General features: G+C 55.9%; 94 protein-coding genes, 1 pseudogene and 1 riboswitch (1 of these 96 only partly in view). Of the genes and pseudogenes, 39 read left to right on the top strand and 56 right to left on the bottom strand.

The genetic code is table 11. The features are described 5' to 3' along the window. Positions 1–615 carry the 3' portion of a DUF2950 domain-containing protein gene (locus tag HMPREF3143_RS09900; protein WP_039024349.1) on the top strand. Its footprint begins 177 nt before the window's first position, so the window shows 615 of its 792 coding nt (coding positions 178–792); its start codon lies beyond the left edge, outside the window; the stop codon is at positions 613–615. A 53-nt stretch (positions 616–668) separates the two neighbouring features. Here HMPREF3143_RS09900 and lpdA read toward each other — a convergent pair whose 3' ends face one another. The 4 genes from lpdA to pdhR all read right to left on the bottom strand — a co-directional run bounded on the left by lpdA (position 669) and on the right by pdhR (position 7,730). Further along, complete coding sequence (lpdA, locus tag HMPREF3143_RS09895) at positions 669–2,093, bottom strand: dihydrolipoyl dehydrogenase (RefSeq protein ID WP_003856313.1); 1,425 nt, start codon at positions 2,091–2,093, stop codon at positions 669–671. Positions 2,094–2,268: 175 nt separating this feature from the next. After that, on the bottom strand, positions 2,269–4,164 hold the full coding sequence (aceF, locus tag HMPREF3143_RS09890; RefSeq protein WP_023326706.1) for a pyruvate dehydrogenase complex dihydrolipoyllysine-residue acetyltransferase: 1,896 nt from the start codon (positions 4,162–4,164) through the stop codon (positions 2,269–2,271). Positions 4,165–4,178: 14 nt separating this feature from the next. Continuing rightward, a complete protein-coding gene (gene aceE / locus HMPREF3143_RS09885; protein WP_008501959.1) occupies positions 4,179–6,842 on the bottom strand; it encodes a pyruvate dehydrogenase (acetyl-transferring), homodimeric type in 2,664 nt (887 codons plus the stop codon). Between the two features lie 123 nt (positions 6,843–6,965). Then, complete coding sequence (gene pdhR, locus HMPREF3143_RS09880; protein WP_008501960.1) at positions 6,966–7,730, bottom strand: pyruvate dehydrogenase complex transcriptional repressor PdhR; 765 nt, start codon at positions 7,728–7,730, stop codon at positions 6,966–6,968. Positions 7,731–7,993: 263 nt separating this feature from the next. On the opposite strand from pdhR, the gene HMPREF3143_RS09875 reads away from it, so the two are divergent. The 4 genes from HMPREF3143_RS09875 to HMPREF3143_RS09860 all read left to right on the top strand — a co-directional run bounded on the left by HMPREF3143_RS09875 (position 7,994) and on the right by HMPREF3143_RS09860 (position 12,161). Next, on the top strand, positions 7,994–8,221 hold the full coding sequence (locus tag HMPREF3143_RS09875) for a hypothetical protein (RefSeq protein WP_023293274.1): 228 nt from the start codon (positions 7,994–7,996) through the stop codon (positions 8,219–8,221). A gap of 46 nt (positions 8,222–8,267) precedes the next feature. Then, positions 8,268–9,638, top strand: coding sequence for an aromatic amino acid transporter AroP (gene aroP / locus HMPREF3143_RS09870; protein WP_008501961.1), 1,371 nt, complete (start codon positions 8,268–8,270; stop codon positions 9,636–9,638). Between the two features lie 164 nt (positions 9,639–9,802). Next, entirely contained in the window at positions 9,803–11,200 is a 1,398-nt protein-coding gene (locus HMPREF3143_RS09865) for a glycoside-pentoside-hexuronide (GPH):cation symporter (protein WP_070532939.1), read from the top strand. Between the two features lie 10 nt (positions 11,201–11,210). Then, on the top strand, positions 11,211–12,161 hold the full coding sequence (locus HMPREF3143_RS09860; protein ID WP_070532936.1) for a glycoside hydrolase family 43 protein: 951 nt from the start codon (positions 11,211–11,213) through the stop codon (positions 12,159–12,161). 18 nt (positions 12,162–12,179) lie between these two features. Here the strand turns inward: HMPREF3143_RS09860 and ampE are convergent, their stop codons facing one another. Together ampE and ampD are read right to left on the bottom strand one after the other, a co-directional pair. Next, positions 12,180–13,034, bottom strand: a complete 855-nt coding sequence (gene ampE, locus HMPREF3143_RS09855) for a beta-lactamase regulator AmpE (RefSeq protein WP_070532933.1) — start codon at positions 13,032–13,034, stop codon at positions 12,180–12,182. A gap of 9 nt (positions 13,035–13,043) precedes the next feature. Next, positions 13,044–13,595, bottom strand: coding sequence for a 1,6-anhydro-N-acetylmuramyl-L-alanine amidase AmpD (gene ampD / locus HMPREF3143_RS09850; protein ID WP_021240513.1), 552 nt, complete (start codon positions 13,593–13,595; stop codon positions 13,044–13,046). An 87-nt stretch (positions 13,596–13,682) separates the two neighbouring features. Between ampD and nadC the strand changes: the two genes are divergently transcribed. The 4 genes from nadC to hofC all read left to right on the top strand — a co-directional run bounded on the left by nadC (position 13,683) and on the right by hofC (position 17,755). After that, positions 13,683–14,576: a carboxylating nicotinate-nucleotide diphosphorylase gene (gene nadC, locus HMPREF3143_RS09845; protein ID WP_070532930.1), complete on the top strand. Its 894-nt coding sequence runs from the start codon at positions 13,683–13,685 to the stop codon at positions 14,574–14,576. 174 nt (positions 14,577–14,750) lie between these two features. After that, positions 14,751–15,188 (top strand): prepilin peptidase-dependent pilin, encoded by a 438-nt coding sequence (ppdD, locus tag HMPREF3143_RS09840; protein ID WP_008501967.1) that lies wholly within the window; start codon positions 14,751–14,753, stop codon positions 15,186–15,188. Between the two features lie 10 nt (positions 15,189–15,198). Next, positions 15,199–16,581 carry a type II secretion system protein GspE gene (gspE, locus tag HMPREF3143_RS09835; RefSeq protein WP_070532921.1) on the top strand — a complete coding sequence of 461 codons (1,383 nt, stop codon included), beginning with the start codon at positions 15,199–15,201 and terminating at the stop codon, positions 16,579–16,581. Then, positions 16,571–17,755, top strand: a complete 1,185-nt coding sequence (gene hofC, locus HMPREF3143_RS09830; RefSeq protein ID WP_070532918.1) for a protein transport protein HofC — start codon at positions 16,571–16,573, stop codon at positions 17,753–17,755. Before gspE ends, hofC begins: the two co-directional genes overlap by 11 nt. A 41-nt stretch (positions 17,756–17,796) precedes the next feature. Here hofC and HMPREF3143_RS09825 read toward each other — a convergent pair whose 3' ends face one another. After that, complete coding sequence (locus tag HMPREF3143_RS09825; protein ID WP_023293282.1) at positions 17,797–18,840, bottom strand: GMP reductase; 1,044 nt, start codon at positions 18,838–18,840, stop codon at positions 17,797–17,799. Between the two features lie 228 nt (positions 18,841–19,068). On the opposite strand from HMPREF3143_RS09825, the gene coaE reads away from it, so the two are divergent. From coaE to yacG, 3 genes are read left to right on the top strand one after another with little or no spacing between them, the layout of a single operon-like run. After that, positions 19,069–19,689, top strand: a complete 621-nt coding sequence (coaE, locus tag HMPREF3143_RS09820; RefSeq protein ID WP_008501971.1) for a dephospho-CoA kinase — start codon at positions 19,069–19,071, stop codon at positions 19,687–19,689. Next, positions 19,689–20,432 carry a cell division protein ZapD gene (gene zapD, locus HMPREF3143_RS09815; RefSeq protein ID WP_008501972.1) on the top strand — a complete coding sequence of 248 codons (744 nt, stop codon included), beginning with the start codon at positions 19,689–19,691 and terminating at the stop codon, positions 20,430–20,432. Before coaE ends, zapD begins: the two co-directional genes overlap by 1 nt. A 9-nt stretch (positions 20,433–20,441) precedes the next feature. Continuing rightward, positions 20,442–20,636: a DNA gyrase inhibitor YacG gene (gene yacG, locus HMPREF3143_RS09810; RefSeq protein WP_023615920.1), complete on the top strand. Its 195-nt coding sequence runs from the start codon at positions 20,442–20,444 to the stop codon at positions 20,634–20,636. Positions 20,637–20,661: 25 nt separating this feature from the next. On the opposite strand, the gene mutT is transcribed toward yacG, so the two are convergent. The 23 genes from mutT to leuO form a co-directional block, all read right to left on the bottom strand. Continuing rightward, complete coding sequence (gene mutT / locus HMPREF3143_RS09805; RefSeq protein WP_070532915.1) at positions 20,662–21,063, bottom strand: 8-oxo-dGTP diphosphatase MutT; 402 nt, start codon at positions 21,061–21,063, stop codon at positions 20,662–20,664. A gap of 57 nt (positions 21,064–21,120) precedes the next feature. Continuing rightward, a complete protein-coding gene (gene secA, locus HMPREF3143_RS09800; protein ID WP_021240521.1) occupies positions 21,121–23,826 on the bottom strand; it encodes a preprotein translocase subunit SecA in 2,706 nt (901 codons plus the stop codon). A gap of 58 nt (positions 23,827–23,884) precedes the next feature. Beyond that, positions 23,885–24,388, bottom strand: coding sequence for a secA translation cis-regulator SecM (gene secM / locus HMPREF3143_RS09795; protein WP_072205873.1), 504 nt, complete (start codon positions 24,386–24,388; stop codon positions 23,885–23,887). A 278-nt stretch (positions 24,389–24,666) separates the two neighbouring features. Beyond that, complete coding sequence (gene lpxC / locus HMPREF3143_RS09790) at positions 24,667–25,584, bottom strand: UDP-3-O-acyl-N-acetylglucosamine deacetylase (protein WP_008501977.1); 918 nt, start codon at positions 25,582–25,584, stop codon at positions 24,667–24,669. 101 nt (positions 25,585–25,685) lie between these two features. Next, entirely contained in the window at positions 25,686–26,837 is a 1,152-nt protein-coding gene (gene ftsZ, locus HMPREF3143_RS09785) for a cell division protein FtsZ (RefSeq protein ID WP_070532912.1), read from the bottom strand. A gap of 63 nt (positions 26,838–26,900) precedes the next feature. Continuing rightward, entirely contained in the window at positions 26,901–28,157 is a 1,257-nt protein-coding gene (ftsA, locus tag HMPREF3143_RS09780; protein WP_006173845.1) for a cell division protein FtsA, read from the bottom strand. Beyond that, positions 28,154–28,996: a cell division protein FtsQ gene (gene ftsQ / locus HMPREF3143_RS09775; protein ID WP_008501979.1), complete on the bottom strand. Its 843-nt coding sequence runs from the start codon at positions 28,994–28,996 to the stop codon at positions 28,154–28,156. The genes ftsA and ftsQ overlap by 4 nt, the downstream gene beginning before the upstream one ends. Position 28,997: 1 nt before the next feature. Beyond that, positions 28,998–29,918 (bottom strand): D-alanine--D-alanine ligase, encoded by a 921-nt coding sequence (locus HMPREF3143_RS09770; protein ID WP_070532909.1) that lies wholly within the window; start codon positions 29,916–29,918, stop codon positions 28,998–29,000. After that, positions 29,911–31,386: a UDP-N-acetylmuramate--L-alanine ligase gene (gene murC, locus HMPREF3143_RS09765; protein WP_070532906.1), complete on the bottom strand. Its 1,476-nt coding sequence runs from the start codon at positions 31,384–31,386 to the stop codon at positions 29,911–29,913. The genes HMPREF3143_RS09770 and murC overlap by 8 nt, the downstream gene beginning before the upstream one ends. Positions 31,387–31,442: 56 nt before the next feature. Further along, the gene (murG, locus tag HMPREF3143_RS09760) at positions 31,443–32,507 is read right to left on the bottom strand and encodes an undecaprenyldiphospho-muramoylpentapeptide beta-N-acetylglucosaminyltransferase (protein WP_021240525.1); all 1,065 of its coding nucleotides are present in this window, start codon (positions 32,505–32,507) and stop codon (positions 31,443–31,445) included. After that, entirely contained in the window at positions 32,504–33,748 is a 1,245-nt protein-coding gene (gene ftsW / locus HMPREF3143_RS09755; protein ID WP_008501983.1) for a cell division protein FtsW, read from the bottom strand. Before ftsW ends, murG begins: the two co-directional genes overlap by 4 nt. Next, entirely contained in the window at positions 33,748–35,064 is a 1,317-nt protein-coding gene (gene murD, locus HMPREF3143_RS09750) for a UDP-N-acetylmuramoyl-L-alanine--D-glutamate ligase (RefSeq protein WP_045406424.1), read from the bottom strand. The genes ftsW and murD overlap by 1 nt, the downstream gene beginning before the upstream one ends. Before the next feature lie 2 nt (positions 35,065–35,066). Continuing rightward, complete coding sequence (gene mraY / locus HMPREF3143_RS09745; protein WP_008501985.1) at positions 35,067–36,149, bottom strand: phospho-N-acetylmuramoyl-pentapeptide-transferase; 1,083 nt, start codon at positions 36,147–36,149, stop codon at positions 35,067–35,069. Beyond that, complete coding sequence (murF, locus tag HMPREF3143_RS09740) at positions 36,143–37,501, bottom strand: UDP-N-acetylmuramoyl-tripeptide--D-alanyl-D-alanine ligase (RefSeq protein WP_070532903.1); 1,359 nt, start codon at positions 37,499–37,501, stop codon at positions 36,143–36,145. The genes mraY and murF overlap by 7 nt, the downstream gene beginning before the upstream one ends. Then, entirely contained in the window at positions 37,498–38,985 is a 1,488-nt protein-coding gene (gene murE / locus HMPREF3143_RS09735; RefSeq protein ID WP_023326692.1) for a UDP-N-acetylmuramoyl-L-alanyl-D-glutamate--2,6-diaminopimelate ligase, read from the bottom strand. Before murE ends, murF begins: the two co-directional genes overlap by 4 nt. Next, a complete protein-coding gene (locus tag HMPREF3143_RS09730) occupies positions 38,972–40,738 on the bottom strand; it encodes a peptidoglycan glycosyltransferase FtsI (protein ID WP_070532900.1) in 1,767 nt (588 codons plus the stop codon). Before HMPREF3143_RS09730 ends, murE begins: the two co-directional genes overlap by 14 nt. Positions 40,739–40,753: 15 nt before the next feature. After that, the gene (gene ftsL, locus HMPREF3143_RS09725; protein WP_008501989.1) at positions 40,754–41,119 is read right to left on the bottom strand and encodes a cell division protein FtsL; all 366 of its coding nucleotides are present in this window, start codon (positions 41,117–41,119) and stop codon (positions 40,754–40,756) included. After that, on the bottom strand, positions 41,116–42,057 hold the full coding sequence (gene rsmH / locus HMPREF3143_RS09720) for a 16S rRNA (cytosine(1402)-N(4))-methyltransferase RsmH (RefSeq protein ID WP_021240527.1): 942 nt from the start codon (positions 42,055–42,057) through the stop codon (positions 41,116–41,118). Before rsmH ends, ftsL begins: the two co-directional genes overlap by 4 nt. Positions 42,058–42,059: 2 nt before the next feature. Next, positions 42,060–42,518, bottom strand: a complete 459-nt coding sequence (gene mraZ, locus HMPREF3143_RS09715; protein WP_070532897.1) for a division/cell wall cluster transcriptional repressor MraZ — start codon at positions 42,516–42,518, stop codon at positions 42,060–42,062. A 600-nt stretch (positions 42,519–43,118) separates the two neighbouring features. Beyond that, positions 43,119–44,126, bottom strand: coding sequence for a catabolite repressor/activator (gene cra / locus HMPREF3143_RS09710; protein WP_008501993.1), 1,008 nt, complete (start codon positions 44,124–44,126; stop codon positions 43,119–43,121). Between the two features lie 179 nt (positions 44,127–44,305). Then, positions 44,306–44,797: an acetolactate synthase small subunit gene (gene ilvN, locus HMPREF3143_RS09705; RefSeq protein WP_008501994.1), complete on the bottom strand. Its 492-nt coding sequence runs from the start codon at positions 44,795–44,797 to the stop codon at positions 44,306–44,308. Between the two features lies 1 nt (position 44,798). After that, a complete protein-coding gene (ilvI, locus tag HMPREF3143_RS09700; RefSeq protein WP_008501995.1) occupies positions 44,799–46,523 on the bottom strand; it encodes an acetolactate synthase 3 large subunit in 1,725 nt (574 codons plus the stop codon). 380 nt (positions 46,524–46,903) lie between these two features. After that, positions 46,904–47,848 (bottom strand): transcriptional regulator LeuO, encoded by a 945-nt coding sequence (gene leuO / locus HMPREF3143_RS09695; protein ID WP_025912169.1) that lies wholly within the window; start codon positions 47,846–47,848, stop codon positions 46,904–46,906. 606 nt (positions 47,849–48,454) lie between these two features. On the opposite strand from leuO, the gene leuL reads away from it, so the two are divergent. The 5 genes from leuL to leuD all read left to right on the top strand — a co-directional run bounded on the left by leuL (position 48,455) and on the right by leuD (position 53,314). After that, the gene (gene leuL, locus HMPREF3143_RS26460) at positions 48,455–48,541 is read left to right on the top strand and encodes a leu operon leader peptide (protein WP_071530973.1); all 87 of its coding nucleotides are present in this window, start codon (positions 48,455–48,457) and stop codon (positions 48,539–48,541) included. Positions 48,542–48,632: 91 nt separating this feature from the next. Next, positions 48,633–50,204 (top strand): 2-isopropylmalate synthase, encoded by a 1,572-nt coding sequence (gene leuA, locus HMPREF3143_RS09690; RefSeq protein WP_070532894.1) that lies wholly within the window; start codon positions 48,633–48,635, stop codon positions 50,202–50,204. After that, entirely contained in the window at positions 50,204–51,295 is a 1,092-nt protein-coding gene (leuB, locus tag HMPREF3143_RS09685; protein WP_070532891.1) for a 3-isopropylmalate dehydrogenase, read from the top strand. Before leuA ends, leuB begins: the two co-directional genes overlap by 1 nt. Positions 51,296–51,297: 2 nt before the next feature. Beyond that, positions 51,298–52,698, top strand: a complete 1,401-nt coding sequence (leuC, locus tag HMPREF3143_RS09680; protein WP_008501999.1) for a 3-isopropylmalate dehydratase large subunit — start codon at positions 51,298–51,300, stop codon at positions 52,696–52,698. A gap of 10 nt (positions 52,699–52,708) precedes the next feature. Continuing rightward, positions 52,709–53,314 carry a 3-isopropylmalate dehydratase small subunit gene (leuD, locus tag HMPREF3143_RS09675; protein WP_021240533.1) on the top strand — a complete coding sequence of 202 codons (606 nt, stop codon included), beginning with the start codon at positions 52,709–52,711 and terminating at the stop codon, positions 53,312–53,314. A 58-nt stretch (positions 53,315–53,372) separates the two neighbouring features. On the opposite strand, the gene HMPREF3143_RS09670 is transcribed toward leuD, so the two are convergent. Continuing rightward, positions 53,373–54,551 (bottom strand): sugar efflux transporter, encoded by a 1,179-nt coding sequence (locus tag HMPREF3143_RS09670; RefSeq protein WP_058654214.1) that lies wholly within the window; start codon positions 54,549–54,551, stop codon positions 53,373–53,375. Between the two features lie 120 nt (positions 54,552–54,671). Beyond that, positions 54,672–54,824 carry a glucose uptake inhibitor SgrT gene (sgrT, locus tag HMPREF3143_RS09665; RefSeq protein ID WP_008502002.1) on the bottom strand — a complete coding sequence of 51 codons (153 nt, stop codon included), beginning with the start codon at positions 54,822–54,824 and terminating at the stop codon, positions 54,672–54,674. An 88-nt stretch (positions 54,825–54,912) separates the two neighbouring features. On the opposite strand from sgrT, the gene sgrR reads away from it, so the two are divergent. The 4 genes from sgrR to thiQ all read left to right on the top strand — a co-directional run bounded on the left by sgrR (position 54,913) and on the right by thiQ (position 59,988). Next, positions 54,913–56,568, top strand: coding sequence for an HTH-type transcriptional regulator SgrR (gene sgrR / locus HMPREF3143_RS09660; RefSeq protein ID WP_008502003.1), 1,656 nt, complete (start codon positions 54,913–54,915; stop codon positions 56,566–56,568). A 36-nt stretch (positions 56,569–56,604) separates the two neighbouring features. After that, positions 56,605–56,705, top strand: a riboswitch (TPP riboswitch). Between the two features lie 31 nt (positions 56,706–56,736). After that, positions 56,737–57,720, top strand: coding sequence for a thiamine ABC transporter substrate binding subunit (gene thiB, locus HMPREF3143_RS09655; protein ID WP_070532888.1), 984 nt, complete (start codon positions 56,737–56,739; stop codon positions 57,718–57,720). Beyond that, complete coding sequence (gene thiP, locus HMPREF3143_RS09650; protein ID WP_070532885.1) at positions 57,696–59,306, top strand: thiamine/thiamine pyrophosphate ABC transporter permease ThiP; 1,611 nt, start codon at positions 57,696–57,698, stop codon at positions 59,304–59,306. The genes thiB and thiP overlap by 25 nt, the downstream gene beginning before the upstream one ends. Beyond that, positions 59,290–59,988: a thiamine ABC transporter ATP-binding protein ThiQ gene (gene thiQ / locus HMPREF3143_RS09645; protein ID WP_025912163.1), complete on the top strand. Its 699-nt coding sequence runs from the start codon at positions 59,290–59,292 to the stop codon at positions 59,986–59,988. The genes thiP and thiQ overlap by 17 nt, the downstream gene beginning before the upstream one ends. 28 nt (positions 59,989–60,016) lie before the next feature. On the opposite strand, the gene HMPREF3143_RS09640 is transcribed toward thiQ, so the two are convergent. Together HMPREF3143_RS09640 and araC are read right to left on the bottom strand one after the other, a co-directional pair. After that, entirely contained in the window at positions 60,017–60,784 is a 768-nt protein-coding gene (locus tag HMPREF3143_RS09640; protein ID WP_008502007.1) for a DedA family protein, read from the bottom strand. A gap of 128 nt (positions 60,785–60,912) precedes the next feature. After that, positions 60,913–61,758 carry an arabinose operon transcriptional regulator AraC gene (araC, locus tag HMPREF3143_RS09635; RefSeq protein ID WP_008502008.1) on the bottom strand — a complete coding sequence of 282 codons (846 nt, stop codon included), beginning with the start codon at positions 61,756–61,758 and terminating at the stop codon, positions 60,913–60,915. 337 nt (positions 61,759–62,095) lie between these two features. Here araC and araB point away from each other — a divergent pair, with 337 nt between their 5' ends. The 7 genes from araB (at position 62,096) to HMPREF3143_RS09595 (ending at position 76,062) form a co-directional block, all read left to right on the top strand. After that, entirely contained in the window at positions 62,096–63,805 is a 1,710-nt protein-coding gene (gene araB / locus HMPREF3143_RS09630; RefSeq protein ID WP_070532882.1) for a ribulokinase, read from the top strand. A gap of 10 nt (positions 63,806–63,815) precedes the next feature. After that, positions 63,816–65,318, top strand: coding sequence for an L-arabinose isomerase (araA, locus tag HMPREF3143_RS09625; RefSeq protein ID WP_021240541.1), 1,503 nt, complete (start codon positions 63,816–63,818; stop codon positions 65,316–65,318). Between the two features lie 88 nt (positions 65,319–65,406). Continuing rightward, entirely contained in the window at positions 65,407–66,102 is a 696-nt protein-coding gene (gene araD, locus HMPREF3143_RS09620) for an L-ribulose-5-phosphate 4-epimerase (protein WP_070532879.1), read from the top strand. 74 nt (positions 66,103–66,176) lie between these two features. Next, entirely contained in the window at positions 66,177–68,534 is a 2,358-nt protein-coding gene (gene polB, locus HMPREF3143_RS09615; protein ID WP_045406411.1) for a DNA polymerase II, read from the top strand. Positions 68,535–68,662: 128 nt separating this feature from the next. After that, on the top strand, positions 68,663–71,569 hold the full coding sequence (rapA, locus tag HMPREF3143_RS09610; RefSeq protein ID WP_070532876.1) for an RNA polymerase-associated protein RapA: 2,907 nt from the start codon (positions 68,663–68,665) through the stop codon (positions 71,567–71,569). A 12-nt stretch (positions 71,570–71,581) separates the two neighbouring features. Beyond that, a complete protein-coding gene (gene rluA, locus HMPREF3143_RS09605) occupies positions 71,582–72,241 on the top strand; it encodes a bifunctional tRNA pseudouridine(32) synthase/23S rRNA pseudouridine(746) synthase RluA (RefSeq protein ID WP_008502014.1) in 660 nt (219 codons plus the stop codon). Positions 72,242–72,549: 308 nt separating this feature from the next. Beyond that, positions 72,550–76,062 (top strand): autotransporter outer membrane beta-barrel domain-containing protein, encoded by a 3,513-nt coding sequence (locus HMPREF3143_RS09595; RefSeq protein WP_084832165.1) that lies wholly within the window; start codon positions 72,550–72,552, stop codon positions 76,060–76,062. Between the two features lie 60 nt (positions 76,063–76,122). Here HMPREF3143_RS09595 and djlA read toward each other — a convergent pair whose 3' ends face one another. Next, on the bottom strand, positions 76,123–76,938 hold the full coding sequence (gene djlA, locus HMPREF3143_RS09590; RefSeq protein ID WP_008502016.1) for a co-chaperone DjlA: 816 nt from the start codon (positions 76,936–76,938) through the stop codon (positions 76,123–76,125). Between the two features lie 239 nt (positions 76,939–77,177). Here djlA and lptD point away from each other — a divergent pair, with 239 nt between their 5' ends. The 6 genes from lptD to apaH are packed head-to-tail and all read left to right on the top strand — an operon-like array spanning position 77,178 to position 83,907. Next, complete coding sequence (gene lptD, locus HMPREF3143_RS09585; RefSeq protein WP_045353209.1) at positions 77,178–79,529, top strand: LPS assembly protein LptD; 2,352 nt, start codon at positions 77,178–77,180, stop codon at positions 79,527–79,529. A gap of 53 nt (positions 79,530–79,582) precedes the next feature. Continuing rightward, positions 79,583–80,869 carry a peptidylprolyl isomerase SurA gene (gene surA / locus HMPREF3143_RS09580; protein WP_008502018.1) on the top strand — a complete coding sequence of 429 codons (1,287 nt, stop codon included), beginning with the start codon at positions 79,583–79,585 and terminating at the stop codon, positions 80,867–80,869. Next, positions 80,869–81,855, top strand: coding sequence for a 4-hydroxythreonine-4-phosphate dehydrogenase PdxA (gene pdxA / locus HMPREF3143_RS09575; protein WP_070532872.1), 987 nt, complete (start codon positions 80,869–80,871; stop codon positions 81,853–81,855). The genes surA and pdxA overlap by 1 nt, the downstream gene beginning before the upstream one ends. Further along, positions 81,852–82,673 (top strand): 16S rRNA (adenine(1518)-N(6)/adenine(1519)-N(6))-dimethyltransferase RsmA, encoded by an 822-nt coding sequence (gene rsmA, locus HMPREF3143_RS09570; RefSeq protein WP_008502020.1) that lies wholly within the window; start codon positions 81,852–81,854, stop codon positions 82,671–82,673. The genes pdxA and rsmA overlap by 4 nt, the downstream gene beginning before the upstream one ends. Before the next feature lie 3 nt (positions 82,674–82,676). After that, positions 82,677–83,054 carry a Co2+/Mg2+ efflux protein ApaG gene (gene apaG, locus HMPREF3143_RS09565; RefSeq protein WP_065102031.1) on the top strand — a complete coding sequence of 126 codons (378 nt, stop codon included), beginning with the start codon at positions 82,677–82,679 and terminating at the stop codon, positions 83,052–83,054. Between the two features lie 4 nt (positions 83,055–83,058). Beyond that, complete coding sequence (gene apaH, locus HMPREF3143_RS09560; RefSeq protein WP_008502022.1) at positions 83,059–83,907, top strand: bis(5'-nucleosyl)-tetraphosphatase (symmetrical) ApaH; 849 nt, start codon at positions 83,059–83,061, stop codon at positions 83,905–83,907. Positions 83,908–83,948: 41 nt separating this feature from the next. Here the strand turns inward: apaH and folA are convergent, their stop codons facing one another. The 3 genes from folA to kefF form a co-directional block, all read right to left on the bottom strand. Further along, a complete protein-coding gene (gene folA / locus HMPREF3143_RS09555) occupies positions 83,949–84,428 on the bottom strand; it encodes a type 3 dihydrofolate reductase (protein WP_008502023.1) in 480 nt (159 codons plus the stop codon). Positions 84,429–84,542: 114 nt separating this feature from the next. Further along, positions 84,543–86,408 (bottom strand): glutathione-regulated potassium-efflux system protein KefC, encoded by a 1,866-nt coding sequence (gene kefC, locus HMPREF3143_RS09550; protein ID WP_023345417.1) that lies wholly within the window; start codon positions 86,406–86,408, stop codon positions 84,543–84,545. Beyond that, positions 86,401–86,931 (bottom strand): glutathione-regulated potassium-efflux system oxidoreductase KefF, encoded by a 531-nt coding sequence (gene kefF, locus HMPREF3143_RS09545; RefSeq protein WP_045353204.1) that lies wholly within the window; start codon positions 86,929–86,931, stop codon positions 86,401–86,403. The genes kefC and kefF overlap by 8 nt, the downstream gene beginning before the upstream one ends. 717 nt (positions 86,932–87,648) lie before the next feature. On the opposite strand from kefF, the gene HMPREF3143_RS09540 reads away from it, so the two are divergent. Further along, positions 87,649–90,156, top strand: a complete 2,508-nt coding sequence (locus HMPREF3143_RS09540) for an autotransporter family protein (RefSeq protein ID WP_070532868.1) — start codon at positions 87,649–87,651, stop codon at positions 90,154–90,156. Between the two features lie 48 nt (positions 90,157–90,204). Here the strand turns inward: HMPREF3143_RS09540 and HMPREF3143_RS09535 are convergent, their stop codons facing one another. From HMPREF3143_RS09535 to HMPREF3143_RS26260, 10 genes and pseudogenes are all read right to left on the bottom strand, one after another. Continuing rightward, positions 90,205–90,438: a YgdI/YgdR family lipoprotein gene (locus HMPREF3143_RS09535; RefSeq protein WP_021240552.1), complete on the bottom strand. Its 234-nt coding sequence runs from the start codon at positions 90,436–90,438 to the stop codon at positions 90,205–90,207. Between the two features lie 139 nt (positions 90,439–90,577). Beyond that, positions 90,578–93,802, bottom strand: coding sequence for a carbamoyl-phosphate synthase large subunit (carB, locus tag HMPREF3143_RS09530; protein ID WP_008502028.1), 3,225 nt, complete (start codon positions 93,800–93,802; stop codon positions 90,578–90,580). Between the two features lie 18 nt (positions 93,803–93,820). After that, complete coding sequence (gene carA, locus HMPREF3143_RS09525) at positions 93,821–94,969, bottom strand: glutamine-hydrolyzing carbamoyl-phosphate synthase small subunit (protein WP_070532865.1); 1,149 nt, start codon at positions 94,967–94,969, stop codon at positions 93,821–93,823. Positions 94,970–95,423: 454 nt separating this feature from the next. Next, the gene (dapB, locus tag HMPREF3143_RS09520; RefSeq protein ID WP_023293311.1) at positions 95,424–96,245 is read right to left on the bottom strand and encodes a 4-hydroxy-tetrahydrodipicolinate reductase; all 822 of its coding nucleotides are present in this window, start codon (positions 96,243–96,245) and stop codon (positions 95,424–95,426) included. Between the two features lie 205 nt (positions 96,246–96,450). Further along, on the bottom strand, positions 96,451–97,401 hold the full coding sequence (gene ispH / locus HMPREF3143_RS09515; protein ID WP_032654909.1) for a 4-hydroxy-3-methylbut-2-enyl diphosphate reductase: 951 nt from the start codon (positions 97,399–97,401) through the stop codon (positions 96,451–96,453). Position 97,402: 1 nt separating this feature from the next. After that, the gene (gene fkpB, locus HMPREF3143_RS09510; RefSeq protein ID WP_003856450.1) at positions 97,403–97,852 is read right to left on the bottom strand and encodes an FKBP-type peptidyl-prolyl cis-trans isomerase; all 450 of its coding nucleotides are present in this window, start codon (positions 97,850–97,852) and stop codon (positions 97,403–97,405) included. Positions 97,853–97,969: 117 nt separating this feature from the next. Continuing rightward, complete coding sequence (gene lspA, locus HMPREF3143_RS09505; protein ID WP_008502034.1) at positions 97,970–98,470, bottom strand: signal peptidase II; 501 nt, start codon at positions 98,468–98,470, stop codon at positions 97,970–97,972. Then, positions 98,470–101,286, bottom strand: a complete 2,817-nt coding sequence (gene ileS, locus HMPREF3143_RS09500; RefSeq protein ID WP_070532862.1) for an isoleucine--tRNA ligase — start codon at positions 101,284–101,286, stop codon at positions 98,470–98,472. The genes lspA and ileS overlap by 1 nt, the downstream gene beginning before the upstream one ends. Before the next feature lie 45 nt (positions 101,287–101,331). Beyond that, the gene (ribF, locus tag HMPREF3143_RS09495; RefSeq protein ID WP_021240557.1) at positions 101,332–102,258 is read right to left on the bottom strand and encodes a bifunctional riboflavin kinase/FAD synthetase; all 927 of its coding nucleotides are present in this window, start codon (positions 102,256–102,258) and stop codon (positions 101,332–101,334) included. A 7-nt stretch (positions 102,259–102,265) separates the two neighbouring features. Next, positions 102,266–102,472, bottom strand: a pseudogene (locus HMPREF3143_RS26260) (DUF2575 domain-containing protein); the annotation flags it as partial. A 115-nt stretch (positions 102,473–102,587) separates the two neighbouring features. Here HMPREF3143_RS26260 and rpsT point away from each other — a divergent pair. Beyond that, positions 102,588–102,851: a 30S ribosomal protein S20 gene (rpsT, locus tag HMPREF3143_RS09490; protein WP_008502037.1), complete on the top strand. Its 264-nt coding sequence runs from the start codon at positions 102,588–102,590 to the stop codon at positions 102,849–102,851. Positions 102,852–102,910: 59 nt separating this feature from the next. Here rpsT and nhaR read toward each other — a convergent pair whose 3' ends face one another. The 4 genes from nhaR to dnaK all read right to left on the bottom strand — a co-directional run bounded on the left by nhaR (position 102,911) and on the right by dnaK (position 108,364). Then, complete coding sequence (gene nhaR / locus HMPREF3143_RS09485; protein ID WP_070532858.1) at positions 102,911–103,810, bottom strand: transcriptional activator NhaR; 900 nt, start codon at positions 103,808–103,810, stop codon at positions 102,911–102,913. Between the two features lie 58 nt (positions 103,811–103,868). Next, positions 103,869–105,044 carry a Na+/H+ antiporter NhaA gene (gene nhaA, locus HMPREF3143_RS09480; protein ID WP_023326672.1) on the bottom strand — a complete coding sequence of 392 codons (1,176 nt, stop codon included), beginning with the start codon at positions 105,042–105,044 and terminating at the stop codon, positions 103,869–103,871. 173 nt (positions 105,045–105,217) lie between these two features. Then, on the bottom strand, positions 105,218–106,363 hold the full coding sequence (gene dnaJ / locus HMPREF3143_RS09475; protein WP_008502040.1) for a molecular chaperone DnaJ: 1,146 nt from the start codon (positions 106,361–106,363) through the stop codon (positions 105,218–105,220). Between the two features lie 87 nt (positions 106,364–106,450). After that, positions 106,451–108,364 carry a molecular chaperone DnaK gene (dnaK, locus tag HMPREF3143_RS09470; RefSeq protein ID WP_008502041.1) on the bottom strand — a complete coding sequence of 638 codons (1,914 nt, stop codon included), beginning with the start codon at positions 108,362–108,364 and terminating at the stop codon, positions 106,451–106,453. Between the two features lie 296 nt (positions 108,365–108,660). Between dnaK and satP the strand changes: the two genes are divergently transcribed. Further along, entirely contained in the window at positions 108,661–109,227 is a 567-nt protein-coding gene (satP, locus tag HMPREF3143_RS09460) for an acetate uptake transporter (protein ID WP_008502042.1), read from the top strand. Here satP and HMPREF3143_RS09455 read toward each other — a convergent pair. The 3 genes from HMPREF3143_RS09455 to tal all read right to left on the bottom strand — a co-directional run bounded on the left by HMPREF3143_RS09455 (position 109,204) and on the right by tal (position 112,300). Next, a complete protein-coding gene (locus HMPREF3143_RS09455) occupies positions 109,204–110,526 on the bottom strand; it encodes an MFS transporter (RefSeq protein WP_070532855.1) in 1,323 nt (440 codons plus the stop codon). The two genes, satP and HMPREF3143_RS09455, sit on opposite strands and share 24 nt — an antisense overlap. Positions 110,527–110,648: 122 nt before the next feature. Further along, entirely contained in the window at positions 110,649–111,236 is a 588-nt protein-coding gene (mog, locus tag HMPREF3143_RS09450) for a molybdopterin adenylyltransferase (protein WP_008502044.1), read from the bottom strand. Positions 111,237–111,346: 110 nt separating this feature from the next. Beyond that, on the bottom strand, positions 111,347–112,300 hold the full coding sequence (tal, locus tag HMPREF3143_RS09445) for a transaldolase (protein WP_070532852.1): 954 nt from the start codon (positions 112,298–112,300) through the stop codon (positions 111,347–111,349). 262 nt (positions 112,301–112,562) lie between these two features. Between tal and HMPREF3143_RS09440 the strand changes: the two genes are divergently transcribed. Both HMPREF3143_RS09440 and yaaA read left to right on the top strand, forming a co-directional pair. Further along, positions 112,563–113,993, top strand: a complete 1,431-nt coding sequence (locus HMPREF3143_RS09440; protein WP_070532849.1) for an alanine/glycine:cation symporter family protein — start codon at positions 112,563–112,565, stop codon at positions 113,991–113,993. A gap of 66 nt (positions 113,994–114,059) precedes the next feature. After that, positions 114,060–114,833 carry a peroxide stress protein YaaA gene (gene yaaA, locus HMPREF3143_RS09435; RefSeq protein ID WP_070532846.1) on the top strand — a complete coding sequence of 258 codons (774 nt, stop codon included), beginning with the start codon at positions 114,060–114,062 and terminating at the stop codon, positions 114,831–114,833. A 32-nt stretch (positions 114,834–114,865) separates the two neighbouring features. On the opposite strand, the gene HMPREF3143_RS09430 is transcribed toward yaaA, so the two are convergent. Continuing rightward, positions 114,866–115,147 (bottom strand): DUF2502 domain-containing protein, encoded by a 282-nt coding sequence (locus HMPREF3143_RS09430; protein WP_025912144.1) that lies wholly within the window; start codon positions 115,145–115,147, stop codon positions 114,866–114,868. Between the last annotated feature and the right edge of the window lie 196 nt (positions 115,148–115,343).

Below are 115,343 nucleotides of genomic sequence, written 5' to 3'. Positions count from 1 at the left end.
CCCGAAGGCGTTGATCCGGATGCCGTCGATCGTTTCCTGCGCGACTGGAAAGTTCGTCATAACACCGTTGTCGAAGGAGATACGGCGCATCTTGTTGTTGGAGACAACGACTGGCAGCTTCCCATCCCGGTGATCAAAACCGCCGCCGGCTGGCAATTCGATATCAAAGAAGGGGCTGAAGAGATCCTGACCCGTGAAATCGGGCGTAACGAACTTGCCGCCATTGAAGCCCTGCATGCCTATGTCGATGCGCAGCAAAGCTACTTTGCGATGAACCAGAAATACGCGCAGAAGATTGTCAGCTCGGAAGGGAAGAAAGACGGTTTGTACTGGCCCGTCTCACCCGGCGAAACGCCCAGTCCGCTCGGACCGGCATTTAGCCCGAAAGAGCCGGGTACCGGCTATCACGGCTATCGCTTCCGGATCCTGCCGGATAATAACGGTTTCGCGATGGTGGCGTGGCCGGTCAGCTACGGTCAAACGGGCGTGATGAGCTTTGTGATAAATCAGGACGACAAGGTGTATCAGTCCGATCTCGGCAAGGATTCTGAGCAGAAAGCCCGGGCGTTAACCGCCTATAACCCGGATAAAACCTGGCAACCCGTGGCTCCCTGAACGCAGCGCATAAAAAAAGCGGCCATTGGCCGCTTTTTTTCATCTGAAGAAACTTATTTCTTCTTCGCTTTCGCGTTTGGCAGGTCGGTGATGCTGCCTTCAAACACTTCTGCCGCCAGGCCCACGGACTCGTGCAGAGTTGGGTGAGCGTGGATGGTCAGCGCGATGTCTTCCGCGTCGCAGCCCATTTCGATAGCCAGACCGATTTCACCCAGCAGCTCGCCGCCGTTGGTACCGACAATCGCACCACCGATTACGCGGTGAGTCTCTTTGTCGAAGATCAGTTTGGTCATACCGTCTGCGCAGTCGGACGCGATAGCACGGCCAGAAGCAGCCCACGGGAAGGTGGCGGTTTCGTAGCTGATGCCTTTCTCTTTCGCTTCTTTCTCAGTCAGACCCACCCATGCCACTTCTGGCTCGGTATACGCGATAGATGGGATCACTTTCGGATCGAAGTAGTGCTTCATGCCGGCGATAACTTCAGCGGCAACGTGACCTTCGTGAACACCTTTGTGCGCCAGCATTGGCTGACCGACGATATCGCCGATAGCAAAGATGTGCGGCACGTTGGTGCGCAGCTGTTTGTCAACGCGGATGAAGCCACGGTCGTCCACTTCCACGCCAGCTTTGCCCGCGTCGAGGTTCTTACCGTTCGGCACACGGCCGATCGCCACCAGCACGGCGTCGTAACGCTGTGGTTCGGATGGGGCTTTTTTGCCTTCCATGGAAACGTAAATACCGTCTTCTTTCGCTTCAACGGCAGTCACTTTGGTTTCCAGCATCAGGTTGAATTTCTTGCTGATGCGCTTGGTGAAGACTTTAACGATGTCTTTGTCAGCAGCCGGGATAACCTGGTCGAACATTTCAACCACGTCGATCTCTGAACCCAGCGCGTGGTACACGGTACCCATTTCCAGACCGATGATACCGCCGCCCATCACCAGCAGACGCTTAGGAACGGTTTTCAGCTCCAGCGCATCGGTGGAATCCCACACGCGCGGATCTTCATGTGGAATGAATGGCAGTTCGATTGGGCGAGAGCCTGCCGCGATGATCGCGTTGTCGAAGTTGATCACGGTTTTGCCGTTTTCGCCTTCCACTTCCAGGGTGTTCGCACCGGTGAATTTACCCAGACCGTTTACCACTTTCACTTTACGGCCTTTGGCCATACCCGCCAGACCGCCGGTCAGCTGAGTGATAACTTTCTCTTTCCAGGTACGAATTTTGTCGATGTCGGTCTTCGGCTCGCCGAAGACGATACCGTGTTCAGCCAGCGCTTTGGCTTCTTCGATAACTTTCGCTACGTGCAGCAGCGCTTTAGAAGGGATACAGCCGACGTTCAGACAAACACCGCCGAGGGTGCTGTAACGTTCTACGATGACGGTTTCCAGACCTAAATCCGCTGCGCGAAATGCTGCGGAGTAACCTGCCGGGCCTGCCCCAAGTACTACGACCTGAGTTTTGATTTCTGTGCTCATCATGACCTCTTAGTTTATACCCGTCGTCCACCGGGTCGTTCTATCCGCCCGCAGTTTACAAAATTGTTAACAATTTTGAAACAACAAACGGCTCACGAATTGTCGCTTTCGCCAATAACCTCACAAACGCCATGAGATTATCAGAAAAAAGCCGGCCGACTGGCCGGCTTTTCGATTACATCACCAGGCGGCGAATGTCGCTCAGCATGTTGTTGATGATGGTGATGAAACGCGCACCATCAGCACCGTCGATCACGCGGTGGTCGAAGGACAGAGAGATTGGCATCATCAGACGCGGCACGAACTCTTTGCCATTCCACACCGGCTCCATCGCGGACTTGGACACACCGAGGATAGCCACTTCCGGCGCGTTCACAATCGGCGCGAAGTGGGTGGTACCCAGGCCGCCGATGCTGGAAATGGTGAAGCAGCCGCCCTGCATTTCGCCGGCAGTCAGCTTACCATCACGCGCTTTCTTGGAGATGGTGGTCAGTTCACGGGACAGCTCAGTGATGCTCTTCTTGTTCACGTCTTTGAAGACCGGAACAACCAGACCATTTGGCGTATCAACCGCAACACCGATGTTGATGTATTTCTTCAGCGTCAGCTTCTGGCCGTCTTCGGACAGGGAGCTGTTGAAGCGTGGCATCTGTTCCAGAGCCGCAGCAACAGCCTTCATGATGAAGACCACTGGGGTGAATTTCACGTCCAGTTTACGCTTCTCAGCTTCGGCGTTCTGCTGTTTACGGAACGCTTCCAGATCGGTGATATCGGTCTTATCGAAGTGCGTAACGTGCGGGATCATCACCCAGTTACGGCTCAGGTTCGCACCAGAGATTTTCTGGATACGGCCCAGCTCCACTTCTTCGATTTCGCCGAACTTGCTGAAGTCCACTTTCGGCCATGGCAGCATGCCCGGGATACCGCCGCCAGCGGCTGCAGCTGGTGCAGCTTCGGCGCGTTTCACCGCGTCTTTCACGTAGGTCTGAACGTCTTCGCGCAGGATACGACCTTTACGGCCGGTCCCTTTCACTTTCGCCAGGTTCACACCGAATTCGCGCGCCAGGCGACGAATCAGCGGCGTCGCGTGGACGTAAGCGTCGTTTTCAGCGAACTCTGATTTTTCTGCTTTTGCAGCAGGGGCAGCGGCTGGTTTAGCAGCCTGAGCCGGTGCAGCAGCCGGTGCTGGAGCAGCCGCGGCAGCCGGAGCTGCGGCAGGCGCAGCGCCTTCCACTTCGAAGACCATGATCAGAGAGCCGGTAGACACTTTGTCGCCGGTGCTGATTTTGATCTCTTTAACGGTACCCGCGAACGGCGCAGGGACTTCCATAGAAGCCTTGTCGCCTTCAACGGTGATCAGTGACTGTTCCGCGGCAACTTTGTCGCCCACTTTTACCATCACTTCGGTGACTTCAACTTCATCACCGCCGATGTCCGGTACGTTAACGTCTTTCGCGCCGCCAGCAGCGGCTGGTGCAGCGGCCGGAGCCGGAGCAGCGGCCTGTGCAGGCGCGGCAGCAGGTGCAGCACCTGCCACTTCGAAGATCATGATCAGAGAGCCGGTAGACACTTTGTCACCGGTGTTGATTTTGATCTCTTTAACGGTACCCGCAAACGGTGCTGGCACTTCCATAGAGGCTTTATCGCCTTCTACGGTGATCAGTGACTGCTCGGCCGCAACGGTATCGCCCACTTTCACCAGGATCTCAGTGACTTCAACTTCGTCACCGCCGATGTCAGGCACGTTCACTTCTTTCGCGCTCGCGGCAGCGGCTGGAGCAGCGGCGGCCGGAGCGGCTTTCTTCTCTTCCTGCGCAGGTGCAGCAGCTGCTGCACCGTCGGCGGAATCGAAAATCATGATCAGTTTGCCGGTCTCGGTTTTATCGCCAACAGAGACTTTGATCTCTTTAACGATGCCAGCCTGAGGAGACGGGACTTCCATAGAGGCTTTGTCGCCTTCTACGGTGATCAGCGACTGTTCAGCTTCAACTTTGTCGCCTACTTTGACCAGGATCTCGGTGATTTCAACTTCATCAGCCCCGATGTCCGGTACATTGATTTCGATAGCCATTATTCTTTTACCTCTTACGCCAGACGCGGGTTAACTTTTTCTGCATCGATGTTGAATTTGGTAATTGCGTCTGCAACCACTTTCTTATCGATTTCGCCACGTTTAGCCAGTTCGCCCAGTGCTGCTACAACCACGTAAGAAGCATCAACTTCGAAGTGGTGACGCAGGTTTTCGCGGCTGTCAGAACGACCGAAGCCGTCAGTACCCAGAACGCGATAATCATCAGCTGGAACGTAAGTACGAACCTGCTCAGCGAACAGTTTCATATAGTCAGTAGACGCCACCGCTGGCGCGTCGTTCATCACCTGAGCGATGTACGGTACGCGTGGGGTTTCCAGTGGGTGCAGCATGTTCCAGCGCTCACAATCCTGGCCATCACGCGCCAGTTCAGTGAAGGAGGTCACAGAGTACACGTCGGAACCGACACCGTAGTCTTTCGCCAGGATCTGCGCTGCTTCACGAACGTGACGCAGGATAGAACCGGAGCCCAGCAGCTGAACTTTACCTTTGCTACCTTCGATGGTTTCGAGTTTGTAGATACCTTTACGGATACCTTCCTCGGCACCTGCTGGCATTGCCGGCATGTGGTAGTTTTCGTTCAGGGTGGTGATGTAGTAGTAAATGTTCTCCTGCGCTTCACCGTACATGCGCTGCAGACCGTCATGCATGATGACTGCCACTTCGTACGCGTAAGACGGGTCGTAAGAGATACAGTTAGGGATAGTCAGAGACTGAATGTGGCTGTGACCATCTTCGTGCTGCAGACCTTCACCGTTCAGGGTCGTACGACCGGAAGTACCACCGATCAGGAAGCCGCGAGCCTGCTGGTCGCCTGCCTGCCAGCACAGGTCACCGATACGCTGGAACCCGAACATGGAGTAGTAAATGTAGAACGGGATCATCGGCAGGTTGTTGGTGCTGTAAGAGGTCGCAGCGGCCAGCCAGGATGCGCCTGCGCCCAGCTCGTTGATACCTTCCTGCAGGATCTGACCTTTCTCGTCTTCTTTGTAGTATGCAACCTGCTCACGGTCCTGCGGGGTGTACTGCTGGCCGTTCGGGCTGTAGATACCGATCTGACGGAACAGACCTTCCATACCGAAAGTACGCGCTTCGTCGGCGATGATTGGCACCAGGCGATCTTTGATCGACTTGTTCTTCAGCATCACGTTCAGGGCACGAACGAAAGCGATAGTGGTAGAGATCTCTTTGTTCTGCTCTTCCAGCAGCTGAGAGAAGTCTTCCAGCGCTGGCAGTTCCAGCTTCTCGGTGAAGTTAGGCTGACGAGCTGGCAGGTAGCCTTTCAGCGCCTGACGACGTTCGTGCAGGTACTTGTGCTCTTCGGAGCCTTCCGGGAAGGTGATGTAAGACAGGTTTTCGACCTGCTCATCGGTCACTGGAACGTTGAAACGGTCGCGGATATAGCGCACGCCGTCCATGTTCATTTTCTTAACCTGGTGAGCGATGTTCTTACCTTCTGCGGTATCACCCATGCCGTAACCTTTGATGGTGTGGGCCAGGATTACAGTCGCTTTACCTTTGGTTTCACGCGCTTTTTTCAGTGCAGCGTAAATTTTCTTCGGATCGTGACCACCGCGGTTCAGGGCCCAGATCTGCTCATCAGTCCAGTCTGCAACCAGGGCTGCGGTTTCTGGATATTTGCCGAAGAAGTGCTCACGCACGTAGGCACCGTCTTTGGATTTGAAGGTCTGGTAGTCACCGTCAACGGTTTCGTTCATCAGCTGGATCAGTTTACCGCTGGTGTCTTTACGCAGCAGTTCGTCCCAACGGGAACCCCACATGACTTTGATCACGTTCCAGCCAGCACCTGCGAAGATGCCTTCCAGTTCGTTGATGATCTTGCCGTTACCGGTTACCGGACCATCCAGACGCTGCAGGTTACAGTTGATGATGAAGCACAGGTTGTCCAGCTTCTCACGGGTCGCGATGGTGATCGCGCCTTTAGATTCTGGCTCATCCATTTCGCCGTCGCCCAGGAAGGCGTATACGGTCTGCTCAGAGGTGTCTTTCAGACCACGGTGTTCCAGATACTTCAGGAATTTCGCCTGGTAGATCGCACCGATTGGGCCCAGACCCATTGATACGGTTGGGAACTGCCAGAATTCAGGCATCAGTTTAGGGTGCGGGTAAGAAGACAGACCTTTACCGTGAACTTCCTGACGGAAGTTGTTCATCTGCTCTTCAGTCAGACGACCTTCCAGGAATGCACGTGCATAGATGCCCGGAGAGATGTGGCCCTGGAAGTACACCAGATCGCCGCCGTCTTTCTCGTTCGCTGCACGGAAGAAGTGGTTGAAGCACACTTCGTAAACGGTCGCAGAAGACTGGAAGGACGCCATGTGGCCACCCAGTTCCAGGTCTTTCTTGGATGCGCGCAGAACGGTCATGATGGCGTTCCAGCGGATTGCAGAACGGATACGACGTTCCAGATCCAGATTGCCCGGGTATTCCGGTTCGTCTTCAACGGCAATCGTGTTTACGTAGTTGCTAGCCCCTGCACCTGAAGCAACCTTCACGCCGCCTTTGCGGGCTTCAGAAAGCAGCTGATCAATCAGATACTGAGCGCGCTCAACACCTTCTTCACGGATGACCGATTCGATCGCCTGTAGCCAGTCGCGAGTTTCGATCGGATCCACGTCATTTTGGAGACGTTCTGACATGGGGGTATTCCTTATCTATCTAATACGTTGATTTGTCTGGAACCTGTCCCATTGTGCTCTTGGGCAAGAACACAATAAGACAGGTTCTGCGTTTAGTTGCCGCGCTCTAAAAGTACCTGGCGCTTAATCCTTTCGTTGCTGTATGCGGCGTAATGAACGTTCGCGACGCGATTGTTCACGGCTGCGGTCCAGCAAGATTTCCTCAATGAAAGCCAGATGGCGGTGCGACGCTTCGCGCGCCTGCTCCGGTTCCCCGGCCATTATCGCCTCGAATACTCGGGTGCGATGGTTGCTTACCAGTGGGAGCATGTCCCGACGGGCATACAACAATTCAAAATTTTGACGAACGTTCTGGGCCAGCATCGGCTCCATGCAGCGTAGCAGATGGAGGAGCACCACGTTGTGGGCCGCTTCGGTGACGGCAATTTGATACTGGACGACGGCGCTGGACTCGGCGTCTAAATCGCCGGACTGCTGTGCCCGTTCAATGGCCTGATGCAGCTCGCGGATACGCACGCGATCTTCATCAGTGCTGCGAAGGGCGGCGTAATAGGCCGCAATACCTTCCAGCGCGTGACGGGTCTCAAGCAGGTCAAACTGGGATTCTGGGTGGTCAGAGAGAAGTTCTACCAGCGGATCGCTGAAGCTCTGCCACAGGCTGTTTTGCACAAAGGTTCCGCCGCCCTGGCGACGAAGCAGCAAGCCCTTTGCTTCGAGGCGTTGAATCGCCTCACGCAGAGAGGGACGTGAAACGTCGAACTGTTTTGCCAGTTCGCGTTCTGGCGGAAGTTTCTCACCCGGGCGCAGAGTCCCTTCGAGGATTAAAAACTCCAGCTGCTGCTCAATCACATCAGATAGTTTTGGTTGGCGAATTTTGCTGTAGGCCATATTCCCTGTCTTACGCCTTTTTGCCCGGAGTCAATTGGTCTTACCAATTTCTATTTCGTATCGCTAAAGTAACAAAGTATTCACCTTCTGTCCATATTGGTTTTGATTGAAATCAGTAAACCCTGCACATTTTAACAACCTTACAGAAATAACGTTTCAGAAATGTAACTTTGCACAAATGAGTTGATTACCCCCAAAGAGGGAGTTTTAACCATAATGAAACGAGGGTTTTTGCAATCTGAAGCGATTCAACAAGGCAAATAATGAAAATTCGCCCACTTAAGGCGCATTTCTATTCTATAGGTTGGGTGAGGAACAACGAGCGGGCCGATTTACAAATGCTTTCTTTTTATTCAAGTCGTCATCACCCCTTCATAAAGCAGGTGCATTCGCAGGCACTTACCACTATTCTGGCGCTTACGGAAGTCATCTCCGCTTTTTTCGGTCTCGTTTACCGTAAAGAAATAAATACAGAATATGGATTTTCATAATTACACACGCTCAGCGTGAACATAACAACCACACACGAGGTTTCAAATGGAAGCTCAACAGCACGGCGATCAGCTAAAGCGCGGGCTTAAAAACCGCCATATTCAGCTCATCGCACTGGGCGGTGCGATTGGTACCGGCCTGTTTCTGGGCAGCGCATCCGTTATCCAGTCTGCCGGTCCGGGCATTATTTTGGGTTACGCGATTGCGGGTTTCATTGCTTTTCTGATCATGCGCCAGCTGGGCGAAATGGTCGTGGAAGAGCCGGTCGCAGGCTCCTTCAGCCACTTTGCCTATAAGTACTGGGGCAGCTTTGCCGGTTTCGCCTCGGGCTGGAACTACTGGGTGCTGTACGTTCTGGTTGCCATGGCCGAACTGACCGCCGTCGGGAAATACATTCAGTTCTGGTATCCCGAAATCCCAACCTGGGCTTCTGCTGCAGCCTTCTTCGTCATTATCAACGCCATTAACCTGACCAACGTTAAAGTGTTCGGGGAGATGGAGTTCTGGTTTGCCATCATCAAGGTCATTGCCGTGGTGGCGATGATTATCTTCGGCGGCTGGCTGCTGTTCAGCGGCAACGGCGGCCCGCAGGCCACGGTGCGCAACCTCTGGGAACAGGGTGGCTTCCTGCCTCACGGCATGACCGGCCTGGTGATGATGATGGCGATCATTATGTTCTCCTTCGGCGGCCTGGAGCTGGTGGGCATCACCGCCGCAGAAGCCGACAACCCTGAGCAGAGCATCCCGAAAGCCACAAATCAGGTTATCTACCGCATCCTGATCTTCTATGTGGGCTCACTGGCGGTGCTGCTCTCCCTGCTGCCGTGGACGCGCGTGACTGCTGACACCAGCCCGTTTGTGCTGATCTTCCACGAGCTGGGCGATACCTTTGTCGCCAACGCGCTGAACATCGTGGTGCTGACCGCAGCGCTCTCCGTTTACAACAGCTGCGTATACTGCAACAGCCGCATGCTGTTCGGCCTCGCCCAGCAGGGTAACGCGCCGAAGATGCTGCTTAACGTTGATAAACGTGGCGTGCCGGTGAATACCATCATTGTTTCCGCCATCGTGACCGCCCTGTGCGTGCTCATTAACTACATGGCACCGGAATCGGCGTTTGGCCTGCTGATGGCGCTGGTGGTCTCTGCGCTGGTCATCAACTGGGCGATGATCAGCCTGGCGCACATGAAGTTCCGCCGCGCGAAGCAGCAGCAGGGCGTCACCACGCGCTTCCCTGCCCTGCTCTATCCGCTGGGTAACTGGATCTGCCTGCTGTTCATGGCGGCCGTGCTGGTGATCATGCTGATCACCCCAGGTATGGCGATTTCCGTCTACCTGATCCCGGTCTGGATTGCAGTACTCGGCGTTGGCTATCTCTTCAGTCAGAAAAGCCGTAATGCCATGAAGGCGCACTAAGCCTCCCACCGCGGTGCCTGCTTTTGCGGGTGCCGCGCGTTGTTACCTCCTTCACACTTTCACGCCCACAGCGCATTTATCCATATCACCGCCCTGATACTGCAACGCATATATCCCTTCGCCAGCAAATAATTCTCTCCATACCGTAACCCGGAGAGCAGTCTATGGATAACGCAAAGCTGTCAGTAAAAGAAAAGATCGGCTATGGGATGGGCGACGCCGGATGTAACATCATCTTCGGCGCCATCATGCTGTTTGTTAACTATTTTTATACGGATATTTTTGGTCTGGCCCCTGCGCTGGTCGGCGTGCTGCTGCTGTCCGTCCGCGTGATTGACGCCGTTACGGACCCGATCATGGGCGCGATTGCCGACCGCACCCGCAGCAAATATGGCCGGTTTCGTCCATGGCTGCTTTGGATCGCTTTCCCGTACGCGCTGTTCAGCATCCTGATGTTCACCACGCCAGAGTGGAGCTATAACAGCAAAGTTATCTATGCCTTTGTCACCTACTTCCTGCTGTCGCTCACCTACACCGCCATCAACATCCCCTACTGCTCGCTGGGCGGGGTGATCACTAACGATCCAAAAGAGCGCGTCGCCTGCCAGTCGTATCGCTTCGTGCTGGTCGGCATCGCCACGCTGCTGCTCTCATTAACGCTGCTGCCCATGGCAGACTGGTTTGGCGGGGACAACAAAGCCAAAGGCTACCAGATGGCCATGACCGTGCTGGCGCTGATTGGCACCTGCATGTTCCTGTTCTGCTTCGCCACCGTGCGCGAGCGCGTGCGCCCGGCAGTCCAGACCAATGACCAGTTGAAAAACGACCTGAAAGACGTGTGGAAGAACGACCAGTGGGTGCGCATTCTGCTCCTGACGCTCTGCAACGTCTGCCCCGGCTTTATCCGCATGGCGGCCACCATGTATTACGTCACCTGGGTCATGGGCCAGAGCACCCACTTCGCCACGCTGTTTATCAGCCTGGGCGTTGTCGGCATGATGCTCGGCAGCGTGCTGGCAAAAGTGCTGACCGACCGCTGGTGCAAGCTGAAGGTCTTCTTCTGGACCAACATCGTGCTGGCGATTTTCTCCTGCGCCTTTTATTTCTTCGACCCGAAAGCGACCGTCACCATCGTGGTGCTCTACGTCCTGCTGAACATCCTGCACCAGATCCCGTCTCCGCTGCACTGGTCGCTGATGGCCGACGTGGATGACTACGGCGAGTGGAAAACCGGGAAACGCATCACCGGCATCAGCTTCTCGGGCAACATCTTCTTCCTCAAGCTGGGGCTGGCGATTGCCGGGGCGATGGTCGGTTTTCTGCTCTCCTGGTACGGCTACGACGCGGGGGCGAAAGCGCAAAGCGCAGACGCCCTGAACGGGATTGTGCTGCTGTTTACCGTTATCCCGGGGGTGGGTTATTTGATTACCGCGGGCGTGGTGCGCCTGCTGAAGGTGGATCGTGAAACCATGAAGCAGATCCAGGCCGATCTGGAAAAGCGCCGCACCAACTACCACGAGCTGAGCGATTATCAGGAACTGAAAGCCGCTGAGACTAAATAAGGAAAGCCGAATGCAAACCTGGCCAAACCCGTTTATTGAACAACGCGCCGACCCGTATATCCTGCGCCACGATGGGCAATATTACTTTATCGCCTCCGTGCCGCAGTACGACAGGCTGGCGATCCGCCGTGCAGACTCGCTGGAAGGCTTACGTCATGCCGCAGAGGTGGTGGTCTGGCGTAAACCCGACGCCGGACCAATGAGCCAGCTGATATGGGCGCCGGAACTGCACCACATTGACGGAAAGTGGTACATCTATTTTGCCGCGACGCACACCCAGGCGCTCGACGCGCTCGGGATGTTTCAGCACCGCATGTTTGCCATTGAATGTGCCGACAGCGATCCGCTCACCGGCACGTGGGTGGAAAAAGGGCAGATAAAAACCCCGTTCGACACCTTCGCGCTGGACGCCACCACCTTTGTGCATCAGGGCAAACGCTGGTATCTGTGGGCGCAAAAAGCGCCGGACATCTCCGGGAACTCCAACCTTTATCTGTGTGAAATGGCGAATCCGTGGACGCTGAAAGGCGAGCCGGTGATGCTCAGCAAGCCGGAGTATGACTGGGAGTGTCGCGGGTTTTGGGTCAACGAAGGCCCGGCGGTGCTGTTCCATGGCAACAAACTGTTTATCAGCTATTCCGCCAGCGCCACCGACGAGAACTACTGCATGGGGCTGCTGTGGATAGACCTGAATGCCGATCCGCAAAACCCATTGAACTGGCACAAATCCCCGCGCCCCGTATTCGCCACCAGCTACGAAAATCGCCAGTACGGCCCGGGACACAACAGCTTTACGCAAACGCCGGAAGGGGAGGATGTGCTGGTGTATCACGCGCGGAACTACACCGAAATTGAGGGCGATCCGCTGTACGATCCAAACCGCCATACCCGCCTGAAGCTCGTCCGCTGGGACGAAAACGGGATGCCTGATTTCGGCATCCCGCCTGCGGATACGCTTTAGTCTTTGCGGCGCGCTGGCTTACACCAGCGTGCCGTAGATCGTCAGCAACGCCACGACCACAACCACCACGAACGACGCTTTCTTCGCCATGGAGACAGCGGCTTTCGGCGTTTCAATCTTGTCGGTATGCGGCTCGCGCGCCAGCGAGAACTGCGCCAGACGCGTTAACACCTGATACTGCGACGTATGGCGGTCGGCAAGCGAGGCGAACCACGCGGGCAGCGCTTTTTCACCGTGGCCAATTAACGCGTACACCACGCCCACCAGACGCACCGGAAGCCAGTCAACCACGTGCAGGATGGCATCAATGCCGGACAGCAAACGCTCGTGCGGCGTCAGATAGCGGGCAAGCCAGGTCTGCCAGGCGCGCAGGAACGCATACCCCATCAGCAAGACCGGTCCCCATGGACCGCCCACCACAAACCAGAACAGCGGCGCCAGGTAGTAACGGAAGTTAATCCACAGCAGCGCGTTCTGCAGTTCGCGCAGGAACTCGCGCTCGTCGCAGTCCGGCGGCACGCCGTGGATCATCGTCAGCTCGCTCGCCATGGCATTGCGCGCATGGGCATCGTCACGGGAGGCGGCTTTCAGGTACGCGTGATAGTGCAAACGCACCTTGCCCGCACCAATGCACAGCACGCCGAGCAGGATCCACACCACCAACAGCGGCACGTTGAAAAAGAGTCCATACAGCGCGCGCAGCAGCAGGAACGTAATCACCATCACACCCGCCATCATCAGCAGCGTGCGCAGCATGGAAAAGTGCTTGATACGGCGGAATAACGCCTCCAGCCGGTGATCCAGATGCCAGTGCTCACCGAGCTTGAACAGGCGTTCAGCGATGATAACCAGCAGCATGGTAAACAACGTCATGGTATCTCCTTATTCTGACGACGCGGTGAGCATGGCGCGGAACCGCGGCCAGTCAAATGCCGGGCCGGGATCGGTTTTTCTCGCCGGAGCGATATCGCTGTGCCCGGTAATATTGTCGGCGATGGCCGGGTAAAGTCCGATAAGCGTGCGGGTCAGAGCCGCTAGCTGTTGATACTGTGAATCGGTGTAGGGCGTGGTATCCGTGCCTTCCAGTTCGATCCCGATAGAAAAATCGTTGCACCGTTCGCGCCCGTGATACATCGACACCCCGGCATGCCAGGCGCGCTTATCAAAGGGAACATACTGAACCACTTCACCATCGCGACGAATCAGGCAATGAGCCGACACGCGTAGATGCGCAATCTCAGCAAAGAAAGGATGGGCATCGGGATCTATCGTTCCCGTGAATAACGCATCGATCCACGGGCCGCCAAATTCCCCCGGCGGGAGACTAATATTATGAACCACCAGCAGTGTGGGCTTTTCATCCTCCGGGCGGCAGTCGTGGTGCGGCGAAGGCACATGCCGCGCATCCACCAGCCATCCGTTTTCTAACAACATGCTGGAACTCCTTATGTATGGTGCTGTTACTCGGTTCAGAGTAGCATGTTTCAATATTTTGATTCGTTACCAATTTGGAGTTTTATCATGCCGCCTCGCCGCTACAACCCCGACCACCGACGTGAAGCGCTTCTGGAACGTATTAATATGGATATTCCGGCAAGCGTTGCCCATGCTTTGAAAGAAGATCTGGGCGGTGACATCAATGCCGATAAAGATATTACCGCACAATTGTTGCCGAAAGAGACGCGCTCCCACGCGGTCATTATCACCCGTGAAGAGGGTGTTTTTTGCGGCAAGCGCTGGGTTGAAGAGGTCTTTACCCAGCTGGCGGGCGATGATGTGCAGGTCACATGGCACGTGGAGGACGGCGATAGCGTCACGCCAAATCAGCCGCTTTTCGAGCTGGACGGCCCTTCCCGCGTCTTGCTGACCGGCGAACGTACCGCGCTCAATTTTGTACAAACGCTCTCTGGCGTCGCCAGCGAAGTGCGTCGTTACGTTGACCTGCTGGCCGGCACCCGAACCCAGCTGCTGGATACCCGCAAAACGCTGCCGGGCCTGCGCACGGCGCTGAAGTACGCGGTGCTCTGCGGCGGCGGCGCAAACCATCGTCTGGGCCTGTCCGACGCTTTCCTGATTAAAGAGAACCACATTATTGCATCGGGTTCCGTACGTCAGGCGGTGGAGAAGGCCTTCTGGCTGCATCCGGATGTGCCGGTTGAAGTAGAAGTGGAAAACCTGGACGAGCTGGAGCAGGCGATTAAGGCCGGGGCCGATATCATCATGCTCGATAACTTCGAAACCGAGCAGATGCGTGAGGCGGTAAAACTGACCAATGGCCGGGCCCAGCTCGAAGTCTCCGGGAACGTCACCTTCGAAACGATCCGTGAATTCGCCGAAACCGGCGTGGATTACATCTCAGTCGGCGCGCTGACCAAGCACGTTCGCGCCCTCGACCTCTCGATGCGTTTTAAATAGTGATTCCTCCCCTCTCCGCCTGGAGAGGGGAATTTCAGCCCCGCTCGCAAATCCGCTGTTCTTTCCTGCAACACCGCATTAATTCTCTGAATGCGCTTTCCCGTTCCCTTTTTTGCCCCTCGTTTCTGCCCTTTTGCGCTGACAAAGTAGCGCCACTTAACGTAAGGAGCAGATATGAACAGACAACACGGATTCACTCTTATTGAGCTGATGGTGGTCATCGGCATTATTGCGATTCTGAGCGCCATCGGCATACCTGCCTATCAGAACTACCTGCGCAAAGCGGCGCTGACCGATATGCTGCAAACCTTCGTTCCCTACCGCACCGCCATTGAACTTTGCGCGCTGGATCACGGTGGTGTGGAGAGCTGCGATGCCAACAGCAACGGCATCCCTTCCCCCACCACGACACGCTACGTTTCCGGAATGAGCGTAGCGAAAGGGATCGTGACCTTAACAGGACAGGAAAGTCTTAACGGGCTGGAAGTGGTCATGACGCCGCAGTGGAACAACGGCAACGGGATGACGGGCTGGACGCGCGTCTGCAACATCAGTGCTGATAGCGCTCTGAAGCAGGCCTGCGAAGACGTTTTCCGCTTCAGCAATAACTGAGGAGCGGAGAATGAATACCGATCAACTCGTGGCGCTTTGTCTTCGCCATCACGCACTGCTGCTATCCAGCGACAGTGAGAGGATCAACATTGCCGTCGTGGGAAAGCCCGCGACCGAACTCATGGAGGCGCTGCGTTTCGCGATCCAGAAACGGATTGATATTGAGTGCTGGAGCGCGGAGCGCATGGAAAAACACCGGCAGCTAACGTCACAATCGCATCTGCCCGGCGTTTCGCAAACACACTCCACGGTAGATGTCCTTAACCACACGCTGCAGCAGGCAATTAACCAGCGCGCCTCTGATATTCATATCGAACCGATGGAGCACGCGTGCCAGATTCGTTTACGTATCGACGGCGTGCTTTGTCCGCAGCCTCCGCTTGCCGCTGAACTGGCTAACCTGTTAAGCGCACGTTTAAAAGTGCTGGGTAACCTGGATATTGCAGAACGCCGGCTGCCTCAGGACGGCCAGTTTACGATTGAACTGGCCAATGAGCCGGTCTCGTTTCGGATCGCGACGCTTCCCTGCAGCGGCGGCGAAAAAATTGTGCTGCGCCTCCTGCATCAGGTTCCGCAGGCCCTTGAGCCGAAAGCGCTTGGCATGAATGCTGAACAGTTGGCCTGTTTTAATGCGGTTCTCCACCAGCCGCAGGGGCTGATTCTGGTCACCGGCCCTACCGGCAGCGGCAAAACCGTGACGCTGTACAGCGCGCTGCAGTCGCGTAACACCCCTGACGTCAACATCTGCAGCGTGGAAGATCCTATTGAGATCCCCCTTGCCGGATTAAACCAGACGCAGATTAATCCCCGGGCGGGTTTAACCTTCCATAACGTGCTGCGCGCACTGCTACGTCAGGATCCCGACATCATTATGGTCGGCGAAATCCGTGACGGAGAAACGGCCGGGATTGCCATTAATGCTGCCCAGACCGGGCATCTGGTGCTGTCGACTCTGCACACCAACTCGACGACGGAAACGCTGATTCGCCTGGAGCAGATGGGCGTCGCGCGCTGGATGATTTCTTCCGCGCTGACGATGGTGATTGCCCAGCGACTGGTCCGGCGTTTGTGCCCACATTGTCGCCGGGAAACCCGCGATCAGGCTCAACTACCTCGCTCAGTATGGCCCAGGCCGCTTCCACGCTGGCAGCCCACCGGCTGCGATCGCTGTTATCACGGCTTTTATGGCCGCGTGGCCATTTTTGAAGTACTCGCCATCGACAATGCCCTGCAGCAGGCCATTGCCAGCGGGGCGGGAACTGACGTCATAGAGGCGAGCGCCCGGCAGGCGGGGATGGTTTCTCTTTTTGAACACGGCTGCAGGGCCGTCGAACAAGGGCTAACCACGATTGAAGAGTTGTTGCGCGTCCTGGGAATGCCCAATGGCGGCTAATCAGCTCTGGCGCTGGCGTGCGCTCACCAAAGATGGAGAACCCCGAAGCGGGACACTCTGGGCCACAGACCGCAATGCGGTCTTCACCCGGCTGATGCGTAACGACCTCCATCCTCTGACGCTGACCCGATGCACGCAGCGACACCGCTGGCGTCCACACCACTGCGGCGAGATGTTTCATCAGCTCGCCTCGCTGCTGCAGGCTGGGCTGACGCTGTCCCACAGCCTGCAAATGCTGGCAGAGCAACATCCGTTAAAACCGTGGCAGGCGCTGCTGCAAAGCATTGCCGATGAGCTCAGTGAAGGATGCCCGTTTTCTGAGTCGCTAAAAAAGTGGCCAGCCGTTTTTAGCCCGCTGCATGTCTCGATGGTGAAAACCGGAGAGCTGACGGGGAAGCTGGAGGTGTGCTGTCGTCAGCTCGCGCAGCAACAAAAAGCGCAGCAGCAGCTCAGTGCAAAAGTGAAAAAGGCGCTGCGCTACCCGGCGATCGTCCTGACGCTGGCTGTGCTCGTCGTGCTGGCGATGGTCACTCTGGTCCTGCCCGAGTTTGCCGCGATCTACAAAACGTTTAATACCCCGCTTCCCGTGCTGACACAGATGGTTATGGGGATGGCCGCCTTTATGCAGTCATATGCCCTTGCGTTGTTCGTCCTGCTATTAGCCCCTTTAGCCGTCGCCTGGGCTCTGCGGCAGAATCCTCGCTGGCAGTGCATCCTGCTGCGTACGCCCGTGATGGGCGCACTGGCAAAAGGTCAAAAGCTGGGACACGTCTTTACCGTGCTGTCACTCACGCAACAGGCGGGTATCCCCTTTTTACAGGGCCTGGAGAGTGCCGAGGAGACCGTTGAAAGTCAGTACTGGCAGGGAATGCTGCGCGGCGTGCGGGAGGACATTGAAAAAGGCCTTCCCGTCTGGTCATCCTTTCAAAGAGCGGCAATCTTTACCCCGCTCTGTGTTCAGCTTTTACGAACCGGTGAAATGTCAGGTGCGCTGGACATCATGCTGGCAAATCTTGCCCGTCATCACACGGAACAGACCTTTCAACGTGCAGAGAATCTGGCGGCGCTTCTGGAGCCAGTGCTTCTGATAGTGACGGGGGTCATTATCGGTACGCTGGTGGTGGCAATGTACCTGCCGATATTCCACCTGGGAGATGCGATGAGCGCGGGATAGTACAACAGGGCTGGCGCACGGGCATGCGCCAGCGATAGCCATTACAGGCTGTTGAATACGCGGTTTTCTTGTTCCTGAACGCGAATAAACGTCGTACGCTTTGTCAGCTCTTTCAGGCGGGAGGCGCCAACGTAGGTGCAGGCAGAGCGCAGGCCGCCGAGGATATCGCGTGCGGTGTTTTCAACCGGGCCGCGCAGAGGCAGCTTGACGGTTTTACCTTCTGCCGCACGGTATTTTGCCACGCCGCCGACGTGACGGGTCATCGCAGACTCAGAGCTCATGCCGTAGAACAGCATAAATTTCTCGCCGTTCTCTTCAACGACGGTACCGCCGCTCTCTTCATGGCCTGCCAGCATACCGCCGAGCATCACGAAGTCCGCGCCGCCGCCGAAGGCCTTTGCGACATCACCCGGCATGGTGCAACCACCGTCGCTGATGATCTGGCCGCCCAGCCCGTGCGCCGCATCGGCACATTCAATGACGGCAGAGAGCTGCGGATAACCGACGCCGGTTTTGACGCGCGTGGTGCATACGGAGCCCGGACCGATGCCCACTTTCACGATATCGGCACCGGAGAGGATCAGCTCTTCACACATTTCACCGGTAACCACGTTGCCCGCGATGATGGTTTTCGTCGGCCAGGCCTCACGCGCCTTGCTGACGAACTGTACGAAGTGCTCGGAGTAACCGTTCGCCACATCAATACAAACGAAGTTCAGCGCCGGGTTAGCCTTCAGGATCTGTTTGGTCTTCTCGAAATCCGCATCGGAGGTACCGGTGGAGACCATCACGTGCTTCACCACATCAGCAGAGGCGGACGCCACAAACGCATCCCACTCTTCAGGGCTGTAATGTTTGTGTACGGCGGTGAGGATGTCGAACTGTGCCAGCGCGGTTGCCATCTCAAAGGTTCCCACAGTATCCATGTTGGCAGCGATGATCGGCACGCCAGACCAGGTCTGACCGGAATGCTTAAAGGTGAATTGACGTTCGAGTTCAACGTCTGAGCGACTTTTCAGTGTAGAGCGTTTAGGGCGGATAAGAACGTCTTTGAAACCTAACTTCAGATCTTCTTCGATACGCATGTGCGGATTCCTGGGGTTAGAGGCAAATATGTTAAAAGCACAACTCCAGTGACGCTATCATACGCACTAATACCTGCTCCGCAAGACTGCGAAATTCTCTTTTTTTACGCTACAATCCTATAAATTTACCTGGTAAAAAGCCGGTAAACAGGGCTAAACAGTTGCTGGCGCACCTGAGAGTTTTAATCAACTGATTTTAATAATGAATAATTCCCAGGATTTGATTTAATGGGGTATATCGTTGCATTAACCGGTGGCATCGGTAGTGGCAAAAGTACCGTTGCAGACGCGTTTTCTCGTTTGGGTATCACGATTATCGATGCCGATATTATTGCCCGCCAGGTGGTAGAGCCCAATACACCCGCGCTTAAGGCCATCGCAGAACATTTTGGCCAGGCAATCATCAATGCCGATGGCACGCTAAATCGCCGTCAGCTTCGCGAATGCATTTTTTCCGATTCAGCGGAAAAAGCCTGGCTTAATGCCCTGCTCCATCCCATTATCCACCAGGAAACACAGCGTCAGATAGCCGAAGCCCGCTCGCCCTATGTCTTGTGGGTGGTTCCGCTGCTGGTGGAAAATCAGCTGCATCAGAAAGCCGATCGGGTACTGGTGATTGATGTCGCACCCGAGACGCAAATCCAGAGAACCATGATGCGAGACCACGTCTCGCGCGAGCATGCTGAACATATTCTCGCCGCTCAGGCCACGCGCGCTCAGCGCCTTGCCGTGGCGGATGATGTTATTGATAATAACGGCGCACCAGATGCTATTGCATCGGATGTTGCCCGTCTGCACGCGCAGTATCTGACGTTAGCCGGGCAGGCCGTTGCACAGGAAAAACCATAATGTCGACTCACATCCTTTTTGAGCATCCGCTCAACGAAAAAATGCGTACCTGGCTGCGCATCGAATTCCTCATTCAGCAGCTTTCACAACATCTGCCGGTTAACGATCACGCTACGGCGTTGCACTTCTTCCGCAATGTAGGCGATCTGCTGGATGTGATTGAACGCGGCGATGTCCGCACAGAATTGCTTAAAGAGCTGGAGCGCCAGCAGCGTAAATTGCAGGCATGGGCTGAGGTTCCGGGGGTGGACGTAAGCCGTATCGATTCCCTTCGTCAGCAGCTTAAAACCAGCAGCAGCATCCTGATGGCCGCACCGCGCGTCGGGCAGTTTTTGCGTGAGGACCGCCTGATTGGCCTGGTGCGCCAGCGCCTGAGCATCCCTGGCGGTTGCTGCAGCTTCGACCTGCCGACGCTGCATATGTGGCTCCATATGCCACAAGCGCAGCGTGACGCGCAGGTGAACAGCTGGCTGGCAAGCCTGGAGCCGATGCACCAGACGCTGTCGCTGATCCTCGATCTGATACGTAACTCAGCGCCGTTCCGCAAGCAAACCAGCCTGAACGGTTTCTACCAGGACAACGGTGATGATGCCGATCTTCTGCGCCTGAATTTATCGCTTGGCGAACAGCTTTATCCGCAAATTTCCGGGCATAAGAGCCGCTTTGCGATTCGCTTTATGCCGCTGGACAGCGAAAATGGCACCGTGCCGGAACGGCTCGATTTTGAACTGGCCTGTTGTTAAGGAGTGCCGATGTCTGATGTCACCACCGTAAACTGCCCGACCTGTGGCAAAACCGTTGTCTGGGGCGAAGTGAGTCCGTTCCGCCCATTCTGCTGCAAACGCTGCCAGCTTATTGACCTGGGCGAATGGGCGGCGGAAGAGAAACGCATTCCGAGTAAAGGCGATCTTTCGGACAGCGATGACTGGAGTGAAAACCAGCAGTAATCTGTAAAGCCTGCTGGCGCGTCGCTTAGCAGGCCTTCGGTTGTTCGACTAACCGCAGGATCACAGGTTCATTAGCTGGCGGGAATTTTTCGGCATCACTTGCCTGAAGCTCCACCCAGTTACCCGGCTGCCCCTCTTTCCCCCAGGGTTCACCTTCCCAGTTTTCCACCAGCCAGAACCACAGCGTGATGTGTCTGTCCGGGAACTGGTACTCAAGCTTATCAAACAGCGTTGCGCCAAGCGGGGTGATCCCAAGTTCTTCCTGAAGCTCGCGAACCAGCGCCGCTTCCGGGGTTTCACCGGCCTCAATTTTTCCGCCAGGAAACTCCCATTTGTTCGCCATATGGGCGTCGGCAGCACGCTGGGTGATAAAGATTTGGTTTTGCGGGTTGCGAATAATCCCGACGGCAATTTGCAGTATTTTCATATTGTCACTTCCATAAAAAAGGCGCAGATTTCTGCGCCTTTTTGTTTTTTTATGAACTTAGCTCAGACGGCCGTGGCACGCCTTGTACTTTTTACCAGAACCGCAAGGGCATGGATCGTTACGACCCACTTTACGATCGCCGGTTTGCGCGGCGATCGCCGCTGCGGCTTCGCTGTCGTCGGTCTGATGGCTCAGCTGTTGCATTTGTGCCAGACGCTCGGCTTCTTCACGACGCTGCTGTTCCATCGCTTCCACCTCTTCCGGCATACGCACCTGAACCTTGCTCAGGGTGCTGATGACTTCATACTTCAGCGACTCAAGCATAGAGGCAAACATGGAGAAGGACTCACGCTTGTATTCCTGCTTCGGATCTTTCTGCGCATAGCCACGCAGGTGGATACCCTGACGCAGGTAGTCCATCGCCGCCAGGTGCTCTTTCCACAGGGAGTCCAGCGTCTGAAGCATCACGCCTTTTTCGAAGTGACGCATCATCTCAGCGCCAACGACCTCTTCCTTGCGCTTGTAGACGTCCAGCGCGGTTTCGTAGATACGCTCGCGCAGGGTCTCTTCGTGCAGCTCAGGCTCTTTATCCAGCCACTCTTTGATAGGCAGGTCGAGGTCGAAGTCGTTTTTCAGGCGTTCCTGCAGGCCTTCAATGTCCCACATCTCTTCCAGAGACTGCGGCGGAATATGCGCATCAATCGTGGCTTTAAACACATCTTCGCGGATGCTGTTGATGGTTTCGCTCACGTCGGACACGTCCAGCAGTTCGTTACGCTGGGTGTAGATCGCACGGCGCTGATCGTTAGCCACGTCATCGTATTCCAGCAGCTGCTTACGAATATCGAAGTTGCGGCTTTCCACTTTACGCTGTGCGTTCGCGATCGCTTTGGTGACCCACGGATGCTCAATAGCTTCGCCCGGCTTCATGCCCAGCTTGCGCATCATGCCGGACACGCGGTCGGAGGCGAAAATACGCATCAGCGCATCTTCCATCGACAGGTAGAAGCGGGAAGAACCGGCATCACCCTGACGGCCCGCACGGCCACGCAGCTGGTTATCGATACGACGCGATTCGTGACGCTCGGTACCAATGATATGCAGACCGCCGGATGCCAGCACCGCGTCGTGACGCACCTGCCAGTCGGCCTTAATCTGAGCAATCTGTTCAGGCGTTGGGTTTTCCAGCTCAGCCACCTCGGCCTGCCAGCTTCCGCCCAGCATAATATCGGTACCACGACCCGCCATGTTGGTGGCGATGGTTACCGCAGCCGGATAACCTGCCTGCGCAACAATATCTGCTTCTTTGGCGTGGAACTTGGCGTTCAGTACGTTGTGCTTGATGCCCGCTTTCGTCAGCTCGTGAGAAACCACTTCGGATTTTTCAATGGAGATGGTCCCCACCAGAACCGGCTGGCCTTTAGCAGTACGCTCGCGAATGTCTTCGATGATCGCCTGAATTTTTTCCGCTTCGGTCATGTACACCAGGTCCGGCATATCCTTACGGATCATCGGACGGTTGGTTGGAACGACCACGGTATCCAGCTTGTAGATAGAGCTGAATTCAAACGCTTCGGTATCGGCTGTACCGGTCATGCCCGCCAGCTTCTCGTACAGACGGAAGTAGTTCTGGAAGGTGATAGACGCCAGCGTCTGGTTTTCGTTTTGAATATCCACGCCTTCTTTGGCTTCTACAGCCTGGTGCAGACCGTCAGACCAGCGACGTCCCTGCATGGTTCGACCGGTGTGCTCATCGACAATGATCACTTCGCCGTCTTTTACGATGTAGTCGACGTCGCGGGTGAACAGCGCGTGGGCACGCAGCGCGGCGGTCACATGGTGCATCAGCATGATGTTGCTTGGGGAGTACAAAGACTCGCCCTCTTCCATAATGCCTTCAGCCACCAGCAGCTCTTCGATTTTCACCAGACCACGCTCGGTCAGGTTCACCTGGCGCGCTTTTTCATCCACGGAGAAGTGACCTTCACCCTGGAAGGTATCCGAGTCTTCTTTCTCCTGGCGCAGCAGGTGTGGAATGATTTTGTCGACCTTACGGTACATCTCGGAGCTGTCTTCAGCCGGGCCGGAGATGATAAGCGGAGTACGCGCTTCATCGATCAGGATGGAGTCCACCTCATCCACCAGCGCGTAGTGCAGCTTACGCTGGACGCGCTCTTCAGGGCTGAACGCCATGTTGTCACGCAGGTAGTCGAAGCCGTATTCGTTGTTGGTACCGTAGGTAATGTCCGCGTTATACGCTTCACGCTTGGCTGGTGCAGGCAGGCCAGACATGTTGATGCCGACGGTCATGCCGAGGAATTCGAACAGTGGACGGTTGTTTTCGGCGTCACGCTGCGCCAGATAGTCGTTGACGGTAACGACGTGAACGCCTTTACCGGTCAACGCATTCAGGTAAGCCGGCAGCGTTGCGGTCAGGGTTTTACCTTCACCGGTACGCATTTCCGCGATGCAGCGTTCGTTAAGCACCATCCCGCCCAGCAGCTGAACGTCGAAGTGACGCATGCCGAACACGCGCTTACTTGCTTCACGCACGACAGCAAATGCTTCCGGGATCAGGCTTTCTAAGGTTTCACCTTTTTCCAGACGCGCACGGAATTCCGCCGTTTTCGCTTTCAGCTCATCATCAGAGAGCTTCTCCATCGCCGGTTCCATACCGTTGATGACGGCAACAGCTTTGCGCATACGGCGCAGGGTACGATCGTTACGACTACCAAAAACTTTAGTTAATAATTTGATTAGCATAATAAATTCTCAAACGCCCCATCATGGGCAGATAAATTAAGGTATTAAAAAAGTTAATTTAGCTGAGGCGTTGAGGCCCGGCGCGAATGCCGTGAACCTGGCTAATCCAGGTTGAAACAGAGAATGAAACAGGAGGAACGAGCGCGCGATGCGCCGTCTGGCGAACCATGACCGGCGGCTGGCTGTCCTGCGTGAGCAGCGCGTTGAGCGTGTCCAGCAGGGCAAGATGCTGCGCCTGCACCGGCAGCGCCTCTTCCGCAACAGGCATTGCCTGCGGCGCCATCGCGAAGGAGAGATGGCGGATAACCGTGCGGATAGCGTGCTGGTGCCAGTAATCAACGGAGAAATTCGGGCGGCGACTGGCTTCAAGCCAGGCGAGATTTGTAAAGTTAACCCGCGTATTGAGATCGTGTTTGCTGGTAGAAGTCTTCGTCGGCGTCGCCGCTTCGGCACTGTTGCTGAGCGCAGGCAAGCCGAAACTCGCCGCGACCATCCCTAATAAGAGATGCGGCCAGAAGTAACGTCTGCCAAATTGTCGCCAGCGCGTCAGTATTCCGCTCACTTGCTCCACCACATAAGCCAGCCTGCTACAGGCTATTTTCAGTTATTTTTTTAAGCGCCCAGATATTACCACTAAAGCCAATGCACATCAGCAGGAATGAGGCGCCGCCGCGGGGAAAAACGGTCAAGAATGCAGCTAACGCACACACTTTCTGCGCAAGACAGACTAGAAATAACGCAGGGGCAAACAAAGAAGGGTAAAAATAAAAACGACTGGTCTTCCTGGCCGGAGAGAGTACCAGGTTAACCAGTCGATTTTTTACGAAACGGCGTGAACCGTTACGCCAGAACCATGCTTGGCGCTTTGAAAGCCAACGGCAGTTCTGCTTCGTCTTCGAAGGTCACATATTCCCAGGCTTCCTGTTTTGCCAGGACGGCCTGCAACAGTTTGTTGTTCAGCGCATGACCGGATTTGAACGCGGTAAATGCACCAATGATGTTGTGACCACACATGAACAGGTCGCCGATAGCGTCCAGCATTTTGTGACGAACGAATTCATCTTCGAAACGCAGGCCGTCTTCGTTCAGTACGCGATAATCGTCAACAACGATGGCACAATCGAAGCTGCCGCCCAGGCACAGGCCGCGGGACTGCAGATATTCGATATCACGCATGAAGCCAAACGTACGGGCTCGGCTGATCTGGCGCATAAACGCATCAGCAGAGAAGTTCATCGCATAGCGCTGGGTGCTGGAATCAATCGCCGGATGGTTAAAGTCGATGGTAAAGTCCAGCGAGAAACCATTGTACGGTTTGAATTCAGCCCACTTGTCGCCATCTTCGACGCGAACGGTCTCTTTGATGCGAACAAATTTCTTCGCGCAGTTCAGTTCTTCGATGCCAGCATCCAGCAGCAGATAGACGAACGGTGCAGCACTGCCATCCATAATCGGGATTTCTGGCGCATCGACTTCAACAATAATGTTGTCGATACCCAGCCCCGCCAGGGCGGCGTTCAGGTGCTCTACGGTAGAAATCCGCACGTCATGCTCGTTCACCAGACAAGTACAGAGCATAGTATCACGCACAGATTTGGCATCGGCCGGAAAATCTACCGGTGGATTCAAGTCGGTGCGACGATAGATGACCCCGGTATTGGCCGGCGCAGGGCGTAACGTCAGCGTGACTTTCTTGCCGGTATGTAAACCGACACCCGTCGCCTGAACGATACGTTTAAGTGTCCTTTGTTTGATCATCGTATAATCTCGCCAAATTAACTATCCAACCGAGAGTGTATATCACTAACGGTGGGCCAGTTTAGCACAAAGAGCGCAAATCCCCTAATTCCAGCCAATTCTTAATCAGCTTGCTTACGCAGGAACGCCGGGATATCCAGATAATCTGGCTCTTTCGCCGTTTGCGGCGTTGGGTCGTTCACCACTTTCGCGGCCGGTTTCTGCTCCTGAGTCAGCGGAGACATACCGGGCTGCTGGTAACGATCCATTACCGGTTGCTGATTCTGCTTGTTAGTTACCAAGGTGATCTCAGGACGCTTGTCCATACCGATACCGGTTGCAACAACGGTAACACGCAGCTCGTCGTTCATTTCAGGATCAAGTGAAGTACCGATTACCACGGTAGCGTTGTCAGAGGCGAACGCACGGATGGTGTTACCCACGGTTTCGAACTCATCCAGACGCAGGTCAAAGCCAGCGGTAATGTTGACCAGCACGCCGCGCGCACCAGACAGGTCGATATCTTCCAGCAGTGGAGAAGAGATAGCCATTTCAGCCGCTTCTTCTGCACGGTCTTCGCCGCTCGCCACGCCAGAGCCCATCATCGCGTAGCCCATTTCGGACATCACGGTGCGAACGTCTGCAAAGTCAACGTTCATCAGGCCAGGACGGGTAATCAGTTCAGCGATACCCTGAACCGCGCCTTTCAGCACGTCGTTTGCTGCGCCGAAGGCGTCAAGCAGGGAGATACCGCGACCCAGAACCTTCAACAGTTTGTCGTTCGGGATGGTGATCAGCGAGTCCACATGTTTGGACAGCTCGGTGATACCCTGCTCCGCGAAGGCCATACGCTTCTTGCCTTCAAAATTGAAAGGCTTGGTCACGACAGCAACGGTCAGAATACCTAAATCTTTAGCAACTTCAGCCACAACAGGTGCTGCGCCGGTACCGGTACCGCCACCCATACCTGCTGCGATGAAGACCATGTCCGCACCTTCCAGTGCAGCGCGCAGGGCTTCACGATCTTCTTCAGCCGCATTGCGACCCACTTCCGGGTTAGCCCCAGCTCCCAGCCCTTTGGTGATGCCACCGCCGATCTGGATAGTCTGGCCTACCGCCGTCTTACGCAGTGCCTGCGCATCGGTGTTAACCGCGAAGAATTCAACACCTTCAATGCGTTCACGCACCATATGCTCTACGGCGTTACCGCCGCCGCCACCGACGCCGATGACTTTAATCACCGCGTCGTTGGTCAGTTCCATAGGTTCAAACATAATTTCTCTCTCCGTTGTGCCTGTCGCCCGAGACCGCTAATTCTCTCCGGTCTCTTAAAAAAATTAAAACTCTTTTCGCAACCAGTTGTTCAGTCGTTTGACCCACGACCCCACTGAGACGCGTTTTTCCACTTCCGCTTCACCACTGAGATGAGATTCCTTCCCGTAGTGGAGCAGGCCCACAGCCGTTGAATAATACGGCTCCTGAGCATAATCCGTTAAACCGGTAATATTCAGCGGCGCCCCAATACGTACCTGCGTATGGAAGACGCGCTGCGCACAGGCCGCAAGACCTTCAATTTGCGCTGCACCGCCGGTTAATACAATCCCCGCCGCAAGATGATGTTTAACACCCTGCTGACGAAGCTGTTCCTGTAACTGTAAAATTTCTTCGTTGACCAGGTTGAGCAGCTCGGTATAGCGCGGCTCAATCACCTCAGCCAACGTCTGGCGCTGCAGGCTGCGCGGTGGACGACCACCGACGCTAGGCACTTCAACGCTCTCATCTTTGCCAACGATAGAACCCAGCGCACAGCCGTGGCGCACTTTAATCGCTTCTGCATCGCTCGGTGGCGTACCAAAAGCGTAAGCAATATCGCTGGTCACGACGTTCCCTGCGTACGGGATCACTTTGGTGTGGCGCAGCGCACCGCCGGTATACACGGCCATGTCCATTGTACCACCACCAATATCGACCACACAGACACCCAGTTCACGTTCATCTTCGGTCAGTACGGAATAACTTGCCGCCAGACCGGCGAAAATAAGTTGGTCAACTTTCAGGCCACAACGTTCAACGGCTTTTACAATGTTCTTCGCCATATCGTTGTGACATGTGATCAGGTGCACTTTTGCCTGCATACGAACGCCTGACAGACCAACCGGGTTTTTGATCCCTTCCTGGTAGTCAATCGCATATTCCTGCGGGATCACGTGCAATACGCGATGCTCATCGCGAACACGCACGGACTTCGCCGTATGCACAACGTTTTCAACGTCTTCCTGCGTCACTTCCTCTTCGGAAATCGGCACCATACCGATTTCGTTCTGGCAGCTAATGTGCTTACCAGAAAGGGCAAGATAGACAGAAGAAATCTGGCAATCTGCCATCAATTCAGCCTGATCGATGGCGCGCTGGACGCATTTCACCACCGATTCAAGATCGTTTACCCCACCTTTATCCATACCACGTGACGGGCAACTGCCCACGCCAATGATATTGACCATACCGTCGGGCAGAACTTCCCCTACTAAAGCGGCAACCTTCGCGGTGCCAATCTCCAGTCCAACTACCAGTTTTCTGTCCGTCGCCTTGATCATTGTTGTTCTGCCTGTACCTGTGCCTGATTCTGTTGCTGATTAGGTTCCTCGACCGGAGCCGGTACCCAACCGACTGCTGCGCCTGAGTCATAGCGCAAATCAACGTAGCTTATCCGTTTGCCGTCAGTCTGTGCCTGCTGCTGTAAAACCGGGTAAAGTTCGACAAAACGCGCCAGACGCTTCATGGTGTCCCCGCGTCCCAGGTTGAGCTTAATGCCGTTCGTTAACGTAAGCTGCCAGGAGCGGCGCGCCGTCATTGCAGCATCTTTTAACGTAAACCTGTCCTTCGCCAGCACCTGGCCCATTTCACGAAAACCCTGTAACACCTCGTTTTCGCTGCCTTCAGGGCCATACAACATCGGTAAATTCTGCTTGTTGACACGATCGGTCGGGACGCTGAAGGAATTTCCGTCGACGTCAACCATGTGCTGATCATTCCAACGCGCAATGGGCACATATTCAACCAGATGAATCTTCAATTCATCAGGCCATTGCTTTCTTACGCTCGCCTGTTTTATCCATGGCAGACGTTCAATCTGGCTTTGGATAATATTGACGTCCTGCGTCATAAAGGTGCCAGGCGAGCCCAGCGCCAGTATTGACTGGCGAATATCGTCGTTACGCGTGTAGTGACGCTCACCGGTGACCACCAGCTTAGAAAGCGGCAACCGCTGCGCATCTTCCATCCAGCCCAGGACCATCCAGCCGCTGATAAACACGGTGCACAGCACCCCGAGCAGGAAAATGATGCCTGCAAGACGCGTTCCATTACTGCGGCGTGAAGAGGTGTATTCTTCCTCGTCATCGCGGTTGCGCGTGTTCAATGCAGCCTGAGACATATCAGCCCGCCTGGTCCAGAATGCGTACGACTAACTGCGAGAAGCTCATCCCCGCCTGACGCGCAGCCATCGGCACAAGGCTGTGGCTCGTCATACCCGGAGAGGTATTGGCTTCCAGCAGATAAAATTGTCCATCCCGGTCCTGCATCACATCGATGCGTCCCCAGCCCTGGCAGCCCAGAACATGCCAGGCTTTAAACACCAGGGACTGTAAATCGTCTTCACGCTCAGCTTCAAGACCACTTGGGCAGAAATATTGCGTCTCATCAGAGAGATACTTCGCCTCATAATCATAGAAGACTCCGGCGGGTTGGATACGGATTGACGGTAAAATTTCTTCGCCAAGCATCGCGACGGTAAATTCCGGCCCGCTAAGCCATTTTTCTATCAGAACTTCATCATCATGTTGAAATGCCAGCGCTAAAGCGGACGCTAAATCGTCAGCTTTGTCGACTTTGGACATTCCCACGCTGGAGCCTTCCCGGCTGGGCTTTACAATAACCGGTAAGCCCAGTTCAGCAATGCGTGCATTAACGCTATCCGGCAGGCCCAATTCAAATTCGCGACGCGTCAGTGCCACCCATGGCGCAACAGGTAAACCTGCGCCCTGCCACAGCAGCTTGCTGCGCAGTTTATCCATAGAGATAGCAGACGCCATCACGCCGCTGCCGGTGTATGGCAGACCGATCAGATCCAGAAGCCCCTGCAGGGTGCCGTCTTCGCCGCCACGACCGTGTAAAGCGATAAAGACTTTATCGAAGCCCATAGCTTTTAACTGCGTCACGTCGACCTCTTTTGGATCGACCAGGTGCGCATTGACGCCACCTTCACGCAGGCCCGCCAGTACAGCGGCGCCTGAATTCAGGGAAACCTCGCGCTCGGCGGAGGTGCCGCCAGACAGGACAGCAATCTTATCAGCCATGATGCTCATCCTCCTGGTTTTGCGGCTTCAGTTTGATTTCAGCTAAGGTACGGGCGATTTTGCCGATATTTCCCGCGCCCTGAATCAGAATCAGATCGTTACCTGTCAGGACCGGTGCCAGAATTTCCGCCACCTGCGCAGGGTCAGAAACCAGAATAGGGTCAACTTTACCGCGTCCACGAATGGTGCGACACAGAGAACGACTGTCTGCACCAGGAATCGGCGTCTCGCCTGCGGCGTACACATCCAGCATTAACAGGGTGTCTACCTGTGACAGGACGCTGGCGAAATCGTCATACAGATCGCGCGTACGCGTGAAGCGGTGCGGCTGGAACACCATCACCAGATTTTTGTCTGGCCAGCCTGCACGAGCGGCTTTAATGGTGGCGTCCACTTCGGTCGGATGGTGGCCATAGTCGTCCACCAGCATCGCCGTACCGACTTTACCGTTCACGGCATCCAGCGGGAATTCACCGAGGAAATCGAAACGACGCCCGGTGCCCTGGAAGCTTTCCAGTGCGCGCAGAATCGCATCATCATCAATGCCTTCTTCCGTCGCGACGGCCACTGCCGCTGCGGCATTGAGCGCGTTATGGCGCCCTGGCGCATTCAGCGTCACGTGCAGCAGCTCTTTGTCCTGACGCGCCAGCGTGAAGTGTCCCTGCGCGCCAATCTGTTTGTACTTTTCCACGCGGACGTCAGCGTCTTCGCTGAAGCCGTAGGTGGTGATTTGACGACCCACGCGCGGCAGCAACTCGCGGATCACCGGATCGTCCACGCACATCACCGCGCGCCCGTAGAACGGCAGGTTGTGCAGGAAGTTGATAAAGGTCTGCTTTAAGTTCTCGAAGTCACCCTGGTAGGTATCCATATGGTCAGCTTCGATGTTGGTGACAATCGCCACCATCGGCTGCAGGTGCAGGAACGACGCGTCGCTCTCGTCCGCTTCAGCAATCAGATAACGACTGTGGCCCAGACGCGCATGTACGCCCGCGGCTTTGACCAGGCCGCCGTTGACGAACGTCGGGTCGAGACCCGCTTCTGCATAAATACTGGAAACCATCGCCGTGGTCGTGGTTTTACCGTGGGTCCCGGCAATCGCGATGCCGTGGCGAAAACGCATCAGTTCCGCCAGCATTTCTGCACGGCGGATCACCGGAATGCGCGCGTCATGCGCGGCAACGATTTCCGGGTTGTCAGAGGAGATAGCGCTTGAGACCACCACCACGCTCGCATCGCGCACGTTTTCCGGGCGATGGTTGAAATAGATAGTCGCCCCAAGCGACGCCAGCTGCTGCGTTACAGGGTTTGGCGCCAGGTCAGACCCGCTGATCTGATAGCCTTCGTTAGCTAACACTTCGGCAATACCGCCCATGCCGGCACCACCGATGCCAACAAAGTGAATGTGCCGGACGCGACGCATCTCGGGCACGATTGAACGCAGTTTTGCCAGTTGTTGTGTATTCATTCTCTAAACGCCATCGACTACTTAAAATTCGTGCCGCGCTTCACGCGCTGCGAGGGTTAAGCCTGGGCTGCCAGGCTCACTTCTTTTGCCACCCGTTCCGTCGCATCAGGGATAGCCGCCGCGCGCGCGCGTTCAGCCATCTCAAGCAATACGTCTCTGTTCCAGCCCGCCAGGGTGGTGGCGACCGCGTCGGCGGTAAATTGTGGCTGCTCAAAAATTTTCGCCGCACCGGCTTTCTCAAGCGGCAGGGCATTCCAGTACTGCTGTCTGTCTTTGTGCTGGAAAGGCACAAATAGGGCTGGCAGACCCGCGGCAGCGATTTCGCTTACCGTCAAGGCGCCAGAACGGCAGACCACGACATCGGCCCAGGCATACGCTGCCGCCATGTCGTCGATAAATTCCGTCACGTTATGCTGCGGCTGTCCCGCCTCGGCGTAAGCCTGCTCAACGGTCTGCTGAGCGCCTTTTCCGCTCTGGTGCCAGATGGTGACGGCATCCCCCAGCTTTGCAGCAACCTGCGGCATCGTCTGGTTTAAAATGCGTGCCCCCTGAGAGCCACCGACGACCAGCACACGAACCGGCCCTTCACGGCCCGCCAGGCGAGCGTCCGGCAACGGCAGCGCCAGTACGTCCACACGGACCGGGTTACCTACCACGTCCGCTTTCGGGAACGCGCCGGGAAACGCCTGCATGACTTTGGTGGCGATTTTCGCCAGCCATTTGTTGGTCAGACCGGCAATACCGTTCTGCTCATGCAGGACGACGGGAATACCTAACGACCACGCTGCCAGCCCGCCCGGACCCGAGACATAGCCGCCCATGCCCAGCACCACATCGGGCTTAAAGCGCTTCATAATGGTGCGCGCCTGACGCCAGGCGTTAAAAATGCGCACCGGAGCCAGCAGCATTGCCTTGAGGCCTTTGCCGCGCAGGCCGGAAATACGAATAAAGTCGATCTCAATACCGTGTTTCGGTACCAGGTCGGCCTCCATGCGGTCTGCGGTTCCCAGCCAGCGTACCTGCCAGCCCTGATCCATTAAATGGTGCGCAACCGCCAGTCCCGGGAACACATGTCCGCCGGTACCGCCTGCCATCACCATTAACCGCTTCGGTTGATTCATCGTGAACCTCGTGTAAACGCCTGGGCTTTTTCCAGACGCGTTTCATAATCTATGCGCAACAACAGCATGATGGCCGTCGACATAATCAACAGACTGGAACCACCATAACTGATCAACGGCAACGTCAGACCTTTGGTCGGCAGCATCCCCGCTGCGGCCCCGACGTTAACCAATGCCTGGAAACTAAACCAGATACCAATTGAGCAGGCCAGGAAGCCTGAGAAACGGTGATCGATCTCCAGCGCTTTTCGGCCGATGGACATGGCGCGGAAAGCGACGAAGAATACCATTAATAGCGCTAATACCACACCGATATAACCCAGTTCTTCCGCAATAATGGAGAAGATGAAGTCAGTATGCGCTTCCGGTAAATACTCCAGTTTCTGTACCGAGTTACCCAGCCCCTGTCCCCAGAGCTCACCACGACCAAAGGCCATGAGTGACTGCGTCAGCTGATAACCGCTGCCGAACGGGTCTTCCCACGGGTTCCAGAAAGAGGTCACGCGGCGAATACGGTAAGGCTCGGCGAGGATCAGCAGCACAACCGCTGAAATCCCCATCCCAATGATGGCGATGAACTGCCACAACTTCGCGCCCGCCAGGAACAGCATGGCCAGCGTGGTGACAAACAGTACAACCACCGTACCGAGGTCAGGCTGCGCCAGCAGTAAGACCGCCAGCACCAGAATCACGCCCATCGGTTTTAAGAAGCCGCGCAGGTTGTTACGCACTTCATCTACTTTACGCACCAGGTAGTTCGCCAGGTAGCAGAACAGGGAGAGCTTGGTAAACTCCGCAGGCTGAATACGCAGCGGGCCAAAGGCGATCCAGCGTGATGCCCCGTTTACGGAACTCCCCACCACCAGAACGATCAGCAGCATAATGATCGAGGCGATCAGCATCGCCGTACTGTGCCGCTGCCAGAACTCCATCGGTAGACGCAAGGTCACCAGCGCCAGGCAGAATGCCAGGATGATGTACAGACCATCACGTTTGGCAAACAGGAAAGGATCGTTCGCCAGACGCTGCCCGACGGGCATTGACGCTGACGTCACCATAATAAAGCCGACCGCCGCGAGCCCCATTGTGAGCCAGAACAGCGTGCGGTCGTACATGATCAGGCTGTCGTTATCTTTTTGACGAGAGCCCATCACCCAGCCTTTGAGCGCCGCAAACAACCACACCAGGATCCCAAATCCTGGCAGGCGCGGCATTTTCAGGCGAGGGAGAGATAAACGCATCAGCCTAACTCCTTCGCCAGGCGGGTAAAGACATCACCACGCTGTTCGAAATTCTTGAATTGATCGAGACTGGCACAGGCCGGAGAGAGCAGCACCATATCACCCGGCTTCACGCGAGGGGCAATCAGCCGCATCGCCTGTTCCATGGTTTCGGTTTGCTCGGCGATCTCAGGGCGCAGTTCAGCCAGCTCGCTGCCGTCACGGCCGAAGCAGTAGAGACGGATGTTATCGCCGGAGAGATACGGCTTCAGGGACGAGAAATCAGCTGACTTACCGTCGCCACCCAGCAGCAGATGCAGGGTACCGTCAACGTGCAGCCCGTTCAGCGCGGCCTCCGTGCTGCCCACGTTGGTGGCTTTGGAGTCGTTGATCCAGCGCACGCCGTTGTGCTCCAGCGCCAGCTGGAAACGGTGCGCCAGGCCAGAAAACGTGGTTAACGCTTTCAGACTCGAGGAGCGCGGCAGCCCCACGGCATCCGCCAGCGCCAGCGCCGCCAGCGCATTGGTATAGTTGTGCTGCCCAGAGAGCTTCATCTCTTTCACGTTCAGCACTTTCTCACCTTTCACGCGCAGCCAGGTTTCGCCCAGCTGGCGGTTCAGATGATAATCACCCATGGTGATGCCAAAACTGATGCAGCGGTCGTCTGCGCCACGCACCGGCATGGTCAGCGCGTCATCGGCGTTCACCACGCAGACTTTGGCATTCTCATAAACGCGCAGCTTGGCGGCACGGTACTGCTGCAGACCAAAGGGATATCTGTCCATGTGATCTTCAGTCACGTTGAGGATCGTCGCAGCGGCAGCATGCAGGCTGGAGGTCGTTTCCAGCTGGAAGCTGGAAAGCTCGAGAACATACAGTTCACAGCCTTTGTCCAGCAGCATCAGAGCTGGCAAACCAATGTTACCGCCAACGCCGACGTTCATGCCCGCCGCTTTCGCCATTTCCCCCACCAGGGTGGTGACGGTGCTTTTACCGTTAGAACCGGTAATCGCGATAACGGGAGCCTGCGCTTCGCGGCAGAACAGCTCGATATCGCCAACAATCTCAACGCCCGCATCTGCGGCAGCGCTCAGTGAAGGATGCGCCAGCGCCATACCCGGGCTGGCGACAATCAGATCGGCTGCCAGCAGCCAGTCATCATTCAGACCACCCAGGTGGCGTTCAACCTGTTCCGGCAGCTTGTCCAGACCCGGCGGAGAGACACGCGTATCCATCACGCGCGGCGTCACGCCACGCGCGAGGAAAAAGTCCACGCAGGAAAGCCCCGTAAGGCCTAACCCGATGATAACGACTTTTTTGCCCTGGTAATCTGCCATGATTAACGTACCTTCAGCGTTGCCAGGCCAATCAGCACCAGCATCAGCGAAATAATCCAGAAGCGCACAATGACACGCGGCTCCGGCCAGCCTTTCAGTTCATAGTGGTGGTGAATCGGCGCCATACGGAAGATGCGCTGACCGCGCAGCTTGAAGGAGCCGACCTGCAAAATCACCGACAGCGTCTCAACCACAAACACGCCGCCCATGATCACCAGCAGGAACTCCTGGCGCAGCAGCACGGCAATAATGCCCAGCGCGCCGCCCAAAGCCAGTGAACCGACGTCACCCATAAAGACCTGAGCCGGATAGGTGTTGAACCACAGGAAGCCAAGACCCGCGCCTACAATCGCCGTACAGACGATCACCAGTTCACCCGCATGCCGCAGATAAGGGATGTGCAGGTAGTTCGCAAAGTTCATGTTACCGGTCGCCCACGCCACCAGCGCAAAACCGGCCGCCACGAAGACGGTAGGCATGATTGCCAGGCCATCCAGACCGTCGGTCAGGTTAACGGCGTTACCGGTGCCGACAATCACAAAGTACGCCAGCAGAATGTAGAACAGACCCAGCTGCGGCATCACGTCTTTAAAGAACGGCACGACCAGCTCGGTCGCTGGCGTGTCTTTCCCGGCCAGATACAGCGCGAAGGCCACGCCCAGCGCGATCACCGACATCCAGAAATACTTCCAGCGGGCAATCAGGCCTTTGGTATCTTTGCGGACGACTTTGCGGTAATCATCGACGAAACCGATGATCCCGTAACCCACCAGTACCGTCAGCACACACCAGACGTACGGGTTGGACGGGTACGCCCACAACAGCACGGAAACGACGATGGCAGTCAGGATCATGATCCCGCCCATGGTCGGCGTACCGCGCTTGCTGAAGTGCGATTCCGGGCCGTCATTACGCACAACCTGGCCGAAAGAGAGCTTTTGCAGACGGGCAATCATGCGCGGGCCCATCCACAACGAGATGAACAGCGCAGTCAACAGGCTGACGATGGCGCGAAACGTCAGATATGAAAAGACGTTAAAGCCTGAGTAATATTTGACCAAATGTTCGGCCAGCCAAACTAACATGTCCCGTTCTCCTGTAATGCGTGCACAACCTCTTCCATGGCGGCACTACGTGAACCTTTCACTAACACTGTCACAATTTGTTTTTCTGTCATTAATGCCTTAAGGCGCTCAATCAAGGCGGCTTTATCGGCAAAATGCTCGCCAACGCCGCTGGCCTGGCTGATCGCCTGGCTCAGTTTTCCTGCGCTCAGTACACAGTCCAGCCCCGCCGCTTTCGCCGCTTCACCGACCTGGGTATGACAGGCTTCGCTTTCGTCGCCCAGTTCTGCCATGTCGCCAACCACCATGATGCGGTAGCCCGGCATTTCAGATAACACCTGCACCGCCGCCGTCATCGAGCCAACATTCGCGTTGTAGGAGTCATCCAGCAGCAGCTTGTTTTCCGAAAGCTGAATCGGGAACAGGCGTCCCGGTACGGCTTTCAGGTTCGCCAGCCCGGCTTTGATTGCCTCATGTGAAGCGCCCACCGCCGTTGCCAGCGCCGCCGCCGCAAGGGCATTGGCGATGTTATGGCGACCCGGCAGCGGCAGCAGCACCTCCACGCCACCCGTTGGGGTAGTGAGGGTGAACTCGGTGCCGTGCGGCGTCACATGGATATTGGTCGCCGTAAAATCACTGTTGGCCGCATTTGGAGAGAAGCGCCAGGTTTTACGCGCACCAATGATGCTCTGCCAGTTCAGCCAGTCGTTATTGTCGGCGTTCAGAATGGCGATACCGTTATCCGGCAGGCCGGTGTAAATCTCGCCTTTCGCTTTCGCCACGCCTTCCAGCGAGCCAAAGCCTTCCAGGTGCGCAGCCGCGAGGTTATTCACCAGCGCCGCTTCCGGGCGAGTCAGGCTTACGGTCCAGGCGATTTCACCCTGGTGGTTTGCGCCTAACTCGATCACCGCATAGTCATGCTCTTTGGTCAGGCGAAGCAATGTCATCGGCACGCCGATGTCATTATTGAGGTTGCCCGCGGTAAAAAGCGTATTGCCGCACTGGCTGAGGATCGCCGCCGTCATCTCTTTCACTGACGTTTTGCCTGATGACCCTGTCAGCGCGACGACGCGAGCTGGCACCTGCTGACGAACCCAGGCAGCCAGCTCACCGAACGCGAGACGCGTATCTTTCACCACAACCTGCGGCAGATCGATATCAAGCTTGCGGCTGACCAGCAGCGCACCGGCGCCGTTCTCTTTGGCCTGCTCGGCAAAATCATGCGCGTCAAAACGCTCGCCTTTCAGCGCCACAAAGAGACAGCCTGCGGTGACTTTACGGGTGTCCGTCGTCACGGCATCGATGGTCAGGTCTTGCCCGTGCAGGTCACCGTGCAGTACTTCTGCGGCCTGGCTTAAGGAGAGGCTAATCATGCGACAACTCCCAGCAGGCGAGCTGCCGTTACGCGATCCGAGTAGTCCAGACGGCGATTGCCAACGATCTGATAATCTTCATGGCCTTTGCCCGCCAGCAGAACAACATCATTCTCCTGTGCCTGCATGATGGCGTTTGTCACGGCTTCAGCACGGCCTTCCACGACGCGCGCGCGGCCTGCGTCCAGCATACCCGCCAGAATGTCATTAATGATGGCGCGCGGCTCTTCCGTACGCGGGTTGTCATCGGTGACAACCGGAATATCCGCGAACTGTTCCGCAATCGCCCCCATCAGCGGGCGTTTGCCTTTGTCGCGATCGCCGCCGCAGCCAAACACGCACCAGAGCTTACCGGTACAGTGCAGGCGCGCCGCTTCCAGCGCTTTTTCCAGCGCATCCGGCGTGTGGGCATAATCAACCACAACGGTCGGCTTACCCGGTGCGCTAAATACTTCCATACGGCCACAAACCGGCTGCAGTCGCGCGGCGGTTTTCAGCAGTTCAGCCATCGGGTAACCCAGCGCCAGCAGCGTTGCCAGGGCCAGCAGTAGGTTGCTGACGTTAAACGCCCCCATCAGGCGGCTTTCAATTTCGCCTTCACCCCAGGAAGAGGCAAAGCGGATGGTCGCCCCGCTGTCGTGATAATTCACCTCAACCGCCTTCAGCCAGCGGCCGTGGCAGTTCGGATTGATATGGTCTTCCATCGAGACGGCAACCGCATCTGGCAGCTTCGCCAGCCAGCGGCGGCCCACTTCATCGTCGGCGTTGATGATGGCCTGACCGTAATGGTGAGTAGAGAACAGCAGCCATTTCGCGGCTTCGTAGTGCTCCATATCGCCATGATAATCAAGATGGTCGCGGCTCAGGTTGGTAAACACGGATGCAGCAAATTTCAGCGCCGCGACGCGGTGCTGTACCAGACCGTGCGAAGAGACCTCCATCGCGGCAAAGGTTGCGCCCTGCCCTGCCAGACCGGCAAGCACGTGCTGTACGTCAACCGCCGAGCCGGTGGTGTTTTCCGTCGGGCTTACTTTGCCCAGCAGACCGTTACCTACGGTTCCCATCACCGCACCGGTTTCACCCAGCAGCTGTGCCCACTGCGCCATCAGCTGCGTGGTGGTGGTTTTACCGTTCGTACCCGTTACGCCAACCAGACGCAGCTGGTCGGAAGGTTCGTGATAAAAACGTCCCGCCAGTGCGGAAAGACGTTCGTTTAACTGGCTGAGATAGATGACCGGCACGCCGTGCATTTCACGGATCTCACCGTCGGTTGCCTCATCTTTAGCCTCAGCAATAATGGCAGCCACACCTTGCGCAATCGCCTGCGGGATATAACGACGCCCGTCCGCCTGATGACCGACCACCGCCACAAAAAGATCGCCAGAAGCCGCTACGCGGCTGTCCAGAACCATCTCTCGCAGTGCTCGCTCCGGTGCATTTGGCACCCACGGAGCGAGAAGGTCGCGCAAATTACGATCTGCCACCTGTACCCTCGCCTTGATTAATTACAAATTCACTTTTTTCGCCCGTCGCCAGCGCATCCGGTTCAACGTTCATGGTGCGTAACACGCCGCCCATGATGGCCCCGAACACAGGCGCGGAGACGGCGCCGCCGTAGTATTTACCCGCCTGTGGATCGTTTATCACGACCACCAGCGCAAAACGCGGATTGCTTGCAGGCGCAACGCCTGCGGTATAGGCAATGTATTTGTTGATGTAGCGGCCGTCTGGCCCCACTTTTTTCGCTGTACCGGTTTTAATGGCGATACGATAGCCTTTAATCGCCGCCTTCACGCCGCCGCCGCCCGGCAGCGCCACGCTTTCCATCATGTGCACCACGGTACGAACGATAGATTCCGGGAAGATACGCTCGCCCGGGACCGGTGGATCAACTTTGGTAATCGACAGCGGGCGATAGACGCCATAGCTGCCAATCGTTGCGTAGACTCGCGCTAACTGTAACGGGGTTACCATTAGCCCGTAGCCGAAAGAGAAGGTGGCCCTCTCTATGTCAGACCACCGTTGTTTTTGAGGATATAAGCCACTGCGTTCTCCGACCAACCCCAAATTGGTCGCCTTTCCCAGTCCAAAACGTGAGTAAGTTTCTACTAACGCTGAGGACGGCATCGCTAACGCCAGCTTTGAAACACCGACGTTACTCGACTTCTGTAACACCCCGGTCAGGGTCAATTCGCTGTAGCGCGCCACGTCTTTTATCTCGTGGCCGTTAATACGGTATGGGACAGTGTTCAGGACCGTGTTTTCATTGACAATACCGCGCTGGAGCGCGGTCATCACCACCATCGGCTTCACCGTGGAGCCGGGTTCGAACACGTCGGTAATTGCCCGGTTACGCATGGCATCTTTTGCGGTGCCGGTAAAGTTGTTCGGGTTGTAGGACGGGCTGTTGGCCATCGCCAGCACTTCACCGGTGCTGACATCCACCAGCACGGCGCTGCCTGACTCCGCCTTGTTGAACGCCACCGCGTTGTTCAACTCGCGGTAGACCAGCGCCTGCAGGCGCTCGTCGATACTCAGGGCCAGGTTATGCGCTGCCTGACTGTCCGTGGAAGAGATATCTTCGATGACGCGCCCGTAGCGGTCCTTACGCACGATTCGCTCGCCCGGCTGGCCGGTGAGCCACTTATCGAAGCTTTTCTCAACGCCCTCAATCCCCTGGCTGTCGACGTTGGTAAAGCCAATGAGGTGAGCGGTTACTTCGCCGGATGGGTAGTAACGGCGGGATTCTTCACGCAGATGAATACCCGGCAGCTTCAGTTTGCGAATGTAGTCCGCCATGTCAGGGTTAACCTGACGCGCCAGATAGATAAAACGTCCTTTCGGGTTCGCGTTAACGCGGGAAGCCAGCTGATCCAGCGGCATTTTCAGCGCATCAGACAGGGCTTTCCAGCGGTTATCAAGGGTAATGCCACCGGCGTCGTGCAGCTCTTTCGGATCGGCCCAGATCGCTTTCACCGGCACGCTCACCGCCAGCGGACGACCGGAGCGGTCGGTGATCATCCCGCGGGACGTGGAAACCTCCTGAACGCGAAGAGAGCGCATATCGCCCTGACGTACCAGCATGTCAGGGGCGACGATTTGCAGCCAGGCCACGCGGCCCAGCAGAAAACCCAGCGCCAGTAAAATGCAGCCGCAAAGCAACGCAAAACGCCAACTGATAAAGTTGGCCTGTTCTTCCTGACGTTTTGGTTTTAGCGTTTTTGCCGCTGCTTTCATGCGTCGCGTTTTCCCTTATTTTTGTACTACGATATTTTCCTGTGAAGGATCCACATGCTGCAGCTGCAGCTTTTCCGTTGCGATCCGTTCAACCCGGCTGTGATCGCCGAGCGCGTTTTCTTCAAGGATCAGATTTCGCCATTCAATATCCAGCGCATCGCGTTCCAGTACCATCTGCTCGCGTTGCGCAGTCAATAAACGTGTGTGGTGGGCGGTGGTGACCACCGTCACAGCCGTGACAATGATGCAAATGAACAGACAGAGTGGCAGTTTCCCAAACCGCAAAAGATCGTCGCCGATCACGCCAGGCAAGGCATGGCGCTCGTTGCTTCCTAACGAATCCTTAACTTTGCTTAGGGTCTCTGTCACTCTGCCGATCATGCGTTCGTCCTCTCTGCAACACGCAGCACTGAACTACGGGCGCGTGGATTCTCTGCCACCTCTTCTTCGCCCGGCATCAACTTGCCTAATGCTCGCAACTGACGGCCACCCAGCTTCCTGAGTTGTTCTTCCGTCATCGGCAGCCCCGCTGGTACCTGTGGACCGCGGCTTTGTTCACGCATGAAGCGTTTCACAATACGGTCTTCCAGCGAATGGAAGCTGATGATGGATAACCGCCCACCCGGGGCCAGCACGTCGAGCGAGCTTTTTAGCGCCAGCTCTATTTCCTCCAGTTCACTGTTTACCCAGATGCGAACCGCCTGGAAGGTACGGGTCGCGGGATGTTTGTGCTTATCCTTCACCGGTGTTGCCGCCGCGATCACCTCGGCCAACTCTTTGGTGCGGGTCATCGGCTCAATGCGATTGCGCTCAACAATGGCGCGCGCAATACGTTTGCCAAAGCGCTCTTCGCCGAAGGTTTTGATGACCCATGCAATATCCGCTTCGTCAGCGGTCTGTAACCACTCGGCGGCAGACTGGCCGCGAGTCGGGTCCATACGCATGTCCAGCGGACCATCACGCATAAAGGAGAAACCGCGTTCAGCATCATCAAGTTGGGGTGAAGAGACGCCAAGATCGAGAAGAATCCCGTCGATCTTGCCCGTCAGGCCGCGCTCAGCCACATAGTCCGCGAGCGCAGAAAAAGGTCCATGCACGATGGAAAAGCGTGGGTCATTGATAGTCTGTGCAACGGCAATTGCCTGCGGATCGCGATCGATTGCCAGCAGACGCCCCTCCTCACCCAGTTGGGAGAGGATCAAACGCGAGTGACCACCGCGACCAAAAGTGCCATCAATGTAGATGCCATCCGGACGAATATTCAGGCCGTTAACGGCCTCGTCCAGTAACACCGTTTTATGTTTATAATTTTCCATCATATTTATAGAGACAAGTCCTGCAGCCGTTCCGATAATGTCGCGGAATCAGACTGCTCAGCGTCGATATCTTCCTTGACCTGTTGATACCAGGTCGTTTCATCCCACAGTTCAAATTTGTTGAACTGCCCGACCAGCATCACTTCTTTGATCAGACCGGCATGTTGCCGTAACACAGGTGCGATCAGTAATCGCCCTGCGTTATCCATCTGACATTCACTGGCATGTCCCAATAACAACCGCTGCACGCGGCGTTCCTGCGGGTTCATGCTCGACAGTCGCGACAGCTTTTGCTCAATAATTTCCCATTCAGGCAGGGGGTAAAGCAGCAGGCAGGGGGAGTTAATGTCAATGGTGCAAACCATTTGACCCGCAGCGTTCTCAATCAGCTGGTCGCGGTATCGGGTTGGTACCGATAAACGCCCTTTACTGTCGAGATTGACTAACGTAGCTCCACGGAACATGCCAGTCTCACCCCTCCTCACCACTTTAACCCACAAATTCCCACCTAAAGGAGTTTACGGAGCGAGGGAAAAGCTTGTCAAGCCAGGACTCTCGGCATAAGGACTCGAAAGCCCTCTATTTACAGAGATAAACAGTCCTGGTTAATAACTGCACAACTGGCGAGGCAAAATTAACGTTATGAATATTTGTAAGAAAAAAACCGAATATGCACACTAGCGTTAAGGCTCACTCAATATCATCGCAGATAAATATAAAGTGTCAGTTTGCGACGCGGGCAGCATTTTATGACAGATTCTCAGGGGATGACAGCGCCAGATTCACTCAGGCGAGCGGTAAGCGCAGTGGTTATCGCGTAAGCTGTCAAAGGAAGAGGAAAAAACGTCTGAATATTCATCGACCGAAGAGGGTTTGTAACAAAATAATACAAAGAGTGCCGTTTAAAATCGCTGAGATGTTGTTTAAAGGGCAATTTAAAAGCCAAAATGAATAAAGAAAAATAGGCGATTATGATCTCCCAAGAATTATCCTAATTTCTCTCCGGGAATTATCTGCACAAATTATTGCAGCAAAAAGGGGCAGATTTCACCGCCCCGGTCATTTCATTTTTGGCGGCTTAAAATTCCGCGATGGTAGAGGTTACGTTTGATACGCGTCAGGCCCGGCTTCGGTTTGCGGGGTTCATCCAGACTCGCCAGCACAATCTCCAGCACGCGTTCAGCCACATCGCGATGGCGCTGTGCAACCGCCAGCACCGGGCACTGAAGGAAGTCGAGCAGCTCATTATCCCCGAACGTGGCAATCGCCAGATCGGAAGGCAGTTTACCTTCACGACGTAAGGTCACATCCATGACACCCTGCAAGAGCGCAAACGAGGTAGTGAACAGCGCCTGAGGCATCGGATGCGTTTCCAGCCATTTTTCGAATAGCTGCGCGGCGGCTTCACGTTCGTAGCTGTTGGCATAGAGGTAGTGAACCTCGCGCGGATCGTCTTTCCAGGCCGTTCTGAATCCCTGCTCGCGCAGGAAGCTCACGGAAAGTTCAGGCAGCGCGCCCAAATACAGTACCGTTTCCGCCGGGAACGTCCGCAGCTCTGCGGCCAGCATTTCGGCATCGTCCTGATCGGCACCCACCACGCTGGTGAAATGCTCGCGATCGAGGGCACGGTCAAGCGCAACGATCGGGAACGGATCATTCGCCCAGCGCTGGTAGAAAGGATGCTCCGGCGGTAAGGAGGTCGAAACAATAATGGCATCCACCTGGCGCTGAAGCAGATGTTCAATGCAGCGCATTTCGTTATCAGGCTGGTCTTCCGAGCAGGCAATCAGCAATTGATAGCCGCGCTGACGCGCCTGACGTTCAAGATAGTTGGCGATACGGGTATAGCTGGTGTTTTCCAGATCCGGGATCACCAGACCAATAGAGCGGGTGCGCCCGGCGCGCAGACCGGCTGCGACAGCATTCGGATGGTAGTTATGTTCACGAACCACCGCCATAACTTTTTCAACGGTCTTGTCGCTGACACGGTACTGCTTTGCTTTACCGTTAATCACATAGCTGGCCGTTGTTCGTGACACGCCGGCTAGCCGGGCGATTTCATCCAGTTTCACAATTGCCCCTTAAAAAAAGAAAAGAGTCCATGGCCCTGTCAAGGTTATGGTTAAATCTTTTAACATCTAAACGCAGAAAAGCCTTCGCGGCAACCGCTTTTATCTGCGTTGTCGGCTGATTACGCAAAAAAAAGCCCGGCTTTGGTGACCGGGCAGAAAGAGGCGAACCTTTTTGACAACTAACGCATGATTTTCTCGCCGCGTGACAGACCCACAACACCCGATCTCGCCACCTCGACAATTTTTGCGACATCCCGTACGGACGCCAGGAACGCATCCAGCTTGTCGCTCGTCCCGACCAGCTGAACGGTATAAAGAGAAGGCGTGACGTCGATAATCTGTCCGCGGAAAATATCCGCATTGCGTTTGACTTCTTCACGCCCGTAGCCGCTGGCCTGAATTTTCACCAGCATGACCTCACGTTCAACGTAGGCCCCTTGCCCCAGCTCGCTCACGCGCAGCACGTCGACCAGCTTATGCAGCTGTTTCTCAATCTGTTCAAGCACCTTAGCGTCGCCGACGGTTTGGATCGTCATGCGCGACAGCGTTGGGTCTTCCGTCGGGGCGACGGTCAGGCTTTCAATGTTATAGCCGCGCTGCGCAAAAAGGCCAATGACGCGCGACAGTGCGCCAGACTCGTTTTCCAGTAAAACTGATAATATCCGGCGCATATCAGGTTCTCTCCGTTTTGCTTAACCACATTTCATCCATACCACCACCCCGAATATGCATCGGATAGACGTGCTCGGTTCCATCAACAATCACATCCATAAAGACGAGGCGGTTGTTTTTAACGTGCTCAAGCGCTTGTGCGAGCTTCGTTTCCAGCTCGGCCGGATCGGTTACCCGCATGCCAACATGGCCGTAAGCTTCAGCAAGACGAACAAAATCCGGCAGCGATTTCATGTATGACTGTGAGTGACGGCCAGAATAAATCATATCCTGCCACTGCTTCACCATGCCGAGGTAGCCGTTATTCAGGTTCAGCACGAGAACCGGCAGTTCATACTGCAGCGCGGTAGACAGCTCCTGAATGTTCATCTGGATACTACCGTCTCCGGTCACGCAGACGACGGTTTCATCCGGCAGCGCCAGCTTCACGCCCAGCGCGGCAGGCAGACCAAAGCCCATGGTGCCTAAGCCACCCGAGTTGATCCAGTGTCGCGGTTTATCAAACGGATAATACAGGGCAGCAAACATCTGATGCTGGCCCACGTCTGAGGTCACATACGCTTCACCTTTCGTCAGTCGCCACACCGCTTCGATGACCGCCTGCGGCTTAATGTTTTCGCTCTGCGTGTCATATTTCAGGCACTGACGCGCGCGCCACTGTTCAATCTGCTGCCACCAGTCGCGGATCTCATCCAGCGGCTGGGTCGCTTTCTCCTGGGCCAGCAGCTCCAGCATCTGTTCCAGAACCTGACGGGCATCACCGACGATCGGCACATCAGCCGACACCGTTTTAGATATTGACGTCGGATCGATATCAATATGCAGCACGGTGGCATTCGGGCAATATTTCGCCAGGTTGTTGGTGGTACGATCGTCAAAACGCACACCGACGGCAAAGATCACATCGGAGTGATGCATCGTCATGTTGGCTTCATAGGTACCGTGCATACCCAGCATACCCAGCGCCTGGCGGTGGGTGGCGGGAAACGCCCCCAGCCCCATCAGCGACGACGCAACAGGAAGGTTGAGTTTTTCAATCAGTTCACGAAGCTGGGCTTCACAGGCTGCATTGATCGCTCCGCCCCCGACATAGACGACCGGTTTTTTGGCTGCCAGAAGCGTTTGCAACGCCCGCTTGATCTGACCTTTATGCCCCTGCGTTGTCGGGTTGTAAGAACGCATGCTCACCGATTCCGGCCAGACGTAAGGCAGCTTGTTTGCCGGGTTCAGAATGTCTTTAGGCAGATCGACCACCACCGGTCCCGGGCGTCCGCTTGCCGCCAGCCAGAAGGCTTTTTTCAGTACGCCGGGAATATCTTCGGTTTGCTTAACCAGGAAGCTGTGCTTCACCACGGGACGCGAAATCCCGACCATGTCGCACTCCTGAAAAGCATCGTAGCCAATCAGCGAGGTGGCTACCTGCCCGGAGAGGATCACCAGCGGGATAGAGTCCATATACGCCGTCGCAATGCCGGTAATGGCGTTTGTCGCGCCGGGGCCTGACGTGACCAGGACCACGCCCACTTCACCCGTCGCACGCGCCAGGCCGTCGGCCATATGTACGGCCGCCTGCTCGTGACGTACCAGAACATGGTCAATGCCCCCTACCGTATGGAGGGCATCATAAATATCGAGGACCGCGCCGCCAGGGTAGCCGAACACTTGCTTTACGCCCTGATCGATCAGCGACCGGACGACCATTTCCGCGCCAGACAACATCTCCATGCTTTGCCTCCAGGCATTTTGTTATAGACGGACTGCCGAATTCATTTCCGCACCGTCTTACGATTGGGATGAACCAATCTTATATTTTGCAGAGTGTTCTTTACCTTAACCGCTCGTTATGAGGCAGGCAATTAGCAAACCCGGAGAGATAAACGGAGCGTAAAGCAGAAAACGCAGCCGTTAACAGAAGATATGGTTAATTCCTCTGAGAATAGAGGACGGTGTGATAAATCATCGCTGAAAAGCAGGACAATGCAGGAAATCATCTATTTTTGCGTGCCGAAGAGCCGCCCGAAAAAAAGACTCACAGAACAAAATAGCAACTATCCAAAAAAACTCAGGATAAATCACATGATCCGATGCGATTTATCCCGATGCGTTTACCGGCGACAGATACCAACCAGCAACTCTTCCATCCACTGGTGTCCTTTATCCCGTCCGGCCGCTTCATGCCAGGAGAGATAACAGGTTCGGCTATTTAACTTAAGCGGCAATGGCAAAATTTGCAGATTTAATGGGTCAGAAAACTCTTCTGCCAGCCAGCGCGGTGCAATCGCCACCAGCTGTGTCTGGGAGACCACGTTTAATACGCTGACCATAGCCATGCCCTGATAAGCCACGCACGCCTGTTTATCCGCAGTGTCATACCACGGCAGGCTAAAGGAAGCATATCTGTCGAGAGCAACAACGGCGTGCTGTTCGTTATAAACATCGTGTTCTCGCAGCGGAGAATTCAGACGTGGGTGTTTTTTACTGGCGACGAGAACCATTTCATCTTTAAAGAGCGGTACGCAGGAAAATTCCGGACGACGGAACTCTTCATACCCCAGAACGAATTCGATCTCCTGATAGCGTAACTGATGTTCCGTGTTTTGATTCAGGGATGATTTAAAAACCAGATTGATATTTGGTGCGATTTCTTCAACTTTATTATAAATAATCGACGTTAAATAATTATCTAATGGACTGCAGACACAAAGATGGAATACGCGCTCGCTGCTCAAGGGTTCAAAGCCCGATCCCGGCAGCTCATTTTGCACCAACTGCAACGCCTGGCGGATGGAACCGAACAGCTGGAATGCGCGTGCCGTAGGCTGGATCCCCCTCCCGTAACGAACGAATAATTCGTCGTTAAACATGAGCTTGAGTCTGGCAACGGCATTACTCACAGCAGGTTGCGACATCCCCAACGCCTGGGCGGCGCGGGTGATATTCTGTTCCTGCATGACCGCATCAAACACCGTCAGAAGATTAAGATCCACCGTGCGTAACTGCGGTTTAATCCCATCAGTAGCTTGAGGTTGTTTAATATTATTTTCTGGCACTTCTGACTCCACTGTCACGCTAAACTCCCTTTGCCAACGTACGCTAATCATCTCGAAAAATATGATTTATCATGCAAATACGATCAGCGAAAGAGAATTATTTAAAATTCAGAATATATAAAGACGCTATATAAACGAAAAGAAAATAGCGCAAATGATATGTTTGACTTTAGGATTGAAATGAAACCATAAACCAAACAAATACACAATGACCGCCAGGTTAATGATGACTTAAGTATTATTAAACTGTTATCGCCACCGCTCTGCAGTTGGTTAATAACATGTTATCTCTTTTCGTTTTTCAGCGAAGCGCAATAGATTCACCATAATTATAACTTAATGATATTAAAACCCTTTACGTACAGAGCATTCTCAGTAACGCGCGTCACTCATTTGAAACAATTATATTTATTTGTTTCTGCAACTGTTTTCTTCAGTCCAAAATTAGACAATTAGTCGGGTCGTAAAAGCCAAAACCAGCACAATTAGCTAAAGTAATTATCCTGCTGATTACGCCCGTCGGGCCCGTTTTTATCATCAGGGGTTGACATCAACTGGCGTATCCAGTACCACTAAAAGCATATTGAATTTAACGGAGCACGATTCATGATTCGCACCATTCGTTTCACCGGTCTACTACTACTAAACGCATCCACTGTGCGCGGTAGACTGGCGGGCGAAATTCAGCGTTGAATCGTCACCAGTAAGACTAAAAACCCGCGCCACTGCGCGGGTTTTTTTATGCTCGTAGCAAGGCGCCCTAAGACTGACAAGGACCTAACCCATGAGCCAGCAAGTCATTATTTTCGATACTACTTTACGTGACGGTGAACAGGCATTACAGGCAAGCCTGAGTGTAAAAGAGAAACTGCAGATCGCGCTGGCTCTCGAACGTATGGGTGTCGACGTGATGGAGGTGGGTTTCCCGGTCTCGTCTCCGGGTGATTTCGAATCCGTCCAGACTATCGCCCGCACCATTAAAAACAGCCGCGTGTGCGGTCTGGCACGCTGTGTTGAAAAAGATATCGACGTCGCGGCTGAGTCGCTGAAAGTGGCCGAAGCGTTCCGTATCCACACCTTTATTGCCACCTCACCTATGCACATCGCCACCAAGCTGCGCAGTACGCTGGATGAGGTGATTGAGCGCGCGGTATATATGGTGAAACGCGCACGCAACTACACCGATGACGTTGAATTCTCCTGTGAAGATGCGGGCCGCACGCCGATTGAAGATCTGGCCCGTGTGGTGGAAGCCGCCATCAATGCCGGCGCCAAAACCATCAACATTCCGGACACTGTCGGCTACACCATGCCGTTTGAGTTCGCCAATATCATCACCGGCCTGTATGACCGCGTACCGAACATTGATAAAGCGATTATCTCCGTCCACACCCACGATGATTTGGGTCTGGCCGTGGGCAATGCCATCGCAGCCGTCCACGCCGGCGCGCGTCAGGTAGAAGGCGCGATGAACGGTATCGGTGAACGCGCGGGCAACTGCTCGCTGGAAGAAGTGATCATGGCGATCAAAGTGCGCAAAGACATCATGGACGTGCACACCCGCATCAATCACAACGAGATCTGGCGCACCAGCCAGACCGTCAGCCAGATTTGCAACATGCCGATTCCGGCCAACAAAGCGATCGTCGGCACGGGTGCCTTCGCGCACTCCTCCGGTATTCACCAGGATGGCGTGCTGAAGAACCGTGAAAACTACGAAATTATGACCCCGGAATCCATTGGCCTGAACCAGGTCCAGTTGAACCTGACCTCGCGTTCCGGCCGTGCGGCGGTGAAGCACCGCATGGAAGAGATGGGTTATAAGGACAGCGATTACAACATGGATCAGCTGTACGACGCTTTCCTGAAGCTGGCCGATAAAAAAGGTCAGGTGTTCGACTACGACCTGGAAGCGCTGGCCTTTATTAACAAGCAGCAGGAAGAGCCAGAGCACTTCCGTCTGGATTACTTCAACGTGCAGTCCGGCTCCAGCGACATCGCCACTGCCTCGGTCAAGCTGGCCTGCGGTGATGAAATTAAGGCCGAAGCGGCGAACGGAAACGGCCCTGTGGATGCCATTTATCAGGCGATCAACCGCGTCACCGAGTACGACGTTGAGCTGGTTAAATATGACCTGACGGCCAAGGGCCACGGCAAAGATGCGCTGGGCCAGGTCGACATTGTTGTGACCCACAATGGCCGCCGTTTCCATGGCGTGGGCCTGGCGACCGATATCGTTGAATCCTCCGCGAAAGCGATGGTGCATGTGCTGAACAACATCTGGCGCGCCGCCGAAGTCGAAAAAGAGGTGCAACGCAAAGCTCAGAATAAAGAGAACAACAAGGAAACCGTGTAATGTCGAAGAATTACCATATTGCTGTGTTACCGGGCGACGGTATTGGCCCGGAAGTGATGACACAGGCGCTGAAAGTACTGGAAGCCGTTCGCGCGCGTTTTGCGATGAAAATCACCACCAGCCACTACGATGTGGGCGGTATTGCGATTGATAACCACGGTACGCCACTGCCGAAAGCGACCGTGGAAGGCTGTGAAAATGCCGATGCCGTGCTGTTTGGTTCCGTCGGTGGCCCGAAGTGGGAACACCTGCCGCCTGCAGAGCAGCCAGAGCGCGGCGCGCTGCTGCCGCTGCGTAAACATTTCAAGCTGTTCAGCAACCTGCGTCCGGCGAAGCTGTATCAGGGCCTGGAAGAGTTCTGCCCGCTGCGCGCGGATATCGCCGCCAACGGCTTCGACATTCTGTGCGTGCGTGAACTGACCGGCGGGATCTATTTCGGTCAGCCAAAAGGACGTGAAGGCAGCGGCCAGCATGAGAAGGCGTTCGACACTGAGGTGTATCACCGCTTCGAAATTGAACGTATCGCCCATATCGCCTTTGAGTCAGCGCGCAAGCGCCGCCATAAAGTGACCTCCATTGATAAAGCGAACGTGCTGCAGTCTTCCATCTTGTGGCGCGAGATCGTCAGCGAAGTCGCGAAGCAGTACCCGGACGTTGAGCTGTCGCACATGTACATCGACAACGCGACCATGCAGCTGATTAAAGATCCGTCCCAGTTTGACGTGCTGCTGTGCTCCAACCTGTTCGGCGACATTTTGTCAGACGAGTGCGCGATGATCACCGGCTCTATGGGCATGCTGCCATCCGCCAGCCTGAATGAAGAAGGTTTTGGCCTGTACGAGCCGGCAGGCGGTTCCGCGCCGGATATTGCGGGCAAAAACATCGCGAACCCGATTGCGCAGATCCTCTCTCTGGCCCTGCTGCTGCGCTACAGCCTGGATGCAGGCGATGCAGCAACCGCAATTGAAAATGCCATTAACCGGGCGTTAGAAGAAGGCGTTCGTACCGGTGATTTATCACGCGGCGCGGCGGCAGTCAGTACCGATGAAATGGGCGACATTATTGCCCGCTATGTCGCTGAAGGGGTGTAATCATGGCCAAAACGTTATACGAAAAATTGTTTGATGCGCACGTTGTCTACGAGGCACCAAACGAAACCCCACTGCTGTACATTGACCGTCATCTGGTACACGAAGTGACCTCTCCTCAGGCATTTGACGGCCTGCGCGCGCACAAGCGCCCGGTACGTCAGCCGGGTAAAACCTTCGCGACGATGGATCACAACGTTTCCACCCAGACCAAAGACATTAATGCCTCGGGTGAGATGGCGCGTATCCAGATGCAGGAGCTGATCAAGAACTGCAACGAATTTGGCGTTGAGCTGTACGATCTGAACCACCCCTATCAGGGCATCGTTCACGTGATGGGGCCAGAGCAGGGAATTACCCTGCCGGGCATGACCATCGTCTGCGGTGACTCCCATACCGCAACCCACGGCGCGTTTGGCGCCCTGGCGTTCGGGATTGGCACGTCTGAAGTTGAACACGTGCTGGCGACGCAGACCCTGAAGCAGGGCCGCGCCAAAACGATGAAGATTGAAGTGAAGGGCAAAGCGGCACCTGGCATTACCGCGAAAGACATCGTGCTGGCGATCATCGGTAAAACCGGCAGCGCAGGCGGTACCGGCCACGTCGTTGAATTCTGCGGCGACGCGATTCAGGCGCTGAGCATGGAGGGTCGCATGACCCTGTGCAATATGGCCATTGAGATGGGCGCCAAAGCCGGTCTGGTCGCGCCAGATGAAACGACCTTCAACTATGTGAAGGGCCGTCTGCACGCGCCGAAGGGCCAGGATTTTGACGACGCGGTAGCGTACTGGAAAACCCTGAAAACCGACGACGGGGCAACGTTTGATACCGTTGTCACGCTGCAGGCAGAAGAGATTGCCCCTCAGGTGACCTGGGGAACCAACCCGGGCCAGGTAATTTCCGTCAACGACGCCATTCCCGATCCGGCCTCCTTCGCCGATCCGGTCGAGCGCGCCAGTGCGGAAAAAGCGCTGGCCTATATGGGGCTGAAACCCGGCGTACCGTTGACCGACGTGACCATTGATAAGGTATTTATCGGCTCCTGCACCAACTCCCGTATCGAAGATTTGCGTGCGGCGGCAGAGATTGCCAAAGGCCGTAAAGTCGCACCGGGCGTGCAGGCGCTGGTGGTTCCAGGCTCCGGTCCGGTGAAAGCCCAGGCGGAAGCCGAAGGTCTGGATAAGATCTTTATCGAAGCAGGATTCGAGTGGCGCCTGCCTGGCTGCTCCATGTGCCTGGCCATGAATAACGATCGCCTGAATCCGGGTGAGCGCTGTGCCTCCACCAGCAACCGTAACTTTGAAGGCCGTCAGGGCCGCGGTGGGCGCACCCATCTGGTCAGCCCGGCAATGGCCGCCGCTGCGGCAGTCACCGGTCATTTCGCCGACATTCGCAGCCTGAAATAAGGAGACAATCATGGCAGAGAAATTTACCCAACATACGGGCCGTGTTGTCCCGCTGGACGCCGCTAACGTTGATACGGACGCGATTATTCCTAAGCAGTTTTTGCAGAAGGTGACCCGCACCGGCTTTGGCGCGCACCTGTTCAACGACTGGCGTTTCCTGGACGATAAAGGCGAGGTGCCTAATCCGGAATTCGTTCTGAACTTCCCGGAATACAAAGGCGCAACCATCCTGCTGGCGCGGGAAAACTTTGGCTGCGGCTCGTCGCGTGAACACGCCCCCTGGGCGTTGACAGACTACGGCTTTAAGGTGGTCATTGCCCCCAGCTTCGCGGATATCTTTTACGGCAACAGCTTCAACAACCAGCTGCTGCCGGTGACGCTGAGCGACGAACAGGTCGATGAATTGTTCGCGCTGGTTAAGGCAAATCCGGGCATGTCGTTTGAAGTGGATCTGGAAGCGGAAGTGGTGAAAGCCGGGGATAAAACCTACAGCTTCAGCATTGATGCGTTCCGCCGCCACTGCATGCTGAACGGTCTGGACAGCATTGGTTTAACGCTCCAGCACGAAGACGCCATCTCCGCGTACGAGAAAAAACAGCCTGCGTTTATGGGCTAAAGACAATGGCCCGCAAAAAGCGGGCCATTGATTTGTTTCGTGAAGCCGCCTTCCAGAATCAGACATCCTTAACCCGGCAAGTCAGCCCAAGCGTAACCACCGAAATCGCCGCAATCATCCAGTAAACTGAGCCATGCCCGTAACTTTGCGCCAGCGCCCCCTGAATCACGCCTGCCAGAATCACTCCGGTTGAAATACTGTTGGTAAAAAGCGTGGTCGCCGAGCCGGCACGACCGGGCATGAGATCCTGAAACCATAGCATGCCGATCCCGGCAACAATCCCGATAAACACGGCGTTAAACAGCTGCAGCGCCAGCAGCGCTTCGCGCGAATGGAAAAGGATCAGCCCCGCGTAGAACAGCACCCCGGCCGCCACGGCGACGATCATCATCCGACGCTTTCCAAAGCGCTTAACGTAGTAACCCGCCAGAATCATCGCCGGAATTTCCAGCCCGGCAGCGGTCCCCATTAAGATCCCCGCAAGCTTGTCCGGTAAACCCAGATCGCTGCTGATCCACAGCGGCATGTCGATGATGTACATGGTGTTGCAGGTCCACATCAGCGTGGAGGCAATAAACAGCATGCGGACGTTTTTGTCCTGCCAGCCGCTCACCTGGGTGAGCGGTTTATCCGCTGTCTGTTCGACGCGCGCCACGGACGGCAGTGCGAAGGCAATCAGCGCCAGGCTGATGACAAAAATCCCGGCCGCGATGGAGAACATCGCGGTAAAGCCGTAGTTCAACGCCAGCATGAAGGCCAGCGGCGGGCCAATGACCCACGCCAGCGAGAGCTGGGCACGCATCACCGAGCTGAACATCACCACTTCCCGCGCCGAGTTATCCGCATATTCCCGGGCCAGCGCGAACAGCTGCGGCATGGCGGTATTCGCAAGAGAGGCCAGCAGCACGCCGCAGGTAATGAGCGTCAGGTAATGACGATTGAAAGCAAAGAGCAGCGCGTTGCCCACGGCCATGGCGCAGCAAAAGAGGATCAGCTTACGACGATCGCCCTGGCTGTCCGATCGCTTCGCCAGCGCGAGGCTGACCAGGATCCCGGCTATCGCGTTGACGGTATAAAACAGCCCCACCCAGAACGGCTGTGCCCCCACCTCGCGGCTGAGAAACAGGCTCAGCGTCGGCGCCTGCAGCGCTCCCGCCACGCCCATCATAAAGGCCACCAGCATAAAAGCGGCATACACGCCGTTCAGGCGTCGCCCCATCGTCATCAACCACAGCATGCGCAAGTCCTTGTGAAAGCGAATCGAAATTGGGTGAAAGAATAAACGAAAAAAGCCAGCAAAAACATTTTGCTGGCGGGTGATTAGCACCAATACTCAGTCACACATGATCGAGGCGAGTCAGCGAGAAGAGGCCGGTTTCGTAACGTCCCACTGCATCAGTTCTTCTAACATTTTCAGCCGTTGCTCTGCACACGGGCGGGCCAGCCAGGACGATCCTTTTGTCGCTGAAAAGTACTGCTGATAAAACTGACGTGCGGTAGACCTCTTCATCATTTACCTCCTCGCTTCATCGGGAAGCATTATTGGCCTAATATAGGGATTAATAAATTGCTGGTTTTTTGTCAGGAGTTCCTCTTTTATGCCTTCCGGTCGTCTGCAGCAACAATTTATCCGCCTCTGGCAGTGCTGCGAGGGGCAATCGCAGGAAACCACGCTCAACGAGCTGGCTGACCTGCTTAGCTGTTCCCGCCGCCATATGCGCACGCTGCTCAATACCATGCAGCAGCAGGGGTGGTTAAGCTGGGAAGCGGAGGCGGGACGCGGGAAACGCTCGCGGCTGACCTTTCTCTACACCGGGCTGGCATTGCAGCAGCAGCGTGCAGAAGACCTGCTCGAGCAGGACCGTATCGATCAGCTGGTCCAGCTGGTGGGCGACAAGGCCGCCGTGCGCCAGATGCTGGTCTCCCATCTCGGACGCAGTTTTCGTCAGGGCCGACACATTCTGCGGGTGCTCTACTACCGTCCGATGAAAAATCTGTTGCCCGGCACGGCGTTACGGCGTTCTGAAACCCACATGGCCCGACAAATCTTCAGCGGCCTGACGCGGATAAATGAGGAAAACGGGGAACTGGAGGCGGATATCGCGCACCACTGGCAGCAGCTTTCCCCGCGCCACTGGCGCTTCTTCTTACGCCCCGGCATCCACTTTCACCACGGTCGCGAGCTGGAAATGCACGACGTCATCGCCTCTCTGGAACGCGCCCGCAGGCTGCCGCTCTACTCGCATATTTCGCGCATCCACTCCCCCACGGCCTGGACGCTGGATATCGAGCTGGCGCAGCAGGACAAGTGGCTTCCCTGGCTGCTGGGCTATGTGCCGTCGATGATTTTGCCTGCCGAGTGGGAATCCTTGAACAATTTTGCCAGCCTGCCGATTGGCACCGGGCCCTACTCCGTCTCCCGCAATAACAGCAACCAGCTGAAAATCCGCGCGTTCGATGACTACTTTGGCTATCGGGCGCTGATCGACGAAGTGAACGTGTGGGTATTACCGGATCTCAATGAAGACCTGAGCTGCGGGCTGACGCTTGAAGGCCCCACCACCGGAGAAAAGGCCGTGGAGAGCCGCCTGGAGGAGGGCTGCTACTATCTCCTCTTTGACCGCCGCACCCACCGTGGGGCAAACCCGGCTGTCCGCAAGTGGATCAGCCACGTGCTGTCTCCTTCCAATCTTATCTACCATGCGGAAGAGCAGTACCAGACATACTGGTTCCCGGCCTACGGCCTGCTTCCGCGCTGGCACCATGCCCGACCAACGCGCTGCGACAAACCCGCAGGGCTGGAGTCCATCACCCTGACCTACTACCGCGATCATGTTGAGCATCGTTTTATCGCCAGAATCATGACCCGCCTGCTGGCAGCGGAGGGAGTCAGGCTGGACATCAGGGAAGTGGACTATGACGAATGGCATCAGGGGGAGATCGCCAGCGATATCTGGCTCAACAGCGCCAACTTCACCCTGCCGCTCGATTTTTCCCTCTTCTCGCATTTGTATGAAGTCCCGCTGATCCAGCACTGCATCGACCGGGACTGGCAGCAGGATGCCGCCCTGTGGCGTGCGGGCGAGATGAATCTTGCCGTGTGGTGCCAGCAGCTGCTGGCCGAGCAGGCGATCGTCCCGCTGATCCACCACTGGCTGATGATCCAGGGCCAGCGCAGCATGCGCGGCCTGCGGATGAACACCCTGGGCTGGTTTGATTTTAAATCCGCCTGGTTTGCGCCCCCGGAGCCATAACGCTTTCGTAATATTCACCAAATCATTACAATAGCGCCGTTCTCAACGGGGTGCTGCATCACAGATGTGCGCTGAGATAATACCCGTCGAACCTGATCCGGATAACGCCGGCGAAGGGATTTGAGGCTGTCGCTCAAAATCCTTTGCCACTCAACCCTGAGGTGCAAAGTGTTAAAAAAAGTTCTCCCCCTGCTGGCGCTGTTCGCGCTGCCCGCTTTAGCCAAGCCCGTTCTGACGGTCTACACCTACGACTCCTTCTCCGCCGACTGGGGCCCTGGCCCGGTTGTCAAAAAAGCCTTTGAAGCGGACTGCAACTGCGAGCTGAAGTTCGTGGCGCTGGAAGATGGCGTTTCGCTGCTCAACCGCCTGCGCATGGAAGGCAAAAACAGCAAGGCCGACGTGGTGCTCGGGCTGGATAACAACCTGCTGGAAGCCGCCTCGCAAACCAAACTCTTTGCCAAAAGCGGCGTCGCGGCAGAGGCCGTTAACGTGCCGGGCGGCTGGAAGAACGACACCTTTGTGCCGTTCGACTACGGCTACTTTGCTTTCGTCTACGATAAAAACAAGCTGAAAAACCCGCCGAAGAGCCTGAAAGAGCTGGTGGAAAGCGACCAGAAGTGGCGCGTGATTTATGAAGATCCACGGACCAGCACGCCGGGCCTGGGCCTGCTGCTGTGGATGCAGAAAGTCTACGGCGATAAGGCGCCGGAAGCGTGGCAGAAGCTGGCTGCCAAAACCGTCACCGTGACCAAAGGCTGGAGCGAAGCCTATGGCCTGTTCCTGAAAGGCGAAAGCGATCTGGTGCTGAGCTACACCACCTCCCCGGCCTACCACATTATCGCCGAGAAGAAAGACAACTATGCTGCGGCTGATTTTGCGGAAGGGCACTATCTGCAGGTGGAAGTGGCCGCGCGTACCGCCGCCAGCAAACAGCCGGAACTGGCCGAGAAGTTCCTGAAGTTTATGGTTTCACCGGCATTCCAGAATGCCATTCCAGCGGGCAACTGGATGTATCCGGTCACCAGCGTTGCGCTGCCCACTGGTTTTGAGCAGCTGACCAAGCCGAAAACCTCGCTGGCGTTTACGCCGCAGCAGGTCGCCGCGCAGCGTGCCGCATGGGTAAGTGAATGGCAACGCGCCGTCAGCCGTTAATTCCCGGCTGGTTACTCCCCGGATTGCTCGCCGCCGTCGTGATGGTGACAGTCAGTCTGGGAGCCTTTCTTGCGCTGTGGTTTAACGCACCGGAGAGCGACCTGCTCGCCCTCTGGCACGACAGCTACCTCTGGCACGTTATCCGGTTCTCCTTCTGGCAGGCGTCTCTTTCTGCCCTGCTGTCGGCGATCCCGGCTATTTTTCTTGCTCGCGCGCTCTATCGGCGGCGTTTCCCCGGCAGGCAGGCCCTGCTGCGCCTGTGCGCCATGACGCTGATCCTGCCGGTTCTGGTGGCCGTTTTTGGCATTCTGAGTGTCTACGGTCGTCAGGGCTGGCTGGCCTCGCTGTTCGGCCAGCTTGGTATTGAGTGGTCATTCTCGCCTTACGGACTGCAGGGCATTCTGCTGGCGCACGTGTTTTTCAATATGCCGATGGCAACGCGCCTCTTTTTGCAGGCGCTGGAGAACATTCCCGGCGAGCAGCGGCAGATTGCCGCCCAGCTCGGCATGCGCGGCTGGTCGTTCTTCCGTTTTGTCGAATGGCCGTGGCTGCGCCGCCAGCTCCCGCCCGTGGCGGCATTAATCTTTATGCTCTGCTTTGCCAGCTTTGCCACCGTGCTGTCACTTGGCGGCGGGCCGCAGGCCACCACCATTGAGCTGGCGATTTACCAGGCGCTGAGTTACGACTACGATCCCGGTCGCGCCGCGCTGCTGGCGATAGTCCAGATGGCGTGCTGTCTGGTGCTGGTGCTGTTGAGCCAGCGGCTGAGTAAAGCCATTCCCGCAGGTAGTCATCAAATAACCGGCTGGCGCGATCCGCAGGACAGCCTGCACAGCCGCATCAGCGATGTTATCCTGATCGCGCTGGCGCTGCTGCTGTTGCTGCCGCCGCTGCTGGCCGTTATCGTTGACGGCCTGAACCTCAATCTTATGTCCGTCCTGCAACAGCCCGTTCTCTGGCAGGCGACCTGGACCTCGGTACGCATAGCGCTGGCTGCCGGATTGCTATGCGTTATGCTGACCATGATGCTGCTGTGGAGCAGCCGTGAGCTCTACGCCCGCCAGGCGCAAAAAACCGGACAAATGCTGGAACTGACGGGCATGCTGATACTGGCGATGCCGGGTATCGTGCTGGCAACGGGCTTCTTTTTACTGTTCAACAGCACCCTCGGCCTGCCGGAAAGGGCCGACGGCATTGTGATCTTTACCAACGCCCTGATGGCCATCCCCTACGCGCTTAAGGTGCTGGAAAACCCGATGCGCGACGTCAACAGCCGCTACGGTTTGCTGTGCCAGTCGCTGGGCATGCAGGGCTGGCAGCGGCTGAAGGTGGTTGAACTGCGCGCGCTAAAGCGTCCGCTGGCACAGGCGCTGGCGTTTGCCTGCGTGCTCTCTATTGGAGACTTTGGGGTCGTGGCGCTGTTCGGCAATGACGATTTCCGCACGCTGCCGTACTGGCTTTATCAGCAAATCGGCTCTTACCGCAGTCAGGACGGCGCGGTCACCGCGCTGTTACTGCTGCTGCTGTGCTTTGCCTTATTTACCGTTATCGAAAAACTCCCGGGGCGTGATGTTAAAACTGACTGATGTAACCTGGCTCTATCAGCATCTGCCGATGCGCTTTACGCTCTCCGTTCAGCAGGGCGAGCGGATTGCGGTGCTTGGCCCAAGCGGTGCCGGGAAAAGCACCTTGCTCAATTTGATCGCCGGTTTTCTGCAACCTGCCAGCGGGTCGATAGCCATCGATAATCGTGATTTCACCAACGCCCCTCCGGCTAAACGCCCTGTGTCGATGCTGTTTCAGGAAAACAACCTGTTTACCCACCTGACGGTGCGGCAAAACATCGCGCTGGGAATGCATCCGGGGCTCAGGCTGAACGATGCCCAACGCGAAAAACTTGAAGTGATTGCCGCACAGATGGGGATCGCTGAATTTATCGACAGGCTGCCGGGCGAGCTCTCCGGCGGCCAGCGTCAGCGCGTGGCGCTGGCGCGTTGTCTGGTGCGCGAGCAGCCGCTGCTGCTGCTGGATGAGCCGTTCTCGGCGCTCGATCCCGCGCTGCGCCAGGAGATGCTCGCCCTGGTGCAGGAGGTCTGCCAGCGCCAGCAGCTTACGATGCTGATGGTTTCGCACAGTATCGAAGATGCCGCACGGATTGCGCCGCGATCGGTGGTGATCGCGGAGGGACGCATTTTGTGGGATGGAGCAACAGAAGCATTAATGAGCGGAAAAGAAAGCGCTTCTGGATTATTGGGTATAAAACCGTAGGCCGGGCAAACGCAGTGCCGCCCGGCGCTTAACGGCTCACAACTTTCAACAGGATCTCACCGTACACCGGCATCAGCGGGTGGCGAATCAGCGCGACCAGGGCTACCACGGCCACACCCAGCGTCAGCGGGGCCAGCCACAAAAGACGAGAGCGCGGAAGATAGCGCGTCAGGCGATCGACGCTCGCTTTCGCGCTGCGCCACAGGCGCCAGCAGAGCCAGACCGCCAGCCACAGCAGCACCGCCGTGCCCAGCAGCAGCCACTTAAACTCACCGCTTTGCATACCGTCAGGAATATCAATCGCCGCACCGGCCAGAATACCCGGCAGGAAGTAGAACGGCGGCCAGAAGACGCAGCCGATGATGTTCGGCACCACAAACTTCGCGACGGGGAGATCCAGCATCCCGGCCACCATCGGCACCAGCGGACGCGTTGGCCCAACAAAGCGGCCCACGAGGATGGTAAACATGCTGTGCTGGTGCAGCGCATGCTCGGTTTTATCCAGCAGCGCTTTGTTCTTTTTCATGAACGACCAGCGGTGCAGCGGCTTCTTAAAGCGCCAGCCCAGCCAGAAGGAGATCCAGTCGCCCAGCAGACAGCCGATAATCCCGGCCAGCCATGCCTGCCAGAAATTGACCTCACCGCTGCCGATAAGCGCGCCAAGCCCCGCCATCATCACGGTGCCGGGCAGGATTAACCCGACAAGGGCCAGCGATTCCAGAAACGCCACCAGCGCCACGGCGATGAGCGAGTACATAACGGACTGGGTAATAAAGTGTTCCAGCAATGCCTGCATAACTATTCCGGTCAGAAAACGAATCAGCGATTCTGCTTAGCGCCCCGCACCGCGTCAAGGCAACAATTGTCTGAATAGTTTACAGGTTGCTTCCCGCATTCACCTGTTTGTTTATCTTTTTTTACCGTTTATTCACATCCCGCGCGGAATTCACTGGGGCTGGCACCGGTACATTTTTTAAATACGCGGGAGAAATAGAGCTGATCCTCAAAGCCCACGTTGCGCCCCACGGTGGCGATGGGCATCCGGGTGGTGCTGAGCAGCAGCTTCGCCTGGCTGATGCGCTGATCCTCGCGCCAGCTCAGTACGCTGACGCCAAGCTGCTGGCGGAACAGGTGCGACAGCCGCGACGGCGACAGGCAGACGTGCTGGGCAACGCTGGCGATATCAAACTGGCTATCGGCCAGGTGGTCGCTGATGTACTGGCAGGCGTCGCGCACGCGGTTATCCAGCGGCGGGTTAAGCGACGCGTTAATCGCCTCCATCCGCCGCAGCAACAGCTGTTCAAGGAGGTTTATCGCCAGCAGTTCGGCATAGCGTCCACCGGCCTGCCCCGCCTCGATAATCTGCGCAAAAAGCTCGCGAAACTGCGCCAGATGCACCTCATCCGGGCGATAAAACCCGGTGTGTGCAAAAATAGCCGGCCAGGAAAGCCACTCCTGCCAGTAGGCGCGCGGACGGAAGTAGACCCACTGGTGATACCACTCTTTGGCATCCGGATGACGGCCATAGTGGTGGATCTCCCCCGGCGGGAACAGCAGGATATCCCCCGGGCGGCAGACGAAATGCTGGTCACCGTTCTTGATGATCCCTTCCCCCCGCACGGTCAGGTTGAGGATATACCCTTTCATCCCGAGCGGTCGGTCGACGTAAAAGTCGAGATATCCCTCAGCCTCGATAGGGGTCAGCCCCGCCACAAGGTGCGCGTTAAACGAGTATCCCGGCAGCAGAGGATCGTTCTGCGTTTCGGCCATAGATTCAGTTCTCCCAAGGGTCCTGAAGGAAACCAATTGTCCATATCACTAAATGCAGGTTAAAAATGGCCCGCGAAAAGATCCAAAAAGCATCACGCCGCTTTTACGTCCGCCATGTTTCAGCCTTTCCCCCTGATTTCTCCGCCAGAGCAGGCAGATAACCAGTAACAAAAGTGTCTATAAGTGCGGCAGAAATGTCCACATTGAATATTTGCACGGCGTCACACTTTCCGTTGTAACAGCAATTTAGTCCATAAGATTAGCGGATCCTGCCTGACGACTTTTGTCCCCAGTCTCTAATGTTCTTCCATACCTGTTTTTTCGATGGAGCAACACCATGGCAATTGCGATTGGCCTCGATTTTGGCAGCGATTCAGTTCGCGCGCTGGCAGTGGACTGTACGTCCGGCCAGGAGATAGCAACCAGCGTTGAGTGGTATCCGCGCTGGCAAGAGGGGCGCTACTGCGATGCGCCAAACAACCAGTTCCGTCACCACCCGCGGGATTACATCGAGTCGATGGAAGCGGCGATCAAAACCGTCCTGGCCGAACTGACCGACGCCCAGCGGGCCGATGTTGTGGGGATTGGCGTCGACAGCACCGGCTCTACGCCTGCCCCTGTGGATGCCGAAGGCCGCGTGCTGGCGCTGCGCCCGGAGTTTGCCGACAACCCGAACGCCATGTTCGTGCTGTGGAAAGACCATACCGCCGTGGAAGAGGCCGAAGCCATCACCCGCTTATGCCATCAGCCGGGCAAAACGGACTACTCACGTTATATCGGCGGGATTTACTCCAGCGAGTGGTTCTGGGCCAAGATCCTGCACGTCACCCGCGCGGACGCGTCTGTCGCACAGGCAGCGGCGTCATGGATTGAGCTATGCGACTGGGTTCCTGCCCTGCTCTCCGGCACCACGCGCCCGCAGGATATCCGCCGCGGCCGCTGCAGCGCCGGGCATAAATCCCTGTGGCATGAAAGCTGGGGCGGCCTGCCTCCGGCCGCGTTCTTTGATGAGCTCGACCCGATCATCAACAAGAGCCTGTCATACCCGCTGTTTACCGACACCTTCACCGCCGATATTCCCGTCGGCACCCTCTGCGAAGAGTGGGCGACGCGTCTCGGCCTGCCGCAGAACGTAGCTATCTCCGGCGGCGCGTTTGACTGCCATATGGGCGCCGTGGGCGCGGGCGCACAGCCAAACACGCTGGTCAAAGTGATCGGCACCTCCACCTGCGACATCCTGACGGCAGATAAATCCACCGTCGGCGACCGCGCGGTAAAAGGCATCTGCGGCCAGGTTGACGGCAGCGTGGTGCCAGACTTTATCGGCCTCGAAGCCGGTCAGTCCGCGTTTGGCGATATCTACGCCTGGTTTGGCCGCGTGCTCGGCTGGCCGCTGGATCGGCTGGCGGCGTCACATCCTGAACTGAAAACCCAGATCGCCGAGAGCAAAAAGCAGCTCCTGCCGCAGCTTACCGACGCCTGGGCTAAAAATCCGTCTCTCGACCACCTCCCGGTGGTGCTGGACTGGTTTAACGGCCGCCGCACGCCGTTTGCCAACCAGCGCCTGAAAGGGGTGATTACCGACCTCAACCTGGCGACCGACGCGCCTGCGCTGTTCGGCGGTCTGATTGCCGCCACCGCCTTCGGCGCCCGCGCGATTATGGAGTGCTTCACCGAGCAGGGCATCGACGTGAACAACGTGATGGCGCTGGGCGGCATCGCCCGTAAAAACCCGGTGATCATGCAGGCCTGCTGCGACGTGCTGAACCGTCCGCTCCAGATTGTGGCCTCCGATCAGTGCTGCGCGCTGGGGGCGGCAATTTTCGCCGCCGTAGCCGCTGGCGTCCATGCGGATATCCCCACCGCGCAGCAGCATATGGCGAGTGCCGTCGAAAACACCCTTCAGCCGCGTGCCCAGCAGGCACAACGCTTTGAACAGCTTTATCAGCGCTACCAGCAATGGGCAAAAAGCGCCGAACTTCACTATCTCCCTGTCGCCGCCCCGGCCAAAAGCACCGCGGACACTACGGCAACCCTGACCCATTAAGGACACGATGATGACCATTTTTAATAACTATGAAGTGTGGTTTGTGATTGGCAGCCAGCATCTTTACGGACCGGAAGCGCTGCAGCAGGTAACGAAACACGCGGAGCACGTCGTTAACGCGCTGAACGCGGAAGCCAAACTGCCGTGCAAACTGGTGCTGAAACCGCTGGGCACGACGCCGGACGAAATCACCCACATCTGCCGCGACGCCAACTACGACGATAAATGCGCCGGTCTGGTGGTGTGGTTGCACACCTTCTCACCGGCAAAAATGTGGATCAACGGCCTGTCTATCCTCAACAAACCGCTGCTGCAGTTCCATACCCAGTTCAACGCCTCCCTGCCGTGGGACAGCATCGACATGGACTTTATGAACCTGAACCAGACCGCACACGGCGGCCGCGAGTTCGGCTTCATCGGCGCGCGTATGCGTCAGCAGCACGCGGTGGTCACCGGCCACTGGCAGGATGGCAAGGCGCAACAGCGTATCGGCGCCTGGATGCGTCAGGCGGTCTCTAAGCAGGATACCCGCCACCTGAAAGTGGTGCGTTTCGGCGACAACATGCGTGAAGTGGCGGTCACAGACGGCGATAAAGTCGCCGCGCAGATCAAGTTCGGCTTCTCAGTGAATACCTGGGCCGTGGGCGATCTGGTGCAGGTGGTGAATGACATCAGCGATGGCGACGTGAGCGCGCTGGTGGACGAGTACGAAAGCAGCTACCGCCTGACGCCTGCGGCACAAATCAACGGCGACAAGCGCCAGAACGTGCTGGACGCGGCGCGCATTGAGCTGGGCATGAAGCGCTTCCTGGAACAGGGTGGCTTCCACGCTTTTACTACCACTTTTGAAGACCTCCACGGCCTGAAACAGCTGCCGGGCCTGGCGGTACAGCGTCTGATGCAGCAGGGCTACGGCTTTGCAGGCGAAGGCGACTGGAAAACTGCCGCTCTGCTTCGCATCATGAAGGTGATGTCGACCGGTCTGCAGGGCGGCACCTCCTTTATGGAGGACTACACCTACCACTTCGAAAACGGCAATGACCTGGTGCTCGGCTCGCACATGCTGGAAGTGTGTCCTTCCATCGCGGTAGAGGAAAAACCGATCCTTGACGTGCAGTACCTCGGCATCGGCGGTAAAGCCGATCCGGCGCGTCTGATCTTCAACACCCGCACGGGCCCGGCCATCAACGCCAGCCTGATCGATCTGGGCGATCGTTTCCGCCTGCTGGTGAACTGCGTCGATGCGGTTGAAACGCCACACTCCCTGCCGAAACTGCCGGTCGCCAACGCCCTGTGGAAAGCACAGCCGGATCTGCCGACCGCGTCAGAAGCCTGGATCCTGGCCGGCGGCGCGCACCATACCGTCTTCAGCCACGCGCTGGATCTGAACGACATGCGTCAGTTCGCCGAGCTGCATGATATCGAGCTGACCGTCATTGATAACGATACCCGCCTGCCCGCCTTCAAAGACGCGCTGCGCTGGAACGAAGTCTATTACGGTTCAAAACGCTAAGCCCTGAATGCCCGGTGGCACCGCGTTTACCGGGCCTACGGTTCTGTAGGCCGGATAAGCGAAGCGCCATCCGGCACTGGAGACAACAATGTTAGAAGAGCTCAAACGCCAGGTGCTCGAAGCCAACCTGGCGCTGCCGAAACATAATCTGGTCACCCTGACCTGGGGCAACGTCAGCGCCGTTGACCGCGATAAAGGCGTGTTTGTGATCAAGCCTTCCGGCGTCGATTACACGGTGATGACGGCGGACGATATGGTGGTGGTCAGCATCGAAACGGGTGAAGTGGTGGAAGGGAACAAAAAGCCCTCCTCCGATACGCCAACTCACCGCCTGCTCTACCGCTCATTCCCAACCATCGGCGGTATCGTGCATACCCATTCACGCCATGCCACCATCTGGGCGCAGGCGGGCCAGTCCATCCCGGCGACCGGCACCACCCACGCGGACTACTTTTACGGCACCATTCCCTGCACGCGTCTGATGACAGATGCGGAGATTAACGGTGAGTACGAATGGGAAACCGGGAACGTGATCGTCGAAACCTTTGAAAAAGAGGGTATCGACGCGGCGCAAATGCCCGGCGTGCTGGTGCACTCCCACGGCCCGTTCGCCTGGGGTAAAAACGCGGAAGATGCGGTGCATAATGCGATTGTGCTCGAAGAGATCGCCTATATGGGGATCTTCTGTCGACAGCTGGCGCCGCAGCTGCCGGACATGCAGCAGACCCTGCTCGATAAGCATTATCTGCGCAAGCACGGCGCGAAGGCCTACTACGGGCAGTAAACTGTATATAAACCCAGCATTATAATCTTAACCAGGCTATAATCAGGCCTGGTTTTGTTTTATGGGATAACGGCGTGGCGCAGGCGCAAGAAGGCTTTTTACTGACCCGACACTGGCGGGATACGCCTCAGGGCACCGAGGTTGAATTCTGGCTGGCAACGGACAACGGCCCGCTGCAGGTGACGCTGCCGCCGCAGGAGTCCGTGGCGTTTATCCCAGAGCCGCACGTCGAAAAAGTGAAACAGTTGCTGCGCGGTGAAAACGGCTGGCGCATTACCCCGCTTGAACTGAAAGATTTCCACCGTCAGCCGGTTTACGGCCTCTACTGTCGCGCCCATCGTCAGCTGATGCGCTATGAAAAACTGCTCCGTGAAGCAGGCGTGACGCTCTACGAAGCGGATATCCGCCCACCCGAACGCTTTCTGATGGAGCGGTTTATTACCGCGCCCGTCTGGGTCGATGGTTCTCCGCAAAATGGCGGTCTCATCAACGCGCGGCTAAAGCCTAACCCACATTACCGCCCGCCGCTGAAGTGGGTCTCCCTGGATATCGAAACCACCCGTCACGGCGAACTGTACTGTATAGGACTTGAAGGCTGCGGCGATCGGGTTGTCTATATGCTCGGGCCACCGAATGGTGATGCCTCCGCGCTGGATTTCCGGCTTGAGTATGTTACCAGCCGGCCGCAGCTGCTGGAGAAGCTCAACCAGTGGTTTGCCGACTTCGATCCCGACGTTCTGATCGGCTGGAATGTGGTGCAGTTCGACCTGCGCGTGCTGCAAAAACACGCCGAGCGTTACCGCATCCCGCTGATGCTCGGGCGCGGCAACAGCGAGCTTGAGTGGCGCGAACACGGTTTTAAGAACGGCGTTTTCTTCGCACAGGCGAACGGCCGCCTGATTATCGACGGCATCGAGGCGCTCAAGTCCGCCTTCTGGAACTTCTCGTCATTCGCCCTCGAAGCGGTGGCGCAGGAGCTGCTTGGCGAAGGCAAATCCATCGACAACCCCTGGGACAGAATGGACGAGATCGACCGGCGCTTTAACGAAGACAAGCCCGCGCTCGCCACCTATAACCTGAAAGACTGTGAGCTGGTCACGCGGATTTTCCACAAAACCGAGATCATGCCCTTCCTGCTGGAGCGCGCGACGGTGAACGGACTCGCGGCGGACAGGCACGGCGGCTCCGTGGCGGCCTTTAGCCACCTCTATTTTCCCCGAATGCACCGGGCAGGATACGTTGCCCCCAACCTCGGGGACGTGCCGCCGCAGGCCAGCCCCGGCGGGTACGTCATGGATTCCCGACCAGGACTGTATGACTCCGTTCTGGTCCTGGACTACAAAAGCCTCTACCCGTCGATAATTCGCACCTTCCTGATCGATCCCGTCGGGCTGGTTGAGGGGCTGGCCCAGCCGGATGATGAACACAGCACCGAAGGCTTCCTCGGCGCACGCTTCTCGCGGGAAAAACACTGCCTGCCCGACATCGTAGGCAACATCTGGCACGGCCGCGACGAGGCCAAGCGCCACGGCAACAAGCCCCTCTCACAGGCGCTGAAAATCATCATGAACGCCTTCTACGGGGTGCTGGGCACCAGCGCCTGTCGCTTCTTCGACCCTCGGCTGGCGTCGTCGATCACGATGCGCGGGCACGAGATCATGCGCCAGACTAAAGCGCTGATTGAATCCCGGGGTTATGACGTCATCTACGGCGACACGGACTCCACCTTTGTATGGCTTAAGGGCGCGCATTCCGAAGACGATGCCGCGCAAATCGGCAAAGCGCTGGTTGCCTTCGTGAACGACTGGTGGCAGGAACATCTGCAGAAAGTGCGGTTAACCAGCGCGCTGGAGCTGGAATTTGAAACCCATTTTGCCCGCTTCTTAATGCCCACCATCCGCGGTACCGATCAGGGCAGCAAGAAGCGCTATGCCGGGCTGATTCAGGAAGGCGACGCGCAGCGGATGGTCTTTAAAGGGCTCGAGACAGTGCGTACCGACTGGACGCCGCTGGCCCAGCAGTTCCAGCAAACGCTCTATCTGCGGGTATTTCGCAATGAGCCGTATCAGGACTACGTGCGCGAGACGATCGCCAGCCTGATGGCAGGCGAACTTGACGCGCAGCTGGTGTATCGCAAACGCCTGCGCCGCCCGCTCGCGGAGTACCAGCGTAACGTTCCTCCGCACGTTCGCGCCGCGCGCCTCGCGGACGAAGAAAACGTCCGCCGTGGCCGCGCGCCGCAGTATCAGAATCGGGGAACCATCAAATACGTCTGGACGATAAACGGTCCGGAACCGGTGGATTATCAGCACTCGCCTCTGGATTATGAACACTATCTGACGCGTCAGCTTCAGCCGGTTGCCGACGGAATTTTGCCCTTCATCGACGATGATTTTGCTACACTAGTGACAGGGCAACTTGGCCTATTTTGACGCGTGACGAAATGGCTGCCATCCAGTACCATAGCGCCCTTTCCATTCCCGGACCCATTTTTCGATGACCGTCTTTTTTGACGGTGGTCGAACTATTGCCTGCAATTAAAGATTAGAGCCGAACAACTATGCCTTTTACACTTGGTCAACGCTGGATCAGCGATACAGAAAGCGAACTTGGATTAGGAACCGTCGTTGCCGTTGATGCGCGCATGGTTACCCTCCTCTTCCCTGCCACCGGTGAAAACCGCCTGTACGCCCGCAATGACTCCCCTGTAACCCGCGTGATGTTTAATCCGGGTGACACCGTGACCAGCCACGACGGCTGGCAGCTCAAGATTAAAGACGTAAAAGAAGAGAATGGACTGCTCGCCTACATCGGCACTCGCCTGGACACCGACGAGGCCAATGTCATCCTGCGCGAAGTGCTGCTCGACAGCAAGCTGGTGTTCAGCAAGCCGCAGGACCGCCTGTTTGCCGGGCAAATCGACCGTATGGATCGCTTCTCCCTGCGCTATCGCGCGCGTAAGTTCCAGAGTGAACAGTACCGCATGCCCTGGAGCGGCCTGCGCGGCCAGCGCACCAGCCTGATCCCCCACCAGCTGAACATCGCCCATGACGTGGGCCGTCGCCATGCGCCGCGCGTGCTGCTGGCAGATGAAGTGGGCCTGGGTAAAACCATCGAGGCGGGCATGATCCTGCACCAACAGCTGCTTTCCGGCGCTGCCGAGCGCGTGCTGATTGTGGTGCCAGAAACCTTACAGCACCAGTGGCTGGTTGAGATGCTGCGCCGCTTTAACCTGCGCTTCTCTCTGTTCGATGACGAACGCTACGCCGAAGCCCAGCACGATGCGGACAACCCGTTTGAAACCGAACAGCTGGTGATTTGTTCTCTCGACTTCGTGCGCCGCAGCAAGCAGCGTCTTGAGCATCTGTGCGATGCCGAGTGGGACCTGATGGTCGTCGACGAAGCGCACCACCTGGTCTGGAGCGAAGATGCGCCGAGCCGCGAATATATGGCTATCGAGCAGCTTGCCGAGCGCGTGCCTGGCGTCCTGCTGCTGACCGCTACGCCGGAACAGCTGGGTCTGGAAAGCCACTTCGCCCGTCTGCGCCTGCTCGATCCAAACCGTTTCCACGACTTCGGGCAGTTTGTGGAAGAACAGAATAACTACCGTCCGGTTGCAGATGCCGTCGCGCTGCTGCTGGCGGGCAAGCGTCTTTCTGATGATGAACTCAACACCCTGAGCGATCTGATTGGCGAGCAGGATATCGAGCCGCTGCTGCAGGCCGCTAACAGCGACAGCGACAACGCGGAATCCGCGCGTAAAGAGCTGATCGACATGCTGATGGATCGCCACGGCACCAGTCGCGTCCTGTTCCGTAACACCCGTAACGGTGTGAAAGGGTTCCCGAAACGCGAGCTGCATACCATTAAGCTGCCGCTGCCGACGCAGTATCAGACGGCAATTAAAGTTTCCGGCATCATGGGCGCGCGCAAAACGCAGGAAGAGCGCGCCCGCGACATGCTCTACCCGGAACAAATCTACCAGGAATTTGAAGGCGATACCGGCACCTGGTGGAACTTCGATCCGCGCGTAGAGTGGCTGATGGGCTACCTGACCGCGCACCGCTCCCAGAAGGTGCTGGTGATCTGCGCCAAGGCGGCCACCGCGCTGCAGCTGGAGCAGGTCCTGCGCGAGCGCGAAGGCATTCGCGCCGCCGTGTTCCACGAAGGCATGTCCATCGTTGAACGCGACCGCGCTGCGGCGTGGTTTGCCGAAGAGGACAGCGGCGCTCAGGTTATGCTCTGCTCTGAAATCGGTTCTGAAGGCCGTAACTTCCAGTTCGCCAGCAACCTGGTGATGTTCGATCTGCCGTTCAACCCGGATCTGCTGGAGCAGCGTATTGGCCGTCTGGATCGTATCGGTCAGGCGCACGATATTCAGATCCACGTGCCGTATCTGGAAAAAACGGCCCAGTCCGTGCTGGTGCGCTGGTTCCACGAAGGTCTGGATGCGTTTGAACATACCTGCCCGACGGGCCGCACCATTTACGATCAGGTGCACGGCGATCTGATCGGCTATCTGGCCGCGCCGGAAAACACCGACGGCTTTGACGATCTGATTAAGTCCTGCCGCGAGAAGCACGACGCGCTGAAAGCGCAGCTTGAACAAGGCCGCGACCGCCTGCTGGAGATCCACTCCAACGGCGGGGAAAAAGCGCAGGCGCTGGCTGAGAGCATTGAAGAGCAGGATGATGACACCAGCCTCATCAGCTTCTCCATGAACCTGTTCGACATCGTGGGCATTAACCAGGACGACCGCGGCGAGAACCTGATTGTCCTGACCCCGTCCGATCACATGCTGGTGCCAGATTTCCCGGGCCTGCCGGAAGATGGCTGCACCATCACCTTCGAGCGTGATGTGGCGCTGTCCCGCGAAGATGCCCAGTTCATCACCTGGGAACACCCGCTGATCCGTAACGGGCTGGATCTGATCCTCTCTGGCGATACCGGCAGCAGCACCATCTCGCTGTTGAAAAACAAGGCGCTGCCCGTAGGCACGCTGCTGCTGGAGCTGATCTACGTTGTGGAAGCGCAGGCGCCGAAACAGCTGCAGCTCAACCGCTTCCTGCCACCAACGCCGGTGCGTCTGCTGCTGGATAAAAACGGCACGAACCTCGCAGGACAGGTTGAATTTGAGAGTTTCAACCGCCAGCTGCGCGCGGTGAACCGCCATACCGGCAGCAAGCTGGTCAATGCGGTGCAGCAGGACGTGCATGCCATTCTCCAGCAGGGTGAAACCCAGATTGAAAAAGCGGCCAGAGCGCTGATTGACGCCGCGCGCAGTGAAGCCGACGAGAAACTGTCTGCAGAGCTGTCGCGTCTGGAGGCGTTGAAGGCCGTGAACCCGAACATCCGTGACGACGAGCTGGCGGCGATTGAAAGCAACCGTCAGCAGGTGCTGGAAAGCCTGGATCAGGCAAGCTGGCGTCTGGATGCCCTGCGTCTTATCGTTGTGACGCATCAGTAAACGGAGCGCAAGATGGTGATGGAGCCGTACAATCCGCCGCAGGATCCCTGGCTGGTCATTCTGTATCAGGATGAACACATTATGGTAGTCAACAAGCCCAGCGGGCTGTTGTCCGTGCCGGGTCGTCTGGATGAGCACAAAGACAGCGTGATGACGCGCATTCAGCGCGATTATCCTCAGGCGGAGTCGGTCCATCGCCTGGACATGGCGACCAGCGGCGTGATTGTGGTGGCGCTGAACAAAGCGGCAGAACGCGAGCTGAAGCGCCAGTTCCGCGAGCGCGAGCCGAAGAAGCAGTATGTCGCCCGCGTCTGGGGTCACCCGGCGCAGGCGGAAGGGCTGGTGGATTTACCGCTGATCTGCGACTGGCCGAATCGGCCAAAGCAGAAGGTGTGTTATGAAACCGGTAAGGCCGCGCAAACCGAGTATGAAGTGCTTGAGTACGCGCCGGATAATACCGCGCGCGTCCTGCTTAAGCCGATTACTGGACGTTCACACCAGCTGCGCGTGCATATGCTTGCGCTGGGTCATCCGATTCTGGGCGACCGCTTTTACGCGCCGCCTGAAGCGCTGGCCTTAGCGCCACGTCTGCAGCTGCACGCGCAGACGCTTACCATCACCCATCCGGCCTTCGGTAACGCGATGACGTTTAAAGCCCCGGTCGATTTTTAAATTCCTGATGTGAATATTTACTGTCAGCTCACTGTCGACGGTAAATATTCACACAGCATATATATCTCCCCTGCTCATCTGAAAACCCGCCCAAGTTCATTCACGATAATTATCTCTTCCTTAAATAACACTCAGTATTTTTAGAAAGACTAAGGTTTGGATTAAAAAATATTAAATTGAACACGATGCAATTTATTACTGATAATCCAGCTCATTTTAAGGAAATACTAACTCTACCCTATCCAAACGGAGTTATTTTTCTACTCAACAGCCACACTTAGTTTACTCATTGATTCACAAGGAAGTGTATGAACCGTTCGTATAACATCGTCTGGAATTGCGCCAGAAATATGTACATCGTTGCCTCGGAGTTTTCAAAAGGGGACAGCAAAGTTAAATCCTGCGTACGCGCCGGAAGCGCGATCGCAACGTTTATCTTGTCAGGTGTTGTGAGTACCGCACACGCCAGTGACACGACGTTTGTTGCAGCCCCGGGTAATAACACCATCAGTGGTGAATATTCAACGACGAGCCCTAATACCTCGGCGGTATCCGCCTCTGGCTCTGATGTCATCGTCACCGATAACGGCGCCTTAACGATATCCACAACCGGGGATGCAGGCATGGGGCTATCCGTGTCGAATGGAGCGAAAATCACGCTCGATGATTCGGGATCCACAATCCGCACTTCCGGGGAAGGCAGTCATGCGATAACCATTGTCGGTGATAACTCAGAAGCCATGTTGAACAACCTTACCGTTTCGACGGAAGGCGAGATCGCCTCTGCCGTATTGTTTAGCTCTAATGCAAAAGGCACCATTGACGGGGGGAGCTATACGGCGACGGGAGAGGGTTCTTATGGTGTTGAGATATTGAATGGCGCAGACCTGACGATAAAAAACGCGACCATTACGACTTCCGGGCATGGCATGGCTCGGGCTATTGTTAACCGATATGCCACCCTTTCATTAGACAATGTGAATATAAACACCACGGGAGATTTTGGTAATGCAGGTATATATAACGACGGTGAATTGACCGGCTCAAACGTCACGATTACCACTACCGGAAGTCAGAGCTTTGGTATTCAAAACTATACCAACACATTTAATTTAGCGGCATCCCACGTTGAAACTTACGGTGAGCAGTCAGTTGGCATAATGAATACCGGACGCGCAGAACTCACTGATACTCATATCGTCACTCATGGGAAAAATGCTGACGCAATATCCTCTGACGGGGCAAAGAGCACATTCGTACTGAATAACGGTTCAGCGATCGCGTCCGGAGAAAATTCGCGGGCAGTGGCGATGACTCACGGTGGAACCCTTGAGGCGAACAGCACAGATATCACCAGCGAACAATCTGCTGCCATTGCCTTAGAAAGCGCCAGCAGCGCGACCGTCACCCACAGCAACGTTTCCGGTAGCAATGTCGCCTTCTCGTTCAGCGGTGGAAAAAATGTCGCTACGATTGACGGAGGGAGCATTACGGCAACCGCGTCAGGAGGAAGTGCTTTTGCGGTGGATTCCGGATCTGCCGATATTAACGTGAAGAATGTGCAAACGATGAACGCAGACAATCTGCTCACCGTGGCCAATACCACTGATGCAGTCACCCTTCGCGCTGAAAACAGCAAGCTGTCCGGCGCCGTTAAGGCCAGCGGTGATAACGTCAGCATGACGCTGGATGCGAACAGCCAATGGCTGCTGACGGCCGATTCCAGCGTCGGTAATCTTACCAGCAGCGGACGCATCACACTCGGCGATGAAAACGGCAGTACTGGTACACTCAATGTCGGTAATCTCACCCTTCGGGCTAACAGCCAAACTGATGTCTATCTTGACGCAAACGCGACCGATGCGCCGATTGTCGCTCAGAATGCGACGCTTGATGGCACACTAAATATTACAGGTTACGGTAGTGCCAGCACGCTTTCCGCGGATAGCGCCTTCACGGTGATTGACGCTGAAAATGCAATCAATGGCAATTTTACCAACCTCACCGTCGCGGGCATGGCATCTGGCTCCGTTGACTTCATCACCTTTAGCGGCACCATTGATCCCGCCGACGTGACCAATTACGTCCTGACACCGTCATTAACCTGGTATGCCAGCCAGAACCCAGCGGCAACAGCGGCTCACGGCACATTCACTCTGAACAATCCTGACGGCAGCTTTACGCTGAGCACGGCGCTTGTCGATCAAAACGCCGAAGCCACGACCGGATGGGACGGAAAATCGCTGACCAAAGAGGGGCAAGGTACGCTGATCCTCAATGCCGCAAACAGTTACAGCGGCACAACGGATGTGAACCAAGGCACGCTCTGGCTGGACGAGGCTGGCGTTATCGGCGTACAAAACAGCGAGCAGGCCGTGAATGTCGCGGCAGGCGCCACGTTTGGCGGTTCCAACGGTGTGGTGAACGGCAATGTTAATAGCAAGGGTACCATTCAGTTCAACGACACGCTAACGATCAATGGTGATCTGAGCAACGCAGGCAGCATTGTCAGCGGCAATATTGAGGGAACCAATGGTGCGACGACCGGCAACACGCTGATCGTAAACGGCGATTACACCAGCAACCAGGGTTCTGTGACGCTAAATACGCAGTTAGGCGACGACACGTCTCCAACCGATATGCTTAACATTACGGGGAATACGTCCGGGAACACCACCCTGTACATTAACAACGTTGGTGGTCAGGGCGCACTGACCCAAAACGGTATTGAAGTGATTACGGTCGGCGGTGAATCAAACGGCACCTTTGTTCAGGGTAATCAGGTCCAGATTAACGCCTACGAATACCGCCTGTATCAGGACTCAGGGGACTGGTATCTTCGTTCCCAGGCCACGAGTGATAATGGCGACGTAACGCCTCAGTATCGTGCCGATATCGGTTCATACCTCAGCAACCAGTGGCTGGCTCGCGATCTGCAAATGCAGACCCTGTCAGACCGAGAAGGCAGTCAGTTCAAATCGGAAAACGGCACGACATGGGCGCGTTTCAAAGCAGGTAAGAACCAGTCTACTGCGGCAGAGAGCAATATTGATATCGACAGCAACTATTCCCAGTTCCAGATTGGGGGCGATGTTGCCGCCTGGAACAACGGCGAACAAAGCCTGGTGGTCGGGGTTATGGGTAGCTATGTCAACGCCAGCAGCGACAGCACTGGCAATAAAGGTGCTGACGGCAGCCGCTTTAGCGCTGACGGTAAAGTCGATGGCTATAACCTCGGAGTCTATGCAACGTGGTTTGCCGATGCCCGACAGCATCAGGGTTTTTATGTCGACAGTTGGTATCAGTATGGGATGTACCACAACAGCGTAGATAACAGTGACGTTGGCTCAATGGATTACGATTCAAACGCCAACGCCGTTTCGCTGGAAACAGGCTACCGCTACGATATCGCACTCGGCGACAACACGCTGAGCCTCACGCCGCAGGCACAGGTCGTCTGGCAGGATTACAGTGCGGATGACATCAAAGACAGCAGCGGCACGACGATTGATGGGCAAAACGGCGAAAGCTGGACCACCCGTTTAGGCCTGCGCATTGACAGCAAGATGAATAAGTCGAACGACGCGGTTATCCAGCCGTTTGCGGAGGCCAACTGGCTGCATACCTCTGAAGACACGGCAGTCAACTTTGGTGACACACAGATCAAACAGGACCTTCCTGCCGATCGTGCGGAGCTGAAAGCGGGTATTCAGGCAAATGTGAGCAAGCAATGGAGCGTTATTGCCCAGGTCTCCGGACAGAAAGGTGATAATGAGTACAGCGATGTAAACGGTAGCCTGAACGTACGCTACAGCTGGTAACGCTGTATAAAGGGCCTGGCAGCTCATGCTGTCAGGCCCTTCATCATTCTAAAAAGGGGCTTATTTGAAGCCTTTCTTCTCTTTAATCAGCTCGTACGCTTTCTGAATTTCCTGCGCTTTTTGCTTCGCCATCTCCATCATTTCAGGCGGTAAGCCTTTTGCAACGAGCTTGTCTGGATGGTGCTCGCTCATGAGCTTACGATAGGCACGTTTGATGGTGGTCTGATCGTCAGAGGGTTTTACGCCAAGCACGTTGCAGGCATCTTCCAGCGTCGGACCGCGCTGCGCCTGCTGCCAGGCACCGCCAGAAGACTGCTGGTGATACCCGCCGCCAAACTGCGCGCCACCCTGCATCATGCGCAGGAACTGATCGAACTGCATACGGGAGATACCCAGCTCTTCCGCAATCACGTATAAAACATCGCGTTCGTTAGGGTGAAGCGAGCCGTCGGCGAAGGCCGCCTGAATCTGAATTTCCAGAAACATCCGAATTAAATCAAAACGGCCGAAGCAGATGCTGCGGAACTGGCGCATTTTTTCGCGAAGCGGGTAGTTATCGGATTTCCCGATGCGAAACGCATTTTGCGCCTCCAGGCGGGAGTCACCGTGCAGATTCATGCGATCCATAAAGACGCTGGCAATCTGAATATCGGCTTCCGTGACGCGCCCTTTGGATTTGGTTAAATGCCCCATCACCTCAAAAGTGGTGGAGAAAAAGAGTGACTGGCGCTCGCGCTGGTTGGCAAACCAGGCCATTTTACGGCTGCGCGCCTTATCAAACATATGGCCAATAATAAGCCCCAGCACTATTCCCCAGAACCCGGCACCCATGATGATGGCGAACGCAACGCCGATTATTTTACCCCAATACTGCATATACTCCCCGGATAGTCATATTCCTGGCCGACGCAACGTCATCATCACTGTGTTCAAGTCACGGTCAATTGAAGGACATCGCCTATAATTTGCTTTATCATACTCGTCATTCGATAGCGAGCCTAACACTCTGGCACGCAAACGGGCAGGATTAACGCTGGTACTGCGCAGATGAGTAAGATAGTCTCTGAGCGTTTGTAAGCCGTAGCCACTGATGACGGAACAATAAAATACAACGTATGAAAAAACGTATCCCCACCCTCCTGGCCACAATGATTGGCACCGCCCTGTACAGTCAACAGGGGCTGGCGGCCGATCTCGCCTCGCAGTGTATGCTTGGCGTCCCAAGTTATAATCGCCCACTGGTGAGTGGCGATACCAATAGCTTGCCGGTAACCATTACTGCCGACAGTTCAAAAGGGACTTACCCTGACAATGCCACCTTTACAGGCAATGTCGATATTAACCAGGGCAATAGCCGCCTGCAGGCAGATGAAGTGCAGTTGCACCAGAAGCAGCCGGAAGGTGCGGCCGAGCCGGTACGAACGGTGGATGCGCTGGGTAATGTGCACTATGACGACAATCAGGTCATCCTGAAAGGTCCGAAAGCCTGGTCAAACCTGAATACCAAAGACACTAACGTCTGGAAAGGTGATTACCAGATGGTGGGTCGCCAGGGGCGCGGTGACGCGGACCTGATGAAACAGCGCGGTGAAAACCGCTATACGATCCTGGAAAATGGCACGTTCACGTCGTGTCTGCCGGGTTCAAATACCTGGAGCGTGGTCGGGAGCGAAGTTATCCATGACCGCGAAGAGCAGGTCGCAGAGATCTGGAACGCTCGCTTCAAGGTGGGTCCGGTCCCCATATTCTACAGCCCTTATCTGCAGCTTCCGGTGGGTGACAAACGTCGCTCCGGTTTCCTGATCCCGAATGCCAAATACAGCACCACGAACTACTTTGAGTTCTACCTGCCGTATTACTGGAACATCGCGCCTAACATGGATGCGACGATCACGCCGCACTATATCCACAAGCGCGGTAACGTCATGTGGGAGAACGAGTTCCGCTATCTGACCCACGCCGGTGCGGGTCTGATGGAGCTGGATTATCTGCCGTCGGATAAAGTCTTCCAGGACGAGCATCCCACTGAAGGTGATAAGCACCGCTGGATGTATTTCTGGCAGCATTCCGGGGTGATGGATCAGGTGTGGCGTTTCAACGTCAATTACACCAAGGTCAGTGACCCGAACTACTTCAACGATTTTTCGTCAAAATACGGTTCGAGTACCGACGGTTATGCAACGCAGATCTTCAGCGTTGGCTATGCGGTGCAGAACTTCGATGCGACGGTAACTAGTAAGCAGTTCCAGGTGTTCTCAAGCCAGACGGCGAGTACCTATGGTGCCGAACCGCAGTTGGACGTTAACTGGTACCAGAATGACGTAGGGCCATTTGATACCCGCATTTATGGCCAGGCAGTGCATTTTGTAAACACCAATTCCTCTATGCCGGAAGCCACCCGTGTTCACCTGGAGCCCGTCATTAACCTTCCATGGTCGAATGACTGGGCTAGTCTGAACACGGAAGCTAAGCTGATGGCGACACACTATCAGCAGAAAAACATAGATGATTACAACGCGAACCCAAACAATACCGGTCACCTGGAAGAATCAGTAAACCGTACGCTTCCTCAGTTCAAAATGGACGGTAAGCTGATCTTCGAACGCGATATGGATCTTCTGGCGGATGGCTATACCCAGACGCTGGAGCCACGTATGCAGTATCTGTACGTGCCTTATCGCGATCAGAGCAACATCAATAACTACGACTCTTCTTTACTGCAGTCTGACTACAGTGGCCTGTTCCGCGACCGTACCTACGGTGGCCTTGACCGCATCGCATCAGCGAACCAGTTAACGACCGGGGTCACATCGCGCGTTTATGATGATGCTGCCGTTGAACGTTTTAACGTTTCTGTTGGTCAAATCTATTATTTCACCGAGTCTCGCACGGGCGATGACAACATTAAGTGGGAGAAAGATAATAAGACGGGTTCGCTGATTTGGGCTGGCGATACCTACTGGCGCATGACCGATCGTTGGGGCCTGCGTGGTGGCGTTCAGTATGACACCCGTCTCGACAATATCGCTAACAGCACGGCGGCTATAGAATATCGCCGGGATGAAGATCGGATGGTGCAATTGACCTATCGTTATGCCAGTCCCGAATATATTCAGGCGACATTACCAAACTATGGTACTGCCGAGCAGTATAAAGACGGTATTTCGCAGGTGGGTGGCGCAGCGAGTTGGCCTATCGCCGACCGTTGGTCAATCGTAGGCGCTTACTACTTTGACACTAACACCAATAAAGCTGCTGACCAGATGTTGGGGCTGCAATATAACTCCTGCTGCTACGCGCTGCGTGTCGGTTACGAACGTAAGCTTAACGGCTGGGAAAACAATCAGAGCAAATACGATAACGTGATTGGCTTTAACTTCGAGTTACGCGGCCTGAGTTCCAACTACGGTCTGGGTACGCAGAAAATGCTGCGCTCGAACATTCTGCCTTACCGCAGTTCCTTGTAATGTGCTTGATTTGCAACGTAATCCGCTTTGCGGTTAATTGAAATGGAAAAAGTATGAAGAACTGGAAAACGCTGCTGCTCGGTGTCGCTATGGTTGCGAATACCAGCTTCGCGGCCCCCCAGGTTGTTGATAAAGTCGCTGCTGTGGTTAACAACGGCGTCGTGCTTGAAAGTGACGTTGACGGTCTGATGAAATCGGTGAAGCTCAATTCGGGCGAAGCGGGTCAGCAGCTTCCGGATGACGCCACGCTGCGCCACCAGATCCTGGAACGCCTGATCATGGATCAGATCGTTCTGCAAATGGGGCAGAAAATGGGTGTGAAGGTCACTGACGAGCAGCTCGATCAGGCGATCGCTAACATCGCGAAGCAGAACAATATGTCTTTAGACCAGATGCGCAGCCGTCTGGCCTATGACGGCATCAGCTACGCTACCTATCGTAACCAGATCCGGAAAGAGATGCTGATTTCGGAAGTGCGTAACAACGAAGTGCGTCGCCGCGTCACTATCCTGCCTCAGGAAGTGGACGCGCTGGCAAAACAGGTGGGTAACCAGAACGATGCAAGCACAGAGCTGAACCTGAGCCACATTCTGATCCCACTGCCAGAGAACCCTACGTCCGATCAGGCTGCGGAAGCAGAAAGCCAGGCGCGTTCAATTGTCGAGCAGGCGCGTAACGGCGGTGACTTTGGCAAGCTGGCCATCACCTACTCCGCAGACCAACAGGCGCTGAAAGGCGGCCAGATGGGCTGGGGACGTATTCAGGAGCTGCCATCCCTCTTTGCCCAGGCACTGAGCACGGCTAAGAAAGGCGATATCGTCGGTCCAATCCGTTCAGGCGTGGGCTTCCACATTCTGAAAGTGAACGATCTGCGCGGCCAGAGCCAAAATATCTCCGTTACCGAAGTTCACGCTCGCCACATTCTGCTGAAGCCGTCACCAATCATGACTGACGATCAGGCGCGTGCGAAACTGGAACAGATTGCGGCAGATATTAAGAGCGGTAAAACCTCGTTTGCGAAGGCAGCAAAAGAGTTCTCTCAGGATCCTGGGTCTGCTAACCAGGGTGGCGATCTGGGCTGGGCAGCGGCGGATATTTACGATCCTGCCTTCCGTGACGCGTTGATGAAGCTGAACAAAGGCCAGATCAGCGCGCCGGTACACTCTTCGTTTGGCTGGCATCTGATCGAGCTGATGGACACTCGTAACGTTGATAAAACGGATGCAGCACAGAAAGACAGAGCCTACCGCATGCTGTTTAACCGTAAGTTCTCTGAAGAAGCAGCCACCTGGATGCAGGAACAACGCGCCAGTGCTTACGTGAAAGTGCTGAGCAACTAATGAAACAGCATCGTGTTGTTATCACGCCCGGCGAACCCGCCGGGATTGGACCTGACCTCGTTGTCCAGCTTGCCCAGCGCAGCTGGTCAGTAGAACTGGTTGTCTGCGCCGATGCAACACTGTTACAAGACCGGGCAGCGCTGCTCGGTCTGCCTTTAACGCTCATCCCTTACGTTGAAGGTCAACAGCCTGCACCGCAGCAAGCCGGTACCCTCACTCTTCTTTCTGTTCCCCTTCGTACGCCGGTCATTCCTGGCCAGCTCAGCACGGAAAACGGCCACTATGTCGTTGAAACCCTTGCGCGCGCCTGCGACGGTTGCCTGAAGGGCGAATTTGCCGCCCTGATTACCGGCCCCGTCCACAAAGGCGTGATCAACGAAGCGGGCATACCGTTTACCGGGCATACGGAGTTCTTTGAAGAGCGCTCGCACAGTCCGAAAGTGGTGATGATGCTGGCGACGGAAGAAATGCGCGTTGCGCTGGTGACCACCCATCTGCCGATCAAAGCGATTCCGGATGCGATCACGCCTGAACTCCTGCGCGAGATCATCGGGATTTTGCATCACGATCTGCAGACAAAATTTGGGATCCCGCAGCCGCATGTGCTGGTCTGTGGCCTGAATCCGCACGCCGGCGAAGGCGGGCACATGGGTACCGAAGAGATCGACACCATCATTCCGGTACTCAACGAAATGCGGGCGAAGGGGATGAATCTCAGCGGTCCGCTGCCTGCTGATACCCTTTTCCAGCCGAAATACCTGGATAATGCCGACGCCGTGCTCGCGATGTACCACGATCAGGGCCTGCCCGTGCTAAAATACCAGGGCTTTGGCCGCGGCGTGAATATCACCCTCGGTTTACCCTTTATTCGAACGTCCGTTGACCACGGTACTGCGCTGGATCTGGCAGGCCAGGGGAAGGCGGATGTCGGCAGTTTTATTACGGCGCTTAATCTCGCCATCAAAATGATTGTTAATACTCAATGACTAATCGAGTCCATCAGGGCCACTTAGCCCGTAAACGTTTCGGGCAAAACTTCCTAAACGATCAGTTCGTGATCGAAAGCATTGTCTCGGCTATTAATCCGCAAAAAGGCCAGGCGATGGTCGAAATCGGCCCGGGTCTTGCCGCGCTGACCGAACCGGTAGGCGAGCGCCTCGACGAGCTGACCGTCATCGAACTGGACCGCGATCTGGCCGCACGCCTGCAAACGCACCCGTTCCTCGGGCCGAAGCTGACCATCTATCAGCAGGACGCCATGACCATGAACTTCGGCGAACTGTCAGAAAAAATGGGTCAGCCGCTGCGCGTATTCGGCAACCTGCCGTATAACATCTCCACGCCGCTCATGTTCCACCTCTTTAGCTATACTGATGCCATTGCCGACATGCACTTCATGTTGCAAAAAGAGGTGGTTAACCGCCTGGTTGCAGGCCCGAACAGTAAAGCGTATGGTCGTTTAAGCGTGATGGCGCAATATTACTGCAACGTGATCCCGGTACTCGAAGTACCGCCGTCAGCGTTCACACCACCACCGAAAGTGGATTCAGCGGTTGTGCGCCTTGTGCCGCACAAAACGAAACCGTACCCGGTAAAAGATCTGCGTGTACTGAGCCGCATTACCACTGAAGCCTTTAACCAGCGTCGTAAAACGATCCGTAACAGCCTCAGCAATTCCTTCACCGTTGAGGTGTTAGCTGAGCTTGGGATCGACCCGGCAATGCGTGCGGAGAACATCTCCGTAGAGCAATACTGCAAGCTGGCTAATTACATCAGCGAAAATGCGCCGCCGAAGGAGAGTTAAGCCATGATTGATTCGCCCCGCGTATGTGTCCATGTACAAAGCGTTTATGTTGAATCACAGTCCTCACCGGATGAAGAACGTTTTGTCTTTGCTTACACCGTGACCATTCGCAATCTGGGGCGGACGCCCGTGCAGCTGCGCGGTCGCTACTGGCTTATCACCAACGGCAATGGCCGCGAAATCGAAGTCCAGGGGGAAGGTGTGGTCGGTGAACAGCCTCATATCGCCCCTGGCGAAGAGTACCAGTACACCAGCGGCGCGGTGATTGAAACGCCGATGGGTACCATGCAAGGCCATTATGAAATGGTCGACGTCGATGGCAATGATTTCCGCATTGCCATTCCGGTGTTCCGTCTCGCCGTAACCACACTCATTCATTAATCTAATGTCTACATATCTGATTGGCGACGTTCACGGTTGCTACGATGAACTGATCGCATTATTAAAACAGGTCGACTTTACGCCAGGACAGGACACACTCTGGCTGACGGGCGATTTAGTCGCGCGTGGCCCCGGCTCCCTTGAAGTATTACGTTTCGTCAAATCGCTAGGCGACAGCGTGCGCATGGTGCTGGGCAATCACGATTTGCATCTGCTGGCGGTGTTCGCCGGGATCAGCCGCAACAAGCCTAAAGATCGCCTCACCCCGCTGCTGGATGCGCCAGATGCCGACGAGCTGATTAACTGGCTGCGCCGTCAGCCGCTGCTGCAGGTCGACGAAGAGAAAAAGCTGGTCATGGCGCATGCCGGGATCACCCCACAATGGGATCTTGAGACGGCGAAAACCTGTGCGCGCGACGTTGAGGCGGTGCTGGCGAGCGACTCCTATCCTTTCTTCCTCGATGCCATGTACGGCGATATGCCGAACCACTGGAGTGAGGATCTCAGCGGTCTGGCGCGTCTGCGCTTTATTACCAACGCCTTCACCCGCATGCGTTTCTGCTTCCCGAACGGACAGCTGGACATGTATTCCAAAGAGACGCCGGAGAGCGCGCCCGCTCCGCTCAAACCGTGGTTTGCCATTCCGGGGCCGGTGACAAGTGAGTACAACGTGGTATTTGGTCACTGGGCTGCACTGGAAGGAAAAGGAACGCCGGAAGGGATCTACGGTCTGGATACCGGATGCTGCTGGGGCGGAGAGTTAACCTGCTTACGCTGGGAAGATAAAACTTACTTTGTTCAGCCGTCCAACCGACAGCTGGATTTAGGGGGAGACGAGGCGGTTGCCTCCTGATATGCACTTCCCTCTCCCGGCCGGGAGAGGGAAAAAATCACTTAACGACGTTCCAGGATCTCGAAGCAGTAGCTATGAGAATTCTGTGCATCCGCGTCGTGGAATTCACTGAATACCGATTCCCACTCGTCCGGATCGTAGTCAGGGAAATGGGTATCCCCTTCCACTTCCGCATCAATGTGGGTCAGATACAGCTTCTGCGCTTTTGGCAGGAACTGCTCGTACACGCGCCCGCCGCCAATCACCATGATCTCTTCGGCATTGCCGCATGCAGCAATCGCCTCGTCGACTGATTTTACCCATTCGACGCGATCGTCAGTGCCCGGCTGGCTGCTGATAACGATATTTTTACGGCCCGGCAATGGACGACCAATCGACTCCCAGGTCAGGCGGCCCATCACTACCGGCTTGTTTAACGTAGTACGTTTAAACCATGCGAGATCGGCAGGCAGGTTCCACGGCATGGCATTTTCCATACCGATAACGCGGTCCACCGCCAGCGCTGCAATCAGACTGATCATTGAAAATTTCCCGGATGCAAAAAATTGCCGCCACTATACGGAAAGCTTAATCTTTCGTCGACTGGCGGCAGGGTAAAGATAAAGAAATTTTTTATTATTGCTGGCAACTCCACTTCACGCGGAAGGTTTACTCTCCGGTTCGTCAGCCGGATCCCCGGTATGCTTGCCCTCTTCCGTTCCCTGCCAGCCGTGACGCTGGATCAGCGACAGGTGATTACGGTCCTCGTTAATGATTTCCGTCAGCATCGCGCTGGTGCGTTTAAACACCGCCGCGCGCTCAGTGGCCGTACTCCCGGCCATCGCCGCCATCTCTTCGACCATCTCGGTGTTAAAGCGACGGAACAGGTCCGCACGCTCGCGCGCTTCGTACGCGCCGAGCCCCAGATTTTCCAGCGCCATGCGGCCAGACTTCAGCGCGCCTTCAAAGGTTTCACGCTCCGGTGCTTCTACCCCCGCCTGCCGCAGCCGGATATAGTGATCCACATCGCGGGCGCGGGAAATGATGGTCAGATTCGGGAAATGTTCTTTCGCCATTTCCACCATCTGCATGCTGGTCTCCGGATCGTCAATGGCGTTAATCAACACCTCCGCTTTTGCCGCCCCGGCAGATTCCAGCAGATCGACGCGGGTCGCATCGCCGTAAAACACCTTCATATCAAATTTTCGCAGGGTATCGACATGGTCGGGGTCGTGATCGAGGATAACCATTTTCACCCCGCTGGACAGCAGCAGACGGCCAACGATCTGCCCGTAGCGGCCAAATCCGGCAATAATGACGCGCGGCTGCTCTTCGTCAATTTCATCGGCTTCGCGCTCCTGCTCGCTACCCGATTTTTCCAGACGCGTCAGCACCACCAGCAGAATAGGCGTCGCGGCCATCGACAGCGCGACCGCGAGCGTCAGCGCTTTCGCCCATTCTGGGTCGAGGACGTTTGCCATCTGTGCTGCGCCAAAGACCACAAAAGCAAATTCACTCCCCTGCCCCAGCAGAACCGCAAACCAGCTGCGCTGCTTATTCGGCACCTTGAGCGGACGCGCAATCAGCCACAGCATCGCCATTTTAATGATCAGGAAGCCAACCAGCAGGATGACGATCCGCAGCGGGTGCGTCACCAGCGTGCCGAAGTCGACGGACATCCCCACGCCGATGAAAAACAGCCCCAGCAGCAAGCCTTTAAACGGCTCGATATCGCTTTCCAGCGCGTGACGGTATTCGGAACTCGCCAGCAGAACGCCGGCCAGGAACGCCCCCATCGCCATCGACAGCCCGGCTTCCTCCAGCAGCAAACCAAAGCCAAACACCAGGAAGAGCGCCACGGCGCTGAACACTTCGCGAAGGCCCGAGCGGGCAACGAACCGCAACAGCGGACGGGTGACGTAGCGACCAAGCAGCACCACCAGCGCCAGCGCCCCCACCACTTTTAATGCCGACAGCGCAAACGCCCCCAGCGTCGTGGCGGAACCGCTGGCCGCCAGCAGTGGGATCATCGCCACCAGCGGGATAGCGGCAATGTCCTGGAACAGCAGCACCGAGAACGCGCTGCGTCCCATCTGGGAGACCGTCAGATTGCGCTCGTTCATGGCCTGCATGGCAATGGCGGTCGAGGAGAGCGCCAGCGTCATGCCGATAAGCTCTGCCACTTTCCAGTCCATGCCCAGCAGGATGCAGAACCCACCCAGCAGCAGGCCGCAGGCCACCATCTGCAGCGCCCCGCCGCCAAACACCGAGGCGCGAAGCTTCCACAGGCGCTGCGGATCGAGTTCCAGACCAATCACAAAGAGCATCAGCACAACGCCGATTTCAGCGAAATGGAGGATTGCCTCTGCATCCGTCACCAGTCGAAAGCCCCACGGCCCAATGACGCAGCCCGCAATCAGATAGCCGAGAACAGAGCCCAGTCCCAGGCGAACCGCCACGGGTACAATCAGCGCCGCCGCGCCGAGGTATATCAGCGCCTGTATCAGCGTATGGCTATCCATGGTGCGCCTCCTGCCACTCAAGTAAGCGTTGTTTATAATGGCGCGCCTGCGCCTGCAGCGTTTCATCGTCGCAGACAAAGGTGCAGTGCATCGCAAAAGGCGGGAGCCAGTTCAGCCCGCAATAAAGTGCGGTCGCCTGCAGCGGCTGTGCCAGAACCTCAAACCCCGGGAAGGAACCAATATCAAAGTGGCTTTCCCCTCCACCCGTGGTGACCGCCCACATCAGGCTTTTCCCATTTAGCGCATTGCCGTTGTGGCCGTAAGCCCAGCCGTGGGAGAAGACTTTATCAATCCACAATTTCAGGAGTGGGGGCGTGCTGTACCACTGCATAGGATGCTGCCAGACGATCAGATCGGCACGGGAGAGCGCCTCCTGTTCGGCGGCAATATCGATGTTGAAATCGGGATAGAGTTGATAGAGGGAACGTATCTCGACGTTTTCAAGCGTCCTTACCTGCTCAAGCATCCGCTTATTCGCATGCGAGTGCTGCGGATAGGGGTGCGCATAAATTATGAGTATCATCAAATGGCCTGTCTTCTTCTCTTCTTGTAGCAGTGAGTGTAGACAGTTAACCCGCCCGGTGAAAGGGGCGCAGCAGCCATGAAAAGGAAAGCGCAGCTATTGGTAATCATCATTCGTTGGACGATTTTTCCTCTCCAAAAAATCCAGGATGTGAATATCTCACTTCAATCCATATAGGAATGAGATATTTTAAGAAAATCTAAAATAATTATTTAATAAATCGATCTATACATAAAACATTGAAAAAATAATAATTTTACGCTCTTTGTAGCGAGCTCATTCTTTTTCTCCGCATACTGACGTGATTTTAATACGTCGTATCGCGCCTTTCTAATTCAAATGGATGTGTAAATGAGCAACAAAAATTTCAGACTCAATAAAACGACTAAAACTCTGGGAAGTCTCTTTCCTGCCCTATTGTTATTCACCCCCGCCGTCGCTTTTGCCAGCACGATTGACCAATCAACCTCAATTCCACAAAACTTCTCCACCGACGCTGAATACGTCATTAATAAAGACGTTACGATAACCTCTTCCGGGAATGAAGCTGCCGTGTCGGTCATTGGGATTGATGTTTCAAACGTTGCAAATATGGGAAATATTTCTGGTTACGGGAATGGACTTGATATTAGCACTGGAGCACAACGTTTAGTAGTGAATAACGAGGAAGGGGCGACAATTTCCTCTACTTCCGCGACAGGTGTTAATATTGATACCATGCAAGGGGACTTGATTAACAAAGGGAATATTACTGCGGCTGAAAATGGTGTTTTCGTCAGTAAAAACTCATCTGCTGTCAGTATTTCCAATACCGCTACCGGTCTTATTAAAGGCAAATCAGGTCTTAATGCTGAAGTAGGTGTTGCCATTCATAACGCTGGCACCATCAAGGGTACAGAAGTTGACGGTATTACCCTGAGCGATGGCAATATTAAGCTCACGAACACGGGTACCGTAGAGGGCCTTCAGCACGGAATCAACGTAACGAATACCGCTAAAGTCGACATCATAAACAGTGGTTCAATCGGTGGCGGCAATACGGCAATCTCCTTTGCCAGTAATAAAAATAATACGCTGGTACTCAATACCGGCTCCTCGCTCAACGGTGATGTGATCTCTACCGGCTCAACGGGAAATAGCCTCACGCTGGTTGGTGCCGGAATAGAAGACAGCAATTTTGTTGGCCTGAATAAGGGAGACGGTTTTGCCTCTGTCAAAATGGAGGGTGAAAGCTGGACGCTGACGGGTGATCTCGACGTGATCGGTTCTGGCGATTCCCTTCAGGTTAACAGCGGTGATTTAACGCTGGCGGGAACCGTCTCTAATAGCGGCAATACGCTGGTTACTAAAGATGCCTCTCTACAATTAGGCAATGGCCAAAAAACAGCTTCGCTCAGTGGCGGTCTGAAAAACAACGGTACGGTAATATTTAATCAGGGCAACAATTCCACTTTCGCCACCGATATGACCGGTAGCGGCAAGGTTGAGAAAGTAGATTCACACACCCTGACCCTCACCGGCAAGAACAGCTACACGGGCGATACTGTTCTGCACGGCGGCACCACCCTGGTCGCTAATGGTGCTACGCTCGGCGTAAAGAACAGTAACGCCACCGTCACCATTGAAAATGGCGCTACGTTTGCTACTGCAGGTGAAGTGAACAATAACATTCATGTTCTGGCGGGCGGTACGCTGGCGGCATGGAATGCAGTCCAGGGTAACGCCACGCTCAGCGCTGCCGGCGTTGATACTATCAACGGCAACGTGACTAATGGCGGCACGCTGTTACTCAGCGCCGCCAATAACAGCGTTGGCAACAATTTCACCATTAACGGCGACTATACCGGCTCCGCGGGCAGCCAGATCGTGTTAAACAGTACGCTCGGTGAGGATAATGCACCAACCGACCATCTCACCATCACCGGGAGCAGCTTTGGCCAATCCGGGGTCAGCGTCAGCAACATGGGGGGGCTGGGCGCGCAAACCGTAAACGGTATGGAAATTGTCAGAGTTGGCGGCAGTTCAGAAGCTCAGCTCACCCTGGCAAAACCGGTTGTTGCGGGTGCGTATGAGTATAATCTTTATCAGCACGGCGACGGAAACTGGTATCTGGAATCGAAGGCAACGCCATCAGACATTCCGGCAGACGATACCGATACCGACAACGGTGGTAATACCGACAACGGCAGTAACACCGACAATGGCGGTAACACCGACAATGGCGGTAACACCGACAACGGCAGTAACACTGACAACGGTGGTAACACCGACAACGGCAGCAATAGCGGTCCCGAAGTCATGGCTCCTGAGGTCGGCGCTTACTTAGGTAACTACCTTGCCGCGCAGAGCATGTTCCTGCACAAGCGTGACGATCGCGATCAGATCACCTTCCGTAACGAGGAAGATCTCAACACCTGGATGTACGTCAAAGGCCGCTACCATGAAAACAATGCGGGCGGTGACAAAGTCAGCTATGACACCACCACCACTGTCCTTCAGGTAGGCAGCGACTTCATGAGTAAGCCAATGGACAACGGCATCCTGCGTGCGGGTGGCATGTTCGGGGCAGGTCAGGCGAAGACCCACTCTGATGCAAAACACAACGTACGTGATGCGCAGGGCAAAGTGGATGGCTTTAACGTCGGCCTGTATGCAACCTGGCAGGAAGATCAGAAGCTGCGTCTGGGCAGCTACGTTGATACCTGGGCCGCCTATAGCTGGTACAACAATAAAGTGACCAGCAACCGTAATGATGAAGATTACGACAGTGAAGGCTTCGCGGCATCCGTCGAAGTGGGCCATGCATGGGTGATTGATTCAGAAAATGAGCGCACCTGGAAAATCGAACCTCAGGCGCAGGTTATCTACAGCTATCTGGATCAGGAAAACCATACCGATCGCGACGGCGTGCGGATTACCACGCTGGACAACGACGGTCTGTTTGGTCGTCTGGGCGTCAAATCAAGCTACTTCGAACAGAAAGACGTGAAAGCCTGGCAGCCGTACGTTGCCGTGAACTGGCTGAAAGGCGCAGGTCAGAACGATCTGGCGTTTAACGGCGAGGCCGTCAGCAACGATACGCCGGAAGATCGTGGTCAGTTAGAGCTGGGCGTCACCGGCAACCTGAACGAAACCACGACGCTCTCCCTGCGCGCCAGCGGCGAGTGGGGTGAGAACAGCTATGCTGCTTATGGCGGTCATATCCTGCTGAACCACCGCTGGTAATCGTTCCTGAAAGACTAAAAGCCGTGGCAAACGCCACGGCTTTTTTTATTAGTTATCCAGCTCGCCCATTGATTTCACCTGATCGCGGTTGATCTGCTCGGTCTGACCCGTTTCCGCATTTTTATACGACACCAGACCGGTATCGTCATCGACCTGTGGTTTTCCGTCGGTGACAATGGTTTTGCCATCGGTGGTTTTCACTGCCTGGTTAGAGGAACAGCCCGCGACGGTAAACGTTGCAGTGGCGGCAAGAAGGGTGGCGATCAGTAATTTATTTTGCATGGTGTTTTCCCCTGCTCTCAGTTGAATTTCGTTATCGACCTAACAATTTTAGGCTAACTGACTGAAAGAGGATGAAAAACCAGAAGGTTCTGAAGATGGGGTGAATGCCCGGCAACCGAACGGCACCGGGCATTTTTACTTACTTGCTAATCTGCGCGTGCATTTCCTGAACCGAAATCACCTTCTCGGTAGCATCCGCATTCAGCGCCATGGCCGTTGCGAAACCGCCGTTCAGGGTGGTGTCGTAGTGCACTTTGTACTGCAGCGCGCTGCGGCGAATCAGCTTGGAGTCTTCAATCGCCTGGCGGCCTGCGGTGGTGTTGATGATGTAGGTGTATTCGCCATTTTTGATACGATCCTGAATGTGCGGACGACCTTCATGCACCTTGTTCACCAGACGCGGGTTGATACCCGCTTCGCCCAGCACAATTGCCGTACCGTGGGTCGCGTCCAGCTCAAAGCCCTGCTTCAGCAGCTTGGCTGCCAGGTCAACCACGCGCTCTTTATCGCCTTCGCGAACGGAGAGCAGCGCACGGCCCGATTTTCTCATGGTCGAGCTGCTGCCCAGCTGCGCCTTGGCAAACGCTTCTGCGAAGGTACGGCCCACGCCCATCACTTCCCCGGTTGAGCGCATTTCTGGCCCTAACAGCGGGTCAACGCCCGGGAATTTGTTGAACGGCAGCACCACTTCTTTCACCGAGTAGTACGGTGGAATGATCTCTTTGGTCACGCCCTGCTGTGCCAGCGTCTGGCCTGCCATCACGCGCGCCGCCACTTTCGCCAGCGGAATACCGGTGGCTTTAGAGACGAACGGTACGGTACGTGCCGCACGCGGGTTGACTTCAATCAGGTAGACTTCGTTATCTTTCACCGCGAACTGGACGTTCATCAGGCCGCGAACCTGCAGCTCGAAGGCCAGCTTCTGTACCTGCTGGCGCATCACGTCCTGAATCTCCTGGCTCAGGGTGTACGCTGGCAGAGAACAGGCGGAGTCGCCGGAGTGTACGCCCGCCTGCTCGATATGTTCCATGATGCCGCCAATCAGCACCATTTCGCCGTCGCAGATGGCGTCAACGTCCACTTCTACCGCATCGTCGAGGAAGCGGTCAAGCAGTACTGGCGCATCGTTGGAGACGCTCACCGCCGTCTGGAAGTAGCGACGCAGGTCGGCTTCGTCGTAGACGATTTCCATCGCGCGGCCGCCCAGCACATAAGAAGGACGCACCACCAGCGGGTAGCCAATCTCTTTCGCCTTCTCTACGGCCTGTTCGATGGCCGTCACCGTGGCGTTCGCGGGCTGTTTCAGCTTCAGACGGTCAACCGCCTGCTGGAAACGTTCACGGTCTTCCGCGCGGTCAATCGCATCCGGGCTGGTACCGATAACCGGTACGCCTGCCGCTTCCAGCGCGCGCGCCAGCTTCAGCGGCGTCTGGCCACCGTACTGCACGATAACGCCTTTTGGCTTCTCGATGCGCACGATTTCCAGCACGTCTTCCAGCGTCACCGGCTCGAAGTAGAGGCGGTCAGAGGTGTCGTAGTCGGTGGAGACGGTTTCCGGGTTACAGTTGACCATGATGGTCTCGTAACCGTCTTCACGCAGCGCCAGCGAGGCGTGTACGCAGCAGTAGTCGAACTCGATGCCCTGGCCGATACGGTTTGGACCGCCGCCCAGCACCATAATCTTGTCGCGGTCAACTGACGGATTCGCTTCGCACTCATCTTCATAGGTGGAGTACATGTACGCGGTGTCGGTAGAAAACTCTGCCGCACAGGTGTCGACGCGCTTGTACACCGGGTGCAGGTCATACTGGTCGCGCAGCTTGCGGATTTCCGCTTCGCGCACGCCCGCCAGCTTAGCCAGACGCGCGTCGGCGAAGCCTTTACGCTTCAGCATGCGCAGGAAGTCTGCGTCCAGGCCGTTGATGCCCAGCTCTGCCACTTTCTCTTCCAGACGCACCAGCTCTTCAATCTGTACCAGGAACCAGCGGTCGATGTTGGTCAGGTTGAACACGCCGTCGACGGACAGGCCCGCGCGGAAGGCATCGGCGATGTACCAGATACGTTCTGCGCCTGCGTCTTTCAGCTCGCGACGGATTTTAGTCAGCGCTTCCGGGTCGTCCAGGCTCACTTTCGGGTCAAAGCCGGTTGCGCCCACTTCCAGACCGCGCAGCGCTTTCTGCAGGGATTCCTGCTGCGTGCGGCCAATCGCCATCACTTCACCGACGGATTTCATCTGGGTGGTCAGACGGTCGTTCGCGCCGGCGAATTTCTCGAAGTTAAAGCGAGGAATTTTAGTCACAACGTAGTCGATGGACGGCTCGAAGGACGCAGGGGTGCGGCCACCGGTGATGTCGTTCATCAGCTCATCGAGGGTATAACCCACCGCCAGTTTCGCCGCCACTTTCGCAATCGGGAAGCCGGTCGCTTTAGAGGCCAGCGCGGAGGAACGGGACACGCGCGGGTTCATTTCGATAACAATCAGACGGCCGGTTTTCGGGTTTACGGAGAACTGTACGTTAGAACCGCCGGTTTCCACGCCGATTTCACGCAGTACCGCCATCGAGGCGTTACGCATGATTTGGTACTCTTTGTCGGTCAGCGTCTGGGCTGGCGCAACGGTGATGGAGTCGCCGGTGTGGATACCCATCGCATCGAAGTTTTCGATGGAGCAGACGATGATGCAGTTGTCGTTTTTATCACGCACCACTTCCATCTCGTACTCTTTCCAGCCAATCAGCGATTCATCAATCAGCAGCTCTTTGGTTGGGGAAAGATCCAGACCGCGTTCGCAAATCTCTTCGAACTCTTCGCGGTTGTAGGCAATACCGCCGCCGGTGCCGCCCATGGTGAACGATGGACGGATGATGCACGGATAGCCCACCTCAGCCGCAACGGCCAGCGCTTCTTCCATGTTGTGTGCGATACCGGAGCGCGCGGTGTCGAGGCCGATTTTCTTCATCGCCACGTCGAAGCGGCGACGGTCTTCGGCTTTATCAATCGCGTCGGCGGTCGCGCCAATCATGGTCACGCCGAACTCGGCCAGCACGCCCTGACGCTCCAGCTCCAGCGCGCAGTTCAGCGCCGTCTGGCCGCCCATGGTCGGCAGCACCGCGTCCGGGCGCTCTTTTTCGATGATTTTACGCACCACTTCCCAGTGAATCGGCTCAATGTAGGTTGCATCAGCCATTTCCGGGTCGGTCATGATGGTCGCCGGGTTAGAGTTCACCAGGATAACGCGGTAACCCTCTTCACGCAGGGCTTTACACGCCTGCGCGCCGGAGTAGTCGAATTCGCAGGCCTGGCCGATAACGATCGGGCCAGCGCCAAGGATCAGGATGCTTTTTATGTCTGTACGTTTTGGCATTGTCTTCTCGGCTCCTGATTATTTAGCGGTCTTACGGTATTGCTCGATGAGTTCGATGAAGTGATCGAACAGCGGCGCGGCGTCGTGTGGGCCCGGGCTCGCTTCCGGGTGGCCCTGGAAGCTGAACGCTGGCTTATCGGTGCGATGAATCCCCTGCAGGGTGCCATCGAACAGCGACTTATGGGTCACGCGCAGGTTAGCCGGCATTGAGGCTTCATCGACGGCAAAGCCGTGGTTCTGCGCGGTGATCATCACCGTGTTGTTATCGATGTCTTTCACCGGGTGGTTACCACCGTGGTGGCCGAACTTCATCTTAACGGTGTTCGCACCGCTCGCCAGCGCCAGCAGCTGATGGCCGAGGCAGATGCCGAATACCGGGATATCGGTTTCCAGGAAGGACTTGATGGCGGCGATGGCATAATCGCACGGCGCCGGGTCGCCAGGGCCGTTGGACAGGAAAATACCGTCCGGATTCATCTTCAACACGTCTTCGGCAGACGTTTGTGCAGGCACTACCGTCAGGCGGCAGCCGCGGTCAACCAGCATGCGCAGGATGTTGCGCTTGGCGCCAAAATCGTAGGCCACCACGTGGAACGGCAGCTCGCTCTCTTTTTTCGCTTCCGGCAGGTCGCCTTCCAGCGTCCAGCTACCCTGAGTCCAGCTGTAGGCTTCAGCGGTAGTCACTTCTTTCGCCAGGTCCATGCCGTTCAGGCCCGGGAAAGCTTTCGCTTTTTCCAGCGCCAGCGTCGCATCGAGGTTATCACCTGCGATGATGCAGCCGTTCTGTGCACCCTTCTCACGCAGCAGACGCGTTAACTTACGGGTATCGATATCGGCAATCGCCACGATGTTATGGCGCTTCAGGTAAGAAGAGAGATCATCAGTGTTGCGGAAGTTGCTGGCAATCAGCGGCAGGTCACGAATGACAAGGCCTTGCGCATGTACCTGAGAGGATTCTTCGTCAGCCGCATTGGTGCCGACATTGCCGATATGAGGATAAGTAAGAGTAACGATTTGGCGAGAATAGGAAGGATCAGTGAGGATTTCTTGATAACCGGTCATTGAAGTATTGAAAACGACTTCCCCAACCGCCGAACCCGTTGCCCCTATGGCCCGACCGATAAACTGGGTTCCGTCTTCCAGAACCAATAGCGCTGACTTAATCAAAACACCCTCCAGAGAATATTCACTCACTTTATTTGCATATTAATTCATAACCATGTCATGGATCAATGCAAATGTGTTGCCAGCGGATTTTTGGCAAACGGCGGCATTCTGGAGATTTGGTGGGTAAAAGTCAACTTAAAACCGATATTTTGTTTAGTCTTTTGCGTATCTGGCGAGGCGAGTGAAGCTTAAGCGACAAAAAGATCAGGTAAATCACTGCGGAAAACGCTTGCGCGCCGGGTTTAATGAAAAATGAGTGGACGCAGCATCAAAAAGTGGACCAAATGGTCAAAATTTACATTTCTATAACGATAATCAAGAGGAATAGCTATACTTTCAAGGCTAAATGCACAAAATAATCACGAAACAGATAAAATAAAAGGGCAATAAATTATTGCCCTATGCAATCAAATAATTACGACTGCAATAACCACATCACGATGGGTAATAATGCTTACAAATTGTTGAGATCCAGCACATCTCTCATATCAAAAAGACCATTTTTTTTCTCTTTCAGCCACAAAGCGGACCGAACGGCACCATTGGCAAACGTCATTCGGCTGGACGCTTTATGCGTAATTTCGACGCGCTCGCCAATATCGGCGAACATCGCGGTATGTTCGCCGACGATGTCACCCGCCCGGACGGTTGCGAAACCAATGGTGCCTGGCACGCGTTCCCCGGTGTGGCCTTCGCGGGCATAGACCGCACAGTCTTTTAAATCTTTATCAAGTGCATGAGCAATCGCTTCGCCCATCGCCAGCGCCGTGCCGGATGGCGCATCAACCTTATAGCGGTGGTGAGCTTCAACAATCTCAATATCGGTGTAGTTGCCCATCACCTTCGCGGCTTTCTCCAGCAGCTTCAGCATGACGTTAACCCCCACGCTAAAGTTTGCGGCGAAGACAATCGCAATCTCTTTGGATGCATCCTGGATAGCCTGCTTGCCCGCATCGTCAAAACCGGTGGTGCCGATCACCATCCCCTTGCCGTGCTGGCGGCAAAATGCCAGATGCGCGAGCGTCCCTTCCGGGCGGGTAAAATCGATGAAGACATCGAAGTCCTCTTTAACCGCCTCCAGGCTGCTTTGTACGGTGACGCCGGTCTTTCCCGCGCCCGCCAGCTCACCAGCATCAGTCCCCAGAAGTGATGAACCGTCACGCTCCAGCGCCGCGCCAAGTGCTACGCCATCCATCTGAAGTGCCGCCTGAATCAGCTGACGGCCCATACGTCCACCCGCGCCCGCAATGGCGACACGGATCTGTGCATCATGCATAGTTATTCTCTTACGTTAAAATGATGTAAACCGTTTTCAGATTAACCAGCCTTTCTGAGCACTGCCAACTGAAAACACCAATAATTAGAATTTAACGTGAAACCGACTTAAATATCAGTAAAAGACATGATTTTGTCGTCACGATAAAGTAACGGGTAAAAAAAAGGCCAGCACAGGAGGTGCTGGCCTTTCATCAGAAAAGGGACTATTCGACTTCGCGGGCGTCGATTCTCAGTTCTTTCGGCACTTCGAAAACAATGTTCTCTTCACGTCCTTCCAGCGGCACCGCTTCGCCGCCGCCCAGCTCCTGCAGACGGGAAATGACGTTTTGTACCAGAATATCCGGCGCGGACGCCCCGGCCGTCACGCCAACGCAGGCCGCGTCTTTAACCCACGCTTCCTGAATATCCGTGGCATCGTCGATCAGGAACGCCGCCTTCCCCATTCGCTGTGCCAGTTCAGCCAGACGGTTAGAGTTGGAGGAGTTCTTAGAGCCGACCACCAGCACCACGTCCGCCTGTTCAGCCAGCGCGCGCACCGCTTCCTGACGATTGGTGGTGGCGTAGCAGATGTCATCCTTGCGCGGCCCGACGATTTTCGGGAAGCGCTGACGCAGGGCGTCAATCACGTCTGAGGTATCGTCGACGGAGAGCGTCGTCTGGGTCATAAACGACAGGCGCGCTTCGTTTTTCACGTTCAGCGTCAGGACATCTTCAGGCGACTCCACCAGATACATTCCCCCTTCAGGGTTGCTGTACTGGCCCATGGTGCCCTCGACTTCCGGGTGGCCGGCATGGCCAATCAGGATCGACTCTTCACCACGGCGGCTGGCGCGCGCCACTTCCATATGCACCTTGGTCACCAATGGGCAGGTGGCATCGAAGACGGTCAGATCGCGACTTTTCGCTTCGTTACGGACCGCCTGAGAGACGCCGTGCGCGGAGAAAATCAGGATCGCACCGTCCGGCACTTCGCTGATCTGCTCGATAAAGATGGCACCGCGTTCGCGCAGGCTGTCGACTACGTAGCGGTTATGCACCACTTCGTGACGCACATAAATCGGCGCGCCGTAAATTTCCAGCGCGTTTTCAACAATGCTGATAGCGCGGTCTACACCGGCGCAGAAGCCGCGCGGGTTAGCCAACAGGATCTGCATTTCAGGCCTCCAGTGCCGGATCGATCTCCAGCACTTCAACATCAAAATGAACGGTACGCCCGGCAAGCGGATGGTTGAAGTCAACGGTAATCGAGTCGCCGTTGATTTCGCGGATCACGCCAGGCATTTCGCTGCCGTCCATAGCGGTAAAGAGCATAATTGCCCCGATCTCCGGTTCACCCGCGTCCATAAACTCACGACGGGAGAAATACTGGATCAGATCCGGGCTTGGCACGCCAAACGCGGCATCCGGCTCCAGCGAAAAGGCTTTTTTCTCACCCTCTTTCAGACCGAGAAGCTGCTGCTCAAGACCTTCAGACAGGGAGGTATCGCCAAGACGAAACAGGGCCGGTTTGCCGTTGTTGCGGGTGGATTCGGCCGTGGAGCCGTCATCCAGCTTCAGCGTAAAGTGAACGAGAACCGCGCTGTTGCTCTGTACGGATTTAGACATGCAAATTGCTCGCTTGTTTTGGGTCACCTGTTGCCCGGTGGCGCTACGCTTACCGGGCCTACGGGAAGCCACAAATTCGGTAGGCCGGGTAAGCGTAGCGCCACCCGGCATTGATGCTTACGCCTGCTCTTTCGCGGCCGGTTTCGGCAAGAAGCCTTCCAGCACGATTAACGCCGCACCGATGCAAATGGCGCTATCGGCGAGGTTAAAGGTCGCGAAGTGCCAGTCGCCGACGTAGAAGTCGATCATATCGACCACAAAGCCGTGCCACAGGCGATCAAACAGGTTGCCCAGCGCGCCGCCAATGATCAGCGCGTAGGCGATGTTATTCAGCTTTTGCGTTGCCTTCGAGCGGTACATCAGCACCGCCAGGATCACGCAGATACCGAGAGCGATACCCGCAAAGAACCAGCGCTGCCAGCCACCGCTGTCGGCAAGGAAACTGAACGCCGCACCGTAGTTGCGCGCGTAGTGCAGGTTAAGCGACGGGAACAAAGGCACCGTCTCCCCCAGAGCAAAGTTCTGGAGGATCAGGAACTTGCTGCCCAGATCGATAATCAGCACCACCACAACCAGCCACAGCCAGCGCAGTCCTGTTGAACAGAGAGTTTTACTCATCAGGCAAACTTACGTTTTTCGCCGTCACCGGCGACGTTGCTTACACAGCGTCCGCAGATGTCTGCGTGTTCCGCCACCTGACCGACATCGGTGGTGTAATGCCAGCAACGCGGGCATTTCTCACCGTCGGCTTTGCTCAGCGCGACTTTCAGTCCTTTGAGCAGTTCGCTCTGCTGAGCATCAGCAGACGCGTCAGCATAATCCGCAACTTTCGCACCGGAGGTCAACAGGACAAATCGTAATTCATCGCCCAGCGCCGTCAGCTTCGCCGCCAGCTCTGGCTCCGCGTACAGGGTCACCGCCGCTTCCAGAGAGCCACCGACTTTCTTGTCAGCACGCGCCTGCTCGATAACCTTGTTCACTTCGCCACGCACTTTCAGCAGCTCGTCCCAGAAGGCATCGTTCATCGCTTCGGTGCTGGAGAGATCGAACAGACCTTCGTACCACTCGCCCGTGAAGACATACTTCTCACGATCGCCCGGCAGGTAACCCCAGATTTCATCCGCGGTGAAGGACATGATCGGCGCCATCCAGCGTACCAGCGCTTCTGCGATATGGAACAGCGCGGTCTGGCAGCTACGACGCGCCACGCTGTCCGCTTTCGCGGTGTACTGGCGGTCTTTGATGATGTCGAGGTAGAACGAGCCCATCTCGATGGAGCAGAAGCGCATCAGGCGCTGCACCACTTCGTGGAAGTCATAAGACTCATAGGCCTTCAGGATATCTTCCTGCGCCGCTTTCGCGCAGCCTACCGCCCAGCGGTCCAGCACCACCATCTCTTCCGGTTTCACCATGTCTTTTGCCGGATCGAACCCGTTCAGGTTCGCCAGCAGGAAGCGCGCGGTGTTACGGATACGACGATAGCTGTCGGCAGCGCGTTTCAGGATCTCGTCAGACACCGCCATTTCGCCGGTGTAGTCGGTCGACGCCACCCACAGACGCAGAATGTCTGCGCCCAGCTTGTTCATCACATCCTGCGGAGAAACGGTATTACCGATAGATTTAGACATCTTACGGCCCTGACCATCCACGGTGAAACCGTGAGTCAGTACCTGACGGTAAGGCGCTTTACCCTTCATGGCGGTGGAGATCATCAGAGATGACATGAACCAGCCGCGGTGTTGGTCAGCCCCTTCCAGATACATATCGGCAGCGTGACCGGCAAATTCCGGACGCACGTCAACCACGGAGGAGTGGGTAGACCCGGAATCGAACCATACGTCCAGGGTATCCGGCACTTTCTCGTAGTTATCCGCATCAGCGCCCAGGATGTCACGGGCGTCGAGATCCCACCACGCCTGGATGCCGTCAACTTCGACGCGCTTCGCCACTTCTTCCATCAGTTCCAGGGTGTTCGGGTGCAGCTCCTGCGTCTCTTTATGCACGAACAGCGACATCGGCACGCCCCAGGTACGCTGACGGGAGATACACCAGTCAGGACGGTTAGCCACCATGGATTCGATACGCGCCTGGCCCCAGTCCGGGATCCACTGCACGCCTTTGATCTCTTTCAGAGACTGCTCTCGCAGGCCTTTCTGATCCATGCTGACGAACCACTGCGGGGTCGCACGGAAGATGATTGGCGTCTTGTGACGCCAGCAGCACGGATAGCTGTGCTGCATTTTCTCAACGTGCAGCAGCGCGCCGCTGGTGCGCAGCATGTCAACGATAATGTCGTTCGCTTTGAAGACGTTGATGCCGTCCAGCGCCGGATAGGTGCCAGGCAGGTAAGAACCGTCCGGGCCAACCGGATTGGCGATTTCAAGACCGTACTTCAGGCTGATGTTGTAGTCGTCAGGACCGTGGCCACCGGCGGTATGTACCGCACCGGTACCCGCGTCCAGCGTCACGTGGTCGCCCAGGATCGCCGGAACGTCGAAGTCCAGGAACGGGTGTTTGAAGCGCATCAGCTCCAGCGCGTCGCCTTTTACGGTACCCAGCACGGTGTAGTCGGCGATATTCGCGCGCTTGAGCACGCTCTCAACCAGATCTTTCGCCAGGATAACCGCCTGGCCGTCAATCTGCACCAGCGCGTATTCGAACTCGCCGGACAGGGAGATCGCACGGTTGGCTGGCAGGGTCCACGGGGTGGTGGTCCAGATCACCAGCGAGATCGGGCCGTTAACGGACGACACGCCAAATTTGGCTTTCACCGCATCCTGATCGACAGCATGGAAGGCTACGTCGATAGACGGAGAGGTTTTGTCGTAATACTCCACTTCCGCTTCTGCCAGCGCAGAACGGCAGTCCACGCACCAGTGCACCGGCTTAGCGCCTTTGTGCAGGTGGCCGTTGCCGATGATTTTACCCAGCGCACGGATGATGTTGGCTTCAGTTTTGAAGTCCATGGTCAGGTACGGATGCGACCAGTCGCCCAGTACGCCCAGACGGATGAAGTCAGCGCGCTGACCGTCAACCTGGGTGGCTGCGTATTCGCGGCACTTCGCACGGAACTCGGCGGCGGTGAATTTCTCACCAGGCTTGCCAAATTCCTGCTCAACTTTCAGCTCGATTGGCAGGCCGTGGCAGTCCCAGCCCGGAACGTAAGGCGAGTCATATCCCGCGAGTCCTTTGGACTTCACGATAATGTCTTTCAGAATCTTGTTTACAGAGTGACCAATATGAATGCTGCCATTCGCATAGGGAGGGCCATCATGCAGAATGAAGGTTTTTTTGCCTTTTTTGGCTGCACGAATGATGCCGTACAGGTCATCATCGGTCCAACGCGCCAGCATTCCCGGTTCACGCTTGGCGAGATCGCCGCGCATCGGGAACCCTGTTTCCGGCAAATTCAGGGTTGATTTATAGTCACTCATCAGATTCTCGGTTCCGTATTTATCACGTAGGCAGTTAAGCCGGGTTCAAAGCCCAAAAAACTCGCGGGCTGTTAATTCATCTCGCGCAATTTGCGCTTTGAGTTCATCCAGCGAACCAAATCGCTGCTCGTTGCGTATTTTTTTACGCAGTATCACATCTATATGGCGACCATACAGGTCCATTACAACGTCCAGCAGGTGCACTTCTAGCTGTTGACGCACACCGGCAACGGTCGGACGCGTGCCAATATTGGCGACGCCGTAGAACGGCTTATCGCCCAGTCCTGCCACTTCTACCGCATAGACCCCTTTAACCGGGGAAACCTGACGACGCAGCGGTATATTCGCCGTCGGGAAACCTATCGTGCGGCCCAGCGCATCGCCATGGACCACGCGACCAGAGATGGTGAACGGATGTCCCAGCAGGTTTTCTGCCGTATCCAGTTCATCGTTGGCCAGCGCCTGCCGCACTGCCGTGCTGCTAACGCGCACGCCGCCTTCACAGAAGGTCATCGCGCTGGTGACGTCAAAACCGTACTCCAGACCAGCCTTCTGTAATAGCAAGAAATCACCCTGACGACCAGCGCCAAAGCGGAAATCATCGCCCACGGCAAGAAACTGCACGCCAAGACGCTTCACCAGCAGGTCGCTGACGAAATTTTGTGCTGTCAGCGCGGCAAAGCGGCGATCGAAACGTACGCACAAAACATAGTCCACGCCGGACTCAGCCAGATAGCGCAACTTCTCGCGCAGGCGTGTAAGACGGGCGGGAGATTTGTCGCCCGCGAACAGCTCCAGCGGCTGCGGTTCGAAAATCATCACTACAACGGGCAGGCCGCGGGCCTCCCCTTCTTTACGCAATCCCTGCAACAGCGCCTGATGACCACGATGCACGCCGTCGAAATTACCAATGGTCAGCACGCACCCGTGCGGGGCTCTGCTGAGATTATGTATGCCGCGTATCAGCTTCATGTCTGGCTCAAAACAGTGAAAATCGCCAAAGTATACCTTGTACAGCGGTTAAGGTTAACCGGCGATTGTTCGTGCAAAACAGAAAGCCGTAATGATTTCATCAGGCTGACCTTTCGCAGCGAAAAAATCTGCTCGCGAACTGCGATTTTTATGCCGAAAAGCTGTATTCACGGACAACAAGCTGGTAGAATCCTGCGCCATCACTACGTAACGTAGCGTCGCCACATTAACGGCGCTTATTTGCACAAATCCATTGACAAAAGAAGGTATAGAGGGCATATTCCTCGGCCTTTGAATTGTCCACATAGATCATATTTGGGAGTTGGACCTTGGCTAATATCAAATCAGCTAAGAAACGTGCTATTCAGTCTGAAAAGGCTCGTAAGCACAATGCAAGCCGTCGCTCTATGATGCGTACTTTCATCAAGAAAGTATACGCAGCTATCGAAGCTGGCGACAAAGCTGCTGCGCAGAACGCATTTAACGAAATGCAACCAATCGTGGATCGTCAGGCTGCTAAAGGTCTGATCCACAAAAACAAAGCAGCGCGTCATAAAGCAAACCTGACCGCGCAGATCAACAAACTGGCTTAATCGCCGCTTGTTGTTGCTTGTTTTAAAAGAACCCGCTTAACGCGGGTTTTTTTATATCTTCAGATTGCCGGTGCCGTAAACAGCGCCGAGTAGTCACGGTTACAGATTCGCTGTACCGCCGGATGCTGAATCATCCTTTCAGCAAAGATGGCGTGATACTCCTCCATCACGTTATCCACTCTGCCTATCTCCGTAATCTTGTCGTCCGAATAGAGATCGTGCGCGTAGAGCGTCGGCGCAACGAAGATGGCGTTGTGGGCTTCACCAAAGGCTTTCATCAGCGCCGCATCGTCAAATTCGCCGAGGATTTCCACGTTTAACCCCTGCGAGTTAAACCAGTTCAGGAGCTTGCGCCCCAGCATGGAACGTCTTCCCGGCACCAGCAGTCGACGCTCTTCCAGGCAGGCCGGGAAGGGTTTCTCCGGCGGCGGATTAATGCACCAGAAGCTCACGCCGCATTCCCCAATTTTCACCGAGAACAGCCCTTCCTGCTGCGTCGAGTCGATCGGACAATCCGAGATAATCATATCCAACTTGTGCTGGCTCAGCTGTTCCAGCAGCATCTCGTGGGTGGATTCAAAGCAGCGAAGATGAATTTGTTCATCTTCAACCACCGCCGCATCCAGCACGCCGCTCACCAGCCGTTTGGACAGCGCATCCGCCACGCCAACATCAAAGAGCAGGTTCGACTCTTTGCGGTAGTTGACGATATCCAGCATCTCCTGGCTAAGGGTAAACATTTTGTCCGCGTAGCGGAAAACCAACTCACCCAGCTCGCTGGGTTCAATCCCGCGCCCCTTACGCTTGAACAGCTTGCCCTGCAAACGTTCTTCCAGCGCCTTGATTTGCCCGGTGATGGTTTGCGGCGTCAGGTAGAGCGCCTCTGCAGCCCCGACCACCGAGCCCTGTCTATAGACGTGCCAGAAGTAGTAAAGATGGTTGTAATTCAAATGAGACATCGCGTCTTCGCTCCTTGAGTGTGTTTCGGGAGAAGGATCGCCTCCTCCCGGTGTTCCGTTATGCCTGGACGGCCTGTCCGGACAATTTCACCTTCAACAAGGTATAACCAATTACGGCGGCCAGTAATGACCCGATGAGAATGCCGAGTTTCGCCCAGACGATCAGCTCAGGCGCATGCGCGCCAAACGCCAGCGTCGAGATAAAGATCGACATCGTAAACCCTATTCCACACAGCACGCCGACGGCCATAATCTGCTTAAACGTGGTGCCGTGCGGCAATGACGCCAGCTTCAGTTTCGTCGCCAGCCAGCAAAAGAGGCTAATACCCAGCGGCTTACCGATAAACAGACCGGCAATAATGCCCAGCGGCAGCACGGACGTCAGCCCGTCCAGCGTCACGCCGCCCAGCGAAACCCCGGCGTTGGCAAACGCAAACAGGGGCAGGATCATAAAGGCGACCCACGGGTGCAGCACATGCTCCAGCTGTTTGGCCGGCGACTTGCCGTCCTGCGGCTTAAGCGGTACGAAGAAGCCGACGATCACCCCAGCCAGCGTGGCGTGCACGCCGGATTTCAGCACCGCCGTCCACAGCACCATCCCCACGAGGATGTAGATACCGATGCGGCGCACATTAAAGATGTTCAGCAGCGCCAGCACCGCAATCGCTCCGGCAGCCACGCTCAGAGACAGGATCGACAGATCGCTGGTGTAGAACAGCGCGATAATCACAATGGCGCCAAGATCATCGATGATCGCCAGCGCCATCAGGAAGATTTTCAGCGCAACCGGCACGCGGCTTCCCAGCAAGGCCAGCACCCCGAGCGCAAAGGCAATATCCGTCGCGGCCGGGATCGCCCAGCCGTGACGTGCAACCGGATCCTGCCAGGTGAACGCCAGGAAGAGCAGCGCCGGCACCACCATCCCACCGAGCGCGGCAATGACCGGGAACGCCGCGCGCTGGCGGCTGGCAAGCGAGCCCAGAACCAGCTCACGCTTAACTTCAAGCCCCACCAGCAGGAAGAACACCGCCATCAGCGCATCGTTGATCCACAGCAGCATGTTCTTGTTAATTTCCAGCGCCCCGACCTTCAGCTCAACGGGCGTTTCCAGAAATGCATGATAGAGATCCCGCGTGATGCCAAGATTAGCCAGCACCATCGCGGCCGCTGCGGCAATAATCAGGAGCACGCCACCGGACGCCTCACTGCTAAAGAAACGGTGTAGTAATTTCATTTAAGTTCTCTCTTTTACAACAATACCTCGATAAAACCATAATACCAAGCCAAATAGCTCGGCAAAAACAGATTAATATTGAATATAGATTCACTTTTACCGAGCAATAACCGTAAATAAAAAAAGCCCGGAATCGCTTCCGGGCTTTTTGAAGATGAAAACCAGCTAACGGATTAGCGGGTCAAATCATCGAAGAATTTTTTGACGCCATCGAAGAAGCTTTTGGAACGCGGGCTGTTTTTCTCACCCGTCGGACCACCAAAGCTTTCCTGCAACTCTTTCAGCAGCTGTTTCTGCTTATCGTTCAGGCCAACCGGCGTTTCCACGACGACGCGGCACAGCAGGTCGCCCTGCGCACCACCGCGAACGGATTTAACGCCTTTCCCGCGCATGCGGAACAGCTTACCGGTCTGGGTCTCGCCCGGGATCTTCAGATTGACGCGACCATCCAGCGTCGGCACTTCGATTTCGCCGCCGAGAGCCGCCATCGCGAAGTTGATCGGCACTTCACAGTACAGGTTGTTCCCTTCGCGCTCGAAGATAGCGTGCTGTTTCACCTGCACCTGAACGTACAGATCGCCTGCCGGTGCGCCGTGTTCGCCAGCTTCACCCTCACCCGCCAGACGGATGCGGTCGCCCGTATCCACGCCAGCCGGGATTTTAACGGACAGGGTCTTGGTTTTCTCAACGCGACCGTGGCCGTGGCATTTGGTGCACGGATCTTTAATCAGCGTACCGCGACCGTGACAGTGCGGACAGGCCTGCTGTACCGCGAAGAAGCCCTGACGCATCTGGACCTGGCCGGAGCCGTGACAGGTTGGACAGGTCTGAGGCTGGGTACCCGCTTTCGCGCCGCTGCCGTGGCAGACGTCACACTCTTCCAGCGTCGGAATACGGATCTCTTTGGTAACACCGCGAACGGCCTCTTCCAGCGTCAGATCCATGTTGTAGCGCAGGTCCGCGCCGCGCGCCGCGCGCTGACGACCACGCCCACCGCCGAAGATGTCGCCGAAGACATCGCCAAAGATATCGCTGAAGTCGGCACCGCCGCCAAAGCCGCCGCCACCGAATCCACCGCCGCCCATGCCGCCCTGTTCAAAGGCTGCGTGACCGTACTGGTCATAGGCCGCACGTTTTTGTGCATCGGTCAGGACTTCGTAGGCTTCTTTGATCTCTTTAAATTTGGCTTCAGCCTCTTTGTCACCCTGATTACGGTCCGGGTGGAATTTCATGGCCAGGCGCTTATACGCCTTTTTGATTTCACGCTCTTCCGCAGTTTTCGGAACGCCTAAAATCTCGTAATAGTCTTGCTTTGCCATTGGTTTTTTTAAGCCCCTTAACATGCGAGCACGGGCGTGGAGAGTTCTCCTACGCCCGTGCCGATTAATTACCCTGCATCAGGGCGATTATTTTTTATCTTTAACTTCTTCGAACTCAGCGTCGACAACGTCGTCGTCTTTCGCATTGTTCGCCGAAGCGTCAGCGCCCGCCTGCTGTTGAGCGTGCTGCTGCTGAGCGATTTCCATCAGCTTCTGAGAAGCCTGTGCCAGTTCCTGCATCTTCGCTTCGATGTCCGCTTTATCTTCACCTTTCAGTGAGGATTCCAGCGCACTCAGTGCAGCTTCGATAGCAGTCTTGTCTTCCGCTGGCAGTTTATCGCCTGCTTCTTCAACCTGCTTACGGGTGCTGTGCAGCAGATGGTCACCCTGGTTGCGGGTCTGAACCAGCTCTTCGAACTTACGGTCGGATTCCGCGTTAGCTTCGGCATCGCGAACCATTTTTTCGATTTCCGCTTCGTTCAGACCAGAAGATGCCTTGATGGTGATCTTCTGCTCTTTACCGCTGTTTTTGTCTTTCGCAGACACGTGCAGGATACCGTCAGCATCGATGTCGAAGGTGACTTCGATCTGTGGCATGCCGCGCGGTGCCGGGTTAATACCGTCCAGGTTGAACTGACCCAGAGATTTGTTATCCGCCGCACGCTTACGCTCACCCTGCAGCACATGGATGGTTACCGCAGACTGGTTGTCTTCAGCGGTAGAGAACACCTGGCTGTGCTTGGTTGGGATGGTGGTGTTTTTGTTGATGAGCGCAGTCATCACACCGCCCATGGTTTCGATACCCAGAGACAGCGGGGTAACGTCCAGCAGCAGTACGTCTTTCACTTCACCGGTCAGTACGCCACCCTGAACCGCAGCACCGATAGCCACTGCTTCGTCCGGGTTAACGTCTTTACGTGGCTCTTTACCAAAGAACTCAGCCACTTTCTTCTGCACCATTGGCATACGGGTCTGGCCACCAACGAGGATAACGTCGTTGATATCAGACACGGACAGGCCAGCGTCCTGCAGAGCAACTTTCAGCGGCTCGATAGAACGGTTCACCAGGTCTTCTACCAGGCTTTCCAGTTTCGCACGGGTCACTTTGATGTTCATGTGTTTAGGACCGGTCGCGTCTGCAGTGATGTACGGCAGGTTCACGTCGGTCTGCTGAGCGGAAGACAGTTCGATCTTCGCTTTCTCAGCGGCTTCTTTCAGGCGCTGCATAGCCAGCGGGTCATTACGCAGGTCAATGCCCTGATCTTTCTTGAACTCGTCAACGAGGTAGTTGATCAGACGGGTATCGAAGTCTTCACCACCCAGGTGGGTATCACCGTTGGTTGCCAGAACTTCGAAGGTTTTTTCGCCGTCAACTTCGTCGATTTCGATAATAGAGATATCGAAGGTACCACCACCCAGGTCGTAAACCGCGATAGTACGGTTGCCGACTTCTTTATCCAGACCGTAAGCCAGAGCAGCCGCGGTTGGTTCGTTGATGATACGTTTTACTTCCAGACCTGCGATACGGCCAGCATCTTTGGTTGCCTGACGCTGAGCATCGTTGAAGTATGCAGGAACGGTGATAACAGCTTCAGTTACCGGCTCACCCAGGTAATCTTCTGCGGTTTTCTTCATTTTTTTCAGCACTTCAGCAGAAATCTGCGGTGGTGCCGTTTTGGTGCCTTTCACATCAAGCCATGCATCGCCGTTATCTGCCGCGATGATTTTGTAAGGCATGATGGAAACGTCACGCTGAACTTCTTCGTCCTGGAAGCGGCGACCGATCAGGCGTTTAATCGCAAACAGAGTGTTTTGCGGGTTTGTCACTGCCTGACGTTTAGCCGGCTGACCAACCAGAGTTTCACCGTCCTGGGTATAAGCAATGATAGAAGGCGTGGTGCGATCGCCCTCGGCGTTCTCCAGCACGCGTGCAGTAGTGCCATCCATAATCGCTACACAAGAGTTGGTAGTACCCAGGTCGATACCAATAATTTTACCCATCTAAACGTCTCCACTAAAAATTCAGTCAACATGTGGTTGTGTACCTGTAATAAGGGCAGAACGTGCTTTTTCAACTGCCCAGATTTGATTTTTTTCAGGTCCACACACTGCGGTTGACTACAAGATGGGGTCGCGACGGCATCCATCAAGGGGCAAGCATAAAAAAAATTTTAATTTCACCCTGATGAGATCATAGACGCCATCGATTGCGCCCATTATGATGCCGCGCCCCGTCAGGGAGAACTGACGCGGGTTTAACCATTTCACCATATTAATGATGATTTTTTTGAGGACTTATGGGCAACACTAAGTTGGCTAATCCGGCTCCGCTGGGCTTGATGGGTTTTGGCATGACCACTATTCTGCTGAACCTGCACAATATCGGGATGTTCCCGATGGATGGCATCATCCTGGCGATGGGCATTTTTTATGGCGGTATCGCGCAAATCTTTGCGGGCCTGCTGGAATATAAGAAAGGCAATACCTTCGGCTTAACCGCCTTCACCTCTTACGGTTCTTTCTGGCTGACCCTGGTCGCCATTCTGCTGCTGCCTAAAATGGGCATGGCAGACGCGGCAAACGCCCACTTCCTGGGCGTCTACCTGGGCCTGTGGGGCGTCTTCACCCTGTTCATGTTCTTCGGTACCCTGAAAGGCAACCGCATGCTGCAGTTCGTCTTCCTGAGCCTGACCGTGCTGTTTGCCCTGCTGGCAATCGGTCACCTGGTGGATAACGAAGGCATCGTTCACGTTGCCGGCTGGATTGGTCTGGTTTGCGGCGCAAGCGCTATCTACCTGGCAATGGGTGAAGTGCTGAACGAGCAGTTTGACCGCACCGTGCTACCGATTGGTGAAAAACACTGATCTCTCTGTCGTGTCCGCCTCGCGGGCACGACATCCCCCCGCCTGACGAAGCCAAAATCCCAATACCAGCCCCATCACCGACAGCGCCAGCACGTACCAGGCCGGAGCCATGGGAGAGACGCCCATCAGGACCGTCACCGCAATCGGCGTCAGCCCACCGAAAATGGCATACGACACGTTGTAGGAAAATGAGATCCCGGTGAAACGTACCTCCGGCGGGAACGCGCGCACCATGACGTAAGGCACCGCGCCGACAACGCCCACGCACAGCCCTACCACGCCGTACAGCAGGAACAACTGTTCAGGATGGCTGCCTGCCAGATGGTAAAACGCCCAGCTTGAAGCGGCCAGTAACAGGCTGCCGACAATAAAGGTAACGCTGGCACCGAAACGATCTGCCGCCAGCCCGGCGGCCAGGCAGCCAAAGCAGAGCATGATTGTCGCGATACTGTTCGCCTGTAGCGTCACGGCAGGGGCGAAACCGTACTGCTTTTGCAGCCACACCGGAGACATCAATATCACCACCACAATCCCGGCCGAGAGTAGCCAGGTGAGCAGCATCGACACCACCACCGCCTTTTTATGACGTACCACAACCGCCTTCACCGGCAGCTCCTGCGCCAGCGCTTTACGCTGCTGCATCTCCAGGAAAATCGGTGTCTCCTGCAGCCAGCGGCGCAGGTACATCGCCACCAGGCCAAACGCCCCACCCAGCAGGAACGGAATACGCCAGCCCCAGTCGTGTAAGGCCTGCTGCGTCATGCTGGTATTCACAATGGTGGCGACCACCGAGCCGAGCAGGATCCCGACCGTCAGCCCCGCGGTTAAGGTTCCACAGGCGATACCAATCCGGCGCGCCGGAACATGCTCTGCGACAAACACCCACGCGCCCGGCACTTCACCGCCAATCGCCGCGCCCTGAAGCACGCGCATCAGCAACAGCAGCAGCGGCGCGAGAATCCCCATCGAGGCATAGGTGGGCAGCAGACCAATGGCCAGCGTGGGGACCGCCATCAGCAGGATGCTGAGGGTAAACATCTTTTTACGCCCGACCAGATCGCCAAAGTGGGCCATGATAATGCCGCCCAGCGGACGCGCCAGATACCCGGCAGCAAAAATGCCGAAGGTTTGCACCTGACGCAGCCACTCCGGTATATCGGCCGGGAAGAAGAGCTCCCCCACTACGGCAGCGAAGAAGACGAAGATAATGAAGTCGTAAAACTCCAGCGCACCGCCTAAGGCCGCGAGCGTGAGGGTTTTGTAGTCCTGTCGATTCAGAGGTCGGGCGTTATGTGACATAGCGAACCATTATGCGTGTATTGTGGATTTATTTTTACAGCAATCGTAAAGAAAAAATTACTATACCGTAAAACCGTTACCACGCTATCGCCGCTTCAGCTTATGTCACATATTGATTAATTTCAGGAGATTGTTTCGCGACGCGCGTTTTTAGGACGAAAAGCTGCTACCACTTTCTCATCGGTTTCGACATACGGGCCGTCAAGCAGCTGTATACAATACGGTACACTTGCAAAGATGCCGTGAACGATGACGCTGCCGTCTTCCGCTTTTAGCCCTTCCAGCGTCTCTTTGATCGACTTCGGCTGGCCCGGCAGGTTCAGAATCAACGCCTGCTTGCGGATCACCCCTACCTGGCGGGAAAGAATGGCCGTCGGGACAAAGTGTAGACTGATCTGGCGCATCTGTTCGCCGAAGCCCGGCATTTCACGATCGGCAATCGCCAGCGTCGCGTCCGGCGTCACATCACGGCGCGCGGGCCCGGTTCCGCCGGTGGTTAACACCAGGTGACAGCTCATCTCATCCACCAGCTCACACAGGGTCTGCTCGATAATCGGCTGTTCGTCGGGAATAAGGCGAGTCTGGATCTCAAACGGGGTAGTCAGTGCACTGGCCAGCCACGCTTCCAGAGCGGGGATGCCTTTATCCTGGTAAACACCGCTGGAGGCGCGGTCAGAAATCGACACTAAGCCGATGCGTAAGGTATTCATATCCATTCCATTCAAAGAGTACTGATTAAAGGGAATGATACACGCAGAGAGGAAATTCAGACAGGGTACGAAAGCAGTCGCGTGACCGGGAGCCCGGTCACGCGGAATGATTACAGCAGGTCGCCGATCATTTTTTCCAGTTTTTCCTGGTGAACAGCAAACTTACGGATACCGTCCGCCAGCTTGTCTACCGCCATTGGATCCTGGTTGTGCTGCCACAGGAACTCGGATTCAGTGATGCGCTCTGGGCGTGCTTTCACTTCACCGGTGTAGGACAGTTTACGCTCCAGAGTACCTTCGCTTTCAGCCAGCTCTTTCAGCAGTGCAGGCGCGATGGTCAGGCGGTCACAGCCAGCCAGCTCGATGATTTCACCGACGTTACGGAAGCTTGCGCCCATAACCACGGTCTCATAGCCATGCTGTTTGTAGTATTCGTAGATTTCAGTCACAGAAATCACGCCTGGATCTTCAGCCGGTGCGTACTCTTTCTTATCGGTGTTGGCTTTGTACCAGTCCAGAATACGGCCCACGAACGGAGAAATCAGGTATACGCCAGCTTCTGCACATGCACGCGCCTGTGCGAAGGAGAACAGCAGGGTCAGGTTACAGTTGATACCCTCTTTTTCCAGCTGCTCTGCCGCGCGGATACCCTGCCAGGTAGAAGCCAGTTTGATCAGGATACGATCGTTGCTGATGCCCGCATCGTTGTACAGTTTGATCAGACGTTTTGCTTTCGCGATAGACGCTTCGGTGTCGTAGGAGAGACGCGCGTCCACTTCGGTAGAGATACGGCCCGGAACCAGTTTCAGGATCTCGAGACCGATGTTCACGGCCAGTTTATCAGTAGCGTCCACAACCTGCTGCGCGCGGTCGTTGCTCTGCGCTTTCGCCCAGGTCACAGCCTCATCAATCAGTTTGCGATACTCAGGGATCTGTGCGGCGTTAAGGATCAGAGAAGGGTTGGTTGTGGCATCCTGCGGCTGGTACAGCTTCATTGCCGCGATATCTCCGGTGTCAGCTACGACAGTGGTGAACTGACGAAGGGAGGTCAATTTATCCGTCATGATAGTGTTTCTCTTTTAACGTGCCCTGGATAATTCACGCTACCGACAGCATGCCTGCAGCGGAAAAATGACAGGTTTACTTGTTAGGGGGATGTAACCGGTCTGCCCTGATGATAACACGACGGAGGGGTAGCGCAACCGCAGACAGTGCGCTTAGGCAGAGTATGATAAACTCAGAATATTAACAGGCTGCTAAGCAACAGCATGCCCAATCAGTGGTAGCGCTTACATATTCACGTTGGCATCAACAAGAGGGACGTTAATGCCTGATTTCTTTTTCTTTATTAACGAAGTCCTCTGGGGTTCGATAATGATTTACCTGCTTCTGGGAGCGGGTATTTGGTTTACGCTACGCAGTGGGTTTATCCAGTTTCGCTATATTCGCAAGTTTGGCAGAAGTCTGAAAAACAGCGTCACGCCTCAGCCGGGCGGATTAACGTCATTCCAGGCGCTCTGTACCAGCCTGGCGGCACGCCTGGGCAGCGGGAATCTGGCGGGGGTAGCACTGGCCATCAGCGCCGGTGGGCCAGGCGCGGTCTTCTGGATGTGGATGACGGCACTTCTCGGTATGGCCACCTCCTTTGCCGAAAGTTCGCTTGCGCAACTCTACAAAGAGAAAGATAAGCGCGGCCAGTTTCGCGGTGGTCCAGCCTGGTACATGGCGCGTGGCCTGGGGATGCGCTGGATGGGCGTCCTGTTCTCGCTTTTTTTACTGCTCGCGTACGGTCTTATTTTTAATACCGTCCAGGCGAACTCGGTCGCCCATGCCATGCGCTATGCCTTCTCCTGCCCCGAGTGGCTCGCGGGTCTCGCTTTAGCTTCGATCGTTCTGCTTACCATTTCATTCGGTCTCAAGGGTATCGCTCGCCTGATGCAGTGGCTGGTGCCCATTATGGCGCTGCTCTGGGTTGCCGCGAGCCTGTTCGTCGCCGCACTGCATCTCGACCAGGTGCCGGGCGTGCTTGCCACCATCGTCAAAAGCGCCTTTGGCTGGCGCGAAGTGGCATCCGGCGCGCTGGGCTACACCTTCAGCCAGGCGCTGATGGCGGGTTTTCAGCGGGGCATGTTCTCCAATGAAGCCGGTATGGGGTCAACCCCCAATGCGGCAGCCGCCGCCTCTTCCTGGCCGCCACACCCGGCCGCACAAGGTATTGTGCAGATGATTGGCGTCTTTACCGATACCATTATTATCTGTTCCGCCAGCGCCATGATTTTGCTGCTGGCAGGCCCCGTACCCCACGCGTCGGGAACCGTCGGGATACAGCTTCTCCAGCAGGCGCTGGTGACACTGACCGGCGGCTGGGGAGCCGGATTTGTCTCGCTCATCCTGATCTTGTTTGCCTTCAGCTCAATCGTGGTGAATTACCTCTACGCCGAAAATAACCTTATTTTCCTGAAACTCGACTCCCGCGCCGCGATCGGAACTCTGCGTCTGGGGGTTATCCTGATGGTGATAGCAGGCTCCCTGCTCAGTATGCCGCTGGTCTGGCAACTGGCCGATATCATTATGGCGCTGATGGCAATCACTAACCTCACGGCGATCCTGCTGCTCTCGCCCGTGGTGACCCTGATTGCCAGAGACTATCTGCGCCAGCGCAAACTCGGCGTTCCGCCGGTCTTTGATCCCGCCCGCTATCCCGATATCAAGGCGCAGCTTGCCCCCGGCACGTGGGATGATTTGCCACGGCAATAACAGCTATCGATCAATTCAGGGCGATTTTTTGCTAAAGTCGCTCTAAATTTCCTGCAAGGACTGGATATGCTGATTCTGATTTCACCTGCAAAAACGCTCGACTACCAGAGCCCGCTCGCCACCGAGCGCTATACCCAGCCTGAACTGCTGGACTATTCGCAACAGCTGATCCGCGAAGCGCGTAAGCTCTCAGCGCCGCAAATCGCCTCGCTGATGAGCATCAGCGACAAGCTGGCCGATTTGAACGCGACCCGCTTTCACGAGTGGCACCCGGATTTCACCCCGGCTAACGCTCGCCAGGCGATTCTGGCGTTTAAAGGCGATGTGTACACCGGCCTGCAGGCGGAAGATTTTAGCGAAGCCGATTTCGATTTTGCCCAGCAGCATCTGCGCATGCTGTCGGGCCTGTACGGCGTACTGCGCCCGCTGGATCTGATGCAGCCTTATCGTCTGGAGATGGGGATTCGCCTGGAGAATGCCAACGGCAAAGACCTGTACCATTTCTGGGGCGATATCATCACCGATAAGCTGAATGCGGCGCTGCGCGCGCAGGGCGATAACGTGGTGATTAACCTGGCGTCCGATGAATACTACAAGTCGGTGAAGCCGAAAAAGCTGGATGCCGACATCATCAAGCCGGTGTTCCTCGACGAGAAGAACGGCAAGTTCAAAGTGATCAGCTTCTACGCCAAGAAAGCGCGCGGGCTGATGAGCCGCTACATCATTCAGAACCGCCTGACGAAGCCGGAGCAGCTGACCGCCTTCAACAGCGAAGGCTATTTCTTTGACGAGGCGTCGTCAGGGAAAGGCGAACTGGTGTTTAAGCGCCACGAGCAGTAAAAACAAACCCCGCCGGCTGGCGGGGTTTTGCATTAGTGGTGTTTCCAGTCCGGACCTGGACGATGATCGTCATGATGATGGTCATGCTCGCGATGCTCATCGTGAGGACGCCAGCGGTTATCGCGCCAGTCATAATGCGCCTTCCACCAGTCATGGTCGCGCCAGCGGCCACCGTCCCAGTAGTGCCCGTTATTATCCCGGTCGCCAATCTGCAGTTTGACCGCAGGTACGAGGGTGATTTCAGATGCCTGAACCGCCATGGGAGCGACCAGCATCAGTGAAAGCGCAATCAGCGCAGGTTTCAGTTTTGACATCGGTGACTCCTTATTATCGTTGCCCAACGTGGGCCGTTGTAAGGAGATTACGCGAGGGGAACGGGGGATGTTATTCTCTGCAATCCTAAACGCTAAGTGACCGCATTTATTGGGAATTTCTGCTTTTTCCCTGCTATTTTTCTCCTTAATTTCTTCACAAAAAAAGCCGGGTGGCGCTTCGCTTACCCGGCCTACG

Origin of the sequence: Enterobacter sp. HMSC16D10, assembly GCF_001807145.1 — a bacterium.
In the GTDB taxonomy this organism is placed as follows: domain Bacteria; phylum Pseudomonadota; class Gammaproteobacteria; order Enterobacterales; family Enterobacteriaceae; genus Enterobacter; species Enterobacter roggenkampii.
Note: the sequence above shows the minus strand (reverse complement) of the source record. Positions and strands in the feature narration are given on the sequence as shown.

Bases quoted from the DNA above. Each gene is read 5' to 3' on its own strand.
- lpdA (WP_003856313.1), bottom strand. From the start codon at position 2,093: ATGAGCACAGAAATCAAAACTCAGGTCGTAGTACTTGGGGCAGGCCCG.
- aceF (WP_023326706.1), bottom strand. From the start codon at position 4,164: ATGGCTATCGAAATCAATGTACCGGACATCGGGGCTGATGAAGTTGAA.
- aceE (WP_008501959.1), bottom strand. From the start codon at position 6,842: ATGTCAGAACGTCTCCAAAATGACGTGGATCCGATCGAAACTCGCGAC.
- pdhR (WP_008501960.1), bottom strand. From the start codon at position 7,730: ATGGCCTACAGCAAAATTCGCCAACCAAAACTATCTGATGTGATTGAG.
- HMPREF3143_RS09875 (WP_023293274.1), top strand. From the start codon at position 7,994: ATGAAAATTCGCCCACTTAAGGCGCATTTCTATTCTATAGGTTGGGTG.
- aroP (WP_008501961.1), top strand. From the start codon at position 8,268: ATGGAAGCTCAACAGCACGGCGATCAGCTAAAGCGCGGGCTTAAAAAC.
- HMPREF3143_RS09865 (WP_070532939.1), top strand. From the start codon at position 9,803: ATGGATAACGCAAAGCTGTCAGTAAAAGAAAAGATCGGCTATGGGATG.
- HMPREF3143_RS09860 (WP_070532936.1), top strand. From the start codon at position 11,211: ATGCAAACCTGGCCAAACCCGTTTATTGAACAACGCGCCGACCCGTAT.
- ampE (WP_070532933.1), bottom strand. From the start codon at position 13,034: ATGACGTTGTTTACCATGCTGCTGGTTATCATCGCTGAACGCCTGTTC.
- ampD (WP_021240513.1), bottom strand. From the start codon at position 13,595: ATGTTGTTAGAAAACGGATGGCTGGTGGATGCGCGGCATGTGCCTTCG.
- nadC (WP_070532930.1), top strand. From the start codon at position 13,683: ATGCCGCCTCGCCGCTACAACCCCGACCACCGACGTGAAGCGCTTCTG.
- ppdD (WP_008501967.1), top strand. From the start codon at position 14,751: ATGAACAGACAACACGGATTCACTCTTATTGAGCTGATGGTGGTCATC.
- gspE (WP_070532921.1), top strand. From the start codon at position 15,199: ATGAATACCGATCAACTCGTGGCGCTTTGTCTTCGCCATCACGCACTG.
- hofC (WP_070532918.1), top strand. From the start codon at position 16,571: ATGGCGGCTAATCAGCTCTGGCGCTGGCGTGCGCTCACCAAAGATGGA.
- HMPREF3143_RS09825 (WP_023293282.1), bottom strand. From the start codon at position 18,840: ATGCGTATCGAAGAAGATCTGAAGTTAGGTTTCAAAGACGTTCTTATC.
- coaE (WP_008501971.1), top strand. From the start codon at position 19,069: ATGGGGTATATCGTTGCATTAACCGGTGGCATCGGTAGTGGCAAAAGT.
- zapD (WP_008501972.1), top strand. From the start codon at position 19,689: ATGTCGACTCACATCCTTTTTGAGCATCCGCTCAACGAAAAAATGCGT.
- yacG (WP_023615920.1), top strand. From the start codon at position 20,442: ATGTCTGATGTCACCACCGTAAACTGCCCGACCTGTGGCAAAACCGTT.
- mutT (WP_070532915.1), bottom strand. From the start codon at position 21,063: ATGAAAATACTGCAAATTGCCGTCGGGATTATTCGCAACCCGCAAAAC.
- secA (WP_021240521.1), bottom strand. From the start codon at position 23,826: ATGCTAATCAAATTATTAACTAAAGTTTTTGGTAGTCGTAACGATCGT.
- lpxC (WP_008501977.1), bottom strand. From the start codon at position 25,584: ATGATCAAACAAAGGACACTTAAACGTATCGTTCAGGCGACGGGTGTC.
- ftsZ (WP_070532912.1), bottom strand. From the start codon at position 26,837: ATGTTTGAACCTATGGAACTGACCAACGACGCGGTGATTAAAGTCATC.
- ftsA (WP_006173845.1), bottom strand. From the start codon at position 28,157: ATGATCAAGGCGACGGACAGAAAACTGGTAGTTGGACTGGAGATTGGC.
- ftsQ (WP_008501979.1), bottom strand. From the start codon at position 28,996: ATGTCTCAGGCTGCATTGAACACGCGCAACCGCGATGACGAGGAAGAA.
- HMPREF3143_RS09770 (WP_070532909.1), bottom strand. From the start codon at position 29,918: ATGGCTGATAAGATTGCTGTCCTGTCTGGCGGCACCTCCGCCGAGCGC.
- murC (WP_070532906.1), bottom strand. From the start codon at position 31,386: ATGAATACACAACAACTGGCAAAACTGCGTTCAATCGTGCCCGAGATG.
- murG (WP_021240525.1), bottom strand. From the start codon at position 32,507: ATGAATCAACCGAAGCGGTTAATGGTGATGGCAGGCGGTACCGGCGGA.
- ftsW (WP_008501983.1), bottom strand. From the start codon at position 33,748: ATGCGTTTATCTCTCCCTCGCCTGAAAATGCCGCGCCTGCCAGGATTT.
- murD (WP_045406424.1), bottom strand. From the start codon at position 35,064: ATGGCAGATTACCAGGGCAAAAAAGTCGTTATCATCGGGTTAGGCCTT.
- mraY (WP_008501985.1), bottom strand. From the start codon at position 36,149: ATGTTAGTTTGGCTGGCCGAACATTTGGTCAAATATTACTCAGGCTTT.
- murF (WP_070532903.1), bottom strand. From the start codon at position 37,501: ATGATTAGCCTCTCCTTAAGCCAGGCCGCAGAAGTACTGCACGGTGAC.
- HMPREF3143_RS09730 (WP_070532900.1), bottom strand. From the start codon at position 40,738: ATGAAAGCAGCGGCAAAAACGCTAAAACCAAAACGTCAGGAAGAACAG.
- ftsL (WP_008501989.1), bottom strand. From the start codon at position 41,119: ATGATCGGCAGAGTGACAGAGACCCTAAGCAAAGTTAAGGATTCGTTA.
- rsmH (WP_021240527.1), bottom strand. From the start codon at position 42,057: ATGATGGAAAATTATAAACATAAAACGGTGTTACTGGACGAGGCCGTT.
- mraZ (WP_070532897.1), bottom strand. From the start codon at position 42,518: ATGTTCCGTGGAGCTACGTTAGTCAATCTCGACAGTAAAGGGCGTTTA.
- ilvN (WP_008501994.1), bottom strand. From the start codon at position 44,797: ATGCGCCGGATATTATCAGTTTTACTGGAAAACGAGTCTGGCGCACTG.
- ilvI (WP_008501995.1), bottom strand. From the start codon at position 46,523: ATGGAGATGTTGTCTGGCGCGGAAATGGTCGTCCGGTCGCTGATCGAT.
- leuL (WP_071530973.1), top strand. From the start codon at position 48,455: ATGATTCGCACCATTCGTTTCACCGGTCTACTACTACTAAACGCATCC.
- leuA (WP_070532894.1), top strand. From the start codon at position 48,633: ATGAGCCAGCAAGTCATTATTTTCGATACTACTTTACGTGACGGTGAA.
- leuB (WP_070532891.1), top strand. From the start codon at position 50,204: ATGTCGAAGAATTACCATATTGCTGTGTTACCGGGCGACGGTATTGGC.
- leuC (WP_008501999.1), top strand. From the start codon at position 51,298: ATGGCCAAAACGTTATACGAAAAATTGTTTGATGCGCACGTTGTCTAC.
- leuD (WP_021240533.1), top strand. From the start codon at position 52,709: ATGGCAGAGAAATTTACCCAACATACGGGCCGTGTTGTCCCGCTGGAC.
- HMPREF3143_RS09670 (WP_058654214.1), bottom strand. From the start codon at position 54,551: ATGCTGTGGTTGATGACGATGGGGCGACGCCTGAACGGCGTGTATGCC.
- sgrT (WP_008502002.1), bottom strand. From the start codon at position 54,824: ATGAAGAGGTCTACCGCACGTCAGTTTTATCAGCAGTACTTTTCAGCG.
- sgrR (WP_008502003.1), top strand. From the start codon at position 54,913: ATGCCTTCCGGTCGTCTGCAGCAACAATTTATCCGCCTCTGGCAGTGC.
- thiP (WP_070532885.1), top strand. From the start codon at position 57,696: ATGGCAACGCGCCGTCAGCCGTTAATTCCCGGCTGGTTACTCCCCGGA.
- thiQ (WP_025912163.1), top strand. From the start codon at position 59,290: ATGTTAAAACTGACTGATGTAACCTGGCTCTATCAGCATCTGCCGATG.
- HMPREF3143_RS09640 (WP_008502007.1), bottom strand. From the start codon at position 60,784: ATGCAGGCATTGCTGGAACACTTTATTACCCAGTCCGTTATGTACTCG.
- araC (WP_008502008.1), bottom strand. From the start codon at position 61,758: ATGGCCGAAACGCAGAACGATCCTCTGCTGCCGGGATACTCGTTTAAC.
- araB (WP_070532882.1), top strand. From the start codon at position 62,096: ATGGCAATTGCGATTGGCCTCGATTTTGGCAGCGATTCAGTTCGCGCG.
- araA (WP_021240541.1), top strand. From the start codon at position 63,816: ATGACCATTTTTAATAACTATGAAGTGTGGTTTGTGATTGGCAGCCAG.
- araD (WP_070532879.1), top strand. From the start codon at position 65,407: ATGTTAGAAGAGCTCAAACGCCAGGTGCTCGAAGCCAACCTGGCGCTG.
- rapA (WP_070532876.1), top strand. From the start codon at position 68,663: ATGCCTTTTACACTTGGTCAACGCTGGATCAGCGATACAGAAAGCGAA.
- rluA (WP_008502014.1), top strand. From the start codon at position 71,582: ATGGTGATGGAGCCGTACAATCCGCCGCAGGATCCCTGGCTGGTCATT.
- HMPREF3143_RS09595 (WP_084832165.1), top strand. From the start codon at position 72,550: ATGAACCGTTCGTATAACATCGTCTGGAATTGCGCCAGAAATATGTAC.
- djlA (WP_008502016.1), bottom strand. From the start codon at position 76,938: ATGCAGTATTGGGGTAAAATAATCGGCGTTGCGTTCGCCATCATCATG.
- lptD (WP_045353209.1), top strand. From the start codon at position 77,178: ATGAAAAAACGTATCCCCACCCTCCTGGCCACAATGATTGGCACCGCC.
- surA (WP_008502018.1), top strand. From the start codon at position 79,583: ATGAAGAACTGGAAAACGCTGCTGCTCGGTGTCGCTATGGTTGCGAAT.
- pdxA (WP_070532872.1), top strand. From the start codon at position 80,869: ATGAAACAGCATCGTGTTGTTATCACGCCCGGCGAACCCGCCGGGATT.
- rsmA (WP_008502020.1), top strand. From the start codon at position 81,852: ATGACTAATCGAGTCCATCAGGGCCACTTAGCCCGTAAACGTTTCGGG.
- apaG (WP_065102031.1), top strand. From the start codon at position 82,677: ATGATTGATTCGCCCCGCGTATGTGTCCATGTACAAAGCGTTTATGTT.
- apaH (WP_008502022.1), top strand. From the start codon at position 83,059: ATGTCTACATATCTGATTGGCGACGTTCACGGTTGCTACGATGAACTG.
- folA (WP_008502023.1), bottom strand. From the start codon at position 84,428: ATGATCAGTCTGATTGCAGCGCTGGCGGTGGACCGCGTTATCGGTATG.
- kefC (WP_023345417.1), bottom strand. From the start codon at position 86,408: ATGGATAGCCATACGCTGATACAGGCGCTGATATACCTCGGCGCGGCG.
- kefF (WP_045353204.1), bottom strand. From the start codon at position 86,931: ATGATACTCATAATTTATGCGCACCCCTATCCGCAGCACTCGCATGCG.
- HMPREF3143_RS09540 (WP_070532868.1), top strand. From the start codon at position 87,649: ATGCAAGGGGACTTGATTAACAAAGGGAATATTACTGCGGCTGAAAAT.
- HMPREF3143_RS09535 (WP_021240552.1), bottom strand. From the start codon at position 90,438: ATGCAAAATAAATTACTGATCGCCACCCTTCTTGCCGCCACTGCAACG.
- carB (WP_008502028.1), bottom strand. From the start codon at position 93,802: ATGCCAAAACGTACAGACATAAAAAGCATCCTGATCCTTGGCGCTGGC.
- dapB (WP_023293311.1), bottom strand. From the start codon at position 96,245: ATGCATGATGCACAGATCCGTGTCGCCATTGCGGGCGCGGGTGGACGT.
- ispH (WP_032654909.1), bottom strand. From the start codon at position 97,401: ATGCAGATCCTGTTGGCTAACCCGCGCGGCTTCTGCGCCGGTGTAGAC.
- fkpB (WP_003856450.1), bottom strand. From the start codon at position 97,852: ATGTCTAAATCCGTACAGAGCAACAGCGCGGTTCTCGTTCACTTTACG.
- lspA (WP_008502034.1), bottom strand. From the start codon at position 98,470: ATGAGTAAAACTCTCTGTTCAACAGGACTGCGCTGGCTGTGGCTGGTT.
- ileS (WP_070532862.1), bottom strand. From the start codon at position 101,286: ATGAGTGACTATAAATCAACCCTGAATTTGCCGGAAACAGGGTTCCCG.
- ribF (WP_021240557.1), bottom strand. From the start codon at position 102,258: ATGAAGCTGATACGCGGCATACATAATCTCAGCAGAGCCCCGCACGGG.
- nhaR (WP_070532858.1), bottom strand. From the start codon at position 103,810: ATGTCTCATTTGAATTACAACCATCTTTACTACTTCTGGCACGTCTAT.
- nhaA (WP_023326672.1), bottom strand. From the start codon at position 105,044: ATGAAATTACTACACCGTTTCTTTAGCAGTGAGGCGTCCGGTGGCGTG.
- dnaJ (WP_008502040.1), bottom strand. From the start codon at position 106,363: ATGGCAAAGCAAGACTATTACGAGATTTTAGGCGTTCCGAAAACTGCG.
- dnaK (WP_008502041.1), bottom strand. From the start codon at position 108,364: ATGGGTAAAATTATTGGTATCGACCTGGGTACTACCAACTCTTGTGTA.
- satP (WP_008502042.1), top strand. From the start codon at position 108,661: ATGGGCAACACTAAGTTGGCTAATCCGGCTCCGCTGGGCTTGATGGGT.
- HMPREF3143_RS09455 (WP_070532855.1), bottom strand. From the start codon at position 110,526: ATGTCACATAACGCCCGACCTCTGAATCGACAGGACTACAAAACCCTC.
- mog (WP_008502044.1), bottom strand. From the start codon at position 111,236: ATGAATACCTTACGCATCGGCTTAGTGTCGATTTCTGACCGCGCCTCC.
- tal (WP_070532852.1), bottom strand. From the start codon at position 112,300: ATGACGGATAAATTGACCTCCCTTCGTCAGTTCACCACTGTCGTAGCT.
- HMPREF3143_RS09440 (WP_070532849.1), top strand. From the start codon at position 112,563: ATGCCTGATTTCTTTTTCTTTATTAACGAAGTCCTCTGGGGTTCGATA.
- yaaA (WP_070532846.1), top strand. From the start codon at position 114,060: ATGCTGATTCTGATTTCACCTGCAAAAACGCTCGACTACCAGAGCCCG.
- HMPREF3143_RS09430 (WP_025912144.1), bottom strand. From the start codon at position 115,147: ATGTCAAAACTGAAACCTGCGCTGATTGCGCTTTCACTGATGCTGGTC.